Origin of the sequence: Serratia sp. CY40230, from assembly GCF_052168835.1 — a bacterium.
Taxonomy (GTDB): domain Bacteria; phylum Pseudomonadota; class Gammaproteobacteria; order Enterobacterales; family Enterobacteriaceae; genus Serratia; species Serratia nematodiphila.
Window position 1 is genome coordinate 847,941 of record NZ_JBJNLX010000002.1, and the last position, 86,435, is coordinate 934,375.

The following is an 86,435-nucleotide window of genomic DNA, read 5'->3' on the forward strand; positions in this document are numbered from 1 at the left end:
CAACGCCACGCTGGTCGACATGCGCTTCGTCAAGCCGCTGGACGAGCAGCTGGTGCTCGAACTGGCCGCCAGCCATGAAACGCTGGTCACGCTGGAAGAGAACGCCATCATGGGCGGCGCCGGCAGCGGTGTCAACGAACTGCTGATGGCCAAACGCCGTCCGGTGCCGGTGCTGAACCTCGGCCTGCCGGACAGCTTCGTCTCACAGGGCACCCAGGAAGAACTGCGTGCCGATCTGGGGCTGGACGCCGCCGGCATTCAGCGCCAAATCGAAACCTGGCTGGCGCAGTAATCGCCGCCCGCGCCTGATAAAACGCCTCCGCCTTCGGGGGCGTTTTCGTTTCCGCCCTCCGGGATCCGCGCTACAGTTACTGTCTGAGCTGTGAATGGGAGGCAAGCATGAAGTACCTGAAACTGGGCAACACCGATCTGAACGTCTCGCGCATCTGCCTGGGTTGCATGACCTATGGCGAACCGAACCGCGGCAATCACGCCTGGACGCTGCCGGAAGAGAGCAGCCGCCCGCTGCTGAAACAGGCGCTGGAAGCCGGCATCAACTTTTTCGACACCGCCAACAGCTATTCCGACGGCAGCAGCGAGGAGATCCTCGGCCGGGCGCTGCGCGACTATGCACGCCGCGAGGACGTCGTTATCGCCACCAAGGTCTATTTCCCGCTGAGCAATCTGAAGCGCGGTTTGTCGCGCGCCAACATCATGCAGTCCATCGACGACAGCCTGCGCCGTCTCGGCACCGACTATGTCGATTTGCTGCAAATCCACCGCTGGGATTACGAAACGCCGCTGGAAGAGACGCTGGAAGCGCTGCACGACGTGGTGAAAGCCGGTAAGGCGCGTTACATCGGTGCCTCCTCGATGTACGCCTGGCAGTTCGCCAAGGCGCTGTATACCGCCGATCTGCACGGCTGGACGCGCTTCGTCAGCATGCAGGATCAATACAACCTGATCCAGCGCGAAGAAGAGCGCGAGATGCACCCGCTGTGCGCCGCCGAAGGCATCGCCGTACTGCCGTGGAGCCCGCTGGCGCGCGGCCGCCTGACCCGCCCCTGGGGCGAAACCACCGCGCGGCTGGTCTCCGACCAGTTCGGCAAAAGCCTGTACGAGGAAACTGAAGGCATCGACGCCATCATCGCCGAACGCGTCGCCAGCCTCGCCGAAGAACGCGGCGTTTCACGCGCGCAGATCGCGCTGGCCTGGTTGCTGAACAAACCGGCGGTCAGCGCACCGATCGTTGGCGCCTCGCGCAGCGAGCAGTTGGATGACGCCATCGCCGCGGTCGATTTGAGTCTGTCGCCGCAAGAGGTGGCGGAACTGGAGACGGCTTACGTACCGCATCGGGTGACGGGATTTGAATAAAGGGAAGCGGGCGCGAAACGCCGCGCCCGTCTGTCAGAACAGCCCGATCGGCCAGTGGTGGCCAATCAGGTAGATGATACCGGCGGACAGCACGCCGGCGATGATATCGTCGACCATGATGCCCATGCCGCCATGCACGTTGCGGTCGAACCAGCGGATCGGCCACGGCTTCCACATATCCAGAATGCGGAAGATGACGAAACCGGCGGCGACCCAGCGCCAGTCGTTGACCGGCAGCGCCATCAGCGTGATCCACATGCCGACGAACTCATCCCAGACGATGCTGCCGTGATCGTGCACCTTCATGTCTTTTGCCGTGCGGTGGCAAATATAGACGCCGATACAGATGCTGAACATCACCGCCAGCGAGTAGAGCTGCCACGGCAGCTGGATCAGCAGCAGCCAGAACGGGATCGCCGCCAGCGATCCCATGGTACCCGGCATCACCGGCGACAAACCGCTGCCAAAACCGGTGGCCAGCAGGTGCCACGGATTGCTCATCCGCAGCCGACGCTTGGCTTCATCCATGAGTGCCCGACTCCGCATTGAAATGATCGAACCCGGCCCAGTCCAGCTCTACCGCTTCGTCGTTGCGATAATAGCGGATGCCTTCAGACAGCGGGCCAATCTGGCCGATGCAGGTGTAGTCGGCGCCGAGGTGGCTCAGCGCCACTTCCAGCGCGCCGCGGTTGATCTCCGGCACGGTGAAGCACAGCTCGTAATCTTCGCCGCCCGCCAGTGCCCAGCGCAGCGCCTGCTCGGCATCCGCGTGGCTGCTCAGCGCCTGCGACATCGGCAGCTCGTCCAGCACGATGCGTGCCCCGCAGTCGCTGGCCTTCAGGATGTGTTTCAGATCGGAAATCAGGCCGTCGGAGATGTCGATCGCCGAGCTGGCCAGATCGCGCAGCGCCTGCCCCTGCAGCACCCGCGGCTGCGGGCGCAGATGGCGAGCGATCAGGTAATCGCGCGCCGCCGCCTCCGGCACCGCCAGACGATCCTGCAGAATCGCCAGACCGGCGGCGCTGTCGCCCAGCGTGCCGGTCACGTAGATCCAGTCGCCGATGCGCGCGCCGCTGCGGGTTAACGCCCGGCCGGCCGGGATCAAGCCCTGAATGGTCAAGGTCATGCTCAGCGGGCCGCGCGTGGTATCACCGCCGATCAGCTGCATGCCGTAATAGTTGAGCTGATCAAACAGGCTGTCGCTGAAGGCCTTCAGCCAGGGCTCGTTCACCTCCGGCAGGGTCAGGGCCAGCGAAAGCCACGCCGGATCGGCGCCCATCGCCGCCAGATCGCTCAGATTGACCGCCAGCGCTTTATAACCGAGATCGGCCGGATCGATGTCCGGCAAGAAGTGCACGCCCGCCACCAACGTATCGGTACTGACGGCCACCAGCTGTTTTTCCGGCACTGCCAGCAGTGCGCAGTCATCTCCAATGCCCAACTGTACATCCCGGCGCACGCGCTTAAACCGGTCAAAATAGCGGGCAATGAGGTCAAATTCGCCGCATGCCATATCGATATTCCACGAGAAGAAATTAAGGCCGGGGATACCGGCCTTAATGTTTTACTTTTTCTTGCGAAGGGTTGGCGCCACTTTATCCAGCACCCCGTTCACAAACTTGTGGCTGTCTTCCGCGCCGAAGGTTTTCGCCAGCTCGATCGCTTCGTTGATCGCCACCTTGTAAGGGACATCCTCGCGCATTTTCAGTTCAAACAGCGCGACGCGCAGCACTGCGCGCTCCACCTGGCCCAGCTCTTCGAGCTGACGCGACAGGTATGGCGCCATCAGTTCGTCCAGCATACCTGCATTCACTGCCGCGCCGGACAGCAACTCGCGAAAATAGGCGACGTCAACATCTTTGACATCCTGCTCCGTCAGGAACTGGTGTTCAACATCGGCAAGGTCGTTTTTAGACAACTGCCAAGAGTAAAGCGCTTGAACAGCGCACTCACGAGCGCGGCGACGAGCAGCAGGTTTCACGGAATTCCCCTTAACTAAATTCAGGCTTTAATAGCTTTGATAACATTAATCATTTCAAGTGCGGTCAACGCGGCTTCAGCGCCCTTGTTGCCCGCTTTGGTGCCGGCGCGTTCGATCGCCTGTTCGATGCTTTCGGTGGTCAGCACGCCAAAGGCAACCGGGATTTCGGCATTCATCGCAACGTTGCCGATGCCGGAGCTGGCTTCGCCCGCCACATATTCGAAGTGCGCGGTGCCCCCACGGATAACGGTGCCCAGCGCGATAACCGCGTCGTATTTGCCGGTTTTGGCCAATACGCTCGCCGTCAACGGCAGCTCGTAAGCGCCCGGGACCCAGACAACGGTGATGTTGTCGTCAGCAACCTGACCAATGCGTTTCAGCGCGTCGATGGCGCCTTCCAGCAGGCTGTCGTTGATGAAATTGTTAAAACGTGCAATTGCGATCGCCACACGGGCATTTGGAGTAGCAACAACACCTTCGATAACTTTCATGGGCTTTCCTTAAAAATGGGTTCAATACCCCGCAGGGGGGCGGATTCTATCATATTCTTTCATCGCCTGCGCGGCGCTTTTGTAAAACCGGCGCGCGGGCGCGAGATTCAGTGTTTCGCCCGCAGGCGCAAACGCAGATCGGGGCCAACCTGGCGCACGTCGCTAAAGACGAATTCCGGTGCGTCGGCCAACCGCTCCAGGCCCGGCAAATGACACAGGCCGCGGCCATTATCGCCCAACAGTTTTGGCGCGATGTACAAAATGAGCTCATCCACCAGGCCGGCCTGCAGCAGCGCGCCGGCCAGCGATGCGCCCGCCTCCACCCAGATTGAATTCACCTGGCGCTTGGCCAACAGCATCATCATCACCACCAGATCGACGCCGCCGCCGTGCGCCGGGCAGATAAACTGCTCAACGTCTTGCGGCCAGGCCTGTTCATCCGCCTGCAGGCGCGCCAGCCAGGTGGCGCCCGGCTGCTGCACCACGCGGTGCTGCGGGGTAATGCGGTTTTGGCTGTCGAGCAAGATGCGCAGCGGCTGACGCAGATTTTCGCGCGGATAGAGGCGCTGGGTCTCGGCATCCAGCTCATCCCAACGCACCGTCAGCGACGGATCGTCCGCCAGCACGGTGGCGCTGGTGCTGAGGATCGCGGCGCTCTGCGCGCGCAGGCGCTGCACGTCCTGACGCGCTTCGGGTGAGGTGATCCACTGGCTCTCGCCGGAGGCCATCGCCGTGCGCCCGTCCAGCGACGCGCCCAGCTTCAGTTGCACATAGGGGAAACCGGTGCGCATGCGTTTGAGGAAGCCCAGGTTGACCGCTTCGGCCTCGGCCAGCATCAGGCCATGACGTACTTCGACGCCGGCTTGCTGCAGCTTGTACAAGCCGCGCCCCGCCACCTGAGGATTGGGATCTTGCATCGCCGCGACCACCCGCGTCACGCCGGCGGCCACCAGCGCATCGGCGCAGGGCGGCGTGCGGCCGTGATGGCTGCACGGTTCGAGCGTGACATAGGCGGTGGCGCCGCGCGCCTTGTCGCCCGCCATGCGCAGCGCATGCACTTCCGCGTGCGGCTCGCCGGCGCGCAGATGATAGCCTTCACCGACAATTTCGCCGTCGCGCACGATAACGCAGCCGACGTTCGGATTGGGCGCGGTGGTGAAACGCCCCAGCCGCGCCAGTTCGAAGGCGCGCGCCATGTAAAATTCGTCGTGATGCATGAAAGATCCTTTAGTCTTGCAGGCGGGCAATCTCTTCGCCGAACTCGCGCACGTCCTCGAAGCTGCGGTATACCGACGCAAAGCGAATGTAGGCCACCTTATCCAGCTTTTTCAACGCGTCCATCACCAGGTTGCCCACCAGTTTGGTCGGCACTTCGCGTTCGCCGGTGGCGCGCAGTTGGGATTTGATATGATTAAGGGCGTTTTCCACGTCGTCCGAGCTTACCGGGCGCTTTTCCAGCGCTTTCAGCATGCCGCGGCGCAGTTTGTCTTCGTTGAACGGCTCGCGCACCTCATCGCTTTTAATCACTCGCGGCATCACCAACTCGGCCACCTCGAAGGTGGTGAAGCGTTCATTGCACACCAGACACTGGCGGCGGCGGCGCACTTGCGAACCGTCCCCCACCAGGCGGGAATCAATGACTTTGGTATCAACGGCGGCGCAGAAAGGGCAATGCATAACACGTCCTGATAAACGTTTTTATAGATAAATGCAGTTTACCCCGAAGTGCAGCCACAACAAAGGGCGGCGGCCATTTGTTGCGACACGCAGCCGGGAAGCGGCGCCGATATGACTTTCCCCTCCGGGCGGACTAAGCTGATAACAGGAGATTCAGCATAGGAAATCGCCGTCATGACAACCTGTTACCCCAAAATCGCCCTGCTCGCCGCCGCCTTGTTGCTGGCAGGCTGCGCGCACAACGCTGCCGTCCCTCAACTGCGCCATCAGGTCGCCGCGCTGAACCAGAAAGTGAGCGTGCTGACCGATCAAACCACCGCGCTGGAGCGGCAGAATATGCTCAATCAGCACTCCGACAACGGCGTCTACCTGCTGCCGGCGGCCCGAAGCGCCGCCCGTTTGCAAAGCGGCATCGGCGAGCTGAGCGTTTCGCTGAGCCACATCAAGAGCGAAGCCAACGGCACGCAGGCGCAGCTGCATGTGCGCACCCTCTCACAGGCCACGCTGCCGCCGTTCAACGCGGTGGTGGAATGGGGCCAACTGGACGACGCCACCGGGCGGCCGTTGACCGCCGAGGCGCTGTCGCAACCGATCGCCAGCGCCGACTCGCTGCTGCCGAAACCCGGCCAGGACTTTGAGCTGCGCTTCAGCGGCCTGACGCCGGAACAGCTGGGCTATATCCGTCTGCACAGTCTGGTTTCGACCGCCCAACCGGCGGTGGTGCAGCAACACTGAAAACTCGAGGCAAAAAAAAGGAGCGCCGGCGGCGCTCCTTCTCATTTCGCTGAATACTGCGGCGGTTAAGGCAGAATCGAAGGCTGATCGGCGCCCTCTTTTTCCACTTTTTGCTGCAGCATGTGTTCGCGTTTCATCCCTAGTTTCAACGCCAGCGCGGACGCGACGTAGATGGAGGAGACGGTACCGATCGACACGCCGATCAACATCGCCAGCGAGAAGCCTTGCAGCATCGCGCCACCGAAGATGTACAGCATCAGCACCACCATCAGGGTAGTACCGGAAGTCATCAGCGTACGGCTCAGCGTCTGGGTCAACGACACGTTCATGATCTCGTAAGGCGTGCCGCGGCGGATCTTGCGGAAGTTCTCACGAATACGGTCGGAAACCACGATGCTGTCGTTCAGCGAGTAACCGATAACCGACATCAGGGACGCCACGATGGTCAGGTCAATCTCGATGTGGAACAGCGACAGCACGCCCAGCGTAATGATCACGTCGTGCGCCAGCGCGATAACCGCCCCCAGCGCCAGGCGCCATTCGAAGCGGAAACCGACGTAGATCAGGATACAGATCAACGCCACCAGCAGCGCCATGCCGCCGGTTTGCGCCAGTTCGCTGCCCACGCTCGGGCCGACGAACTCGATACGCTTCACGGTGGCGTTTTTATCCACCGAGTCGTTGATCACGCCGATCACCTTGTTGCCCAGTTCCTGGCCTGCGGTGCCGGTCGCCGGTGGCATGCGCACCATCACGTCGCGGCTGCTGCCGAAGTTCTGGATAATCGGATCCTGGAATCCGGCCTTCTCCAGCGTATCGCGCATCAGGTCGAGGTTAGCCGGCTTCTCCAGGTTGATTTCAATCACCGTACCGCCGGTGAAATCCAGACCCCAGTTAAAGCCGCGCACCGACATGGTGACGATCGACGCGACCAACAGCAGCAACGAGATGCCGAAGGCCAAATAGTCCCAGCGCATAAAGTCGTAGACTTTACGGCCGTAGTTGAGTTGCTCAACAGTATAATCCTGTGCCACAACGCACTCCTCAGATAGACAGCTTGTTAATGCGTTTGCCGCCGTAAAGCAGGTTGACGATGGCACGGGTACCGACAATCGCGGTGAACATGGACGTCGCCACACCGATAGCGGTGGTGATCGCAAAGCCCTTGATCGAACCGGTGCCCACTGCGTACAGGATGACCGCGGTGATCAGGGTGGTGATGTTGGCGTCGACGATACTGGAGAACGCGCCTTTATAGCCCTCATGGATCGCCTGCTGAACGGACCGGCCGTTCTTCAGCTCCTCCTTGATACGTTCGTTAATCAGTACGTTGGCGTCAACCGCCACCGCCAGCGTCAACACGATCCCGGCAATACCCGGCATGGTCAGCGTCGCCCCCGGCAACAGGGACATCACGCCGACAATCAGCACCAGGTTGGCGACCAGCGCCGTGGTGGCGATCACGCCGAACTTACGGTACCAGACCACCATGAAGACGATGGACGCCACCAGGCCCCACAGACAGGCTTCCAGACCTTGGGTGATGTTCTGCTGACCCAGGGTTGGACCGATGGTGCGCTCTTCGACGATCTGAATCGGCGCGATCAGCGCACCCGCACGCAGCAGCAGCGAAAGCTGACGCGCTTCGTTCGGGTTGCCGATGCCGGTGATGCGGAAGCTGTTGCCCAGACGCGACTGAATGTTCGCCACGTTGATCACTTCTTCCTGTTTCACCAGCACCGCACGGCCGTTGGCGTCTTTCTTGCCGCTGTCCTTATACTCCACGAACAGGGTCGCCATCGGCTTGCCGATGTTGTCCTTGGTGAAGTTGGACATCGACGTGCCGCCGGCGCTGTCCAGCGAGATGTTAACCTGCGGCTGGTTGTATTCGTCGGTGCTCGAAGTGGAGTCGGTGATGTGGTCACCGGTCAGGATCACGCGCTTGTACAGCACGATCGGCTGGCCGTCACGGGTATATTTCACCTCGGAGTCGCCCGGCACGCGGCCGTTGGCCGCCGCAGTGGCGTCCGCATTGGTGTTCACCAGACGGAACTCCAGGGTCGCGGTGGCGCCCAGAATTTCTTTGGCGCGCGCGGTGTCCTGAATGCCCGGCAGCTCAACCACGATGCGGTCGGCGCCCTGGCGCTGCACCAGCGGTTCGGCGACGCCGAGCTGGTTGACGCGGTTACGCAGGATAGTGATGTTCTGCTGTACGGCGTATTCGCGCGCTTCGCTCAGACGGGCGTCCGTCAGGTTGGCTTTCATGGTGTTGGCGCCATTGGCGGACAGCACCAGATCGCGCTGACGCGGGCCGATGTAGCTGATGGCCTGGTCACGGGCCGCATCGTCGCGGAAGCGAACTTCCACGCCGTTGTTGTCCAGCTTGCGGATAGACGCGTAAGGAATGCCCTTCTCACGCAGCTCGCTGCGCAGGGTATCCATGGTCTGTTCCTGCAGCTTGCTCAACGCGGTGTCCATGTCCACTTCCATCAGGAAGTGCACGCCGCCGCGCAGGTCCAGGCCGAGTTTCATCGGCTCTGCGCCCAGCATGGCCAGCCAGGTCGGCGTGGCCGGCGCCAGGTTCAGCGCCACGACGAATTTGTCACCCAGCTCGGTCACCAGCGCTTCGCGGGCGCGCAGCTGAACGTCAGGATCTTTAAAGCGAGCCAGGATGGCGCCATTTTCCAGCGCAATCGACTTGCTCGCGATGTTGTCTTTTTCTAATACGGTACGGACCTGGTCCAGCGTAGTTTCACTGGCGGCGACGCCGCGCGCGCCAGTGATTTGTACGGCCGGATCCTCACCGTAGATGTTGGGAAGCGCATAAAGCAGACCGACGAGGATCACGACGATCAACATCAGATACTTCCACAAAGGATAACGGTTTAGCACGGCAATTCCCTTCGGGAAAAAAGATTACAGGGCCTTCATGGTACCTTTCGGCAGAACGGCCGCCACGAAGTCACGCTTGATCATCACTTCCGTGGTGTCGTTCAGCGCGATGGCGATGATGCCGGTGTCGGCCACTTTGGTCACGCGACCGATCAGGCCGCCGGTGGTCAGCACTTCGTCGCCTTTACCGATAGAGTCCATCAGCTTCTTGTGATCTTTCGCGCGTTTCTGCTGTGGGCGCAGGATCATGAAGTAGAAGATCAGGCCGAACACCACCAGCATAATGATCAGAGAGTACGGGCTTCCCTGAGCCGGAGCCCCTGCGGATGCGACGGCGTCAGAAATGAAAAAGCTCATTGAAATTCCCTCATTAAGTTATCAATTATTAGATCAAGCGTTTAAAGGCGGAATCGGCTTGCCGATCCGACCATAGAAATCCGCAACAAACTGCTCTAATTTACCCTCTTCAATAGCCTGGCGTAAACCCGCCATCAGGCGCTGGTAGTGACGCAGGTTATGAATCGTGTTCAGTCGAGCACCCAATATTTCGTTGCAACGGTCGAGATGGTGCAAGTAGGCGCGGCTGTAATGGCGACAAGTGTAGCAATCACAGTCCTTATCCAGCGGAGAAGTATCATCCTTGTGCTTGGCATTACGGATTTTTACCACACCGTCAGTCACGAACAAATGGCCGTTGCGGGCGTTGCGGGTCGGCATGACGCAGTCGAACATGTCGATGCCGCGGCGCACGCCTTCCACCAAATCTTCCGGCTTGCCGACGCCCATCAAATAGCGTGGCTTATCTTCCGGAATTTGCGGGCAAACGTGTTCAAGAATGCGATGCATATCCTCTTTCGGCTCGCCTACAGCCAAGCCGCCCACAGCGTACCCGTCAAAGCCGATATCCACCAGCCCTTTGACGGAAACATCACGTAAATCTTCGTAAACGCCGCCCTGAATGATGCCGAACAGCGCATTTTTATTTTCCAGTTCGTCGAAACGCTTGCGGCTGCGCTCCGCCCAGCGCAGCGACATTTCCATCGAACGCTTGGCGTAGTCCCAGTCGGCCGGGTACGGCGTGCATTCGTCGAAGATCATCACGATGTCGGAGCCCAGGTCATACTGGATTTCCATCGATTTTTCCGGGCTCAGGAACACCTTGTCGCCGTTGATCGGGTTGCGGAAGTACACGCCTTCCTCTTTGATCTTGCGCATCGCCCCCAGGCTGAACACCTGGAAACCGCCGGAGTCGGTGAGGATCGGACCTGGCCACTGCATGAAGTCGTGCAGATCGCCGTGCAGTTTCATGATCTCCTGGCCCGGGCGCAGCCACAGGTGGAAGGTGTTGCCCAGCAGGATCTGCGCGCCGGTCTCTTTCACTTCTTCCGGCGTCATGCCCTTGACCGTGCCGTAGGTGCCGACCGGCATAAAGGCCGGGGTTTCCACCACGCCGCGGTCGAAAATCAGGCGGCCGCGGCGAGCGCGGCCATCGGTAGTTTGTAGTTCGTACTTCACAAAGCCTCCAGCATCAGAGAAACAGTCTGATGTCGTTGAAACGGGGCCGCGCCGTGCGCGCAGCCCGGGAATTTAGCCGCCGACGGATTCGTTTTCCGCCTGCGGATTACGGCTGATGAACATCGCATCGCCGTAGCTGAAAAAGCGATACTGCTCGGCCACCGCCTGCTGATAGGCGTTCATGGTATTTTTGTAGCCGGCGAAGGCCGATACCAGCATGATCAGGGTGGATTCCGGCAGGTGGAAGTTGGTCACCAGCGCGTCGATCACCTGGTAGTGATAGCCCGGATAGATAAAGATACTGGTGTCGCCGAAGAACGGCGCAATCAGCGCCTCTTTGCTGGCCGCCGCGGCGCTTTCCAGCGAACGCACCGAGGTGGTGCCCACCGCCACCACGCGCTTGCCGCGCGCTTTGCAGGCCAGCACCGCATCCACGACCTCCTGCGGCACCTCGGCGTATTCGGCGTGCATCACGTGATCTTCGATGGTTTCCACGCGCACCGGCTGGAAGGTGCCGGCGCCGACGTGCAGCGTCACGAACGCCATTTCCACGCCCTTGGCGCGCAGCGCCGCCAACAGCGGTTCGTCGAAGTGCAGGCCGGCGGTCGGCGCGGCGACCGCGCCCGGCTTCTCGCTGTAGACCGTCTGATACAGCTCGCGGTCCGCGTCTTCATCCGGGCGGGCGATATAAGGCGGCAGCGGCATGTGGCCAGCGGCGTTGAGGATTGTGAACACGTCGCGCTCGTCGTTGAAGCGCAGCTCGAACAGCGTCTCGTGGCGCGCCACCATGGTGGCGGCGATGCTCTCGTCATCCCCCAGCAGCAGCTCGGCGCCCGGCTTCGGCGCTTTCGACGCGCGCACGTGCGCCAGCACGCGATGGTCGTCCAGCACGCGCTCCACCAGCACTTCAATCTTGCCGCCGCTGACCTTGCGGCCGAACATGCGCGCCGGGATCACGCGGGTATTGTTGAACACCAGCAGATCGCCGGCCTCCAGCTTGTCCAGCAGATCGGTGAATACGCCATGCGTCAGCGCCCCGCTCGGCCCGTCCAGCTGCAGCAGGCGGCATGCGCTGCGCTCGGCCTGGGGATAATGGGCAATCAGGGATTCGGGAAGTTCAAACGAAAAATCAGCGACGCGCATGGGTATTCACTTCTTCAATTTAGGACTGGTTGGTAAAAAACAGGCGGCCTAGTCTAAAGCCGGGGGCGGTCAGCGGCAAGAAATAAGGAGGATTTGCCTGACTTCAGGTATAGTTGAGGGATGAATTTTCTCGCTCATCTTCACCTGGCCATGCTGGCGGACAGCTCGCTGCTGGGCAACCTGCTGGCCGACTTCGTGCGCGGCAACCCCGCCGCCGACTACCAGCCCGACGTGGTGGCCGGCATCATGATGCACCGCCGCGTCGACGTGTTGACCGACAGCCTGCCGCAGGTCAAAACCAGCCGCGACTATTTCAGCGCCCCCTACCGCCGCGTGGCGCCGATCACCCTCGACGTGGTGTGGGACCATTTTCTGGCGCGCCACTGGCAGCAACTGGAGCCCTCGCGCGATCTGCACCAGTTCACCCAGGAAGCCCGCAGCCAGATCGAACCTTACCTGCCGCTCACGCCGCCGCGTTTTCAGAACCTGAACGGCTATCTGTGGCCGGAGCGCTGGCTGGAACGCTACGCCGAATTGCCGTTCATCGCCCGGGTGCTGCAGGGCATGGCCAGCCGCCGCCCGCGCCTTGAGGCGCTGGCCGGCTCGTTCGCCGACGTCGAACAACATTATCATCAGCTTGAAACACAATTCTGGCAGTTTTATCCGCAAATGATGCGGCAGGCGAAGGAAAAAACGCTCTGAGGTCAAGCCCAAGCGTTTGAAATTGCAGCACCTTGCAAGAATTTACGTTTTGCCGCTTGCCCTTTTGTGGGAAAAGGTTATTTTTAAAGCTCGATAAATTATATCAACGACTTTGATAGGTGAAAGCTATCTCATCGATTGGTCTTTTACCCTTTATTCACCAAGTCACGGCCCCTATACTGGCCCTTGTTTTTACATCCACCCTTTAACACCTATTACAGGAGTAATTATGGTCCTGGTAACTCGTCAAGCCCCTGACTTCACTGCAGCTGCCGTACTGGGTAGCGGCGAAATCGTTGAAAACTTCAACCTGAAGAAGCACCTGAACGGCAAACCAGCCGTGCTGTTCTTCTGGCCAATGGACTTCACCTTCGTATGCCCTTCCGAGCTGATCGCTTTCGATCACCGCTATGAAGAGTTCCAGAAGCGTGGCGTTGAAGTGGTTGGCGTTTCCTTCGACTCAGAATTCGTTCACAACGCATGGCGTAAAACCCCTGTCGACAAAGGCGGCATCGGTGAAGTGAAATACGCAATGGTTGCTGACGTTAAGCGTGAAATCCAGAAAGCTTACGGCATCGAACACCCGGAAGCCGGCGTTGCGCTGCGCGGCTCCTTCCTGATCGACAAAGACGGCATCGTGCGTGCTCAGGTGGTTAACGACCTGCCAATCGGCCGTAACATCGACGAAATGATCCGTACCGTTGACGCGCTGCAATTCCACGAAGAGCACGGTGAAGTGTGCCCGGCTCAGTGGGAAAAAGGCAAAGCAGGTATGGGCGCTTCCCCAGACGGCGTGGCAAAATACCTGTCTGAAAACGCTGCCAAGCTGTAATTTCAGCCTGATAGTGAATCAACCGGCCCCCGCGGCCGGTTTTTTTATGCTCCATTTTGGGGCAGCCCGCCCGCCTTCAGTGCTTTATTTCCCTGTTTCCGCTCACATTTCCTACCCTGTTCACCGCGCATACGCCCATCTGCGGCTACTATCAATAACGCTGGCTCGCGCTTTGCAAGCGAACAACGGCAAGCAAACACAACACAATAAAAAACTGACAGGGTAGGAATAACTATGTTTTTACAGAAATGGAGCAAACCCCTGACCATGGCGGCGCTGCTGGTCAGCGGCAGCCTGTATGCGGCATCCAACCCGGCGGTGGAAGCCCAAAACGGCATGGTGGTCACCTCGCAGCATCTGGCCTCGCAGGTCGGCGTGGATATCCTGAAAATGGGCGGCAACGCCATCGACGCCGCCGTGGCGGTCGGCTACGCGCAGGCGGTGGTTAACCCCTGCTGCGGCAACATCGGCGGCGGCGGCTTTATGACCGTCCACCTGGCGGACGGCACCGACACCTTCATCAACTTCCGCGAAACCGCGCCGGCGGCGGCCAGCGCCAACATGTATCTGGACGCCGACGGCAAGGTGAAGAAAGACGCCAGCCTGTACGGCTATCTGGCGGCGGGCGTGCCGGGCACCGTGCTGGGAATGGAAACCGCGCGTGAGAAGTACGGCAAACTGAGCCGCGAACAGGTGCTGGCGCCGGCGATCAAGCTGGCGCGCGAAGGCTTTGTGCTGACCCGCGCCGATACCGATATTCTCGACACCACCGTTGCACGTTTCAAACAGGATCCCGAGTCGGCCAAAATCTTCCTGCGCCCGGACGGCAGCCCGCTGCAGCCGGGGGATAAACTGGTGCAAACCGATCTGGCCAACACGCTGGAGGCCATCGCCAAAGGCGGAACCGACGCCTTCTATAAAGGCAAGATCCCGCAGGCGGTGGAGGCGGCGGCCAAACAGGGCGGCGGCATTTTGACGGCGGCCGACTTCGCCAACTATAAAGTCACCGAAACCCCGCCGATCACCTGCAGCTATCGCGGCTACAAGTTCGTGTCAGCGCCGCCTCCCAGCTCCGGCGGCGTGACGCTGTGCGAAATCCTCAACGTGGTGGAAGGCTATGATCTGAAGAGCATGGGCTTCAACTCGGCGGCGGCCATTCACACCATGACCGAAGCGATGCGCCATGCCTACATGGATCGCAACACCTACCTGGGCGACCCGGAATTCATCAAGAACCCGATCGACCGGCTGGTGAGCAAGAGCTACGCCGAGCAGATCCGCAAGAAAATCGTCGCGGACAAGGCCACGCCGTCGGAAAACGTGCAGCCCGGCATGGAGCCGCATGAGAAGCCGGAAACCACCCACTATTCGATCGTCGATCACGACGGCAACGCGGTCTCCACCACCTATACCGTCAACGGCCGCTTCGGCGCCGTGGTGATCGCACCGGGCACCGGCTTCTTCCTCAATGACGAGATGGACGACTTTACAGTCAAAGTGGGCGAGAAAAACCTGTACGGGCTGGTGCAGGGCACCGCCAACAGCATTGCCCCCGGTAAGCGCCCACTATCGTCAATGAGCCCGACGCTGGTAACCAAGGACAACAAGATCTTTATGGTGCTAGGCTCGCCTGGTGGTTCGCGCATCATCACCATCACCCTGCAGACTGCGTTGAACGTGATCGACCACGGCATGGCGCCGCAGGAAGCGGTAGACGCACCGCGCATCCATCACCAATGGTTGCCGGATGAGGTGTACTACGAACAGCGCGGCGTTTCCGCCGATACGCTGAAGCTGCTGAGCGGCATGGGTTATAAGATGGTCGAGCAAACGCCGTGGGGCGCCGCCGAACTGATTCTGGTCGGTTTGCCGGGCGCGGCGGGCGTCAGCCCGGCCAACTCCGGCAACGATTCGGCAGTTTCCGGTAAAGTGCGTGAAGGCTATCTGTACGGCGCCAACGACGTGCGCCGTCCGGCAGGCTCGGCTGTCGGTTACTGATGTAAATACCCACTCACCTTAATCGCGGGGGCGTTTCTGCCCCCGCACTCCCTTTAGCCCTCGCAGCGCCATACGGTGGCCGACTCTTCCGCCAACTGCAGGCGCAACCCGCCCGCCGTTTCGCTCAACTCTCCCCGCCCTTCCACACGCCGCCACGGGCCGCGCGCCAACAGCGGGTTATGCGGCAGCTGCGCCTGGCCGCTGCCGTCGCGCTGCAGCGCCACCAACACCTGCTCCTGCTGATACAGACGCACGAACACCAGCGTTTCGCCGCTGGCGCACAGCACCTGACAGCCGCCGCGGCGCAAGGCCAGGCTCTGTTTACGCAGCGCCGCCATGCGCTGGAACAGCGCCAGCAGCGGCCGATCCCAGTCGCCGACGTCCCACGGGAACGGCTTGCGGCAGAACGGATCGTTGCCGCCGTCCAACCCAATCTCATCGCCATAATAGAGGCAAGGCACACCGATCCAGCTCAGCAGCCACACCGCCGCCATCTGCATGCGCGCCGCGTTCCCCTGCAACAGCGTGAGGAAACGCGCGGTATCGTGGCTGTCCAGCTGATTGAACTGGATCAGCTGGCGGCTGTGCGGCAGCCCGGCGCGGTAACCGTCCATCCACTGCGCGCACCCGGCGGCGTCCAGCCGCACCGGGTGGTAGGCCACGTCCAGCCCCGCTAAAAACGCCCGCACCGGCAGCGCGAATCCCATGTAGTTCATCGCCGCATCCTCCACGCCGGCGTGCAGCCAGCGGCGCGCGTCGCCAAAGTGCTCGCCCAAGACATAGGCCTGCGGATTCTCCTGCTTCACCGCCTGATAGATGCCCGCCAGGTGGCGCAGATTGCCGGTGGCGCCGCCGTTCTCCCCCAGCATATGCACCACGTCCAGCCGCCAGCCGTCGATGCTGTACGGCGGGCGCAGCCAGTGACGCACCACGCTGCCTTCCCCGCGATAGATCGCTTCCGCCACCTGCGGCTCGGCGAAGTTGAGCTTCGGCAGACTGGCGTTGCCCTTCCAGTCGAGCGCGCGGCCGTCCGGGTAGAAGTTGAACCAGCCGCGATACGGCGAATCGGGGTGGTGACAGGCGCCGTTTTCGCCCTGACGATGGCGGTCAAACCACGGGTGCGAATCGCCGGTGTGGTTGAATACCCCGTCCAGCACCAGTTTCATGCCCACCTTGTGAGTGCTTACTCGCAAACGCTGCAGCGCCGCGTTGCCGCCGAAGTGCGGATCGACCTGGTAATAGTCCTCGGTATCGTACTTATGCACGCTCGGCGCGGTAAAAATCGGGTTCAGGTACAACGCCGTCACGCCCAGTTGCTGCAGGTACGGCAGTTTGCCGCTGATGCCGTCCAGATCGCCGCCGTAAAAGGTCGAGGCGGCGTGGCGATCCTCCAACGGGTGCTGCCAGTCGCGCCGAATTACCTCGGCGCCGGCCGCATGATGGCGATAGCTGCCGCTCTGGATGCCGTGCTCGCCGCCGCTGCTGGCGAAGCGATCGGGGAAAATCTGGTAGAACAGCTGATCCGCCACCCACTCGGGGCCATTGTCAGGATCGTCGACGGCGAACTGCGCCAGCTGGCCCGGCGGCGTTGACGACCAGCCCTGCGGGCCGAACCACTGTTGGTGATCGGCCCATAGCAGCTTGAAGCAGTATCGCCGCGTCGGCTCGCCCTCATTCAGCGTCAGGCTGGCCTGGTAGCGCCGCATCCCCTCGTGGCGCTGCGCTTTCATCACCAGCAGCCACTCTTCATTGTCCGGTTCGGCGCGCAAAAACACCCGTTCCGGCAGTTCATCCCCTTGTAACCACAGCGTGATATCCAAACGTTGCCCTTGTTTCACCACAAAAGGCGGGACCGGTTGATGCCAGGCGTTAAGCATACTGTTCTCCTGCTGTACCAAACGAAATCGACGGCGTTCTTCAAGAAACGAACAATGCCACGTTAAGTGCAACTCCCCCTCCTCTCTGGCCGCAAAACCCGGGGATGAGCCGGGGGGCGGAGACCGAAAAATAACGCTAACTTGATGTAAAAAAAGGTAAACAGGTACAAATCCTGCACGTTACCCCTTAGGCTAACGCGTTTTAAGTTTACAGGATATTTTTTGCGCATTTTTTAAGGAGCGGTAATGCAACAACAGATAACGCGCTGGCTGGAACAGTTTGGTTTGGAATTCGGCGGAGTGATGTCGCTGTTGATGGTATTGGGGTTGATTGTTCTGATCTCGGTAGCGATCCACCTGGTGCTGCACCGGGTGGTGTTGGCTGCTCTTCAGCGCCGTGGCCAGCAATCGCAGCGCGTCTGGCAACAGGCCATCACCCAATACAAACTGTTCCAGCGCGTGGCACTGCTGCTGCAAGGGGTGATCATCAGTATCCAGGCGACGCTGTGGCTGCAGAGCGGCAGCCAGACCCAGGCGGTGATCGTCACCGCCGCGCAGGTGTGGATCCTCGCCTTCACCCTGCTGTCGCTGTTCTCGCTGCTGGATACGCTGCTGGCGCTGCTGCGCCAAAGCCCGATTTCCAATCAGCTGCCGCTACGCGGCATTTTCCAGGGCCTGAAACTGGTGGCGGCGATCCTGATCGGCATCATGATCGTCTCATTGCTGATGGGCAAATCGCCGCTGCTGCTGCTCAGCGGCCTGGGCGCCATGACCGCGGTCTTGATGTTGGTGTTCAAGGATCCGATCCTCGGGCTGGTGGCCGGCATTCAGCTCTCCGCCAACGATATGCTCAAGATCGGCGACTGGCTGGAAATGCCGAAATACGGCGCCGACGGCGCGGTCACCGACATCGGCCTGACCACGGTCAAAGTGCGCAACTGGGACAACACCGTCACCACCATCCCCACCTACGCGCTGATCTCCGACTCATTCAAGAACTGGCGTTCGATGTCGGAATCCGGCGGGCGCCGCATCAAGCGCAGCTTGAATATCGACACCGGCAGCGTGCACTTCCTGTCGGAAGAGGAACAGCGCCGCCTGCAGCGCAACCCGCTGCTGCACAGCTATCTGAATAACAAAACCCAGGAGCTGAGCCAGCACAACCAGGAGATCGCCGTCGATCTGGCCTCGCCGCTCAACGGCCGCCGTCTCACCAACCTCGGCACGCTGCGCGCCTATCTGGAAGCCTACCTGCGCGCTCATCCGCGTATTCACCAGAACATGACGCTGATGGTGCGCCAGCTGGCGCCGACGCCGGAGGGCCTGCCGCTGGAAATCTACGCCTTCACCAACACCACGGTCTGGGCGGAGTATGAAAGCATTCAGGCGGATATTTTCGACCATATCCTGGCGGTGATCGACGAGTTCGGCCTGCGCGTGCATCAGACGCCGACCGGCAACGACCTGCGCGGCATGCTGCGACAAAGCGCGAACGCTTCCTGACGTCGGCTGACGTAACTGTGTCTGCTGGTAATTATTCGCTTTCAATTGCCAGCAGATATCTCCATCCCCTTCTTTTCCCCGGCGAAAACGGCGTTAATGCGCCATCACCTTCACCACCGAGAGGGAAAGCCCTTGCTGAAACGGATACGTCATCGGCTGTTTACCCTGATGGCCACGCTGCTGTTTATCGGCTGCCTGCACAGCGCATCGCTGGATGAAAGCCGCATGCCCCGCAATCTGCAACCTTCGCTGAGCGCCCTTAGCAGCAACCTGCAGGACATTCGCGAAGTGCTGGCACGCTGCGCCGGCGAGGAAGAGGAGGAACGCCTGAACGACGGCGGTATGCGCATCGAAGCGCGCGCCGCCGGGGATGAGGAAGTGGAAGATAAACCCTAAAAAAACACCGGCCTCAGCCGGTGTTTTTCCATTTAGTCTTGCTGCGTCGCCAACAGCGCGCGTTTTTTCTGCCGGTTGACCTTGAACCAGTACCCCGCCAGCAGCAACACCACCCAGACCAGGCCGGCGTACAGCGAGACGCGCGTGGTCGGGAAATAGCCGATCAGGCCGATGATGAATACCAGGAACACGATCGCCACCACCGAGGTGAACACCCCGCCGCGCAGCGGGAACGCCAGCTGCTTCACCTGCTCTTTGCTCAGGCTGCGGCGGAAGGCGATTTGGGAGAACAGGATCATGATCCACACCCACACGGTGGCGAAGGTCGCCAGGGAGGCGATCACCAGGAATACGCTCTCCGGCATGATGTAGTTGAGGTACACCGCCAGCAGCAGCGCCAGCATCATCACCACTACCGTCACCCAGGGAATGCCGCGTTTCGACACCTTGCTGAACATCTTCGGCGCATGGCCCTGCTCGGCCATGCCATGCAGCATGCGGCCAACGCCGAACACGTCGCTGTTGATCGCCGACAGCGAAGCGGTGATCACCACGAAGTTGAGGATGCCTGCCGCCACGGTGATGCCCATATGCTGGAAGGTCAGCACGAACGGGCTGCCGTTGGTGCCCACCTGGTTCCACGGGTAGATCGACATGATGACAAACAGCGTACCGACGTAGAACACCAGAATGCGCCACGGCACCGAGTTGATGGCTTTGGGAATCGATTTTTTCGGATCTTTGGCTTCGCCGGCGGTGATGCCGATGATTTCAATGCCGCCGTAAGCGAACATCACCAGCTGCAGCGACAGGATCATGCCGATAACGCCGTTGCTGAAGAAGCCGCCGTTCGACCACAGGTTATGAATGCCGGTCGGTTGCCCGCCGTTGCCGATACCCCAGATGATGATGCCGATGCCGGCCGCGATCATGATGATGATGGTGGCGACCTTGAAGAACGAGAACCAGAACTCCAGCTCGCCGAACACCTTGACGCTCATCAGGTTGATGGCGCCGATGATCAGCACCACGCTCAGCACCCAGATCCAGTGCGGCACTTCCGGGAACCAGACGCCCATATAGATGCCGAAGGCGGTCACGTCGGCGATGGCGACGATCAGAATTTCAAAGCAGTAAGTCCAGCCGGTGATGTAACCCGCCATCGGGCCGAGGTAGTCCTGCGCGTAGCGGGAAAATGAGCTGGCTTGCGGGTTATTGACCGACATCTCCCCCAGTGCGCGCATGATGATGAAGGCCACGATGCCGCCGATCAGGTAAGCCAGCAGCACGCTCGGGCCGGCCATTTTGATGGCGTCCGCCGAGCCGTAGAACAACCCGGTGCCGATGGCCGATCCCAGCGCCATAAAGCGAATATGGCGCGTACTGAGGCCGCGTTTCAGCTTATTGTCGGAGGCGGTGGTGGGTGACTGTTGTTGCATGAAGATGACCCATAGTTTTAAACGTAAAAAAGCCACGGACATGTCCGTGGCCCTGGATTAAGCCGGGGGATTATCAGTGCGCGGTCACTTGGGAACGCGTGCACACCCGATCATAAATCGCGACCAGCACCAGCATCAGCAGCGAAGGCGGCAACCATGCCAACCCCTGCTCCGCCAGCGGCAGGTGAGTGGTCCAGGCCGGCAGCAGCTGCTGGAAGCTGGACGCTTTCACCGCGTCAAGAATACCAAACAACAGGCTGACAAGCATCACCGGCGCGATGATACGCGGCGCGCTGTGCCACCAACGCAGGGTGAAGCTCAGCACCACCAGCACGATGCACGGCGGGTAAATCGCGGTCAGCACCGGAATGGAGATCTGGATCAGGTGGCTCAGGCCGAGGTTGGACACCACCATCGAGAACAGGCCCAGAATAAACACCAGCGTCTTGTACGAGAACGGCAGGTATTGCGCGAAGAACTCGGCGCAGGCGCAGGTCAGGCCTACCGCGGTCACCATGCAGGCGATGAAGATCAGCGCCGCCAGGAAGAAGCTGCCCAGGCCGCCGAAGGTGTTCTGAACGTAAGCGTGCAGGATCACCGCGCCGTTGGTGGCGTCAGGCACCAGCGCGCCGCTGCCGGAACCCAGCTTGAACAGGCTCAGGTACACCAGCGTCAGGCCCACGCCGGCGATCAAACCGGCCAGAATGGTGTAACGGGTCAACAGGCCGGCGTCTTTCACGCCGCGCGAGCGCGCCGCGTTGACGATAACGATGCCGAACACCAGCGCGCCCAGCGTATCCATGGTCAGATAGCCGTTAACGAAGCCGGAGGAGAAAGGCACGCTCTGATAAGCCGTCGTCGCCGGAATCGGCGCGCCGGCAGGCCACAGCAGCGCGGCGATGCCCAGTACGGCCAGCGCGACGATCTTCAGCGGCGCCAACACATGGCCAACGGTATCGAGCAGGCGGCCCGGATACAGAGAGATGCCGATCACCAGCGCGAAATACACCAGGCTATAGATGAACAGCGGCATGGCGCCGTCGCCGGTCAGCGGGGCGATGCCCACCTCAAAGGACACGGTGGCGGTGCGCGGCGTGGCGAACAGCGGGCCGACGGCCAGGTAGCAGACGGTCGCCAGCAGCAGGCCGGCGCCGCGGCCGATCGGCGAACTGAGGGCGTCGATGCCGCCGCCGACGCGCGCCAGCGCGATGACGGTGATGACCGGCAGGCCCACGGCGGTGATCAGGAAGCCCAGCGCCGCAGTCCAGACGTGTTCACCGGACTGCAAGCCGACCATCGGCGGGAAAATGATGTTCCCGGCCCCAACGAATAAGGCAAAGGTCATAAAGCCCAGTGCCAGGATATCTTTTGACGTTAAACGATGACTCATACGATGTCGTGTTGCCTGTTCAAATGAAAAAAATTGTCCGATAGCGTGGTGGCGAAACGCCCCACCCGGTTGCCGGCATGCCCGATCGTCGCAGCGCCAAATAAGCACCCTAAACGCAGTCGATCCGGCGTTTATGTCCCTATTCGAAAGTGGCCGCTCATGAAGATGGGCAAAATTTTAGGAGTTATAAAAATGGAGGTTTAATCCGACAACGAAGGCTAAGGTAAACGTTTATAGCGCTTCAAGGCAAGACGCACGGCGAAAAGCAGAGCTATCGACCATATAAACTTTAGCCACCAGTCGATCATATTGGCTATCAATAAATATACACTACATGATTTGTATCATTTTTGAACAATGAATTCACGAAACGTGAAGCATATATCACTTTACCGCGCGAAAACGCCAATAAATGCCCGGTTTTCGCGTGGTATAAGCTCCGTTTTGCCGTGAGAAAAGGCGAAAATTACGCCGCTTTTTGTCGCTTATTGCACCGTGGCCGGCGCGAGCGGTGGCAACCCGAGCGCCTGGCGGGTCTTCTGCAGGGCGGCCGGCGGCAGTGGCAGATAGCCGTCGTGATTGACCAGGCTTTGCCCTGGTGTCGACAGCACGCGATCGAGAAACGCGGCGGTCAGCGGCTCCAGCGGTTGATGGGGGGCTTTGTTGATGTAGATATACAGATAGCGCGACAGCGGGTAGCGATCGTTGCGCACGTTGGCGGCGGTAGGCGCGACATAGTCCTCTCCCGACTCCGCCAATGGCAGCAGCCGCACGCCGCTGGCGCGAAAGCCAATGCTGGCGTAGCCGATGCCGTTGAGCGAACCGGCCACCGCCTGCACTACCGAGGCCGAACCGGGCAGCTCATTGACGCGCGGCATGAAATCGCCGCCGCACAGCGCGCGCAGTTTGAAATAGCCGTAGGTGCCGGACGCCGAGTTGCGGCCGAAGCGTTGCAGCGAGCGCGTCGCCCAGTCGCCGCGCAGCCCCAGCTCGCCCCAGCGCGTCAGCGGCTGGCTTTCGCCGCAGCGCCGGGTGGCGGAGAAAATGCGGTCGAGCTGCTGCAGGTTGAGGCCGCGCAGCGGATTGTCCTGATGCACCAACACCACCAGCGCATCCACCGCTACCGGCACCGCCAGCGGCGCATAGCCGTAACGGTGTTCGAACGCCGAAACCTCGGCCGCCTTCATCGGCCGGCTCATCGGGCCCAGCTGCGCGGCGCCCGCCGCCAACGCGGTCGGCGCGGTCGACGAACCGGCGGCCTGGATCTGCAGGTTGACGTTGGGATAATGCTGGCTGAAATCCTGCGCCCACAGCGCCATCAGATTCGCCAGCGTGTCGGAGCCGACGCTGGACAGGTTGCCCGCCAACATGCCGTCAGGCTGCGCCAGCGCGCCGCGTCCGGCCAGCAGCGCCAGGCAAAGCAACAGCCCTCGGGTGATTCGGGTCATACCGGTGTCTCGCGTTAATTTTTCACCGCATTCTCTGATAAAGCGGCGGGAACAATCAACCGATTGGGCAAGGTAAAGATAAAGCGGGTGCCGATCCCCGGTTCGCTGAGGATCTCCAGCCGCGCGTCGTGATGGCTGAGCGCGTGCTTGACGATCGCCAGCCCCAGCCCGCTGCCGCCGGTCTGGCGCGAGCGGGCCTTGTCGACGCGGTAGAAACGCTCGGTCAGGCGCGGCAGATGCTCGGCGGCGATGCCAGGCCCGTTGTCGCTGACCTGGAACTGCGCGCCATGCGCCGTCTGCTGCCAGCTGACTTCGATATGGGTGCCCTTCGGCGTGTGGTTGACCGCATTGTACACCAGGTTAGACACCGCGCTGCGCAACTGGTCTTCATTGCCGAACACGTTGAGCTGTTCGTTCACCCGGAAGGTGATCTCGTGATTGCCGCCGCTCAGCGATTGCGCCTCACGCTGCAACACCCGCAGCATCAGCGGAATATCCACCCGCTCGTTCATGTCGACATTGGGCGCCGCCTCGATGCGCGACAGCGTCAGCAACTGCTTGACCAGCCCGTCCATCCGGCGGGTCTGCTCTTGCATGGTGCTCAGCGCCTTGCTGCGCAGCGAACCGTCCTGCTCTTCATCGCCCATCATCTCCAGATAGCCCTGCAGCACCGTCAGCGGCGTACGCAGCTCATGGCTGACGTTGGCGAAGAAGTTGCGCCGCGCGCCCTCCAACTGACGCATCTGGGTGACGTCGCGCGCCACCATCAGCAATTGCCCTTCGGAATACGGCATCACGCGGAATTCGACGTAGTGTTCGTTGTTCAGCTGCAGCGTCAGCGGGCGCGAAAACTCCTGCTGTTGCAGATAGTGGCTGAATTCCGGATAACGCAGCAGGTTAAGGATGTGCTGGCCGTTGTCTTCCGGCCAACGAAAGCCGAGCAGATGCTGCGCCAGCCCGTTGCACCAGAAGATATTGCCTTCGACGGTGGTCATCACCACCGCGTCAGGCAGCGATTCGGCCCCGCTGCGAAAGCGCTTGATCAGCAGCGCCAGCTCGCGCCGGCGGCGGCGGTTGCGCTGCTGCATCTGATACAGGCCATAGAACAGCGGCTCCCAGCTCCAGCGGCCGGGCGGCGGCGTCATGCTGCGGTCGATCCACAGCCAATGGGAGAGTTTGAGCTGGTTGTAGAAATTCCACACCAGCGCAGCCAGCGCAGAAGCCAGCAGGAACCAGGGCAGATAACCAAAAATCAGCCCCAGCAGTAAGGCGGGCAGACAGAAAAGAGCCAGCTCCAAAGCCAGCCTCTTCCACGACAGACGTTCTAACACGGCATATTCTCCAGCGCGGCGCGATCAGTAGCGCGTTGAGAACCGGTAGCCGGTGCCCCGAACGGTTTGAACCATTTTATCATGCCCACTGGTTTCTAACGCCTTGCGGAGCCGACGGATATGCACGTCAACGGTACGGTCTTCCACATAAACGTTAGTGCCCCAGACGTGATTAAGCAACTGCTCGCGGCTATAAACCCGCTCCGGGTGGGTCATAAAGAAGTGCAGCAGCTTGAACTCGGTCGGCCCCATGTCCAGCGCCTGATCGTTCGCCATTACGCGGTGGGAGGACGGATCCAGGCTCAACCCTTGCATTTCAATCACTTCTTCCACCGCCATCGGCGAAATGCGGCGCATGACCGCTTTGATGCGCGCCACCAGCTCCTTGGGCGAGAACGGCTTGGTGATGTAATCATCCGCCCCCACTTCCAGGCCGCGCACCCGGTCTTCTTCTTCGCCGCGCGCGGTCAGCATCATCACCGGGATATCGCGGGTCAGCGCTTCGCGCTTCATATGTTTGATAAACTGAATGCCGGAACCACCGGGCAACATCCAGTCAAGCAACACCAAATCAGGGAACGGCTCAGACAGACGCGTCACGGCGCTGTCATAATCTTCGGCTTCCAACGGTTGGTAACCATTCTGTTCCAACACAAAGCACACCATCTCACGGATCGGCGCTTCGTCTTCCACCACCAGTATGCGTCTTGCCATCGTCAATCCTGCCAATGTGTTAGCGACTTTTCGGGCGCCATTATGCGTCAGTTTTGTGACACTTTTATGAAAAAAACCGGCTGTTATAGGCAGTAAGCATAGCGATTATTTCCCGCAGTAACGAAAAATCATCCGGTTGTCATCATCATTGCGCCGGGACAGCTGCCGCCGCGGCCTTTATAATCATCGCCATTATCTTTACATCCGGGAGTGTCATGCGCCTGATCCACACCTCTGACTGGCACCTTGGCCAGTACTTTTTCACCAAAAGCCGCGCCGCCGAGCACCAGGCTTTTCTGAACTGGCTGATCGAACAGGTAGATCAGCAGCAGGTGGATGCGCTGATCGTCGCCGGAGATCTGTTCGATACCGGCTCGCCGCCCAGCTATGCCCGCGAGCTGTACAACCGCTTCGTGGTGGAACTGCAGCGCACCGGCTGCCAGCTGGTGGTGCTGGGCGGCAACCACGATTCGGTCGCGACGCTGAACGAATCGCGTGAACTGCTCTCCTGCCTGAACACCACGGTGATCGCCAGCGCGCAGGGCGCCCCGGAACAGCAGATCGTGGTGCTTAACCAACGCGACGGCCAGCCGGGCGCGGTGCTGTGCGCCATCCCGTTCCTGCGGCCGCGCGATCTGCTCACCAGCCGCGCCGGCGAATCCGGAGCGCAGAAACAACAGGCGCTGCAGGAAGCCATCGCCGAACATTATCAAGCGCTGTATCAGGCGGCCTGCGAGCGCCGCGACCAGTTGGGCCAGCCGCTGCCGATCGTCGCCACCGGCCACCTGACCACCGTCGGCGTTACCACCTCCGACTCGGTGCGCGACATCTATATCGGCACCCTCGACGCCTTCCCGGCGCAGGCCTTCCCCTCCGCCGACTATATCGCGCTGGGCCACATTCACCGCGCGCAGAACGTCGCCAAATCGGAGCATATTCGCTATAGCGGCTCGCCGATCCCGCTGAGCTTCGATGAGCTGGGCAAAGCCAAAAGCGTCTTCCTGGTGGATTTCGCCGACGGCGCTTTGCAGCGGGTAGAAACGTTAACGATCCCGCAGTTTCAGCCCATGCAACTGATCAAAGGCGATCTGGCCGAGATCGAACGGCAGCTGCGGCAATTTGCCGACTATGCCGGCGAGCTGCCGGTGTGGCTGGATATCGAAGTGGCGACGCAGGACTACCTCAGCGATATCCAGCGCCGCATCCAGCTGATGGCGGATGCGCTGCCGGTGGAAGTGGTGCTGCTGCGGCGCAGTAAAGAGCAGCGCCGCCAGGCGATCGCGCAGCAGGATAAGGAAACGCTCAACGAGCTGAGCGTCAACGAGGTGTTCGAACGGCGCCTGGCGCAGGAGGCCGACATGCCCGAAGCGCGCCAACGGCGGATGCACCAACTGTTCCGCCAGGTGGTCGAGGCAGTGCAGCACAACCCTGAAGAGAGCAACCCATGAAAATCCTCAGCCTGCGGTTAAAAAACCTCAACTCGCTGCAGGGCGAATGGAAGATTGACTTCACCGCCGAGCCGTTCGCCAGCAACGGCCTGTTCGCCATTACCGGCCCGACCGGCGCGGGCAAAACCACCCTGCTGGACGCCATCTGCCTGGCGCTGTACCACCAGACGCCGCGTCTCAACGTCACGCCAAGCCAGAATGAACTGATGACCCGCCACACCGCCGAATCGCTGGCGGAGGTCGAGTTCGAGGTCAAGGGCATCGGCTATCGCGCCTTCTGGAGCCAGCGCCGCGCCAAAAATGCGCCGGACGGCAATCTGCAGGCGCCGAAGGTCGAACTGGCACGCCGCGAGGACGGCAAGATCCTGGCGGACAAGGTGCGCGACAAGCTGGAGCTTACCGCCGCCATCACCGGGCTGGACTTTGGCCGCTTCACCAAATCGATGATGCTGTCTCAGGGGCAGTTCGCCGCGTTCCTCAACGCCGACGCCAACGATCGCGCCGAGCTGCTGGAAGAGCTGACCGGCACCGAAATCTACGGGCGGTTGTCCGAACAGGTGTTCGAGTCGCACAAGCAGGCCAAAACCGATCTGGATGCGTTGCATCAACGCGCCAGCGGCATCGAACTGCTGAACGACGAACAGCGCCAGTCTCTGACCGAACAGCTGGCGGCGCTGAGCGCGCAGGAAATCGCTCTCGGCGAACAAACCCAGCGACAGCAACAGGCGCTGAGCTGGCTGCAGCAATGGCAACGCCTCCGGCAACAGCAAAGCGAGGGGCAATTGCGGCTGGACACTGCCCAGCGCGAGCAGGTGGAGGCCGCCCCGCAGCTGCAGCGGCTGGCGCTCAGCGAGCCGGCCGAGAAATTGCGGCCGCTGCGCAGTGAACGCGATCGCTGCCGCGCCGAGCTGCAGACGATACAACAGCAGGCAGCCCAGCTGACGCAACAGCAGGAACAGCAGTCAGCGCAGCTGGCGCCGCTGCAGCAGGCGGTGGAGAAAACCCGCCAGGCGCAGCAAGCGCATGCCGAACACATGCGGCAACAGCAACAGCTGATCGACGAGCAGGTCGCCCCGCTCGACCATCAAATAGCCCAACTGCTATTGACCCAGGCCGAGCGGCGACAGGCCGGCGATGCCGCCGCGCAGCAGTGCGCCCAGCAGCAGACCGCGCTGGAGCAGCTCACCGTTCAACGCAATCAACTGACGACGCAGGGCGCACAGCATCAGCAGCAATTGAACGCGCTGACCCAAGCGCTGGCCGTTCAACAGCAGCAGCAGCAAGCGCTGGAGGCGCAAACGCCGCAGGCCCCGCTGCGCCAGCGCCTGAGCGTCCTGGCGGATCTGCGCCCGACGCGCCAGCAGCTGTTTACTCTATCCTCTTTATCGCAGCAAATCGTTAAACGGCTGGAACAACAGCGGCAAGAGCTAAACAGCGGTCAACATGAACTTACCCAGTTGGAACCACAGCTAGAACTCATCCGTCAGCGATTTAAGCAGCAGAAAGCCCACCAGGCCGATGTTGAAAAAACCTATGCGCTGGAACAACGGATCGTGGGTCTGGAGGCTGAGCGCGCCCGTTTGCAACCCGGCGCCCCCTGCCCGCTGTGCGGCTCATGCGAGCACCCGGCGGTAGAACAATACCAAGAGGTAAAACTGTCAGAAACCGCGCAACGTCTGGAGCAAATGAAAGTCCAGACCGAAGCATTGCAAAAACAAGGCGTCGAGCTGCGAGCCCGTTACGACAACCTGCAACAGCAATTGCAGCGTCAGCAGCAAACCATCGCGCAGGATGAACAACAGCTGGCCGGCCAACAGCAGCAGTGGCGGCAGCTCAGCGCGCCGCTGGCGTTCGATTTTACGCTGGCGGATGGCGAGCAACTCAGCGCCTGGCTGAACGGCTGCGACGACGAAGAACGGCGCGGGCAACAGGCGCTGCAGCAGCATGAACAGGCGGCGCAGGCGGTACAGCAGGCGAAGGATGCGCTCATCGCTCTGCAAACGCAGCAGCAGCAGACGCAGCAACAACTGGCGTTGCTCGAAGAACGCTTTACGCTGCTGCAGAAAGCCCACGCCGACAGCCTGCAACAGCAGCAAGAGCTGCAACAACGCTGGCAAGAAGGCGAGAAAACCCTTGCCGAACGACGCGCGCAGCGGCTGGCGCTGTTCGGCGAACAGCAGGTCGCCGAGGTGCGCGAACAGCTGCGCGCCAAACAAACCGCCTGTGAACAGGCCAGTTTGCAGGCCGCCGAACAGTGGCAAAAGGCGCAGGAACTGCGCGAGCGCCTGGCCGGCCAGCAGGCCGGGCTGCAACAACAACACACCCAGATGCAGGAGCGGCTGCATCTGGCGCAGCAGCAGTGGCAGCAGGCGCTGGCCGACAGCGAATTCGCCGATGAAACCGCCTTCGCCGCCGCGCTGCTGGACGACGCCCTGCGCCGCGAATTGCAGCAGCGCAAAGAACAGCTGCAACAGCGGCAGGTGGAGGCCGCCGCCCTGCTGACACAGGCGACGCAAACGCTGGAGCAGCATCGGCAGAACCGCCCTGAAGGGCTGGATGAAGCCAACGCGGATCTCAACGCGCTCACCCAATCGCTGGCCGAACTGGCACAGCAGTTGAAGGCGCTGCAGCTGCGCCAGGGCGAACTGCGCAACCAGCTGGAAAGCGACGCCGAACGCCGTCTCAATCAGCAGGCGCTGTTCGAGCAGATCGCCCGCAGCCAGCAAGACTACGATGACTGGAGCTACCTCAACCAACTGATCGGCTCAAAAGAAGGCGACAAGTTCCGCCGCTTCGCTCAGGGGCTGACGCTCGATCATCTGGTGTATCTGGCCAACCTTCAGCTCGGCCGGCTGCACGGGCGCTACCTGCTGCAGCGCAAGACCAGCGACGCGCTGGAGCTGCAGGTGGTGGACACCTGGCAGGCGGATGCGCTGCGAGATACCCGCACCCTGTCCGGCGGCGAGAGCTTCCTGGTCAGCCTGGCGCTGGCGCTGGCGCTGTCCGATCTGGTCAGCCATAAAACCAGCATCGACTCGCTGTTCCTCGACGAAGGTTTCGGCACGCTGGATGCCGAAACCCTCGATACCGCGCTGGACGCGCTGGACAGTCTGAACGCCTCCGGCAAAACCATTGGCGTGATCAGTCACGTCGAGGCGATGAAAGAACGAATTCCGGTGCAGATCAAAGTGAAAAAGGTCAACGGGCTCGGCGTCAGCCGGCTGGAGGCGCACTTCAGGCTGGAATGATCCCGCCGCGCGCGGCGCAGAAGTGTGACCGCGGCGGCACTCCGCAGTGAAAAGCGTTGAGCCGCGGCGAGCACGGGTTATTATGCAGGCATAACAGGATTGTTACTGTATCCCCTTCGCCGCTCAGGCCGCAGGACAGAAACATAAAATACAGGCAAAACCTGACGCCCGGGATCGCTTCCGGGCGTCAGGTTTTTTCGTTTTCAGGATGCTGAAACACCGGGAAAAACCATGAAAATCGCTAAAATACTCAATAATAACGTGGTGATTACGCTGGACGACCGTCAGGAAGAGACGGTGGTGATGGGAAAAGGAATCGGCTTTAAAAAGAAGCCCGGCGATACGCTGGACGAAAGCCTGATCGAAAAGGTGTTCACCCATAACGGCGGTGAAATCGCCGAGCGCTATAAAGAGCTGCTCGCCGAGATCCCATTGGCCTGCGTCACCACCGCCGACAGGATCATCACCCTCGCCCGCGAACGCCTGCCGGGCAAGTTGCATAACATCGTCTACATCACGCTCACCGATCACATCCATTTCGCCCTGCAGCGCCATGCGCAAGGGCTGGATATCAAAAATGCGCTGCTGTGGGAGATTAAAAAACTCTACCCGGCCGAATTCGCCGTCGGGCTGGAGGCGCTGGCTCTGATCGCCCAGCGGCTGGATACCGCGCTACCGGAAGACGAAGCCGGATTTATCGCCCTGCACCTGGTCAACGCTCAGCTTAACGACGAGATGCACAACACGCTGCACATTACCCGCGTGATGCAAGAGATCCTCAACCTGGTCAAATACCATTTCCGCTTTGATTACAACGAGGAATCCCTGAGCTACCACCGGTTCGTCACCCACTTGAAATTTTTCGCCCAGCGCCTGCTGGGGAAAAACTACGTCGACAGCGACGACGACTCGCTGTATCAGGTGGTGAAAGAGAAGTACCGCGAGTCATTCGCCTGCGCCGGCAAGATCAACCGCCACATCGAAAAGCACTATCAACACCAGCTCACCACGGAAGAGATGATGTTCCTGACCATTCATATCGAACGGGTGCGCAGCGAAAGCGAGGAAAAGCCGGTTTAACGGCGGGCGTCCGCCACCCGCACACCGTACTGCGGAAACACCGCGTCGGCGGAAATCAGCGTCAGCCCCTCGGCCTGCGCCTGCGCGATCAGCATGCGATCGAAAGGATCCTGATGGTGTGGCGGCAGCAGCCCGGCCTGTTGGCAATGAAAGGCGTCCATCGGCAGCGACAGAAAATCTTCGGCCTCGATGATCGCAAAGATGTCTTCCGGCAGCGCCAGCTTGCCCAGCGCCTGCTTAATCGAGATCTCCCAAATGCTGGCCGCGCTGACGTACACCGCATTGCCCGGATCGGCGATCTGCCTTTTGGCGTTGGTGCCCAGGCAGGCGTCATCGATCAGCCACCACAGCAACGCGTGGGTATCCAGCAGCAGGCGCTTCATTCATCGCCCTCAAACAGCGCCGCAATGGCCGCATCCCCGGCGTTGAAATCCGCCGGCACGGTGAACCTGCCCTTGGCGGCGCCGGGGCGACGCGCTTCCCCCTTGATGGCGACCAGCTGTACGTACGGCTTCCCTGCTTTTGCAATAATCACGGTTTCTCCCTCCGCGGCTCTGTCCGCCAGTTGGCTCAGATTGGATTTGGCTTCGTGCATATTGGCCTGAATCGGCATACGTGTCCTCCTTAGCTAAGTTAGCTAAAGCATAAAGCGCCGTCCAGTTTTTGTACAGTGAAGGGTTTAAAGCGCGAGCAGCCTCGCGCTTTGTTGCAACGCTTAGCGCTGCTGTTGCGGCCACAGCCAGGCCGCACCGCGCACGCCGCTGGAGTCGCCGTGAACCGCCTTGCGGATCGGCGTTTCACACTCGCCGCCGAACACCCAGCCTTTCACCAGTTGCGGCACCGTGCGATACAGACGATCCACGTTGCTCATGCCGCCGCCGAGCACCACCACATCCGGATCCAGCATGTTGATCACGTGCGCCAGCGATTTCGCCAATCGCATTTCGTAACGTTCAATCGCTTGTGCCGCCAGCGCATCGCCCCGCTCGCTCAGCGCCATGATCTCATGCCCTTGCAGCGCGTTGTCGCTCAGGCGCGCATAGTCGGTGGCGAAACCGGTGCCGGAAATAAAGGTTTCGATGCAGCCCGGCTTGCCGCAGTAGCACGGCACGTCGCGGGCGTAGCGCAGCTCATCGTCATCCTGCCACGGCAGCGGATTGTGGCCCCATTCGCCGGCGATGCCGTTGCCGCCGGCATGCGCCTGGCCGTTCAGCGCCACGCCGGCGCCGCAGCCGGTGCCGATGATGACCGCAAACACGGTTTTCGCGCCGGCGCCGGCGCCATCGGTGGCTTCCGACACCGCCAGGCAGTTGGCGTCGTTGGCGATGCGCACCTCGCGCGCCAGCAGCGCCGACAGATCCTTATCCAGCGGCTGGCCGTTGAGCCACACCGAGTTGGCGTTCTTTACTCGCCCGGTAAACGGCGACAGCGTGCCGGGAATGCCGATCCCGACCGATCCTCGTTCGCCGGTATGATCCTCCGCCAGTTTCACCAGCCCGGCGATCGCCGCCAGGGTTTGCCGGTAGTCATGGCGCGGCGTGGCGATGCGATGGCGAAACAGCTCCCGCCCGTCATTCGCCAACGCGATCACTTCAATTTTCGTTCCACCCAAGTCGATGCCAATGCGCACGTATTTTTTCTCCTCGATGCCGCGCAGCGTTGTCACAGCCTAATGTAAGCGCGCGAATGAATCACCTGTTTCCCATTCTCCGTCCCGTTCTTTCCCGATGCGCAAAGCGACGCAATTCGGAGAGAATGGGGCGATTTTTCAGCGTCAATTCGTTATCATGCCGCCCTGCTTTTGACGAATCAGCGTGCCGAACGCACGCCCAGCCAGGGATAACATTATGCTGTGGTTTAAGAATTTGATGGTTTACCGTTTGAGCCGCGAAGTGGCGTTAAACGCGGATGAAATGGAAAAACAACTCAGCGCGTTCGCCTTCACGCCGTGCGGCAGCCAGGACATGGCGAAGACCGGCTGGGTCTCCCCGATGGGCTCGCACAGCGATGCGCTGACGCACGCGGTCAACGGCCAGATCGTCATCTGCGCGCGCAAGGAAGAGAAAATCCTGCCGTCGCCGGTGATCAAGCAAGAGCTGCAGGCCAAGATTGAGCGCCTGGAAGCGGAGCAACACCGCAAACTGAAGAAAACCGAGAAGGACGCGCTGAAGGATGAAGTGCTGCACAGCCTGCTGCCGCGCGCGTTCAGCCGCTTCAACCAGACCTTCATGTGGATCGACACCGTCAACGATCTGATCATGGTCGACGCCGCCAGCGCTAAACGCGCCGAAGACACGCTGGCGCTGCTGCGTAAAAGCCTCGGCTCGCTGCCGGTGGTGCCGCTGACCATGGAAAGCCCGATCGAACTGACGCTGACCGAATGGGTGCGTTCCGGTGAGATGCCGGCCGGCTTCGCCATTCAGGATGAAGCGGAATTGAAAGCGATTCTGGAAGAAGGCGGCGTGATCCGCTGCAAGAAGCAGAATCTGATCAGCGACGAAATCGCGGTGCACATCGAAGCCGGCAAGCTGGTGACCAAGCTGGCGGTGGATTGGCAGGAGCGCATCCAGCTGATGCTGTCGGACGACGGTTCGCTCAAGCGCCTGAAGTTCGCCGACACGCTGCGCGAGCAGAACGACGATATCGATCGCGATGACTTCGCCCAGCGCTTTGACGCCGACTTTATCCTGATGACCAGCGAGCTGGCGGCGTTGATCAAAAACACCATCGAAGCGCTCGGCGGCGAAGCCCAGCGTTAATCCCGCCTCAGAAACGACCAGGGCCCAGCCTTCGCTGAGCCCTGCGTTCCCCTAACGAGCAACGTTTATTTGCTCAGGTAGCGGCACAGATAGGCGGTGGCGTCGGCCACCTGCAGGTTGAACTCGCTGTGCCCCGGCACGAAGAACTTCTCGCCCGGCGTAAACACCTGCCAGTCCGGCGCCCCCGGCAGCAGCACTTTCAGCGCCCCGGTGATCACCGTCATTTCTTCCGGCTGCGCGGTGGAGAAGGTGTATTCGCCCTCTTCCATCACACCCACGCTGGTAAGACCGATGCTGCTACTGTCAAAACCGATAGACTTCACTTTTCCGGCAAAATACTCATTCACTTTCAGCATAGACTGGCACCCGCGTAATCATCTTGATGGAAAATCCATATTGGGGGATTGCGGTTGATCTGTCACTGGTTTTTCGCGCGAAATGCGATCGCGGCGCAGAGGCAAAGGTTTCCGTGCGCCACGCTCAGGCCATCGCCATGAAACAACCGCGTCAAAAACCCGCGCCGCGCAAACTGAAATCGATCGGCAGCGTCAATTCCACCGTGCCGTTGACGTAGGCGTCCGACGGCGGCGTGGGCAGCGGCGAAGCGCGTTTGACCAGCGCCTGGATTTCACGATCCAGCGACGGCAGCCCGGCGCTGCTGACCAGCGTCACCGCCAGCACGTGGCCCTGTTTGTCCAACGTGAAACGCACCTGCCCGACGCCCTGGCGCTTCAGCCGCAATGCGTCTTTAGGATAACGCTTAAAGCGATTCAGGCGGCCGCTGATGCGGCTGCGCCAGTTGTCCTCCCCCGCCTGAGCATAGGGCGTCAGGCGAGTTTGCGGCGCGGCCGTTTTATCCGCGCGGCCCGGCGGCGGCGCGCCGGCGCTTTGTTCCTGAACCTTCGGCGGCGCGATGATTCTCTCGTGCGGCGGCGTGCGGGGCAGGTTGTTTTTCTTCATCGGCTTAGGCGGTTTTTTCTGTTTCGGCGGCACGGCGATGTTCGGCTGCGCGGCGTCAGGCGCTTTCACTAGCGGCAACGGCTCCGGTGGCGCCGGCGGTTCAACCTGAGGCGGCGGCGTCCTTTGTCCCGGCGGTTGTTTCGCCTCGGCCGGGGCCTGCGGCGCGGCGGCCATCAGCACCATCACCGCCGGCGGCGGCACCCACGGCGGCTCGGCCTTGTCTCGCCAGGGCCAAAGCAGCGCGGCAACCAGCAGATGCAGCGCCAGCACCAACACCAGACAACGGCGCCAGGGCATGGCGGTGCCGGGTGCGGCGAAAGGCAGCGGCGAAACCGACATGCTCACTCTTCCGTCAGCGCCAAATGGAGGCGATCGGTCAGCGGTTTGAACAGATAGTTCATCATCGAACGCTCACCGGTGCGGATGAAGCCTTCGACCGGCATCCCTGGGCGGATCTCCAACCCGCTCAAGCGTTGCAATCCTTCTTCGCTGACCTTGGCGCGCACGCTGTAATAAGGCGCGCCGCTTTTCTCGTCGGTCAGGCGATCGGCCCCGACCAGCGTCACTTCGCCCTCGACGCGCGGCGTGGTGCTTTGGTTGAACGCCGAGAACAACAATTCGACCGGCAACCCCACCTGCACTTTATCGATCAACTCGACCGGGATGCGCGCTTCTACCTGCAGCCCGCGATCGCTGGGCACGATCTCCATCAGTTGCTGACCGGCGCCAATCACGCCGCCTTCGGTGAACACGCTCAACCCCACCACGGTGCCCGCCACCGGCGCTTTCACCTGCGTATGCCCCAGATCGGCCTCCGCCTTGGCCAGGCGGTTATCCAGCTCGTCCAGCTTCATCCGTACCTCGGCCAATTGGCTGCTGACCTCTTTTTGATACTCCTCCCGCCGCTGGATCGCCCGCAGTTTCAGCTCCAGGATCTGGCGCCCCAGACGGCCGATATTGCCGCTGTCCTCGGATGCCTGGCCGTCGATCTGCGCATGCTGCCCCTCCAGATCCAGCAGCCGATTGCGCGCCACATACCCTTGCGCCGCCAGCTTGCGCATGCCGCCCAGTTGCTCCTGCAGCATGGCCTTTTGCCGCTGTTTGCTGGCGTAAGACTGCCGAACCCCTTCCAACATCGCCTGCGATCCGGCGATGCTTTCCGCGATCGCCGCCAGCTCGCTCTGCAGCGCCGCACGGCGGCTGGTGAACAGCTGTTGCTGCAGCAGCATCAGCGACATCACCTCCGGCTCTTCTCGCCGCGTTTGCAGCGATGGCGGGAAAGCGATCGCTTGCAGACCGTCGCGCTCGGCTTGCAGCCGCGCCTGCTGCGCGGCGTTGCTCAACTGCTGGCTGCGCAGCGCATCGCGCTGGGTGCGGCTGTCGACGGTATCCATCAACAACAGCACCTGCCCGGCGCGGACCCGGTCGCCCTCATGCACCTGAATCTGCGACACCACGCCGCCGCTCGGGTGCTGCACCGCCTTGCGGTTGCCGGCCACCACCACGCTGCCGGAAACCGGCACGCCTTTGTCCAGCGGCGCCAACAGCCCCCACAGCAGGAAACCGCCAACCCCCAACAGCACCAGCCAGCCTCCCAGCCGCAGATAACGGCCTTCGTCGAACTGCCGGGAAAGGGCGTCGATATCGCCGGGGATCACACTCTGATTGCTCATACTTTTCGTTCACCGCTGGCCGTTTTGGCGAAGTTGGCGTAATTGACGTTGAAGCCGCCGTTGCTGCGCCCGGCATTGGCCGGTGCGGCGGCGGGCGCAAAACCAGGCAGTTTTTTCAGGATGGCGTCGCTGGGGCCGAAGTGCTGTATCTGGCCGGTGCTCAGCACCAGCAATTTGTCGGTGGTCGCCAGGATCGCCGGTTTGTGGGTCACCAACACGATGGTGGTGCCGCGCGCCTTCAGCGCTTCGATCGCCCGCTGCAGCGCCCCTTCCCCTTCGCGATCGAGGTTGGCGTTCGGTTCGTCCAGCACCACCAGCGCCGGAGATCCATACAGCGCGCGCGCCAGCGCCACCCGCTGACGTTGGCCGCCGGACAGGCCGCTGCCGCCTTCACCCAGCTCGGTCTCATAGCCTTTCGGTAAATGCAGGATCAGCTGATGCACGCCGGCCAGCGCCGCCGCGGCCACCACCTTCTCGGCGTCGACCTGCCCAAAGCGGGCGATGTTATCCGTCAGGGTACCGGCGAACAGCTGGATATCCTGCGGCAAGTAGCCGATATGCGGCCCGAGTTGTTGCTTGTCCCACTGCTGAATGTCTGCACCGTCCAGCCGCACGTCACCGCTGAGCGGCGTCAGCGCGCCAACCAGTTGGCGCATCAGCAGGGTTTTGCCGGAGCCGGACGCGCCAATCACGCCCAGCACCTCGCCGGCCTCCAGGCGAAAACTGACGCCGTGCAACACCGGTGCCGTGCCGCCTGGCGCACTGGCGGTCAACTGATTCACGGCCAATGTACCGCCGGGTGCCGGCAGCGGCAGACTCGGTATTCGTGGCGGGTTAGAGGCCAGCATCACCTCCAGCCGCTGCAGGGACTGGCGCGCCGATGACCACTGCTTCCAGGCGCCGATCAGCTGATCGATCGGCCCCAGCACCCTGCCGATCAGGATCGATCCGGCGATCATCATGCCCGGCGTAATGTCGCCGTTGACCGCCAGCAGCGCGCCGCAGCCCAACATCAGCGACTGCAGCGCCAGCCGCACGGTTTTCGACCAGGCGGTGACCGCGGCGATTTTCTCGCTGGCGCGGTTCTGCAGCAGCAGGAACTGCTGATGCTGCCGCAGCCAGCGCAGGCGCAAGTCGGTCAACATGCCCATGGCGGCGATGGCTTCGGCATTGCGCAGGTTGCCGTTGGCCTGCTGCGTGGCGCTCAGCGCGACGCGGCCGGCCTCCGCCAGCGGTGCCTGCGACACCCGCTGGTTGAGCCAGGCCAGCAGCACCAGCACGATCACCCCGGCGCTGGCCAACGCGCCAAGCCAGGGGTGGAGCAGAAAAACCACCAGCAGATAAACCGGGAACCAGGGCGCATCGAAAAAGGCGAACAGCGCATTGCCGGTGGCGAACTGGCGCAGGTTGGTCAGATCGTTCAATGCCTGCCCCGCCAGCGGGTTGCCGGTTTTCAAATTGGTTTCGAAGGCGGCGTCATAGACTCGCTGATTGAGGCGCATATCCATCTGGGCGCCAAGGCGGATCACCACCTGGCTACGCACCCACTCCAGCAGGCCCATAAACAGGTAAAGGCCGACCACCATCAGGGTCAGCATCGCCAGCGTCATGCGGTTGCCCGACGGCAACACGCGATCGTAGACCTGCAGCATATACAGCGCCGGGGCCAGCATCAGCAGGTTGATCACTGCGGTAAACAGCGCAATGCCCCAAAATCCGCGCCGGTATGCTGCCAGCACGCTCATCACTTCTCCGCGCCTGACGGCGTTTTTCATGGCGTTTTCCATCGGTTAAAAACGAGAAAACGCCCGCCGGGGCACGCGGCGCCGGCGGGCAAACGGCCGCGATCAGGCCGCCAGCAATTCCGGGCTGTCGGCGTGCTGCACGCCCACCGCCGTCGCCGCCGCCACCTGATCGAAGGTGGAGTTGACGCTCAGACCGTAGTCGTCGAGGATGCCGTTCAGCGCGGTTTCCAACGCGCCGGTATCGCCGGACATCAGGCCGTACACCACCTGGTGTACCACGCCATCGTGGCCCTGCGCCTGCAGGCTGCTGAGATTCAGGCCGCCGAAGCTGACGTCAGGAACCTGGATGTTGTACGGCGTAGAGCCGCCGCCGTTCAGGCCGTCGCCGAACGACAGGGAATCCAGTTGACCGTACAGGGTGTGCGCCGGTGCGTTGAACAGGGTGTAGGTCAGGTTGCCGCCCGCCACGAACGAGGTGATGTTATTGGCGGTGCTGGTCACGGCATATTGGCTGCCGGACAGGCTGCCGCCGTAGAAACCGCCGCTGTTGGAGTCGGTGACATTACCGTTGGTGTGGTTGATATCGCCAAACGACGACGCCCACTCGTTCAGATAGTTATGGATGCTGTAGCTGCCGAAACTGCTGTCATAATTGACTGAAAATGCCATTTCTCTATCTCCATTGATGAACGGCGCCCCTTGCGAGGCGACCTCTGTGCTCAACGATGAGCAACGCCCTTTTACTGCTTAAAAACGGTACTCCACCCCGCCCTGCACGCTGCGGCCGCGCCCCAGGGTATTGGCCAGCGTCTCGCCGTAGCTGACGACGTAGGCGCGGTTGGTCAGGTTCTCCACCGAGCCGCGCAGCGTCAGGCTGTCGGTCAGTTTGTAGCTGGCGTACAGATCGAACAGGGTGTATTTCGGCCAGTCGGCCAGATACGGGTAGTTGGACGGCACCGAGCTGTCCTGATAGCCCGGCGCGAAGCGCACGGTCACCCCGGCGTCCAGCTTGCGATCGAAAGCGCGGCCGCCCAGCGTCACCGAACCGCGATCGCCCGGCAGGTAAGCGGCGGTGCCGAACTGCGAGCCGCCGTCGCAGGACACGGCGTCATTCGCCGTCGGATCCTGCTCCGCGTAGAAATTGCCCGGCCGGGAGTTGGCGCCGTAACGCAGGCGATTGCCCAGCCAGGCGTTCCTGGAGCAAAACTCGTTTTTACCGATCATGTGGGTGTAGGTCAGGTCGGCGTAGAACACCCCGGCGTCATAGTTGAGCTGGTACTCCAGCCCGCGGAAACGGGTTTTCGACAGATTGTTGACGTAGGCGGCGTTGCCGATGCTCGGCTGCACCAGCCCCGGCTTGTCGCGGTTAATCGCCAGGTTGATGTAGTTATCCACTTTGGTGTCGAAATAGGCCACCTTGGCCACCAACCGATCGCCCTCAAACCACAGGTCAGGCTGCTGTACGTTGAACCCCACTTCCCAGGCACGCGAGCGCTCGGCCTGCAGGAACGGGTTGGGATATTGCGTAGAGGTGCTGTGCGCGCTGCCGTTGGTCAGCGTTTCAGTGATCGCCGGCGGCCGCCAGGATTTGCCGTAGGTGGTATACAGCTCCAGCCACTCCACGCCGGGGCGCACCGCCAGCGCCAGCGTCGGCGACAGCTTGCCCTGATCGCGATCGACGTTCCACTCCTGCTGCGTGGTCGTCGCCAGGCAGTTGCGCAGCCGCAGCTGTTTGCAGGGATTCTCCGCCGTATACGGGAAGTCGGCGTAGCTCAGACCGGTCTGGCCGCGCAGGCGATAGCGGTCGTAACGCAGCCCGCCTTCCAACGTCAGCCAGCCGTCGTAGTCATAGGTCAGATTGGCGAACAGGCTGGCTACCGAACGGTTGCCGGCCGGCGTCACCCCATCCATGCCTTGGCGGGAAGAGTCGCTGGTGGCTTTGTCGTAATAGAACTCCAGCCCGTAATTGGCGCGGAAGTCATGCCCCGGCGCCAGGCTGAAGCGCGAGGTGTTTTGCGCCTGTGCGCCATAGGTACGCAGCCGGGTGCGCGTCGCGTAGCCGTTGTCCAGCAGCGAACTGGTGCTGTAGGTGTCGCTGTCATCCTGAGTATCGACGTAATACAGCTTGGCCTGAAAATCTAGCCAGTCGACGTCTTCCGGCGCCAGGCTGTAGTCGAACGCCGCGTTGCGCGCCATCACGTCGGTGTAGCCGGTGCGCTTCCAGCCCAGTTCGTAGGGCGGGCGAGTGCCCAGGTTAGTCAAGGTGCCGGCGATCGGCGATGCGGTCTGGGTCTGCAGATAACTCAGCTGCAGGCGCTGGTTGGCGGGCAGATTCCAGCCCACCTTGGCCAGCCGCGAGTGCATGCGGTAATGGGTGTCGGGGATTTTGTTGTTCTTGATGCTCTCGGCGTAGCGATCGTAATTGCCGGTGTCGTTATTGATGCGAATGTTGCCGATGTCGCCCTTATTGCCGGGCCAATAGTCGCCGAGGTGGCGTTCGCTGGCGGCCAGCAGGATATCGCCGGTTTCGTTGCCCAATGCCAGTATGCCGCTGCCGATGAAGTGGGTGCCGTTATCGCCGGTGCTGGCGTGCAGCTTGCCGCCCAGCTCTTTGCCCGGCGCCAGGAAATCGCTCGCGCTGACGGTATTGAAGGTGGCGATGCCGCCGAGCGTGCCGGCGCTGCCCATACCGCCGCTGGTGCCCTTGTCGATGGTCACGCCGGACAGCAGTTCAGAATCGATGTACATGGTGCCGTTACGCTGGCCATGGCCGCTCTTTTGAAAATTCTGCCGCATGCCGTCGATGTTCATGTTCACCCGGCCATAGTCTTGTATGCCGCGGATGTTGACCGACAGCGCCGGATCTTGCTGACTGACGCTGGAATAGGCCCCCGTGGTCTGTTCCAGAATATCGGCCGCGTGCCGCGCCGGGCGGTTGTCCATCTGTTCGCGGCTAATGACGCTGACCGAGCGCGGTTCGTCGTAAACCCAATCGTTGGCGTTGATGCCGCCGGCGCCCAGCACCGTCAGGCTGTCCAGCGCCAGCGCGCCGCCATCGCCGTTCGCCGTCGGCAGCCGGCTCAATACGATCTGCCCCTGCGGCTGCAGGCGGAAAGCCACCGGATTGCCGCCGATCAAGCGCCTCAGGCCCTGTTCAACGCTCATGCTGCCGTTCAGCGCCGCCGCCTGCATGCCGTCGAGTTTCACCTCGTCGAAAAACACCTGCATGCCGGCCTGCTCGGCGAAGCGCAACATGGCGCTCTGCAGCGGCTGCGCCGCAATGTTGAAATGCTTTTGCTGTGCGGCCTGCGCACCGTTCGCCTCAGCCTGGACGGCGAGCGCCACAGCCGGTTGAGTCAACATCATCGCCGCCAGCGCGGCGCGTACCGCCGTGGCCAAGCGGCCGGCCGGCGTGGTTCCCTTGTGAATAAGCATGCGTGTGTGTTCCACCCGAAAGAATGTCAAACCAAGTGATAATGGAAATCAATCTCGTTTAAACATAAGGACGTTCCGGGAGGCAAAAACCCGTAAAGATTTTTTACAGAAAGTGAAAATAGCGGCGAAACGGGCATCCCGGCCCGCCTGCGCCGCTCAGTAAAGCAGCGTGATGCCGGGGAGATTCAGCTGGCGGGCGGAGAGTTCCTGACGAATGGCGCCGACGCCGTCGTCGAGTTTATTGAGCGCGAACACGCCGCTGACCGTACGCGATCTGAGTTCGGGATTGATCGCTACGATGCGGGTCTCGCGATAGCGGTTGAGCTGCGCGAGCGCCTGCGTCAGCGGTTGGCGGTCGATCACCAGCCAGCCGCGCCGCCAGGCGTCATCACCGGCCGTTTGCCGCGTCAGCTGCAGCTGCCCGTTGCGGTAATGCGCCGCCTGGCGTTGCGCGACCACCAGCGAACGCTCACCGCGCTCAAGCGTTACCCGCACGCTGTGCTGATGCACGCTGACGTCGACGCCCTGCTCGGTGCGCGCCACGCTGAACTCGGTGCCCAGTGCCTGGGTGACGCCGTTTTCCGCCTCCACCCTGAACGGGCGACTTTCCGGCCCGCCCAACGGCGCGACGACAAAATAGGCGGCGCCGCTAAGCAGCCGCACCTTGCGTTCGCCTGCGGAATACACCAGTGCGATCGCGCTGTCGCTGTCCAGCGCCACCCGGCTGCCGTCCGGCAACGCAACTTCGCGCACCTCGCCGCGAACGGTTTGATAATCCGCCTGCATGCCAATCCATAGATCCGGCCCGCGATAAACGCCGAAGGAAACGGCGATCGCCACCGCCGCCGCCGCCGCCCAGCGGGGCCACCTGCGATGGGATGACGTTTTCAGCGTCGCCACCTGCGGTTGTAACGCCTGCCGCTGCTCAGGCGACAGCTGTCCCAGCGTCGTCCACAGCAGGCGAGCCTGACGCAGCGCCGCCGGATGCTGCGGATCGGCGGCCAGCCAGGCGTCCAACGCTCGCCGCCGATCGGCCGGCAGCGCCCCTTCGGCCAGGCTCACGGCCCAGGCGGCCGCCTGCTGTCGCGCCTGTGCGGTTAGCGGTTTCATAATGGCATAGACCTCTGTTTTTTCTGGTTATAGGTTAAGACGTCTGAGCGCGGATAAACCCGTAAAAAAATTGCCATTATTGTTCTTCCATCCGCGCCATCAGCCGCTCGAGCGCGCTGGCCAGGTGTTTTTCCACCGTGCTGAGCGACACGCCCAGCTGCGCCGCCACCTGCGCCTGGGTCAGGCCATCGAGCCGGTTAAGGCGGAAAATCTGCTGCGTGCGCGGCGGCATGTCCGCCAGCGCCTGCTGCAACAGCTGCAGCAATTGGCTATCGATCGCCAGTTGTTCAAGCGCCGGTTCACCGGAGGGATACTGCGCCAGAATGTCGTCTTCGACCGCTTCGGTCTGCCGCCGCTGCTGCTGGCGCAGATGGTCGAGCATCAGGTTTTTGGCGGTTTTATACAGGTAGGCTTCGATATCGAGAATGTTACCCTGCGGATATTGCTCGGTAAGGCGGGTAAAACTTTCCTGCGCCAAATCCGCGGCCAGCTGTGGGTCGCGCAGTTTGGCGTTCAAATAGGCTTGCAGCGGCCGCATATGGCGCAGAAACAGCGCCTGCAACTCGGAATTGGACATCTCTTTTCCCAGAAGTGAAACACCCAATAGGGGCGATAAAAATCACATAAATGATTATCATTATCAATATTGTTCTGGGAAATATGTGCTAACGCGGGGGGATAAACAGGAAACCGGCCTGACGCCGGTTTCCGCTGGGCTGCAGGTCAGAGCTCTAACGCCTCGTCTTCATAGCGATGCTTGGCGTCGAGCGCTTCCTGCTCGGTTTCATGTTCACTGAGCAGCGTATTCGGCTCAATGTCGTCGGTGCGCACTTCAAAACGGCGCAGATGCAGGTTCGGGTCCCCCCGAAACACCTCTACGACGCGGGCGCTCCGTGGATAAGCAGGTTGATCATTTTCGCGCATGCCGTTCTCCCGTGTGTTTCACACAGTAGCAAGTATAGCAGCCGCCCTCATTCCGACACGCGCGAACCAAGATCGCGATCGCCGGGAGCGCCCGTCAACAGCTCGGTCAATTCGTCGCAGGCGCAAATACGCCCTTCACGCACGGTGAAGTGCGCCAACACCCGCACGCGGCAGCGGGAACCGTCACGCTTTTCCACCTCGACCAGATGGTGGGTCAGCACCGCCTCGCCCTGCTCCGCCGCCGCGATGATGCTCAGCGTCATGCGGCGGGTTTGCCGCTTCAGCAGCGCCATATGCTGCTCAAACTGCTCGAAGTGCAGCACCTTGCCATCCACCTGCTGGCGGTAGTCTGCGCTGAAGCGGGCGGCGAGCTGGGCCGGCCGATGCTCCGGGTTGGCGACGATCTGCTGCAGCGTATCGAGCACCAGATTCAGCGGGGTAAGTTGAGTCATCACATTTCTCCGAAATAGGGTGAACGGCGATCCTATCCCGGCCAGGCGATGGCATAATAACCACATCAAGACTTTCAATAACGTTAAACGGCCAACATGACGCAAATCCGCAGCCAACGCCTTCAGCATGAAAGAAAGCACCTGACGCCCTGGCACCGGCACGACGGCGGCCAAATCTATCTCTTGACGCGCGGCATGCTGGCGCTGGAACTGCCTGGCCGGCAATGGGCGATCACCGGCGGTGCGCTGGGCTGGCTGCCGCCGGGGTGCCCCCATCAGGCGCTGGCCTGTGGCGACGTGGCGGGCTGGAGCCTGTATCTGCCGATGGAAAGCGTGCCGGAGATGCCGCCGCTGCCGCAGCTGTTCACGGCCTCTGCGTTGTTGCAGGCCCTGGTGGAGCGCATCGCGCAGTTCCCCGCCGGCCCGCTGAGTGCGCCGCAACGGCGGCTGCTGCAGGTGCTGCTGGACGAAATGCACGCGGCAAGCCGCGCGCCATTGCAATTGCCGCTGCCGCAGGACGCCCGGTTGCTGAACATCGCCCGGGCGCTGCTGAACGATCCCGCCAGCCCGCGCAGCCAGCGCGACTGGGCCATCTGGGCCGGGCTCAGCCCGCGCACTCTGAGCCGCCGTTTTCTGCAGGAAACCGGCATCAGTTTCGCGCTGTGGCGCCAGCAGGCGCGGGTATTGCGTTCACTGGAGGGGTTATCACGCGGCAAAGCGGTTGGCGAGGTGGCCGACGCCTGCGGCTATGATAACGTCAGCGCCTACATCGCCGCCTTTCGCCGCCGCTTCGGCGTCACGCCCGGGGCATACTTTGCGGCCGTTCGGCAAACGGAATAGAAAAACGGGCGCACAGCGCCCGAAGAGAAGAAAAGGTTATTTCACCGTCTCACGCGGCAGCACCGCGAGGATTTGTTCCACCACCCGCTGCGGATCGGCGGCGCCGTCCATCACGTAATGTGCGGCATCCTGATACAGCGCTTCCCGCGCGGCCAGCACCTCGCGCATCTCTTCGGCGATCGGCCTGCCGGTGAGCGTCGGGCGCTGCGCATCTTCCGGGTATTCTTCCAACCGCTGCGCCAACACGCTGGCCGGCGCGCGCAGGTAGATAACGGTGCCATGCTGGCGCATAAACTGACGATTCTCTTCCGCCAGGATCGCGCCGCCGCCGGTGGCAACTATAGTTGACGGCTTAGTCACGGTTTGCAACGCGACGGTCTCACGGCGGCGGAACCCCAGCCAACCCTCGCGCTCGACCATTTCCGCCACGCTCATCTGCGCCGCTTGCTGCATAAACAGATCGGTATCGACGAATTGATAGCCCAACGCCAGCGCCAATGCGCGGCCTACCGTGGTCTTGCCGGCTCCGCGAGCGCCTATCATGAACAGGGTTTGTGTCATTACGGGTTGTCCCTTATGCGGTGACTTGAGTGCTTTGCATACCAAAATGCCGAGCGGGTGCGATGGCGTGGTGGCAGCATCATACCCTGCCCGCTCTGTATTTCAATATTTACGATAGTGTAAATTCCATGGCACAGCGACTGCCGACGGCAAAGCCGTGCGCCAGATCCTCATCCAGATGCCGCCGCAAGGCGGCCGTGAGCTGCGCGCCCTCAAGCGGCCGGAATCCCAGCCGCCGGTAGTAAGGCGCATTCCACGGCACCTCAATGAAGGTGGTGAGCGTCAGGCGGCCGGCCCCCTGCCGTTTGGCCTCTTCCGCCACCGCGCCGATCAGGCGGCGGCCGACGCCCTGCCGCTGCCAGGTGCCGGCGACCGACAATTCGGCGATGTGCCAGTCTTCCCCCTGAGCCAGCACGGCGATGAAACCGGCGCACTCGCCGTTGTCGCTTTCCGCCAGCCATTCACGGCGCTCGGCGATAAACGCGGCATGCTGCTGCGGGGCCATCACCTCGCCTTCGGCAATAAAGCGCCATTCCGGCTGTTGGCGAAACAACTGCGCCGCCGAGCGTTCAACCGCCATCAGATGCGCGATATCCCGCTGCTGCGCCAAACGAATCTGCAGGCTCATGGGTTCTCCTTAACGTTGGGGCGGTTATTTAAGCAAATTTCACCGCCCGTGGCTTAGAAATCGACACTGCCGCGCAGCACCACCTCACGCGGTTCCCCCACCGCCACGCGCAAATTGCCGCCGCTGGACGGGTAGTAGGTTTTATCGAACAGGTTCTTCACGTTCAGTTGCCATTTCACCCGATAGCCGTTGATCGGCATGGTGTAAGCGGCGAACGCATCGGCAACGGTGTAGTTATCCAGGTAGAAACTGTTGGCAGCATCACCCGGGCGGCGCCCTACGTAGCGCGCACCGGCGCCAATGCGCACCTCATCGCCGCTGTAGAGACCCGGGCTGCCCAGGTTTTGGGTCAGGAACAGCGAGGCGGTGTGGCGCGCCACGTTGGTCATCTCTTTGCCCTTGTTGTCCGGATCGTCCACCACACGTGCGTCGGTATACGCATAGGAACCGATCAGGCTCAGCGAGTCGGTGAGATTACCGGCCACGTCCAGCTCCACGCCCTGCGAACGCACGCGCCCGGCGGTGCGCGTCACGGTTTCGCCCTCCACCAGCTCACTGACCATCACGTTGCGCTTGGTGATGTCGAACAGCGCCAACGTGCCGGTAACACCGTTCGGCAGCGCCAGCTTGCCGCCGACTTCCCACGACTTGCCCTGCTCCGGCGGCAGCGAATCAATCTGGGTGGCGATGGAAGAGTTCGGCTTGAACGACTCGGTATAGCTGCTGTACAGCGACACGTAAGGCGTCAGCTTGTAGACCACCCCGGCGCGCGGCACCAGCTTGCCGTCCGAGCTGTCGGTATTGGTCTGGAACGGCCGCCCCTTGCCGGCATAGACGTCGAAAGCGTCGTAGCGCAGCCCGCCCATCACCAGCCATTTATCGGTCAGTTGGATGGAATCCTGCATAAACCAGCCGTAGCTGGTGAGATTTTCCCGCTGGTCGCTGTCTTTGGCGCTGACCGCCGTCGACGGCGGCATCAGGCCGTATACCGGATGATAGATATTGAAATCTTTGTTCTTTTTACCGCGGATCATGTCGCCGCGGTAGGTGCGGTTATCTTCAAAATCAAAGCCGAACAGCATCTGGTGGTTGATGCTGCCCCAGTCCACGTCACCATTGAGCGTCAGCTGCACCGCGTTGGCGTGGCTGACGGCATGGGCGGTCGAGTCGGCCTGGCGGCTCAATGCGCCGCTCTCCGGGTCCAGCGCCGTGGCGCGCGCCTGGTTGTCGCTGTAGCTGTTGCGGCTGTAGGCGTAGGTCAGCGAGCTTTTCCAGCGCTCATTGAGCGTTTGATCGATCTGCAGAGTGACGCTGTCCTGATCGCCGCGGGTGGCGTTATAAGCCTCGTCGAAACGGCGATCGCGCGGCGTATTCACCGGTTTGCCGGTGCGTGAATCGATAATGGTGCCGCGATCGAACGGCACCAGATATTCCATATGTTCATAGGCCAACCGCACGGTAGTGTTCTCGCCGTACCACATCAGCGAGGGCGCGATCACCGTCTGGCGATTGCGGCCAAAGTTGCGCCAGTAATCGGTTTCATCGTGATCGACGATCATCCGATAGGCAAACCCCGACGTGCCGAGCGGCCCGGTAACGTCGAGCTGGCCACCGCCGCCGTTGAAACTGCTGCCCCAGCCTTCCACGTGGGTATGCTGCTGCAGCTGGGGTTTTTTGGTGATCATGTTGATCATCCCGCCCGGCTCGCCCATGCCGTACAGCATCGAGGCCGGCCCCTTGAGCACCTCCACCCGCTCGGTGGTCGGCGTAAAGTTGCGCGCCTGCACCGAGCGCACGCCGTCGCGCAGAATGGAGCCGTCGCGGTTGTCGCCGAAGCCGCGTTTCATTACCGCGTCCTGGGTGCCCCCCAGCGTGTTGGCCTGGGTTATGCCGCTGACGTTGTACAGCGCTTCGTCCAGGCTGCTGACCGCCTGATCGGTAATCACCTGTTGCGGCACCACGTCGATCGCCTGCGGCACGTTCAGCAGGTTGGTTTCGCTGCGGGTGCCGGTGACGCTGGTCAACGGCTGATAGCTCTGCACGCCGTCGGCGTCTTTGCGGCCGACCACCACCAGGCTCTCTTCCTGCGGCGCGGCTTTTTCCGCCGCCCACGCCGGCGATGTCGCGCAGGCTGCCAAAGGCAATGCGCACCACCAGCCGCGCTTGTTGTTATTCATTATCTAACTGACTCCAATAGGTCCCTGAAAAAGGTAACGGCAAAAACTGCTGATACAACTGTTGGAAGGTCTGCTGCGGGTTGATGTCGGCGAACAGATCCGGGTAAAACGCTTTGGCGAACATCTCGACCAGCACGACATGGTACGGGCTGAGGTAAAAGTTGTGCCAGACGCTCCAGGCGCGGTGGTTTTTCACCGCCTGCAGGCTGGCCAGCATCGGCTGTTTGGCGATCAGTTGGCGGAAGCTGTCGGCGGCCTCCTGTGGGCTGACCTGCGGCCCGAGACGCAGATCGGACAGCCGTTTGCCCTGCGGGCCGGCCATGCCGGTGGCGAGGTACACGTCAGGATTGGCGCTCAGAATGGTTTCCGGGTTCAGTTCGCCATACACCCCTTTGACGCTGGCGTTGGCGATGTTGTCGCCGCCGGCGAAGGTCAGCAGATCGCCGAGGTTGCCGTGCGCGGCGGTGGTGCAACAGGTGTCGCGCCGCCCCAGATGCAGGTGCAGCATCACCCTGGGCTTCGGCCCCTGATAGCCCGCCAGCCGTTGCCGGATCACCGTCATATGCTGCTGATAAAACGCGATGAACTGCTCGGCGCGTTGCTGACGATTGAGCACTTCGCCCAGCAGCCGCACGCTCGGCACGGTGTTGTTCAGCAGATCGATGCGCAGATCGACGTAGATCACCGCCACGCCGGCCTTGCTCAGTGCGGAAACCAGCAGATCGTTGTCGCCGTCTTCACGCGCGTAGCGCGCCAAAATCACCAGATCCGGCTTCAGCTGCAGCAGGCTTTCGATGTTGACCTGGCGAAAGTTATTGCCGCTGATGACGGGGATCTGGGCTATCTGTGGAAACTTCTGCGTATACAGCTGCCAGCTTTGCGCATCAAAGCGCGCCAGATCCGCCGGCCAGCCGACGATGCGCTGCGCCGGGTTGCCCGGCTCCAGCAGCGCCAGCGTATACAGCATGCGGCTTTCCCCCACCACGATGCGCTGCGGGTTGTCCGGCACCGCGACCTGGCGGCCGGTGATGTCGGTTACCGTCTTCGCCTGGGCGGAGAACATGCCGAACCACAGGGAAAGCAGCAGTAAAATGAGGGAATTGCGCATGATTGAGCCGAAACGGGGGAAATAGTGTGCGCATGATAATCACTCTCATTAGCACTTGCAATCCCACGCCGCGATTGCCAAAAGAAATCCGGGAAACGGTGCCGGGCATGCGGTGAAACACCGTGAAACCGCTAAAATAGCGGCTTTAAAAAGTTAAAAAAATGGCGGAAAAATCGGTTAAATAGGAGGGGGAAACAGCAAAAAAACCGGGAGACCTCCATGACTCAACGCATCATTCCGCTGTCGGAGTGCCCGCAGTTTGCCGATGTGTGCGCCGCCTGGGCTTTCGGCCAATGGGGTTCACAGCGCGGCGGTTCGCTGGCGCGCACCCAGCTGCGTTTCGCCCAATGCAGCCGGCCAAGCGACGATCACCTGACGCTGATGATGATCGACGGCGATCGTCCGGTCGGCATGGCCAGCCTGTGGCCCAGCGACGATCACCAGCGCCAGGATCTCACTCCGTGGCTGGCCGGCGTCTTCGTGCATCCCGATCACCGCCGCAAGGGCATCGCCCACCGTCTTGAAATGGCCATCGTCGAGGCGGCGCGGCAACGCCATCACTCGGTTCTGCATCTCATCACCGACAAGTCGGAAGCGCTGTACGCCGGCTGGGGTTGGCATCCTGTGGAACGCCGGCGGCAACATGACGAAGAGGTGGTGGTGGTGATGACGAAAACGCTGTAGCTAACGCGGCGTACAGACATACACCAGCGCCGGCGGGAAGTTGCGCACTACCCGCAGGCGCTTCCAGTGAAAATAGCGCGATAGCAATTTTTCCGACAGGTGGCTGTATTGAAACAACACCAGCGTGCCGTTGCGCGCCAGCAGCCGCTGCCGGGCCTGCTGAAGAATGCGCACGCTGATCCTGACCGGGATCGACAACAGCGGCAGGCAGGAAAACACCACGTCGTAATCCGTGGCCATCCGGGTCGCAGAGTGGCCCATCACCTGCAGCCGCCGATCGTCTATCCCGCGCAGCCGATGCACGAAATGGGGTTGGATTTCGAAAGCCTCCAGCGCCGCATCGGCGCGCATCCGCCCCAGAATGCGTTTGGTCAACACCCCGTCGGCCGCGCCCAGTTCCGCGATCGACAGCGCCCGGGTCCATTCAATCTGGTTCAGCATCGCCTGACACAGCCACGGGGAAGAAGGTGCCAGCGTACCGACGGTGCGCGGTGAAGCCATAAATTGCTGCAGGTAAGCGAAGTGATTCATCAGTTGCAGCCGGGTCGCATTTAACATTGAGGCCTCCTTGGGTTAAGCCCTCAATGTGAGCCGAATTTCTTAAGTAATCATTAACATGATTCCGAAAGCGGCAGACACAGTTGTAATAAAATGCAACCTCATCAACGGCACGCAAAGAAAAACGGCCGTAATAATGACCTGAGAATAAGTCGTTTATACACCGACTATTCAGATAATTATTGCGACCGTTTATTTTATTGGCCGCGTTGCCGCGGCCAGAGCGTAAAAAAACCAATGCTTAGCGATAAATTTCCGCATTGCCGCGCCAGTTGCTGGAATCCCCGGGGGTGTCCAGACCGATAATGCGATAATGGCTGGCGCCGTCCGCCGCGGCTTTTTCTTTAAGGGCGGTGATGGCATCATGCGGTGAGCCGCTAATGCCGGAAACCGACACGACGCCGATGCTTTGCAGATTGGCGGCCTGCTCGCTGTTGACCTGTTTCACCGACGACAGCGGCGCGGCGAAAGTGGAGAAAGAAGCGGCGGCGATCAATACGGCTGCGATGCTTGGGATGAGTTTCATGATTGACTCCAGGTGTTCTTGTTTATTAGCTCGTGGTCAGTGATGTTAATTATCCGCTAGCCAATGAAAACGGACGTCATGCAACGTAAAGAACATCAATCATTGTGAGGAGAATAAGGAGGAAGTAAGAATGGGTGTGTATTTTCAGGCAGGAATGACTTTATAGACCTCACCTTACCCCTATTTGATGAACAATTAAAGACGGTGCGAGATAAAGCATGCGCGCCGCGTCTATTTAAGATTTTTTACCCGCCGGAGCGCGCTGAGCTACGCTGATTTTGTGGCTTACCCTTTTAAGGAAGAACGCTTATGTCGCAAAACCTGCTGCGCGTGCGTGACGGTCAGGGCGCATCGGTCTCATTTTCCGAGCTGCTGTTCGATCTGATCTACGTTTTCGCCGTGACCCAACTTTCCCACTATCTGTTGCATCACCTGACGCTGACCGGCGCGCTGGAAACCCTGCTGCTGTGGTTTGCCGTCTGGCTGGCCTGGCAATACACCGCCTGGGTCACCAACTGGTTCAATCCGGATACCCGCCAGATCCGCCTGCTGCTGTTCGCGATCATGCTGCTGGGGCTGTTCGCCGCCGCCGCGCTGCCGCAGGCGTTTGGCGAGCGCGGCCTGATCTTCGCGCTGTTTTATGTCGCTATTCAGGTCGGCCGCTCCGCCACGGTATTGCGCCTGCTGGCGCCTGGCCACCCGTTGAAACAAAACTTTCGCCGCATCCTCGGCTGGCTGTGCATCTCCGCCGTCTTCTGGATCGCCGGCGGGCTGGCGGAAGGCCATACTCGCCTGGCACTGTGGGCGTTCGCCGTCTTGTGCGAATACGTCTCGCCGATGTTCGGCTTCCGTCTGCCGGTGCTGGGGCGCTCGGACAGCAGCAGCGAATGGACCATCGAAGGCCACCATCTGGCGGAGCGCTGCCAACTGTTCGTGATCGTGGCGCTGGGGGAAACCATTCTGATCACCGGCGCCACCCTGAGCGAGATGGAAAGCTGGAGCCTGCCGGTGCTCATCGCTTCGCTGGTGGCCTTTCTCGGCAGCCTGGCGATGTGGTGGGTTTACTTCGACACCAGCAGCAAAGCCGGCAGCCACGCCATCAGCCAGGCGGAAAACCCCGGCCAGCTGGGCGCTTATTTCCACTACGTGCACGTCGCGCTGGTGGGTGCCATCATCGTCTGCGCCGTGGCCAACGAGCTGGTGATCGCCCATCCCGACGGCCGCATCCAACACGCCACGGCGGCGGTGCTGCTGCTCGGCCCGGCGATTTACCTGTTCGCCAACGCGCTGTATAAACGGTTGGTGTATCGCCGCTTCCCGCTGTCGCACCTGGTTGGGCTGCTGGCGCTGGCGGTATTGGCCCCCGCCGCCTATTTAACCGATCTGCTGATGGTCAATGGCCTGACGACGCTGATCATGGTGGTGGTGGCGGTGTGGGAGAGCATCTCGCGCGGCAGAGCGCCGCAGCGGCACGCGGAGACCTGAAGCAAACGGGGGCATCACCGCCCCCGCTGTGAGATTGATGACAAACCTCATGCCATTGCCGGGTTTGCAGAGAGCAGCGGATAAAAAACAAGGAAAATCAATTTATTGATTTTCGGCTGATGGCCACAAAGGAGGAAAAACCACGTTTGTCAACGGCCTGACGGGGGCGCTGTCGCCCCCTCTCGATCACTTCAAGGGTTGCGGCAAGGTGAGCACCCAGAGCTCGCTCAGCGACTCCGGCTGCTCCAGAGGGCGCAATTCGATACGGGCATCGGTCTTGTCGCCGTCGAGGCTCAACCGCCCTTCTTTCTCCAGCTGATAGTCACCGATTTTTTTGCTCTTTGGCGACGCATCCACCAGCTTCGCCTGCAAGCCGAAATCGTTGTCATTGATCACCGCCAGCGTGCGATCGTCGATCAGCGCCAACCCTTCCGCTTTCTCCTGGCGCCAGCCCAACTGGCGCAGATCCGCCACTTCCCGTTTCTGCGCCAGCTTCACGCCGCGTTTAGCCAGATCTTGCGCGTCGTCGAACTCCAGCGCTTTACCCTGGCCGTCAAACGTACTCAGATCGCTGGCCTGCGCGAGATCCACCAGATAGATCTTGTTGATCATCGCCTTATCTTTATCGGTTCCCTGTTCAATCAACAGGATGCGCTGATTGTCCAACGCCACGATATCGCCAATCTTGGCGTCTTTGGCTTTTTTATAGCGGTCGATATCGATGGGATATCCATACATGGCGGTTTTGCCACTGCGCGGATCGAAGCTCACCAGCCGGGTAAACTGCGCCTTGTTTTTGCTTTTACCATCGACATCCAGCGTGCTCTGCACCGCCGCCAGAATGCGCCCATCCGGCATCCGGGTCAGCCCCTCAAAACCGCGGTTAGGCTGGCGCCACTTCAGGATGTTCGGCAAACCGCTCGCCACCGCCTGCTCGCCGGCCTGCGGCGTTGGGCCATATTTGGCGAGAATTTTGCCTTTGTCGTCGACATGGATCAGAAACGGGCCATACTCGTCACACAGCCAATAGCCGCCGTTGCCGTCACCGATGATACCTTCGGTATCCAACCCACGGCGATCGCCGGACAGCGGTTGCAGCGCATCGTTCAACGCCACTTCGTTCGTGGAACCAATCAGCTCGCTCGGCAGCGGCAGCCCGCTAATCGGCCCTTTTTCGTCATGCAAGGGCCGCGCATTCTCGGCCACGGCCTTGCCGCCGCCGATACGAATGTCCATCAACAGAGGCGTGAATTGCGGATTGGCGAAAATCTTGGCTTCTTGCTTGCCCACCGCCGGGGCATCAGCATTCGGGCCGCGATCGGTCAGCGTCGTCAGCACCAGATCGTCGCCCTGCTTGCGATTGAACGACAGCCCTGAGCCGATCCCCACCGGCAACCCCTGCGGAAAATGCCTGGCAAACGCCCCCTGATAGGCGACGCGTTCCCCGCCGGGGAAGCCGACCACATAACGCGCCACCTCAATATCTGCAGCGTAGGTGAATACCGGAAACAGCGAAGCCAACAGCAGGGAGAGCGATTTTATTCTCATGTTTTTTACCCGAGGTTGAATGAAGCGTTATCAGGCAGAAGAAGATATTAATTTAGCATGACACTTAGATGACAACAGGCGCTTCGTCAAATGTAAAACAAGCAATAAGGTTGGCTGGCAAATAGAAATTAGCAATTAACCTGAGCGTATTGAATGGAGAAAACCGCTGGAAAAAACCGCCCGAAAATAGCCCGCCATTTTGCTTAGGGTAAATTCTTATAGCAAAGATAAAAAAATCGGCAAACGCGCGTCAGTACGGGGAAAAACGGTGTTTTTCTCATAGACAAAATAAAATACCGGGGATTTAATACCGCCGTTATTCAAGGTGCATTAAGAAAATTCTATAGAATATCTGCATGAACTCAAAAAGCTGTTCTATAGTTTTTAGTGCTAACGCCCGTTAGTCTATTCCGCAGGATGGAATCTATGTCAAAGCGACTTTTTGCTGAATTTTTTGGCACATTTTGGTTGGTGTTTGGTGGTTGTGGTAGCGCAGTATTGGCAGCGGCATTCCCACAGCTGGGTATTGGTTTCCTCGGCGTCGCGCTCGCTTTCGGTCTGACCGTGGTGACGATGGCCTATGCCGTCGGCCATATTTCCGGCGGGCATTTTAACCCGGCCGTCACCGTCGGCTTATTCGCCGGCGGCCGTTTCGCGGCGAAAGACGTTATTCCTTACGTTATCGCTCAGGTCATCGGCGGTATCGCCGCAGCGGCGGTGCTGTATTTGATCGCCAGCGGCAAAGCCGGTTTCGACGCCACCGCAGGCGGCTTCGCCTCCAACGGTTACGGCGAACACTCACCGGGCGGTTATTCTCTGCAAGCCGCGATCGTGATTGAGCTGGTACTGACCGCCTTCTTCCTGATCGTTATTCACGGCGTGACCGACAAGCGCGCGCCGGCAGGCTTTGCCCCGCTGGCGATCGGCCTGACGCTGACGCTGATCCACCTGATCAGCATCCCGGTGACCAACACCTCCGTCAACCCGGCGCGCAGCACCGGCGTAGCGATCTTCCAGGGCACCTGGGCGCTGCAGCAGCTGTGGGTCTTCTGGCTGGTGCCGCTGGTCGGCGGCATTATCGGCGGCCTGATCTACCGCTGCCTGCTGGAAGACAAGAAATAAGCGTATCGCAGTCAATCGCGTTTCACGGGGCAGCCTTCATCGGCTGCCCCGTTGCTTTCAGCCCTTCGTCACTTCAAACATCATGATGTCGCTGGTAAAGGAGCCGTCCGGCTGAATGGCGAAATGCGCCGCCACCTCTTCCGACACGCTTTGTTGCAGCGCGCGGATCGCGGTGACGAAATGCGCCGGCGTGCGCATACGCGCCACCCAACTGCCGAACTCCAGCATCAATCGATCCGCCGTCACTTCGCGTACCATCAGCCCGGCTTCGGTCAGCAACGTCAGCCACTCGCCCGGCGCATAGTTGCGCACGTGCGAGGTGTCGCGCAGCACTTCCACGGTTTGCAGGTAGATATCCAGCAGCGGATGCCCCGGCGAGACCACGTCCATAAAGATCGCGCTGCCGCCCGGTTTGAGTACCCGCCTGACCTCGCGCAGCGCCTGGCCGACGTCGTGCCAGTGGTGCGCCGAATAGCGGCTGATGACCAGATCGAAGCTGGCGTCTTCAAACGGTAAAGACTCCGCCACGCCCTGCTGCTGCTGAATGTTATTCAGGCCTTTTTCCGCCGCCGCCTGCTTCACCACCGCCAACATTTGCGCCGACAGATCGTAGGCCACCACCTGCTCCACCCTGGCAGCCGCCGTGAAGCTGGCATGCCCGGCGCCGCAGCCCAGATCGAGCAGGCGCGCGCCGGCGTGCGGTTCCAGTAACTGTGCAAGGCGTTGCAAATCCTTGCCCTGCGCATGCACCGCGCTGGTTAAGTAGGCGTTGGCCTGCTCGCCGAACTGCCGGTCTACCGCGTTTTTATGGCTGTTGCTGATGCTCATGTTTGCTCCCGTTATTATCCGGCTTGCGCCTGTGCCTGAAGGCTTTCGGCTACTATAATCAGGCTACTATACGGGTACAATATGAGCAGTTATCCTGGTATAAATAGGTACCACGCTATGTCATCAGAAGCCTTATCCGGGCCAAAGGCCCTCGGCGCGTTCCTGCGGGCGCACCGCGAACGCATCACGCCGGAAATGCTCGGCCTGCCCAGCTCCTCGCGCCGTCGCACCAGCGGCCTGCGGCGCGAAGAGCTGGCGCAAATCAGCGGCATCAGCGCCACCTGGTATACCTGGATCGAACAGGGCCGCGAGGTATCCATTTCCCCCTATACGCTGGCACGCATCGCCAAGGCGCTGCGGCTCGGCCCGGCCGAACGCCATTACCTGTTTACCCTGGCGCGCATCGCCGACCCCGAGCAGGAAACACACCGCGAAACCGCCAACGACGCGGTGCTGCAAAGCGTGCACCAGATGACGGTGCCCTGCTACCTGCTGGACGTGACCTGGAACGTCGTCGCCTGGAACCCGCAGGCGGCGGCGCTGTTCAGCGGCTGGCTGGATGTGGCCAACAGCCCCAACCTGCTGCACTTCATGTTCTTCCACCCATTAGCGAAAACGCTGATCAGCGATTGGGAGGAACGCGCTCGCCGCGTGGTGGCCGAGTTTCGCGCCGAGACCAGCCATCATCAAAATACCGAAGAGATGCGCGCCTTCGTGCGCAACATGACGCACAACAGCGCAGACTTTAATCACTGGTGGAAGCAACATGACGTCATGGCGCGCGAAGGCGGCGAACGCGCGTTCGAGCATTCTCGGCAAGGCACACTGCGCTATCGCCAACTGACCTTCCAACCGGCAGAGCACGCCGGTCTGAAGCTGGTGATGCTGATCCCGCTGCCGCAATTGGTAACAAATTCATAGGCAAGTTTACCCGCCATTTATTTATTGGTTCATGTAAACGCGCTAGGGTGATTGTTACGGATGATAATGATCATCCAGCACCGTTATTTATCTCCTGAGGTACTCCTATGCAATCCGAAGAACAACGCCTTATCGATGGTCTGTTTGGCCGCCTGAAAGAAGCCGAGACCAAGACGGGCCCACGGGATCTCCAGGCAGAGCAGCAAATCAACCAGCATATTCGCGAGCAGCCTTCCGCCCCTTATTACATGGCGCAGGCGATGATCATTCAGGAAGCGGCGCTCAAGCAGATGGATCAGCGGGTCAAAGAGCTGGAGGCCCAGGTGGCGCAGCTGCAGCAAACCGCCAACGGCCAGCAGAGCAGCGGCGGCTTCCTGGCCGGTCTGTTCGGCGGCGGCAGCCGCACGCCAAGCCCGCGTGAACAGTATCAGGCGCAGCAGCAAAATACGGCGGCCTGGAACAACGCGCAGCAGGGGGGCTACGCGCAGCAGCAGCCTGCCTATGCCCAACCGCAGCAGGCGGCGCCCTCACGCGCCGGCGGCTTCCTGGGAGGCGCCTTGCAAACGGCGGCGGGCGTCGCCGGCGGCGTGGTGTTGGCCGACATGCTGACCGGCATGTTCCGCCATTCGCAACCACAGGAAATCGTAAATATTATCGAGGAAACCCCGGCGCCGCTGGACGACAGCGCAATGCGCAATTTCGACGCCTCCAACAACCTTGATACCTTCAACAACGGCGATGGTGGCAGCTTCCTGAACCAGGACAACGGCTTCCAGAACGCCAGCTATCAGGACGACACGGATTACGCCGACGACGATTACAGCGACGACGACGACTCCTTCCTGTAATTCCCTTCGCCCCCTCTCACCCGCAGAGGGGGATTTCCCGTTTCACCAATCTGCTCTACAGTGAACACTGTTCATTTATCCAGCCGGGAGAAACGATGATGAGCCTTACTCCTTCAGACCCTTTTTTCAGCGAACGCCTGCAGATGCGCCCGCCGGTGATGGCGGATCTCGAACGCTTCTACGCCATCTTCGGCGATCCGCAAACCCAGCGTTTCAATCCCGCCGGCCCGCTCACCAGCGAAGCGCAGGCTATCTCGGCGCTGCAAGAGAGAATTTCCGGGTGGCAACAACACGGTTACGGTTCCTGGGCGATCGCCCTGCGCGCACGGCCGGATTGGATCATCGGCTTTGGCGGATTGTCCTGGAAACCGCTCGGCGCGCAGCGCACCGTGAACCTCGGCTATCGATTCGATACTCGCGTCTGGGGCATGGGGTTGGCCACCGAGATGGCGCGGGCTTCGCTGCAATATGGTTTTGTCGGATTGGCGATGGAGGAAATTTCCGCCATTGTGCGCGCGGAGAATCAGGCGTCGTGGCGAGTGCTGGAAAAGATCGGCATGCGGCGGGTGGATACGCTGGATGACGTGCCCGGCGCGGCGCCGAGCCTGGTGTATACACTAAAGCGCGGCGACTATCAGGGCTGATCGTCGCTGATTCTGGCCAATGCCATGCGATAAGATTTGACCTTCTTACGCTTTTTCAGCCAGGTGGTGGTCGACACGATGAACACCGCGCCCGACATCGCCAACACGCCGGTCGGGTGGCCGTAAAACACCATCAAGGCAAAGTACACGGCGGAAACGATCGCCACCCATTTCGCCGTATTGCCCATGTCGTTTTTCTCCTGGGTCAAACGGCGAATGCGCTCTTCTTCACTGATTCCCATACGCGCTCCTTGTTGGTTGAATGTTCCATTATATGGAGCTGGAGTGCTGATATTTCAAGCGGTTGGATGGTAAAGAAGCGTAAAGCTCAGGCCGGCGGCTCCCGCCGCCGAGACAGATAACGCCCGGGCTGATCGGCACCCGGCAGGCCGCTGCCGTCGTTGCGGCCAAACAGACGGTAGCGATTGCCGGCGACCGCGTCGTACACCTTGTCCGCCAGCTTCGGCGGCAGATAACGCCCCAGCGCCAGCGCGCGGTATGGCCAAGCCAATTGGCGCAGCGCCTGAAACAACGCCGCCGAACGCAGCCAATAGCGCCCCTGCTCAACATACACCACGGAATCGAAACGATCGGTCGGCAACCCCAACGCCAGCAGGATCGCCTGCCCTTCGACGGATTGCACCGTCGCCAACAGAATGCGCCGCTGCCGATCGGCGCGAATAAGGTCTCTCACCAGCCCGTGACACAGATTGCATTCGCCATCGAACAACAGCACGCGATCGCCGGGCTGGAGATAAGGCAGCTGTGATAAAGGGGTCATCCCGCCTCCCGAAAAACGCTCTCCTTAGCCTAACGCGCCTGGCGCGCCCAGGCCAGAGCGGGATGACAGGGCCCGTTAAGGCGCAGGCGGTGCGTCAGGCACGGCCACCACCGCGACGCGCACTTCGTAATGTTTGGCGCTGCCCGCCGGGATCACCGCCGTCAGTTTGTTGATGGTTTCCACCGGATTGTCGCTGGCCGAGGTGGCACAGAACAGCTCGCCGCCGTGGCAGAACCCCGGCTTGGGCGGGTGCCCGCCCGGGAAAGGCGGCATGCGCATCGGCGCATCCATCAAAGGCGGCAACGCGTTGGCCGCAGGCTTCTCAGGCGCCGACATCGCGCTCGCGCTGAACAATAGCGCCATGCCCATGCAGGGCAGCGCCAGGATCTTGATTGCTTGTTTCATTGAATTAGCCTCATTTGCCGGGTTCGGGATTACGCTACCCCGCCCCCGGCCAATGAGAAAGCCGCTTTTCGCTACCTTTTCGCCCCGCTGCGCTTTGCTTACATCCCGCGTCTAACGTGATGAAAGGCGAAAGGTTGAGTAAAGGGCCGTCGCGTTACTTACCGTTGGTCAGCGTGTTGTAGCTGGTCATCAGATTGCGGTAGTCCGGGATATGGTTGGAGAACAGCGTGCCCAGGCCTTCGATGTCGTTACGCCAGTCGCGGTGCAGCTCGCAGGCGACGCCGAACCAGGTCATCAACTGCGCGCCGGCGGCTTCCATACGGCTCCAGGCCGACTGACGGGTCAGTTCATTGAAGGTGCCGGAGGCGTCAGTCACCACAAACACTTCGAACCCTTCATTGAGCGCAGACAACGCCGGGAATGCCACGCACACTTCGGTCACCACGCCGGCAATGATCAGCTGCTTGCGGCCGGTGGCTTTTACCGCTTTGACGAAGTCGTCGTTGTCCCAGGCGTTGATCTGGCCAGGGCGCGGAATGAAGGGAGCATCGGGGAATTGGGCTTTCAGTTCCGGCACCAGCGGGCCGTTGGGGCCGTTTTCAAAACTGGTGGTCAGAATGGTCGGCAGGTTGAAATACTTCGCTAAATCACCCAGCGCCAGCACGTTGTTTTTAAACCGATCGGGATCGATGTCGCGCACCAGCGAAAGCAGCCCTGCCTGATGATCCACCAGCAATACGGCGGCCTGATCTTTGTCGAGGCGTTTGTAATTTGCAGTCATGGTTTTACTCCTGTGGGGTTTGATGTTGCGGATGAAATGCCCCGCCGGTGTGGCGGGGCGTTGAGGTTTAAGTGTGGCATCTGGAACCGAGAACACTTCCCGCCCCAGATGCCAAGGTTCAACCGGCGCTCGCTTCGGCGTTCATGCTGCCGAACTTGCCGCTGTTGAAATCGCGGAACGCCTGCTGGATTTCCGCTTCGCTGTTCATGACGAACGGGCCGTAGCCGACGATAGGCTCATCGATCGGTTCGCCGCTCAGCACCAACAGCGCGACGTCGTTGTTGGCTTCGATAGTGATCGAATCCCCCGCCCGGTCGAAACGCACCATCTGGGTTTCACGCACCACATCTTCGCCGTTAACCAGGATCGCGCCGTGCAGCATCACCAGCGCCAGCGTATGGCCTTCTTTCACCGTCAGCGTGGTGGTATGGCCGGCATTCAGCTTCATATCCCACACGTTGAGCGGGCTGAAAGTGCGCGCCGGGCCGGCATGGCCGCCGAAGTCACCGGCGATCACCCGCACCTGCCCTGCGCCGTCCGCCAGCGGAACCACCGGAATATCGGCGTTCAGCAGCGTCTGGTAACCCGGCTCGGCCATTTTGTCCTTGGCCGGCAGGTTGACCCACAGCTGCACCATTTCCATGGTGCCGCCGTTGCGCGAGAAGTCTCGCGAATGGAACTCTTCGTGCAGGATGCCGGAGGCGGCGGTCATCCACTGGACGTCGCCGGGGCCAATCACCCCACCGCTGCCGGTCGAGTCGCGGTGTTCCACTTCGCCCTGATAGACGATGGTCACCGTTTCAAACCCGCGATGCGGGTGCTGACCCACGCCACGGGTGCCGGAGGCGGAACGGAATTTGGTCGGCGCCGCGTGATCCAGCAGCAGGAACGGGCTCATTTCCGCCCCCAAATCGTTATAAGAGAACAGCGAATTCACCAGGAAACCGTTACCGACCCAGTGTGCTTCCGGGCTGTTGTGAATACCGAGGATTTTTTTCATCTTGAACTCCCGTTTCAGACCTCACGGCCTTAAGTTGATGTCAGAAGTTTAATCCGCCGGGGTTTGCTGCAGTAGTAGGCAAGATGTACACTCAGCGTTCTACTGATAGAACGATAAGGGATACGATGCTGACCGATCTGAACGATCTGTTTTTCTTCGCCAGCGTGGTCGATCACCAGGGATTCGCCCCCGCCGGCCGGGCGCTGGGCATTCCCAAATCCAAGCTCAGCCGCCGCGTGGCGCTGCTGGAGGAGCGGTTGGGCGTGCGCCTGATCCAGCGCTCGACGCGGCGCTTCTCGGTGACCGAGGTCGGCCAAACCTATTACGCGCACTGCAAGGCGATGCTGGTGGAAGCGGAAGCGGCGCAGCAGGCGATCGAGCAGACGCGCGCCGAGCCCTGCGGCACGGTGCGCATGTCCTGCCCGGTGGCGATCCTGCACACCCGCGTCGGCAGCATGGTGGCGGCCTTTATGGCCGATTATCCCAAGGTGACGGTGCATCTGGAGGCCACCAACCGCCGGGTGGACGTGGTGGGGGAAGGGTTGGATCTGGCGATCCGGGTGCGACCGCCGCCGCTGGAGGACAGCGATCTGGTGCTGAAAATCCTGGCGCAGCGCACCTGGTGCGTCGCCGCCAGCCCGGCGCTGGTGCGCACCCTCGGGCCGGCGCACACGCCGGAAGACCTGCGTAAGTACCCGACGCTCGATCTCGGCCCCGCGCGCGGTCAGCACCAATGGCGGCTGACCGGCCCGCAGGGTGAACGGGTGGAGTGGGAGCACACGCCGCGGCTGGTCACAGACGACATGCTGATGCTGCGCACCGCCGCCATCGCCGGCGCCGGCATCGTCCAACTGCCGGCGATGATGATGCGCGACGACATGCTGCGCGGCGAGCTGGTGCAACTGTTGCCGGGCTGGCAGCCGCAGGGCGGCGTGGTGCATGCGGTTTATCCGTCGCGCCGCGGCCTGCTGCCGGCGGTGCGGCTGCTGCTCGACTATCTGGGCGAGCAGTTCGCCAGCATTGAAGAAGAGTGATCAGGCGGTGATTTCGATCGCGTTGCCGTCTGGATCGCGAATGACGGCCTCGTAGAAGCCGTCGCCGGTCCAGCGCGGCGCGGACAGCAAAATGCCCTCCTGCTGCGCGCGCTGCGCCAACCGATCGACCTGCCGCTCATCCCCCAGCGACAGCGCGATGTGCGCCCAACCGACCCGCTCCTCCTGCTCCTGCGCCGGCAGCAACGTCGGCACGCGCATGATCTCCAGCGACGGCCCGGCCGCCAGGCTGACGAAGCGGGAAACGAACCCCGGCCGGTTGCGGCTGACGTACTCCTCCCCCGCGGTACCATTGAAATAACGCTGCCAAAATGCCAGCTGCGCGTCGATGTCACGGGTCCACAGAGCAACATGGGCTATTTTCATCATCATTCTCCGGTCGGTAAATCGCTGTGCCAAACCTGGCCGCCGCCCTGCGCCACCTGCAGCTCAAGCTGCGGGTGCGCGCCGCGCGCCGTCACCAGATGATCCACCCGCCCGGCGGGCAGGAAGGGGTAAGGGGCGTAGGTATTGAGCTTGTCGCGGGTGCACAGCACCGCCACGCTGCCGGCGCGCGTCAACAGCCGCTTTTTGAAGGTGGCGTCCTGGTAGCTCAGCGCGGAGAAGCCGCCGGCCGGGTCGTAGGCGCAGATGCCGGTAAACACCAAATCGAAATGGAAACCGTCGATCTCTTCCGCGGCCTTGGCGTCCACGCAGCCGCCGACCTGCGCATCCAACTCGCCGCCGATCAGGATGGTGCGGATCCCCGGCCGCTCCAGCATTTTGCCGGCGATGCTCAATGCATTGGTCACCACCGTCAAACGCCGGTCGCGCGGCAACAGATCCGCCAGATACAGGTGGGTGCTGCCGGCGTCGAGGAAGATCAGCTGTTCTTCACCGATCACCCCCAGCGCGGTCTGCGCCAGCGTCAGCTTCTCGTCACCGCTGAGCGCAATGCGCGTCGCAACGGGGCCTTCGGCCGGCGTCGGCGCCAACGCGCCGCCATAGATGCGTTTACACAGGTTCTGCGCCGCCAGCTGGCGCAGATCGCGGCGAATGGTCGCTTCGGTGGTGTTCAGCCGCTGCGCCATCTCCAGGGCCAGCACCCGCCCCTGTTGGCGGAGCGTGTCAAGAATGGCCTGGTGACGCTCATTCGGTAACAGTTTGGACATCATGTCAATCCGGTGACGCTAAAGTGATCACAAATGTACACAAACAAACACAAACGTACAATGCAGGGCGGAAGAAAAATCGCCGGGCAGGATTTTCGCCTGCGGGATGTTGGCTATACTGAGGCAAGCGAAGTTACCGCAGACGTAACGGCTTGGACGCTAAGGGAAAACGATGTTATTGACGATCGCAAGGTGGCTGTTTCAACTCCCCGGGAAGCTGTTCGGGCTGATTTTCAAAAATCGCCTGAGGATATTTTTGTTCTTCATGCTGGTCGCCGTTGGGGTGCTCGGCGCCAAGCGCTATCTGCGCGCCCACCAATATGACGACGAGTTCAGTCTCGCCGCCCCCGCCGATTACAATCGCGCCATCAAGCGCGAAATGCCGCTGCGGGAGGCGCGCGAACAGTGCGGCGGGCCGCTGCATGACAATGCCGGGCAGCCGTGGCCCGCTTCAGCGGGTTATCTGCATCAGCCAACGCGCCTGCCCGCATCCGGCCTGCATCGGCTGACGTTGGATAATCAGGGCAACGATTTCGCGGTACTGGTCAAGCTGGAAACGCCCGCCGCGCCGCAACAGCTGGCGGAAGTCTTTATTCCGCCCGCCGGCAGCTTCGAGGTGAAAATCAATGCGAACGCGGAACACGTGATGAAAATCAAGAATATCAAGACCGGCTGCATGTTCCGCTCCCGGCCGTTCAACCTGGATAAACAGCGTGATTGGCGCATGCCGCTGACGCTGCAGAAGGACGGCAGCCTGCAGCTGCAGCCGATAGGCGATCGCCAATTCTGAGCGGGCGCCGGGCAGCAGAGCCGGCGCCGCATAGGGTTACTTTTTCACCGGATGATCGCGGCGGAACAGTTCCCAGCTTTCAATTTCCTGCCCACTCGGCAAGGTACAGGTAGAATACTGGCCTGCAGCATTCTCTTTGGCGTTCAGCTTGCCGCCGATTTGGGTGCAGTACACGTCGGCCGGGTTCGCCATGCCGATCGGTTTCACCTGCGGCGGTGGCGGCGCATCGTTGGATTTCACGGAACACCCCTGCAACATCGTCATCCCTGCCAACAGGGAAAGCATCAACGTTTTTTTCATTTTTCCAGCTTATGCAAAATACCCACGGCGGAACGCTCCGCCGTGGGTTGATCATGAAATAAAGGATTTGCCCTGTTTCAGCACCAGATCGCAGGCTTTCTGTTTCACCTTCTCGGTGATCTGCGAGGTGCCCAGGCTGTTCAGATCCAGGCTCTTGCCTTCGCCGGTCTGCAGCAAGCCGCCCAGGCCCTGCTGATAATCCTGGCTCTTGGCGTTTTCGGTGCTGGTGATGCCCAGCTTGCTGAGCAGCTGATCTTTCACCCCTTCGGCACCGTTAGCCGACAGCACGTTGTTTTTCACGCAGTACTGCAGGATACCGGCGGCATTGGTCATGCTGCTGGAGCTCAACGCCTTGTCGCCGCCGTTCAGCAGGCCGGTCAACGAGGAGAGCGACATGCCGCCGCTGCTGTCGCCGCCCGACTTGCTCAGTTCGCCCGCCGCGCTGCTGAGGGAATCCATCAGCCCGGCGGCCTGGGTGGCGCCGCTGGCCAGGGTCGCGGACAGCGCCAAAGCCAGCAATAAACGATGTTTGGTGATCATAGTGGTGAAACTCCTGTCATAACGGCATGCAATCGGCGCAGCGCGCCGGGATACCTCTCCGACGCCGCCTGCGGCGACAAGTTCCTTTTATCTCGCCGCCGCGCCGTTTTTCGGAATTCAGGAAGTTTAGAACTGCCAGCGCAGCCAGGCGAAGAACACGTTGCCGTTGTTATAGGTGCCGGGAATGTAGGTCGCCTGGAACGTCAGCCGCTGATAGCCGATAGAGGCCAGCGGCAGCGGCGCCGGGATAGGGATGTAATTCCAGTTGTCGCGCGCGGTGACGCTGGCGGTGAAGCCCAGCCCCAGGCGGAAATCCTTGTCATCCAGCGGGCGCCAGATCTTCTCGTAGGCGTAGCCGCCGATCGGCTCCCATTTGTTGAAGGAATCCTTGAACGCCATGATGTAGATGCCGTGCCAGTCACCGTCGCTGTCGTAGCGGGAGATGCCGTAACCGGCGCCCCACGGGCGTTCGTTGTACTTATCGATATGTTCGTCATCGTAAGTCCAACGGTTGTGCCAGGTGATGGCCGGGATATAGAGATCGTGGTTAGGCGAGTTGTTCCAGGTCTCCGCCACGTTATCGGTAAAACGCTGCCATAAACCCGGTTTTTCAGCCTGTGCGGCATTGCCACTTTCTGTACCAACCTCAGCATAAGAAGGCAGTGCAGGAAATATCAACGCCAGAGAACACGCCAAAAGGGTCCGTTTTAGAAACATCGTAAAGCTCCTGTAAAAATACGGCCGCAGATTTTTACCGATAGCCCAGGCAAGATCAAGCCGTATCTAATTTATCCAACGCCCGTTGTGCTTTGGTTAAGTTTAGCACCGGAAAATGCCCAATAATTCAGGACAAACCGTACCGGTATCCGCATGCTATTGCCTTTCGGGCGGCAAAACCGTGGGAAAAATCCGCTTTGTCGCACGCTACTCGCGAGCAAGATGCTTGACCAACACATCGACATCGAGACGGTTCACAAACTCCAGGGAATACGAGGAATAGAGGCCGAACAGGCGGTTTTGGTGCCCGACCACCACCAGATCGATGCCGGCCTGGTGAATAAAATCGCTCACGTCCTTAAAGCGCCGAATGGTGACAATCTCCTTGACCGCGACCGGCACATCGACGGCGCTCACCAACCGGCTCAGCATCGCCTTGGCGGCGATCACTTCCTGCGCCTGGCGATCCTTGATTAACGCATCGCTGCCGTACTCCAGCTCGGCGTAGTCGGCGTTAAGATGGCCGACGGTGAGGGCGATGGGCTTACCGCGCACCATCGCCGCCGTTTGACGCAGCAACGGCAACCCATCACGCTCGTTATGAATCAGCAGCAGAATATGTCGATAACCTTTCATCACACGCCTCCCTCTCAGGCCAGCACCGCTGGGACATGAGCCCCTCTGGTAGGTATACGCCATCCGTGCACACGTAGAGAAAAGTTTACGTATCACTTCCCACAGAATGTGATGACCGCCACGTTATATTAGCGCCCATGACGGCCCATTTTTACACCGGCCCGACGCGGCGCGCATTGCGGCATCTGTAAAGCAAAACTGACAACCATGACCGAATAAAAAAACCTCATTGTTAATTTTTTGTTTTTAATTGGTTGCTGGAAGGTTTCTTTAAATAAGCGTGCGGCGGATCACCAAAATGCACCTTTACATGAAGTTGTGCTTTTCTTTCTCAGGCAAAAAGCGTTGCACCGCTCAATGGGATTTAACACGGCTTCAAAAGTACCGGATGATTCACCCTGCATCATGATAAATACCAATGCGCCGCCGTTTTTCTGCCGATATGCCGTCAACGAAAAATACCGCCCCGCCCTAATGCACAATAGCCACACTATTTATGGACAAACCCATCGCGTAAAGCGCCGAATACAAACCGCCTCTTCCTCGGCCGCTCCTCCTATCTTGAACAAGCTGGCACTTTAAATAACTGTTAATGCTAACGACACAACATCGCCAGCAATTTATTTTTGCTGATTTTCGCCTGACAAAATAAAGATAAATAATCCGGAGCAATCAATGAAAATAACTATCGGGTCATTCATTCTGCAACAGCTTCACGCCCTGAACGTCGATCGTATTTATGGCGTGCCCGGCGACTATAACCTCAGCCTGCTGGAGCTGCTGGAAAACGACGAGCGGCTGGCGTTTGTCGGCAACTGCAATGAATTGAACGCCTCCTACGCCGCCGACGGTTACGCCCGCATGAAAGGCGCCGGCGCGCTGATCGTCACCTACGGCGTCGGCGATCTGGCCGCGCTGTCCGGCATCGCCGGAGCCTATGCCGAATCCTCGCCGGTGGTCTGCATCGCCGGCACGCCGCCGCTGCACGCGATGAAGAATCATCAGCTATTGCACCATACCCTGGGCGATGGCAATTTCGACAACGTCATGAACTGCTTTAAACAATTCACCGTCGCTCAGGCTCTTATCACGCCGGAAAATGCCGCGCAGGAAATTCCACGCGTTATTTCTCGCGCCTGGATAGAGAAGAAACCGGTGTATTTACAGCTGCCGTCTGATATTTGCGATATCGAAATTGAAGTCGCCGAAGCCGCAGCAGCGCCGCAATTGCCGGCGAGCGATAAATACAATGTGCAATTGGCGGCAATGGCGCTGTTAACCAAAATAAAGCGCGCGCAGCGCCCGATCATATTGGTCGACCAAATGGTGGATCGCTACCAGTTGCAGCAGTTGGTTATCGATGTCGCTCACCGCTTCGCCATACCGCTGACCAATATGCCAACCGCCAAATGCATTATCCCGGAAAACACTGCCGGCTGGATGGGCGGCTACAGCGGCAACCTGTCGCGCCCCGAATTGTATGAACGCATGGCCCACTCAGATTGCGTGCTGAGTTTCGGCGTGCGTCTGGTGGACTCCACCACCGGCTATTTCTCGCAGCAAATTCCCGCCGCCGCTCAGGTGGATATTCAGCCGTTCTCGCTGAAGCTGGACAATACGTCCTACCCGGCGGTAGCGACGGCGGATCTACTGCAGGCACTGTTGGATCTGAGCGAAGACGCGCCGGCGCAGCTTTTATCACCGCTGGCCGATCCGCGTGACAAGCTGGCGACGCCGAGCGACGCGCCTATCGACCAGGCCTATCTGTGGCGGCGCATCCAACGCTTCATCCGGGCGGATGACGTGGTGGTGGTGGAAAACGGCACCTCCGGCGCGGCCATCGGCGGCATGCGCATGCCGGACGGCGTCAAGGTGGTCAACCAACCGATTTGGGGCTCGATCGGTTATACCCTGCCGGCGCTGCTCGGCACCCTGATGGCGGCCCCTGAGCGCCGTCACCTGCTGTTCATCGGCGACGGCTCCTTCCAGCTTACCGCGCAGGAAGTGTCCACCCTGCTGCGCTGCGAACAAAAGCCGATCATCTTCCTGATCAACAACGACGGTTACACTATCGAACGCTATATCCTCGGCGAAAACTCGTCCTACAACGACATCAGCCCGTGGGACTACGCCAAACTGCCGGCGGTATTGAATACCCAGGCGCAGCCGTTCAGCGTGGCGGTGGAAACCACGCAACAGCTGGAAATGGCCCTGGAACACGCCTCGCGGCAGGATCGGCTGGCGTTTATCGAGGTGAAAGTGCCGATGATGGACACGCCGCCGGTGATGAAAGAGTTCTGCAACCGTTGCAACAGCTTTAACTTCGGCCTGACCAACCCACGCCGCAGCGCCTGAGGCGCGATGATCGCGCCGCCGGTGGTTCAGGCCACCGGCGGCGTTTTTCATACCGTTACCCGCCGGCGCGCGCCATGCAGCGCTGGCGGCGTTCATCCACCCGCTTGGCGAACCAGGCGGTGGTCAGCTTGCGGGTGATTTTCGGGCTTTCCAACTGGATACCCGGCAGCATCTCACGCGGCAGCTTGCCGCCCGCCAACGCAAAGACCTTCTTATACAGGTCGGTATCGGCAAAGTCAGCCGTATCGCCTTTCTCAAGCGCCCGGCGAATGGCGCTGTCGCTCATGTTCAGGCGCTTGCCGAGCGTACGCACCGCCAGCTCGGTCGAGCCGGGCTTGTCGCTGCTGAAGTCGATCAGATCGCCGTCCAGCGCCAGCGGAATGGCGCTCGCCCGGCTGACCGCGTTTTGGAACGCCGCGTTGCGGCTGGCGTACCAGCCGGCGTTGAAGTCGGCAAAGCGGTAAATCGGCCGGCTGTAATCGGCCGGGTACCCCAGCAAATGCATAATGCCGAAGTACATGCCGCCGCGCCGGCTGAAAACTTCGCGGCGAATCGAGCCGTCGACCGGATAAGGATACCCTTTGGCGTGCGCCTCGGCGAAGGCGATGCTCACCTGCATCGGGCCGCCGGTATGTACCGGGTTCAAATGGCCGAACAGCTTCTGTCCCATCGGCACGCGGTCGATCATGTCATCGAAGATATCGCTCAGATCCTTCTCCGTGCGCACCTTATCCAGACGCTCGCTGTAGCTCTGGCCGTTCGACGACGAGATCTTCAACGCGGTATGCACCAAAAAGTTCGGGATGTGCATCTGATCGGCACGGCGGTCGATCTCTTTCCAGGCGATCTTCGGCAGCCCCGGCACCTGCGGGTTAGCCTGGAACGTCGACTCTTGTTCGGTCACCGCCAGCACCGAACACAGGTTCTCATCGCTCGGTTCAATGCCCTGCGCGGCGAAGGCGGCGGTAATATCGGTGGCCCAGCCCTGACGATCGCCGGCGTTGGCCGGGATCAGCGTCATCAGTCGGGCTTTTACGTCGGCGGGGCGCGCCGCCGGCGCCGTGGTGGTGGTTTTGCTGGTACAGCCCGCCAGCGCCAGCAGCGCGGCCAGGCTCAGCAAACGGAAGGGCATCGGGTGGAATAAACGAGATATCGGCATCTTTTCCCTGAACGTGATGACATGAACAGCACTGAAATTAGCCCAGCCGCCGCGCACAATCCAGTATAAAGATATCGCCGCGCCTTTCCGTCAGGCCGCTATGTTCAAACGATCGATAAAGATGTATTTTATATACATCATATAAATCACTTTGTTTGCCCTGCCAGAGGAGCCCCCTATGGAGCAGCAGCTGCTTTGCTATAAAACCCTGCCGGAATGGAACAGCGACACACTGCCGGAAGCCTTTCGCCAGCGCCACAACACCCAGAGCGGCACCTGGGCGAAACTCACCGTGCTGAGCGGCAACCTGACGTTCGCCATGATGACCGAAGACGGCGCCACCACCGAGACCTGGCAGTTTAGCCCCGAAAGCCAGCCGCCGTTTATCGAACCGCAGCAGTGGCATCGCATCGTTTCCTTCTCGGACGACATGACCTGCCGGCTGGCGTTCTACTGCACGCCGGAAGATTACTACCACAAGAAATACGAACTGACGCGCACCCACTCCGAAGTGATCGAGGCGGCGGCGCGCATCGCACCGGGCAAGGCGCTGGATCTGGGCTGCGGCGGCGGCCGCAATTCGCTCTATCTCAATCTGAAAGGTTTCGACGTCACCGCCTGGGACAAGCACGCGCCGTCGATAGCTCGCCTCAATCAGATCATCGACGCCGAGCAATTGACCCGCCTGAGCGCCGGGGTGCAGGATCTCAATACTCACCGCTTCAGCGGCGAGTACGACTTCATCCTGTCCACCGTGGTGTTGATGTTCCTCGAGCGCCAGCAGATCCCGCATATCGTGCAAAACATGCAGGACAGCACCGTGCCCGGCGGCCATAATCTGATCGTGGCGGCGATGGATACCGAAGATTATCCCTGCCCGCTGCCGTTCCCGTTCACCTTCAAGCCGGGCGAGCTGAAGCACTATTACCGCGACTGGCAGATCCTCAAATACAACGAGGACGTCGGCCAACTGCACAAGACCGACGCCGCCGGCAACCGCATCTCGCTGCGCTTCGCCACCCTGCTGGCGCGCAAGCTATAACGCGTCGTGAAAGATCACCCCTAGCGTGTGGCGTTGGCCGGTGCGTATCCGGCTGACGCCGTGGCGCAGATTGACCCGATAGTAGCCTCTCGCCCCGGCCACCGGCCGATGGTGCACCGCGAACACCACCGCGTCGCCCTGCTGCAAGGGCACCACCTCCGGCCGGCTCTGCATCCGCGGCCGCTGCTCGGTCAGCACAAACTCGCCGCCGGTGAAATCCCGTTCAGGGGCGGAGAGCAAAAACGCTACCTGCAGCGGAAACACCCGTTCGCCGTACAGATCCTGATGCAGGCAGTTGTAATCCCCCTCCGTGTAACGCAACAGCAGCGGCGTTGGCCGCCGCTGGCCGGCCTGATGGCATTCAGTCAGGTAGGCCTCGTGTTCGGCGGGATAGCGCGCCGCCAGGCCCAGCATGGCGTTCCAGCGATTGGCCAACGGCGCCAACCGCGCGTACAGCAGGCCGCGCACTTCGGCCACCGGGGGCGGTAACGGATACGCAAAATACTGGTACTCGCCGCGACCAAAACCGTGCCGCGCCATGACGATGCGGCTGCGGAAGTGCTCGCCATGCGGATACAGCGCCGCCAATTGCCGGCACAGCTCGGCGCTGAGCACGCCCGGCAGGCGCGCGCCCCCCTGCGCATCAAGTTCGCGTTCGATCGCCACCCAGTCCAATTCGGCCAACCGCGCCGCCAGCGCGCCGCTCATCGCTGCGCCTCCTTTTCCAGCAAGGCTTTCTTGCGCTCGACGCCCCAGCGATAACCGGACAAGGCGCCGTCGTTGCGCACCACCCGGTGACAGGGGATTGCCACCGCCAGCACGTTGGCGGCGCAGGCGCCGGCCACCGCGCGCACCGCTTTCGGCGCGCCGATGCGCCGGGCGATATCGGCATAGCTGACGGTTTCGCCGACCGGTATAGCCTGCAGCGCCCGCCAGACCCGCTGTTGAAACGCAGTGCCGCGAATATCCAGCGGCAGCGCCAGCCCGCTCTCCGGCGCTTCAATCAGGCCCACCACCTGCGCCATCAGCGCTTCATACTGCGCGTCACCGCCGATCAGCTCGGCGTTGGGGAATTTATCCTGCAGATCCTGCACCAGCTGCTGCGCATCGTCCCCCAGCAGAATGGCGCAAATGCCCACCTCGCTCTGCGCCGCCAGGATCTCGCCCAGCGAACAGCGCCCGACGGCGAAATGGATGCGCATGCCTTTGCCGCCCGCCCGGTAAGCCTTCGGCGTCATGCCCAGCGCGGCGTTGGCTTGCTGGTAGAAGCGGCCGTTGGCGCCATAGCCGGCGTCGAAGATCGCGTCGGTCACCGTCTCCTGCTGCGAAAGACCGGTGCGCAAGCGCTGGCTACGCTGCGCGTCGGCGTAGCCTTTCGGCGTCAGGCCGGTGATCGCTTTAAACAGCCGGTGGAAATGGTATTGGCTCAACCCGACGTGGCGCGCCAGCGTCTGCAGCGACGGCGCTTTCTCCGCCCGTTCGATATAGCGGCAGGCCTCGGCTATCTGCCGCGCATGCTGCTCTGTCAACGGCGTCAGCCCCTGGCGGCAGCGTTTGCAGGGCCGATAACCCGCCGCCTCCGCCTGTTCCGCATCGTCGAACAGCTCCACGTTTTGCCGATTCGGCTGGCGTGACGGGCAGGAAGGCGAGCAATACACGCCGGTGGTTTTCACCGCGTAGATAAAGCGGCCGTCGGCGTGCTTGTCGCGGCTGACGATCGCCAGCCAGCGCGGATCGGCGCTGTCGATTACGTTTTTCATCATCCGTTCCTCACTGCGGTTTCGATGTTAACCAGCATAGTGACGGGCCGTTGGCGAAACACGCCGACTCTTGCTTTTTAATTCGACGCCGACGTTTTCAACAATGTTTCGACAATTTTTAACCAACAACATGAAGTTTATTACGTTGCCAACCCGCTTGCACGGCGTTAGGATCGCGGCCGGCCACGGGCGTGGCCAGTGTTTTTGCCTGTTAGTTGCGCGCATGGAGAGGTTATTGTGTTAGAGAGTTTTGGCGTCCTGAATTTATGGACCTATTTGGCCGGGGTGGTCTTCATCATCATTCTGCCGGGGCCGAATACGCTGTACGTGCTGAAAACCGGCATATCGCGCGGCGTGCGCGCCGGCTACACCGCGGCGCTGGGCGTGTTTATCGGCGATGCGATCCTGATCTTCTGCGCCTATATCGGCGTGGCGTCGCTGATCCGCACCACGCCGTTCCTGTTTACCCTGGTGCGTTTTCTCGGCGCGATTTACCTGCTGTTCCTCGGCGCAAAAATCCTCTACGCCACCTTCGTGCAGAAGGCGCAGGCGCAACAGCAGCAAATTGAAGGCGGCCACAGCATTCTGCGCAAGTCGCTGACGCTGAGCCTGACCAACCCGAAAGCCATTCTGTTTTACGTGTCGTTCTTCGTGCAGTTCATCGACTTCAACTACGCGCACACCGGGCTGTCGTTCACCATTCTGGCGCTGATCCTCGAAGCCGTCAGCTTTATCTACATGAGCACGCTGATCTTCTCCGGCGCGATGCTGGCGCATTTCTTCAACCACAAGAAAGGCCTGGCGAAGCTCGGCAACGGCCTGATCGGCCTGCTGTTCCTCGGTTTTGCCACCCGTCTGGCGACCCTGAGCTCGTGATCCCTCCCGGCCGGCGCCCGCCGGCCGCGGTTTACTCTCCCGTCACGGCAAAATGACACGCAGGACAAACCGAATGTCAGGCAGACCAAAGCCGCCGCTTTCCCGCTGATCTAGACTTGCAGGGTTAACGATAACCTGATGAGCCTGATCGGAGGATGTATGTCTGACAATACCGTAGCCGTGCTGGATAGCGTGTCGCGTTTTCTCGATCGTCAGCATGGGCTGTATATCGACGGCCAGTGGCGCGCGTCCGCCGCGGAAGGCCGCCTGGCGGTGTACAACCCCGCCAATGGGCAGCAGATCGCCACCACCGCCGACGCCAATGAACACGACGTCGCGCTGGCGGTGCAGTCCGCCCACAAAGCCTTCAGCGAAGGCGTCTGGGCGCAGCGCCTGCCGGTAGAGCGTGAACGCATCCTGCTGCGCTTCGCCGATCTGGTGGAGCAGCACGCCGAAGAATTGGCGCAGCTCGAAACCCTTGAGCAGGGCAAATCCATCAACATCGCCCGCGCCTTCGAAGTCGGCAGCACCCTGAACTGGATGCGCTACACCGCCGGGCTGGCGACCAAAATCACCGGCCAGACGCTGGACGTCTCCATTCCGATGCCACCGGGCGCCAAATATCAGGTTTATACGCGCAAAGAGCCGATCGGCGTGGTCGCCGGCATCGTGCCCTGGAACTTCCCGCTGATGATCGGCATGTGGAAAGTGATGCCGGCGCTGGCCGCGGGCTGCTCCATCGTCATCAAGCCGTCGGAAACCACCCCGCTCACCCTGCTGCGCATCGCCGAACTGGCGAGCGAAGCCGGCGTGCCGCCGGGCGCGTTCAACGTGGTCACCGGCCGCGGCACCGTGTGCGGCAAGGCGCTGACCGAACATCCGCTGATCGCCAAAGTCAGCTTTACCGGCTCCACGCCGGTGGGCAAAAGCATCGCGCGCGCGGCGGCGGATCGCCTGACCCGCGTGACGCTGGAGCTGGGCGGCAAAAACCCGGCCATCGTGCTGAAAGATGCCGATCCGCAGCAGGTGATCGAAGGCCTGATGCTCGGCAGCTTCCTCAACCAGGGGCAGGTGTGTGCCGCCAGCTCGCGAATCTATATCGAAGCGCCGATTTATGATCGGTTGGTGGCCGGATTCGAACAGGCGGTGAAATCGCTGTCGGTCGGGCCGGGGATGGATACCGGCGCGCAAATCAACCCGCTGGTGTCGCTCGCGCACCGCAACAAGGTGGCGGCCTACCTGGACGATGCCCGGGCGAAAAACGCCGAGCTTATCGGCGGCGCGGCCGGGCCGGACGCCAACGGCTTCTACATTCCGCCGACCCTGGTGATCAACCCGGACGATCGGCTGAACCTGGCGCGCGAGGAAGTGTTCGGCCCGGTGGTCAACCTGATCCGGGTGGCGAGCGCCGAAGAAGCGCTGAGCAAGGCCAACGACACCGACTTCGGGCTGACCGCCAGCCTGTGGACCACCAGCCTGCAGCAGGCGATGGCGCTGACGCCGCGCATTCAGGCCGGCACCGTGTGGGTCAACACCCATACGCTGATCGACCCGAATATGCCGTTCGGCGGGTTCAAACAGTCGGGCAGCGGCCGTGACTTCGGCCCGGATTGGCTGGACGCTTACACCGAGTCGAAATCGGTCTGCATCCGCTATTGAGTGAAGCGGCGCGAGCCTGGCTCGCGCCCTGACTTACTGATACTGCCGGCGATACTCGCTCGGTGACATGCCGAAACGCTGCTTGAAAGCGGTCGAGAAATGGCTGTGATCGGCGAAGCCCCAGTCGAGGCCGACTCCGGCCAGCTTTTCTTGCCCGGCGGCGCTGCGCAGCGCCTGCGCGCACAGATCCAGCCTGCGGTTCCTGATGTACTGGGCCACCACCAGCCCCTGGCGGGCGAACAGCCGATACAGACTGCGCAGCGACACCCCCAACTCGGCCGCCACCCACTCAGGGCGCAGCTGCGCCGACTGAATATGCCTGTCGATCAACGCCAGCGCCTTGTCGAAGACCGGTTGTTGCCCTTCCGGACGCGCCTGTTCGAGCGCCAACGCCGGGCGCAGCAGCGCCGCCAGCGCATTCAGCACCGCCTCGCTTTCCGCCGCGGCGAGCTGAGGATCCTGCATGCTGCTCAGCACCAGCTGGCGGCTGAGGCGCACCGCGCTGAGCTCGGCCCCGAGACGCTGCGCACCAGGCGGCGGCAGCGGCAGGCAGCCGCGCGGCAACAACAGGGAGATTTGGCGCGAATCGCGCTGGAAGGTGAAGCTGCTGGGCCGTGAGGCATCGATCAGCGTCATGTCGCCGGGGGAGAGCAGCGTTTGGCGATCGCCCTGCTCCATCAATGCACTGCCGCGCAGCTGGATGACGGTGAAAAAGTGCGCGCCGTCGCTGCGGGCGATCTCACGCGGCGTGCGGTACAACCGGGCCTGAGACACGTCGACCACGCTCAGGCGCAGGGCATGGGCGCGAAACTCCTGCATCGCCCCGCGAAAGCCGGGCCCCAACGTTTTCGCGCAGAATCGGCCGCAGGCGGTGTTGATTTTCCCCAGCCACTCTTCGAAGCCGACGTCCCGGAGCGTTGCCAATGCCGTCATGATCTCTCCCTTCAAACAGCAGCGGTGCTGCGCCGTTGAACAGAAAAACACCATAACAATCCGTTAACACACAATCAATGGCGAACGGGGGATTTGGCGCCGCGATCACAGATCACCGGGCGCCGGGGAAGCATCGCCTTAAGGCTGCGTGTCCAACAGATGGCGCACCACCGCCGCGTACTCTTTGGCGTAACCTTCGACGCTGGTGCTGGCCATGCCGGCATTATCTATCTTGTATTTGCCTGCCACGTAGAACGACGGGGTGCCGCGCACCTCGAACGCTTTCACCGCTTCATTCTGCTTGGCGATCAACCCTTTGACCAGCAGGCTGTGGCGCGCGTTTTCATAGCTGGCGGCATCGATGCCGGCCGCCGTGAACACCCGCTGAATATCGTCGGCACCGTTGACGGCGCGCTGTTTCTGCACCGCGTCAAACATCGCGCCTTCAATCTTGTCTTCCACGCCCAGCACCGTCGCCACCGCCCAGGCTTCGGTCAGCTCATTGCCCAGTTTGCCCATCAGGCTGACGTGATATTTGGTGACTTTCTCACCGGCGGGCAGCGCCTGCGCCACGGTGCTGCCTACGCGGTAGGTTTCGGCGAACTGATAGCAAGGCCCGCAGTAGAAGGAGAAAAACTCCACCACCGCCGGTGCGGCGGCCACCGGCTTATCCAGCCGGGTATATTGCTCGCCCGCACGGTAATCCGCGGCCTGCACCGCGGGCAGCGCCAACATCAAAACGACGGCGGCGGCGAACGAACGCTTAACTTTTGCCAACATAAACACTCCTGGTTTCTTCTATGAATATCGTCCTTAGCGGCGGTTTTTATAATCAAATAACCGCCAGAAGGCCAGTTTTTATTACCTTCTGTTTATGTGGGATTAAGTCAGCGCCCTTCGTAGCCGTCCCAATAGGCGCCTACCGCTTCCTGCGACAGCACCTGGCGGCGTTTAGGATTGTCGGTGCTGCTGTAGGCGCGATTGATGAAAATGGTTTTGTGTTCCATATTCTGCTGGAATTCCGGGCTGGCCAGGTAGTCGGCCTTTTTCTGCGCTTCGCTGCGCACCACGCCCGCCGCGCGATCCTTTTTCCCCTGCTGATAGAACTGTTCGAACATCGGCACGGCGTTTTTAATGCTGCCGTTCACATCGGTGCGGAATTGCGGATCGAAGTCGTCGCGGGTTTGATAAACGTAGTGTTTGGCATGCTGCTCGGCGCTGCTGAGGGGGTGGGTGCAGGCGCTGAGCGCCAACAGCGGCAACAGCAGCGCCGCGCTTTTCAGTCTTTTCATGTCGTCTGTCCCTGTCAGTGAGGAAGGTTCCTTTAGCGCCAAGAGCATAGCGCCGGCCCCCGTTGAACGTCAAACGACAAAATACGCATCACTTTGTTTTATATTAATATTATATACATTGGTTGGTATTCATTGCCTGAAACACTATGCTTTAACAGAACCGGGTAAACACTCACCGACAGCGAGGCGGCCAATGAAACCGATCGACAAAAGCGTGGGGGAGTACGACCTCACGGCGGAAAAAAAAGCGGGCATGATCACCGGCACCATCCGCGGTGAACTGCCGGACAGCGACGCCAATCTGCCGCTGCTGTCCTTCTCCGGCACCTTCGCCGGCCCAAGCGTGGCCGAAGCCATCGCCGATATTCAGCAGCAGTTCCCCGACATCGAACCGGCGATTATCGACGATTTGCGCGAGGAACTGCTGAAGGCCGGGTTCTAAGCCGGATCGCGGTGCCGCACGAACGGACTGTAGACCGGCGCGCCGGGCTTCAGCGCCAGATCGGCGTCAAAATCTTCATTACGGTTGAACGGCACCGCCGGCCAGGCGGCAAGGTCGCTTAAGCCAGCCCGATATGCCTGCGTCACCTGCGCCAACGCGGCGTTTTGCGCCTGCCGCTCCTCGCCCGCCAGCCCGCCGCGCACGCCATAGACCAGGAACGGCTCCAGCACGCTAAAGCCGATATAGTGCAGCGCATGCATGATCGGCCACAGCATCAGCCGCATGTCGCCGTCGCGCCCGTCCGGCGCGCAGGCCTGTGCGGAAGCGCCGGCGGTGACGGTCAGCAGCGCCCGCTTGCCGCGCATCACGCCGTTCTCATGGCGGTGGCGGCTGTCGTAGAGCCCGCCGTAAACGAACACCCGATCCATCCAGCCCTTGATGATGGCCGGCGCGCCGAACCACCAGAAAGGAAACTGCAGCACCAGCGTATCCGCCCAGCGCAGCAGCTCGATATGCCGCCGGATCTCCGCCGGCAGCGCCTGGATCGTCCAGTGATGGCGCTGCTCCTGCATCGCATCGAACCGGTCCGCCTGCTTTCTGCTGGGGTAGTGGCCGGCGCCCTCGCGCGGATCAAACCCCTCCTGATACAGATCGACCGTTTTCACCTGATGCCCCTGCGCCAGCCAGGCCTGCCGCGCCTGTTCGGCCAAATGGGCATTGAAAGAATGCGGCTCGGGGTGAGCCAGCACAATCAGCACGTTCATCCTGTTTCTCCCGTTGTAAGGTGGTGCTGTTATGCTGTGGCTTTATCGCCCCCTTGGCAATTACGCACCTGAAGGTAACCCCCAATGGCTTATCCCGGCGACGTCTATTCGAGCAAATGCTCCGCGCGCGATGCGCTGGCGCTGATTTCCGGCAAGTGGGTGATGCTGATCCTGCCCGCGCTGGCGCAGCGGCCGATGCGCAACGGCGAGCTGCTGCGCCGCATCGACGGTATTTCGCAGAAGGTGCTGACGCAAACGCTGCGCCAGCTGGAACGCAACGGGCTGCTCGAGCGGCTGGATTTAAGTGAAAAGAATCAGGCCCATGTGGAATACCGCCTCAGCGCCGTCGCCTGCTCGCTGGTCGAGACGCTGACGGCGCTGGATAAGTGGGCGGAATACCACTTCCCCGAGCTGGACGCCGCCCGCGAGCGCTATGATGCAGACCGCAAACGCGAGGCCGATTAAAGCGGTTTGGCCCGCAGCGTCTCGCCGCTGCGCACGAAGTTGCCCGCCCCCAGATGATGAATGGTGTGCAGATCCGCATTGGCGGCGGTGAAGTGCCAGCGCCCCTGTTGGAACACCCGCTCGTCCGCCGCCGCGCTTAGCACCTCGCCGAAGCAGGTGTCGTATTTTTCCTGCGCGCCGCTTTCCGGCAGCAGCCGACACTCCAGCCACGCCACGCAACCCTGTTCGATCAGCGGCACCTGCAGCGTGGCGCTCGGCGTCGCGGCGATATGGAAACGGGAAAATTTGTCTTCATCCAGCCCGGACACGCTGCCCACCGCGTAGGTGGCGTCGATGAACATGGCCGCCGGCACGCAAATGCCGAATGCGCCGCTCTCCTCGATCATTTGCCGGCTGTGCGCCCCTTTGTCCACCACGATGGCGATGCGCGGCGGGCTGAACTCCACCGGCATCGACCAGGCGGCGGCCATCACGTTGCGTTTGGCGCCGTCGCGGCTGCGGCTGGTGATCAATACCGTCGGGCCATGGTTCAGCAGGCGGCTGGCGTGTTCAAGGGCGACAGGGCGAAAGTGGCTCATCGGGAAATCCTTGCGAGTGACTGTTTGCCCAGCAGTGTAGATCTGCGCCGCAATGGCAGGCAACGCGGGGCGCACAGAATGCACCGATGAGGCGCTTGTTCCCGATCTCGCCATCCGTTATCTATAGTTAGATCAATTCGCCGGTAACGGCTCATTCCACCTGAGGATCTTGCCTTGACGTTTTTAAAACACCCTATCGCCGGATTGGTGCTGGCCGGCTGCGGCCTGTTGTCGGCGGGCGGCGCGCTGGCCGCTTCCGATGCGCTGGTGTACTGCACCGTCGCCTCGCCGGAATCGTTCAACCCGCAGCTCTCCAGCTCCGGGCCGACCTTTATCGCCACCTCGCAGGTGCTGTACAACCGCCTGGTGACGCTGCGCGAAAGCGATAAAACGCCCGCCCCTTCGCTGGCCACCGAGTGGAGCGTTAGCCCGGACGGCAAGACCTACACCTTCACCCTGCGCCAGGGCGTGAAATTCAACAGCAACAAATACTTCACCCCAACGCGCGACTTCAACGCCGAAGACGTGGTGTTCACCGTGATGCGACAGAAGGATCCCGCCAACCCGTATCACAAGGTCTCCGGCGGCAACTATGAATACTTCACCGACATGGGCCTGGATAAGCTGATCACCAAGGTGGAAGCGGTGGACGAGCACCACGTGCGCTTCACGCTGAGCCAGCCTAACGCCGCCTTCGTCGCCGACTGGGCGATGGATTTCGCCTCGATCCTGTCCGCCGAGTACGCCGACGCGATGCTGAAAAAGGGCACGCCGGAATACGTCGACAACTGGCCGATCGGCACCGGGCCGTTCGCGCTGCAGCAGTACAAGCAGGATTCGCTGATCCGCTACATCGCCAACCCGCACTACTGGCAGGGCGACGTGGCCAGCAAGCACCTGATCTTCTCGATTACGCCGGATCCGCAAACCCGGTTGGCCAAGCTGAAAACCAACGAATGCCAGATCATCCCGGCACCGCTGCCGGAGCAATTCGCCGCCATCAAGGCCGACGGCAACCTGCAACTGCACGACATTACCGGGCTGAACGTCGGCTATCTGGCGTTCAACACCCAGAAAAAACCGTTCGACAACCTGCTGGTGCGCCAGGCGCTGAGCTACGCGGTAGACAAGAAAGCGATCGTCGCCGCCGTGTTCAAAGACAGCGGCACCCCGGCCAACTCGCTGCTGCCGCCGGGCATGCTGGGCTACAACGATAAACTGCCGGAGTACGCCTACGATCCGCAGAAGGCGCGCGAACTGCTGAAGCAAGCCGGGCTGGAGCAGGGCTTTGAGACCGACATCTGGTCGATGCCGGTACAGCGCCCTTACAACCCGAACTCGAAGCGCATCGCCGAGATGATTCAGAGCGACTGGGCGAAGGTGGGCGTGAAGGCCAAGATCGTTACCTGGGAGTGGGGCCAGTATCTGGCCGGGCTGCGCAAAGGCGAGCAACAGAGCGCACTGTACGGCTGGGTGTCCGACAATGGCGATCCGGATAACTTCGCCACCCTGCTCGGCTGCGCCGGCGTGCAGAGCGGCGCCAACGTGGCGCGCTGGTGCGATAAGGATTACGACAGCCTGATCCAGCAGGCGATCCAGGAGAACCAGCCGCAGGCGCGCGCCAGGCTGTATCAACAGGCGCAGGTGATCTTCGCCAAACAGGCGCCGTGGCTGCCGCTGGCCACCGGCAAAGTGTTCTACGCCACCCGCAGCAACCTGAGCGGCTACGTGGTGGACGTGAACGGCAGCGACTTCGCCAAGGCCAAATTAAACTGATCCCAGGCGCCGCGGCGAGAGCTGCGGCGCTACCCGCCTCATCGCTTAATAAGCTGCCAGCCTCTGAACCTACCGCGCATTAACTTCACAACTTACGATGCTAACTACCTCCCCTGTCGCCAGGCACTTAACCCACTAAATTCATAGCTTAATAAGCGGCGTAATCCCTGGCATTTTGCTTAAACTGCATGCAGGCGCTTTCCTCGCCTGTAACATTTCGTTACCATCGGCACACAGACCCTTTAACATCAAAAGGTAACCCGGTGCAGAACACCTACATGCCGTGGCAAATCCGCCTGCACTGGCTGGTGGCGATCCTGCTGGCCATCACCTGCGTCACCATCGAGCTGCGCGGCTATGCCAAACCGGGCAGCGCCCCCTGGTACGCGCTGGTTGTCACCCACTTCAGCTGCGGCGTAACGGTGTTTGCGCTGATGATCGCCCGTCTGCTCCTGCGCTGGCGCCACCCCTCGCCCGCCATCGCGCCCAAACCGCCGAAGTGGCAAACCGGCCTGGCGCACCTGACGCACGCCCTGATTTACCTGCTGCTGCTGACGCTGCCGGTGCTGGGGGTGTATTCGCGCTATCTGGGCGGCAAGGAGTGGTATCTGTTCGGCCTGTCGATGCCGTTCGCCGACGTAGCCGATCGGCCGCAGGCACGAATGATTATCGGCTGGCACAAAACGCTGGCGTCATTCGGCTACTGGCTGATCGGCCTGCATACCGCCGCCGCGCTGTTCCACCACTATATCGTCAAGGACAATGCGCTGGTGCGCATGCTGCCGCTGATGAAAAAACGCTGAATACCCGGCGCCAGGGATGAATTTTCGGGCCACGCCCACTGACAGGGAATGACATGCAAACCCAATTTTTTAATGTGACCGTCGAACAATGCGCCTGCCAGCAGACGGCGCCCGACAACCTGGTGAGGATCATCGCCTCCGGCCAGACGTTCTTTTTTTACCGCGACGACTTCAGCGACAGCGAAAATCTGCTGGCCAGGCTCGCCGCCGGCGATCGGGTGAAGATCGGTGCCCACCGCCTGCAAGACGGCAGCTACTGGCTGCACTGGCTGCTGCACGGCACGAAAGGCCGGCTGGAGCCTGACAGGACGCTGAAATACAAGCTGAAATACTTCGCCCTGCTGCTGCTGGGCGCGGTGCTGGCCGGCGGTTTCCCGGCGGCCTTTTTCATCATGGACGGGGAAGATTCCTGGCTGACCATCGTCCTGTTCTTTATCGCCATCATCGCCGGCCTTATCGGCATCGGCATAGTGCTGTTCGTCGGTTCGGAGCTCCTGCTGATCGGGCACCGCGGCCGCAGGCGCCTGCTCCGGGCGCTGGATCGCGTGCTGCTGGGGCAAGACGTCACACCGCCCGGCTCGCTCAGCCTGAAAATCCCCGGCATCAAATACCGGGCCGTCCGCGCAGACGCTGTGCCGGCGACCGCACCGCTGCAGACCGCGCCTCCCCTCCCGGACGGCGTCGAGACCTCCGGCATCGAGACGGTCAACGCCCTGAACTACGAACTCTGCCAATATGAGATCCCGCGGCAGGTGCAGTATTTGGATACGTATGCGTGGCGTCAGAAGGAGACGCACTTCGCGTTGACGACCCGCGCGCTCAATGTCCCCAATACCAAACTGCATCCGGTATTTCGTCGGCAACATCCGCTTTTCATCGCCAAAGGCGATCCGCTGCAGGTGCTGTATTGCGAGAACGACGTCATTCCCGAGTTGCCCAAAGTGCGTGGGATCATCAATCATCGCGATCGCCAAACCTATCTCATCGGCGGCAGCCGCTACTTCACCGAAGCCGGCCTTAACCTGTGCGCGCGCGTTGTCTTCATTTTTGGGGCAATCGTGGCGTGTTTTGTACTCGGCATGATGGTGGTGGATAACGCCGATACCCCGGCCGGCTTTCACCTGGATGCCTGGACCCTGAAGCGTCTCGGCAGCGAATTGCCGCCGATTATTCTGCTGCTGATGCTGATGGTCAGCGGCCTGGCGCTGTTGATCGAGGGGTTCGCCCAGATCTGCCGCCTGTACTCTTTTGACCAGCACCGCACGTTTAAAACGTTTAAATACCTGCGAAATCTGCGCCGCAGTTTATGGCGGCAGGCTCAGGTGACGGAGCTGAAATGATGACGTTAGCGCTTTATAAAAGACCCCTTATTATCCTGACGCTGTTTTTGGCCAGCGCGCTGGGCGTCTATTTGCTCGCCCCTGAGCAACGCTATGCGCAGTGGCAATGGACTCAGGGCGACCAGGCGTTGCCGACAATAGCCCGTTACGATCTCATCCACAGCTACCCGGCGCAGGACGGCGCCCTGCTGCTCACCAGCAAAAGAAGTGAAGACCGCGCGTACAATAGCTTTTACGGCTGGGCGGCCAACTACCTCAGCCAGGTGCTGTTTGCCGGCCCCAAAGGGTTACAGATGCTGGGGGAACTCGACGACTTGATCCATGATGCGGTTTGCGGCGAGCAGGAGTGCGTGCTTTTTCTCTCTAAGGGCCGCAGGCTGGTTGATGTGCAACGGGGCACCATCGGGGCGCTGATCCCTTGGCCGGAGGGCGACGACAACCGGCCTTCCTTTGTCGGCGGCAAACTGGTGGCGCAACCGGGAAAACGCGCGCTGTATCTCATCAGCACCGAAGGCGTATTCTACAGCCCGGACTTCGGCGCCCATTGGCGGCAGACGCTGGATCTGCCGGCGCTGCTGGACGCGCGGCAACTGCTGGGCTTTGAGCGCGGCGAGGAGGACTCACCGACGGCTTACGCCTCCGGTAAGCGCAAATCCGTACCCGAGATCTTCACCGCCGTTGATGGTGATCGCGTGCATTTCTGGATGAACCCGGTGCTCGGATCCGGCGCGTTACACATCGCCGTTAACGGTAAAACCGGCGAGGTGATTGAACTGCACTGGCTGCTGGTGCGCGTGGAGGAAAGCGCGCAGGCCCCGGACGGCGGCATCTACCTGATCGCCCAAACGCTGGACAGAGGAGTGTATCAGCTTCTGCGTTATCAATCCGACGGGCAGTTGAAGGTGCTGCTGGAGACCGGCGATAAATCGCTGTATCAGCTCTGGGCGGGCAACGATAAGCTGGTCGCCCAAACGGATAACGGCGATGCCCGTCTTTCGCTGATTTTCGATCTGCGCTCATCCGAAGTGCACTACCGACAGCCGTTGGAGTACCGCTACAACGGGCGCGACGACGCACGCCAAACCGTGATCGAACCGGAAAGCCACTATGGCGATGACGGGGAGACCCCGGCGCTGCCCTACTTCATTCGCTATCGCTCCACCACGCCGTGAACATAAGGAACTTGCCATGCTGTTAGGTTATGGCGCCGGCGTCGCCGGCCTGCTGGCGCTGTTATTGGCCCTGCTGCTCGCCGGCATCCTGCTCACCTGGTGGGGCTGGCGATATGCCGCCGCCCGCTGCGGCCGCCCGCGCCCGCCGCTTTCCTGGGGCGGCTATCTGTTGGCCTCGGCGCTGGCGATCTACCCGGTAGCGTTCGCGCTGATGCTGATCGACATTGCCATCCAGGATCTCAAGAGCCAGCGGGCGGAAGAACGCTGGAATCGGCGCAACTACCTGACGCTCGAGGCGGCCAGGCCGTTCGGCGAAATCACCCTGCCAAAGGGAAGCTGGGTAAACCGGCAGGAGCCGCGCCAGCCCGGCACCGAAGACAGCCCCATCACGATGGACGGTGTAACCGCCGTGCGCTTCCCTCAGCCGCAAAGCGTGGCCGGCGTGCCGATCATCGCTTTTGAGGTTTTACCGCCGGTGATGGAGCTGGCAGATGCGCATACCTTCACCCGTCCAACCGGCCAAAGGGCGCACTGCGAAGCCGGTTGGCTGGTCTCTTTCTCTTTGCCGTCGGATCAGCCGACCCCGCAGTGGGAGGAGTGGCAGGCCGGGCTGCCCGCAGCGGCGTTTCGGCCCAGCGGCTGGCTCTTTAAGGAGTGCTTCTCCGGCAGCCCTATCGCAGTACTGACCTTGCAGCACGGCGAAGTCAGGGTGCTGCCTTAAGCGTTAGACCGTGGCGTAATTTTCAAAAGGCCGTTCCGGCAGATCTCAGTGAAGACAGCACCACGCTATCCCTTGAAGATCAGTCGGGAGTTGGTCTGATTGCGAAAACGCAGCTGATCGATACCGATCTGCGAGTGATTCGCCGCTTCACGCGCCGCCAGAATGGTGCCGTGGTGCGGCGATTTGCCGCACACCGGGTCGGCGTTGTCGGCGTTGCCGGTCAGCATGAACGCCTGGCAGCGGCAGCCGCCGTAGTCTTGCTCTTTCTCCGAACAGGACCGGCAGGGCTCCGGCATCCAGTCATAGCCGCGATAGCGGTTAAAGCCGAAGGAGTGGTACCAGATATGCTGCAGATCGTGCTCCAGCACCGACGGAAACGTAATCGGTAACTGACG

Annotated in this window: 89 protein-coding genes and 1 pseudogene (1 of these 90 only partly in view); 32 read left to right on the plus strand and 58 right to left on the minus strand. The window is 61.2% G+C overall.

Annotation, left to right across the window (positions count from 1 at the left end; translation table 11 throughout):
- Positions 1 to 292, plus strand: the 3' portion of a protein-coding gene (gene dxs, locus ACJ8IJ_RS11235; RefSeq protein WP_004940380.1) for a 1-deoxy-D-xylulose-5-phosphate synthase. 1,574 nt of this gene lie to the left of the window's left edge; 292 of the gene's 1,866 nt are visible here — the last part of the coding sequence; the start codon falls outside the window, past its left edge; it ends in the stop codon at positions 290 to 292.
- Positions 293 to 399: 107 nt separating this feature from the next.
- A complete protein-coding gene (locus ACJ8IJ_RS11240) occupies positions 400 to 1,374 on the plus strand; it encodes an aldo/keto reductase (RefSeq protein ID WP_033634009.1) in 975 nt (324 codons plus the stop codon).
- Between the two features lie 33 nt (positions 1,375 to 1,407).
- Here the strand turns inward: ACJ8IJ_RS11240 and pgpA are convergent, their stop codons facing one another.
- From pgpA to nrdR, 6 genes are all read right to left on the minus strand, one after another.
- Positions 1,408 to 1,902, minus strand: a complete 495-nt coding sequence (pgpA, locus tag ACJ8IJ_RS11245) for a phosphatidylglycerophosphatase A (protein WP_004940382.1) — start codon at positions 1,900 to 1,902, stop codon at positions 1,408 to 1,410.
- Complete coding sequence (thiL, locus tag ACJ8IJ_RS11250; RefSeq protein ID WP_442518626.1) at positions 1,895 to 2,887, minus strand: thiamine-phosphate kinase; 993 nt, start codon at positions 2,885 to 2,887, stop codon at positions 1,895 to 1,897. Before thiL ends, pgpA begins: the two co-directional genes overlap by 8 nt.
- 51 nt (positions 2,888 to 2,938) lie before the next feature.
- Positions 2,939 to 3,355 carry a transcription antitermination factor NusB gene (gene nusB / locus ACJ8IJ_RS11255; protein WP_004940384.1) on the minus strand — a complete coding sequence of 139 codons (417 nt, stop codon included), beginning with the start codon at positions 3,353 to 3,355 and terminating at the stop codon, positions 2,939 to 2,941.
- Positions 3,356 to 3,375: 20 nt separating this feature from the next.
- Complete coding sequence (gene ribH, locus ACJ8IJ_RS11260; protein WP_004940385.1) at positions 3,376 to 3,846, minus strand: 6,7-dimethyl-8-ribityllumazine synthase; 471 nt, start codon at positions 3,844 to 3,846, stop codon at positions 3,376 to 3,378.
- A gap of 107 nt (positions 3,847 to 3,953) precedes the next feature.
- Positions 3,954 to 5,063, minus strand: a complete 1,110-nt coding sequence (gene ribD, locus ACJ8IJ_RS11265; RefSeq protein ID WP_021504683.1) for a bifunctional diaminohydroxyphosphoribosylaminopyrimidine deaminase/5-amino-6-(5-phosphoribosylamino)uracil reductase RibD — start codon at positions 5,061 to 5,063, stop codon at positions 3,954 to 3,956.
- 10 nt (positions 5,064 to 5,073) lie between these two features.
- Positions 5,074 to 5,523: a transcriptional regulator NrdR gene (gene nrdR / locus ACJ8IJ_RS11270; protein WP_004940387.1), complete on the minus strand. Its 450-nt coding sequence runs from the start codon at positions 5,521 to 5,523 to the stop codon at positions 5,074 to 5,076.
- Positions 5,524 to 5,697: 174 nt separating this feature from the next.
- On the opposite strand from nrdR, the gene ACJ8IJ_RS11275 reads away from it, so the two are divergent.
- A complete protein-coding gene (locus ACJ8IJ_RS11275) occupies positions 5,698 to 6,258 on the plus strand; it encodes a DUF3251 domain-containing protein (RefSeq protein ID WP_442518627.1) in 561 nt (186 codons plus the stop codon).
- A gap of 65 nt (positions 6,259 to 6,323) precedes the next feature.
- Here ACJ8IJ_RS11275 and secF read toward each other — a convergent pair whose 3' ends face one another.
- From secF to queA, 5 genes are all read right to left on the minus strand, one after another.
- A complete protein-coding gene (secF, locus tag ACJ8IJ_RS11280) occupies positions 6,324 to 7,292 on the minus strand; it encodes a protein translocase subunit SecF (RefSeq protein WP_004940389.1) in 969 nt (322 codons plus the stop codon).
- A 10-nt stretch (positions 7,293 to 7,302) separates the two neighbouring features.
- Positions 7,303 to 9,150: a protein translocase subunit SecD gene (gene secD, locus ACJ8IJ_RS11285; protein ID WP_004940390.1), complete on the minus strand. Its 1,848-nt coding sequence runs from the start codon at positions 9,148 to 9,150 to the stop codon at positions 7,303 to 7,305.
- A gap of 24 nt (positions 9,151 to 9,174) precedes the next feature.
- Positions 9,175 to 9,507 (minus strand): preprotein translocase subunit YajC, encoded by a 333-nt coding sequence (gene yajC / locus ACJ8IJ_RS11290; protein ID WP_004940391.1) that lies wholly within the window; start codon positions 9,505 to 9,507, stop codon positions 9,175 to 9,177.
- Positions 9,508 to 9,540: 33 nt separating this feature from the next.
- Complete coding sequence (tgt, locus tag ACJ8IJ_RS11295) at positions 9,541 to 10,665, minus strand: tRNA guanosine(34) transglycosylase Tgt (RefSeq protein WP_004940392.1); 1,125 nt, start codon at positions 10,663 to 10,665, stop codon at positions 9,541 to 9,543.
- 72 nt (positions 10,666 to 10,737) lie between these two features.
- Positions 10,738 to 11,808 (minus strand): tRNA preQ1(34) S-adenosylmethionine ribosyltransferase-isomerase QueA, encoded by a 1,071-nt coding sequence (queA, locus tag ACJ8IJ_RS11300; protein ID WP_004940394.1) that lies wholly within the window; start codon positions 11,806 to 11,808, stop codon positions 10,738 to 10,740.
- A gap of 120 nt (positions 11,809 to 11,928) precedes the next feature.
- Here queA and ACJ8IJ_RS11305 point away from each other — a divergent pair, with 120 nt between their 5' ends.
- The 3 genes from ACJ8IJ_RS11305 (at position 11,929) to ggt (ending at position 15,340) form a co-directional block, all read left to right on the plus strand.
- Positions 11,929 to 12,510 (plus strand): ACP phosphodiesterase, encoded by a 582-nt coding sequence (locus ACJ8IJ_RS11305; protein WP_004940396.1) that lies wholly within the window; start codon positions 11,929 to 11,931, stop codon positions 12,508 to 12,510.
- Positions 12,511 to 12,739: 229 nt separating this feature from the next.
- Complete coding sequence (locus tag ACJ8IJ_RS11310) at positions 12,740 to 13,342, plus strand: peroxiredoxin C (RefSeq protein ID WP_004940403.1); 603 nt, start codon at positions 12,740 to 12,742, stop codon at positions 13,340 to 13,342.
- 234 nt (positions 13,343 to 13,576) lie between these two features.
- A complete protein-coding gene (ggt, locus tag ACJ8IJ_RS11315; protein ID WP_015376829.1) occupies positions 13,577 to 15,340 on the plus strand; it encodes a gamma-glutamyltransferase in 1,764 nt (587 codons plus the stop codon).
- A 53-nt stretch (positions 15,341 to 15,393) separates the two neighbouring features.
- On the opposite strand, the gene malZ is transcribed toward ggt, so the two are convergent.
- Complete coding sequence (gene malZ, locus ACJ8IJ_RS11320) at positions 15,394 to 17,217, minus strand: maltodextrin glucosidase (RefSeq protein WP_442518628.1); 1,824 nt, start codon at positions 17,215 to 17,217, stop codon at positions 15,394 to 15,396.
- A gap of 246 nt (positions 17,218 to 17,463) precedes the next feature.
- Here malZ and ACJ8IJ_RS11325 point away from each other — a divergent pair, with 246 nt between their 5' ends.
- Both ACJ8IJ_RS11325 and ACJ8IJ_RS11330 read left to right on the plus strand, forming a co-directional pair.
- Entirely contained in the window at positions 17,464 to 18,720 is a 1,257-nt protein-coding gene (locus ACJ8IJ_RS11325; RefSeq protein WP_004940416.1) for a mechanosensitive ion channel family protein, read from the plus strand.
- A 132-nt stretch (positions 18,721 to 18,852) separates the two neighbouring features.
- Positions 18,853 to 19,116: a hypothetical protein gene (locus ACJ8IJ_RS11330; protein WP_088381285.1), complete on the plus strand. Its 264-nt coding sequence runs from the start codon at positions 18,853 to 18,855 to the stop codon at positions 19,114 to 19,116.
- Positions 19,117 to 19,148: 32 nt separating this feature from the next.
- Here ACJ8IJ_RS11330 and proY read toward each other — a convergent pair whose 3' ends face one another.
- The 5 genes from proY to phoB form a co-directional block, all read right to left on the minus strand.
- Positions 19,149 to 20,555, minus strand: a complete 1,407-nt coding sequence (gene proY / locus ACJ8IJ_RS11335) for a proline-specific permease ProY (RefSeq protein WP_004940425.1) — start codon at positions 20,553 to 20,555, stop codon at positions 19,149 to 19,151.
- A 73-nt stretch (positions 20,556 to 20,628) separates the two neighbouring features.
- Positions 20,629 to 21,945, minus strand: coding sequence for a branched-chain amino acid transport system II carrier protein (brnQ, locus tag ACJ8IJ_RS11340; protein ID WP_015376824.1), 1,317 nt, complete (start codon positions 21,943 to 21,945; stop codon positions 20,629 to 20,631).
- 485 nt (positions 21,946 to 22,430) lie between these two features.
- Entirely contained in the window at positions 22,431 to 23,393 is a 963-nt protein-coding gene (locus tag ACJ8IJ_RS11345) for a PstS family phosphate ABC transporter substrate-binding protein (protein ID WP_004940432.1), read from the minus strand.
- Between the two features lie 14 nt (positions 23,394 to 23,407).
- Positions 23,408 to 24,724 (minus strand): phosphate regulon sensor histidine kinase PhoR, encoded by a 1,317-nt coding sequence (gene phoR / locus ACJ8IJ_RS11350; RefSeq protein WP_004940434.1) that lies wholly within the window; start codon positions 24,722 to 24,724, stop codon positions 23,408 to 23,410.
- A gap of 24 nt (positions 24,725 to 24,748) precedes the next feature.
- Entirely contained in the window at positions 24,749 to 25,438 is a 690-nt protein-coding gene (phoB, locus tag ACJ8IJ_RS11355) for a phosphate response regulator transcription factor PhoB (protein ID WP_004940438.1), read from the minus strand.
- Positions 25,439 to 25,653: 215 nt separating this feature from the next.
- On the opposite strand from phoB, the gene sbcD reads away from it, so the two are divergent.
- From sbcD to licT, 3 genes are all read left to right on the plus strand, one after another.
- Positions 25,654 to 26,886: an exonuclease subunit SbcD gene (sbcD, locus tag ACJ8IJ_RS11360; RefSeq protein ID WP_265260932.1), complete on the plus strand. Its 1,233-nt coding sequence runs from the start codon at positions 25,654 to 25,656 to the stop codon at positions 26,884 to 26,886.
- Entirely contained in the window at positions 26,883 to 30,134 is a 3,252-nt protein-coding gene (gene sbcC, locus ACJ8IJ_RS11365; protein WP_442518629.1) for an exonuclease subunit SbcC, read from the plus strand. Before sbcD ends, sbcC begins: the two co-directional genes overlap by 4 nt.
- 231 nt (positions 30,135 to 30,365) lie before the next feature.
- Positions 30,366 to 31,214 carry a BglG family transcription antiterminator LicT gene (licT, locus tag ACJ8IJ_RS11370; protein WP_004940446.1) on the plus strand — a complete coding sequence of 283 codons (849 nt, stop codon included), beginning with the start codon at positions 30,366 to 30,368 and terminating at the stop codon, positions 31,212 to 31,214.
- Here the strand turns inward: licT and ACJ8IJ_RS11375 are convergent.
- The 3 genes from ACJ8IJ_RS11375 to mak form a co-directional block, all read right to left on the minus strand.
- Positions 31,211 to 31,597: a type II toxin-antitoxin system VapC family toxin gene (locus ACJ8IJ_RS11375; protein ID WP_440483918.1), complete on the minus strand. Its 387-nt coding sequence runs from the start codon at positions 31,595 to 31,597 to the stop codon at positions 31,211 to 31,213. The genes licT and ACJ8IJ_RS11375 overlap by 4 nt on opposite strands.
- On the minus strand, positions 31,594 to 31,827 hold the full coding sequence (locus tag ACJ8IJ_RS11380) for a type II toxin-antitoxin system Phd/YefM family antitoxin (protein WP_004940455.1): 234 nt from the start codon (positions 31,825 to 31,827) through the stop codon (positions 31,594 to 31,596). The genes ACJ8IJ_RS11375 and ACJ8IJ_RS11380 overlap by 4 nt, the downstream gene beginning before the upstream one ends.
- A gap of 102 nt (positions 31,828 to 31,929) precedes the next feature.
- Entirely contained in the window at positions 31,930 to 32,844 is a 915-nt protein-coding gene (gene mak, locus ACJ8IJ_RS11385; protein ID WP_442518648.1) for a fructokinase, read from the minus strand.
- Positions 32,845 to 33,061: 217 nt separating this feature from the next.
- On the opposite strand from mak, the gene rdgC reads away from it, so the two are divergent.
- Positions 33,062 to 33,973 carry a recombination-associated protein RdgC gene (gene rdgC, locus ACJ8IJ_RS11390; protein ID WP_004940461.1) on the plus strand — a complete coding sequence of 304 codons (912 nt, stop codon included), beginning with the start codon at positions 33,062 to 33,064 and terminating at the stop codon, positions 33,971 to 33,973.
- A gap of 65 nt (positions 33,974 to 34,038) precedes the next feature.
- Here rdgC and ppnP read toward each other — a convergent pair whose 3' ends face one another.
- From ppnP to ACJ8IJ_RS11440, 10 genes are all read right to left on the minus strand, one after another.
- Complete coding sequence (ppnP, locus tag ACJ8IJ_RS11395) at positions 34,039 to 34,329, minus strand: pyrimidine/purine nucleoside phosphorylase (protein WP_004940463.1); 291 nt, start codon at positions 34,327 to 34,329, stop codon at positions 34,039 to 34,041.
- Positions 34,330 to 34,480: 151 nt separating this feature from the next.
- Positions 34,481 to 35,272: an energy transducer TonB gene (locus ACJ8IJ_RS11400; RefSeq protein ID WP_442518630.1), complete on the minus strand. Its 792-nt coding sequence runs from the start codon at positions 35,270 to 35,272 to the stop codon at positions 34,481 to 34,483.
- A 2-nt stretch (positions 35,273 to 35,274) separates the two neighbouring features.
- Positions 35,275 to 36,606, minus strand: coding sequence for an HlyD family type I secretion periplasmic adaptor subunit (locus ACJ8IJ_RS11405; RefSeq protein WP_442518631.1), 1,332 nt, complete (start codon positions 36,604 to 36,606; stop codon positions 35,275 to 35,277).
- The gene (locus tag ACJ8IJ_RS11410; RefSeq protein WP_442518632.1) at positions 36,603 to 38,381 is read right to left on the minus strand and encodes a type I secretion system permease/ATPase; all 1,779 of its coding nucleotides are present in this window, start codon (positions 38,379 to 38,381) and stop codon (positions 36,603 to 36,605) included. Before ACJ8IJ_RS11410 ends, ACJ8IJ_RS11405 begins: the two co-directional genes overlap by 4 nt.
- Before the next feature lie 72 nt (positions 38,382 to 38,453).
- The gene (locus ACJ8IJ_RS11415) at positions 38,454 to 39,020 is read right to left on the minus strand and encodes a heme acquisition protein HasA (protein WP_004940479.1); all 567 of its coding nucleotides are present in this window, start codon (positions 39,018 to 39,020) and stop codon (positions 38,454 to 38,456) included.
- A gap of 78 nt (positions 39,021 to 39,098) precedes the next feature.
- On the minus strand, positions 39,099 to 41,786 hold the full coding sequence (locus ACJ8IJ_RS11420) for a TonB-dependent receptor (RefSeq protein ID WP_265260935.1): 2,688 nt from the start codon (positions 41,784 to 41,786) through the stop codon (positions 39,099 to 39,101).
- A gap of 156 nt (positions 41,787 to 41,942) precedes the next feature.
- Positions 41,943 to 42,896 carry a FecR family protein gene (locus ACJ8IJ_RS11425; RefSeq protein ID WP_442518633.1) on the minus strand — a complete coding sequence of 318 codons (954 nt, stop codon included), beginning with the start codon at positions 42,894 to 42,896 and terminating at the stop codon, positions 41,943 to 41,945.
- A 76-nt stretch (positions 42,897 to 42,972) separates the two neighbouring features.
- Entirely contained in the window at positions 42,973 to 43,473 is a 501-nt protein-coding gene (locus ACJ8IJ_RS11430; protein ID WP_021504701.1) for an RNA polymerase sigma factor, read from the minus strand.
- Between the two features lie 146 nt (positions 43,474 to 43,619).
- Positions 43,620 to 43,820, minus strand: coding sequence for a YaiA family protein (locus tag ACJ8IJ_RS11435; protein ID WP_004940491.1), 201 nt, complete (start codon positions 43,818 to 43,820; stop codon positions 43,620 to 43,622).
- 47 nt (positions 43,821 to 43,867) lie between these two features.
- Positions 43,868 to 44,272, minus strand: coding sequence for a nuclear transport factor 2 family protein (locus tag ACJ8IJ_RS11440; protein ID WP_131164618.1), 405 nt, complete (start codon positions 44,270 to 44,272; stop codon positions 43,868 to 43,870).
- A gap of 96 nt (positions 44,273 to 44,368) precedes the next feature.
- Between ACJ8IJ_RS11440 and ACJ8IJ_RS11445 the strand changes: the two genes are divergently transcribed.
- A complete protein-coding gene (locus ACJ8IJ_RS11445; RefSeq protein ID WP_131164619.1) occupies positions 44,369 to 45,112 on the plus strand; it encodes a helix-turn-helix domain-containing protein in 744 nt (247 codons plus the stop codon).
- Positions 45,113 to 45,148: 36 nt separating this feature from the next.
- On the opposite strand, the gene aroL is transcribed toward ACJ8IJ_RS11445, so the two are convergent.
- The 4 genes from aroL to ACJ8IJ_RS11465 all read right to left on the minus strand — a co-directional run bounded on the left by aroL (position 45,149) and on the right by ACJ8IJ_RS11465 (position 49,586).
- The gene (gene aroL / locus ACJ8IJ_RS11450; RefSeq protein WP_004940499.1) at positions 45,149 to 45,673 is read right to left on the minus strand and encodes a shikimate kinase AroL; all 525 of its coding nucleotides are present in this window, start codon (positions 45,671 to 45,673) and stop codon (positions 45,149 to 45,151) included.
- Between the two features lie 109 nt (positions 45,674 to 45,782).
- Entirely contained in the window at positions 45,783 to 46,301 is a 519-nt protein-coding gene (locus ACJ8IJ_RS11455) for a GNAT family N-acetyltransferase (protein WP_004940503.1), read from the minus strand.
- A gap of 53 nt (positions 46,302 to 46,354) precedes the next feature.
- The gene (locus ACJ8IJ_RS11460; protein WP_197753074.1) at positions 46,355 to 48,478 is read right to left on the minus strand and encodes a TonB-dependent siderophore receptor; all 2,124 of its coding nucleotides are present in this window, start codon (positions 48,476 to 48,478) and stop codon (positions 46,355 to 46,357) included.
- Positions 48,471 to 49,586 carry an ABC transporter substrate-binding protein gene (locus ACJ8IJ_RS11465; RefSeq protein WP_440483910.1) on the minus strand — a complete coding sequence of 372 codons (1,116 nt, stop codon included), beginning with the start codon at positions 49,584 to 49,586 and terminating at the stop codon, positions 48,471 to 48,473. The genes ACJ8IJ_RS11460 and ACJ8IJ_RS11465 overlap by 8 nt, the downstream gene beginning before the upstream one ends.
- Positions 49,587 to 49,805: 219 nt before the next feature.
- Between ACJ8IJ_RS11465 and ACJ8IJ_RS11470 the strand changes: the two genes are divergently transcribed.
- Positions 49,806 to 50,270, plus strand: a complete 465-nt coding sequence (locus ACJ8IJ_RS11470; RefSeq protein ID WP_442518634.1) for a GNAT family N-acetyltransferase — start codon at positions 49,806 to 49,808, stop codon at positions 50,268 to 50,270.
- Here ACJ8IJ_RS11470 and ACJ8IJ_RS11475 read toward each other — a convergent pair whose 3' ends face one another.
- Positions 50,271 to 50,828, minus strand: coding sequence for a class I SAM-dependent methyltransferase (locus ACJ8IJ_RS11475; protein WP_004940516.1), 558 nt, complete (start codon positions 50,826 to 50,828; stop codon positions 50,271 to 50,273).
- 241 nt (positions 50,829 to 51,069) lie between these two features.
- Positions 51,070 to 51,354 (minus strand): YdgH/BhsA/McbA-like domain containing protein, encoded by a 285-nt coding sequence (locus tag ACJ8IJ_RS11480; RefSeq protein WP_004940519.1) that lies wholly within the window; start codon positions 51,352 to 51,354, stop codon positions 51,070 to 51,072.
- 309 nt (positions 51,355 to 51,663) lie between these two features.
- Here ACJ8IJ_RS11480 and ACJ8IJ_RS11485 point away from each other — a divergent pair, with 309 nt between their 5' ends.
- The gene (locus ACJ8IJ_RS11485; protein ID WP_442518635.1) at positions 51,664 to 52,839 is read left to right on the plus strand and encodes a low temperature requirement protein A; all 1,176 of its coding nucleotides are present in this window, start codon (positions 51,664 to 51,666) and stop codon (positions 52,837 to 52,839) included.
- A 186-nt stretch (positions 52,840 to 53,025) separates the two neighbouring features.
- Here the strand turns inward: ACJ8IJ_RS11485 and ACJ8IJ_RS11490 are convergent, their stop codons facing one another.
- Positions 53,026 to 54,387: an esterase-like activity of phytase family protein gene (locus ACJ8IJ_RS11490; protein ID WP_442518636.1), complete on the minus strand. Its 1,362-nt coding sequence runs from the start codon at positions 54,385 to 54,387 to the stop codon at positions 53,026 to 53,028.
- Positions 54,388 to 54,813: 426 nt separating this feature from the next.
- Here ACJ8IJ_RS11490 and aqpZ point away from each other — a divergent pair, with 426 nt between their 5' ends.
- Positions 54,814 to 55,509, plus strand: coding sequence for an aquaporin Z (aqpZ, locus tag ACJ8IJ_RS11495; RefSeq protein ID WP_004940529.1), 696 nt, complete (start codon positions 54,814 to 54,816; stop codon positions 55,507 to 55,509).
- Positions 55,510 to 55,566: 57 nt separating this feature from the next.
- Here aqpZ and ACJ8IJ_RS11500 read toward each other — a convergent pair whose 3' ends face one another.
- Positions 55,567 to 56,337, minus strand: coding sequence for a class I SAM-dependent methyltransferase (locus ACJ8IJ_RS11500; protein WP_442518637.1), 771 nt, complete (start codon positions 56,335 to 56,337; stop codon positions 55,567 to 55,569).
- Between the two features lie 117 nt (positions 56,338 to 56,454).
- On the opposite strand from ACJ8IJ_RS11500, the gene ACJ8IJ_RS11505 reads away from it, so the two are divergent.
- The 3 genes from ACJ8IJ_RS11505 to ACJ8IJ_RS11515 all read left to right on the plus strand — a co-directional run bounded on the left by ACJ8IJ_RS11505 (position 56,455) and on the right by ACJ8IJ_RS11515 (position 58,750).
- The gene (locus ACJ8IJ_RS11505; RefSeq protein ID WP_442518638.1) at positions 56,455 to 57,258 is read left to right on the plus strand and encodes a helix-turn-helix transcriptional regulator; all 804 of its coding nucleotides are present in this window, start codon (positions 56,455 to 56,457) and stop codon (positions 57,256 to 57,258) included.
- Positions 57,259 to 57,365: 107 nt separating this feature from the next.
- Positions 57,366 to 58,106, plus strand: a complete 741-nt coding sequence (locus ACJ8IJ_RS11510) for a DUF2076 domain-containing protein (RefSeq protein WP_004928461.1) — start codon at positions 57,366 to 57,368, stop codon at positions 58,104 to 58,106.
- Between the two features lie 95 nt (positions 58,107 to 58,201).
- A complete protein-coding gene (locus ACJ8IJ_RS11515) occupies positions 58,202 to 58,750 on the plus strand; it encodes a GNAT family N-acetyltransferase (RefSeq protein WP_442518639.1) in 549 nt (182 codons plus the stop codon).
- Here ACJ8IJ_RS11515 and ACJ8IJ_RS11520 read toward each other — a convergent pair.
- The 5 genes from ACJ8IJ_RS11520 to ACJ8IJ_RS11540 all read right to left on the minus strand — a co-directional run bounded on the left by ACJ8IJ_RS11520 (position 58,741) and on the right by ACJ8IJ_RS11540 (position 61,717).
- The gene (locus ACJ8IJ_RS11520; protein WP_004928468.1) at positions 58,741 to 58,992 is read right to left on the minus strand and encodes a hypothetical protein; all 252 of its coding nucleotides are present in this window, start codon (positions 58,990 to 58,992) and stop codon (positions 58,741 to 58,743) included. The genes ACJ8IJ_RS11515 and ACJ8IJ_RS11520 overlap by 10 nt on opposite strands.
- Before the next feature lie 86 nt (positions 58,993 to 59,078).
- A complete protein-coding gene (locus tag ACJ8IJ_RS11525) occupies positions 59,079 to 59,531 on the minus strand; it encodes a thiol-disulfide oxidoreductase DCC family protein (RefSeq protein WP_197753077.1) in 453 nt (150 codons plus the stop codon).
- Positions 59,532 to 59,606: 75 nt separating this feature from the next.
- Positions 59,607 to 59,936, minus strand: coding sequence for a hypothetical protein (locus ACJ8IJ_RS11530; RefSeq protein WP_015376796.1), 330 nt, complete (start codon positions 59,934 to 59,936; stop codon positions 59,607 to 59,609).
- A gap of 154 nt (positions 59,937 to 60,090) precedes the next feature.
- A complete protein-coding gene (gene ycaC, locus ACJ8IJ_RS11535) occupies positions 60,091 to 60,717 on the minus strand; it encodes an isochorismate family cysteine hydrolase YcaC (RefSeq protein WP_004928476.1) in 627 nt (208 codons plus the stop codon).
- 118 nt (positions 60,718 to 60,835) lie between these two features.
- Entirely contained in the window at positions 60,836 to 61,717 is an 882-nt protein-coding gene (locus ACJ8IJ_RS11540) for a pirin family protein (protein ID WP_015376795.1), read from the minus strand.
- A gap of 125 nt (positions 61,718 to 61,842) precedes the next feature.
- On the opposite strand from ACJ8IJ_RS11540, the gene ACJ8IJ_RS11545 reads away from it, so the two are divergent.
- Complete coding sequence (locus ACJ8IJ_RS11545) at positions 61,843 to 62,751, plus strand: LysR family transcriptional regulator (RefSeq protein WP_033634044.1); 909 nt, start codon at positions 61,843 to 61,845, stop codon at positions 62,749 to 62,751.
- Here the strand turns inward: ACJ8IJ_RS11545 and ACJ8IJ_RS11550 are convergent, their stop codons facing one another.
- Together ACJ8IJ_RS11550 and ACJ8IJ_RS11555 are read right to left on the minus strand one after the other, a co-directional pair.
- On the minus strand, positions 62,752 to 63,135 hold the full coding sequence (locus ACJ8IJ_RS11550) for a VOC family protein (RefSeq protein ID WP_440483905.1): 384 nt from the start codon (positions 63,133 to 63,135) through the stop codon (positions 62,752 to 62,754).
- 2 nt (positions 63,136 to 63,137) lie between these two features.
- On the minus strand, positions 63,138 to 63,920 hold the full coding sequence (locus ACJ8IJ_RS11555) for a DeoR/GlpR family DNA-binding transcription regulator (protein WP_021504716.1): 783 nt from the start codon (positions 63,918 to 63,920) through the stop codon (positions 63,138 to 63,140).
- Between the two features lie 172 nt (positions 63,921 to 64,092).
- Between ACJ8IJ_RS11555 and ACJ8IJ_RS11560 the strand changes: the two genes are divergently transcribed.
- Positions 64,093 to 64,710 (plus strand): hypothetical protein, encoded by a 618-nt coding sequence (locus ACJ8IJ_RS11560; protein ID WP_015376791.1) that lies wholly within the window; start codon positions 64,093 to 64,095, stop codon positions 64,708 to 64,710.
- Between the two features lie 36 nt (positions 64,711 to 64,746).
- Here the strand turns inward: ACJ8IJ_RS11560 and ACJ8IJ_RS11565 are convergent, their stop codons facing one another.
- The 4 genes from ACJ8IJ_RS11565 to ACJ8IJ_RS11580 all read right to left on the minus strand — a co-directional run bounded on the left by ACJ8IJ_RS11565 (position 64,747) and on the right by ACJ8IJ_RS11580 (position 66,903).
- Positions 64,747 to 65,010, minus strand: coding sequence for a putative hemolysin (locus tag ACJ8IJ_RS11565; RefSeq protein ID WP_004940597.1), 264 nt, complete (start codon positions 65,008 to 65,010; stop codon positions 64,747 to 64,749).
- Positions 65,011 to 65,061: 51 nt separating this feature from the next.
- Complete coding sequence (locus ACJ8IJ_RS11570) at positions 65,062 to 65,550, minus strand: DUF2501 domain-containing protein (protein WP_015376789.1); 489 nt, start codon at positions 65,548 to 65,550, stop codon at positions 65,062 to 65,064.
- A 126-nt stretch (positions 65,551 to 65,676) separates the two neighbouring features.
- A complete protein-coding gene (gene pagP, locus ACJ8IJ_RS11575; protein WP_004940603.1) occupies positions 65,677 to 66,267 on the minus strand; it encodes a lipid IV(A) palmitoyltransferase PagP in 591 nt (196 codons plus the stop codon).
- Positions 66,268 to 66,474: 207 nt separating this feature from the next.
- Positions 66,475 to 66,903 carry a universal stress protein gene (locus ACJ8IJ_RS11580; protein ID WP_275095488.1) on the minus strand — a complete coding sequence of 143 codons (429 nt, stop codon included), beginning with the start codon at positions 66,901 to 66,903 and terminating at the stop codon, positions 66,475 to 66,477.
- Positions 66,904 to 67,578: 675 nt separating this feature from the next.
- On the opposite strand from ACJ8IJ_RS11580, the gene ACJ8IJ_RS11585 reads away from it, so the two are divergent.
- On the plus strand, positions 67,579 to 69,258 hold the full coding sequence (locus tag ACJ8IJ_RS11585; RefSeq protein WP_442518640.1) for an alpha-keto acid decarboxylase family protein: 1,680 nt from the start codon (positions 67,579 to 67,581) through the stop codon (positions 69,256 to 69,258).
- Positions 69,259 to 69,313: 55 nt separating this feature from the next.
- Here ACJ8IJ_RS11585 and ACJ8IJ_RS11590 read toward each other — a convergent pair whose 3' ends face one another.
- The gene (locus ACJ8IJ_RS11590) at positions 69,314 to 70,417 is read right to left on the minus strand and encodes a DUF1615 domain-containing protein (RefSeq protein WP_004940610.1); all 1,104 of its coding nucleotides are present in this window, start codon (positions 70,415 to 70,417) and stop codon (positions 69,314 to 69,316) included.
- 178 nt (positions 70,418 to 70,595) lie between these two features.
- On the opposite strand from ACJ8IJ_RS11590, the gene tehB reads away from it, so the two are divergent.
- Positions 70,596 to 71,459, plus strand: coding sequence for an SAM-dependent methyltransferase TehB (tehB, locus tag ACJ8IJ_RS11595; RefSeq protein ID WP_004940615.1), 864 nt, complete (start codon positions 70,596 to 70,598; stop codon positions 71,457 to 71,459).
- On the opposite strand, the gene ACJ8IJ_RS11600 is transcribed toward tehB, so the two are convergent.
- Positions 71,454 to 72,167: a 2OG-Fe(II) oxygenase gene (locus tag ACJ8IJ_RS11600; RefSeq protein WP_004940618.1), complete on the minus strand. Its 714-nt coding sequence runs from the start codon at positions 72,165 to 72,167 to the stop codon at positions 71,454 to 71,456. The genes tehB and ACJ8IJ_RS11600 overlap by 6 nt on opposite strands.
- Positions 72,164 to 73,219 (minus strand): bifunctional DNA-binding transcriptional regulator/O6-methylguanine-DNA methyltransferase Ada, encoded by a 1,056-nt coding sequence (gene ada, locus ACJ8IJ_RS11605; RefSeq protein WP_049242853.1) that lies wholly within the window; start codon positions 73,217 to 73,219, stop codon positions 72,164 to 72,166. The genes ACJ8IJ_RS11600 and ada overlap by 4 nt, the downstream gene beginning before the upstream one ends.
- 237 nt (positions 73,220 to 73,456) lie before the next feature.
- Here ada and leuE point away from each other — a divergent pair, with 237 nt between their 5' ends.
- Both leuE and ACJ8IJ_RS11615 read left to right on the plus strand, forming a co-directional pair.
- The gene (gene leuE, locus ACJ8IJ_RS11610; RefSeq protein ID WP_004940625.1) at positions 73,457 to 74,095 is read left to right on the plus strand and encodes a leucine efflux protein LeuE; all 639 of its coding nucleotides are present in this window, start codon (positions 73,457 to 73,459) and stop codon (positions 74,093 to 74,095) included.
- 159 nt (positions 74,096 to 74,254) lie between these two features.
- Positions 74,255 to 75,754, plus strand: coding sequence for an aldehyde dehydrogenase family protein (locus ACJ8IJ_RS11615; RefSeq protein WP_280630897.1), 1,500 nt, complete (start codon positions 74,255 to 74,257; stop codon positions 75,752 to 75,754).
- A gap of 33 nt (positions 75,755 to 75,787) precedes the next feature.
- On the opposite strand, the gene feaR is transcribed toward ACJ8IJ_RS11615, so the two are convergent.
- The 3 genes from feaR to ACJ8IJ_RS11630 form a co-directional block, all read right to left on the minus strand.
- Positions 75,788 to 76,687, minus strand: coding sequence for a transcriptional regulator FeaR (gene feaR, locus ACJ8IJ_RS11620; RefSeq protein ID WP_015376780.1), 900 nt, complete (start codon positions 76,685 to 76,687; stop codon positions 75,788 to 75,790).
- A 138-nt stretch (positions 76,688 to 76,825) separates the two neighbouring features.
- Positions 76,826 to 77,467, minus strand: a complete 642-nt coding sequence (locus ACJ8IJ_RS11625; RefSeq protein ID WP_250602517.1) for a DsbA family protein — start codon at positions 77,465 to 77,467, stop codon at positions 76,826 to 76,828.
- Positions 77,468 to 77,574: 107 nt separating this feature from the next.
- Complete coding sequence (locus ACJ8IJ_RS11630) at positions 77,575 to 77,979, minus strand: Exc2 family lipoprotein (RefSeq protein ID WP_154871256.1); 405 nt, start codon at positions 77,977 to 77,979, stop codon at positions 77,575 to 77,577.
- 193 nt (positions 77,980 to 78,172) lie between these two features.
- Here ACJ8IJ_RS11630 and ACJ8IJ_RS11635 point away from each other — a divergent pair, with 193 nt between their 5' ends.
- The gene (locus ACJ8IJ_RS11635; RefSeq protein WP_131164637.1) at positions 78,173 to 78,421 is read left to right on the plus strand and encodes a hypothetical protein; all 249 of its coding nucleotides are present in this window, start codon (positions 78,173 to 78,175) and stop codon (positions 78,419 to 78,421) included.
- On the opposite strand, the gene ACJ8IJ_RS11640 is transcribed toward ACJ8IJ_RS11635, so the two are convergent.
- Positions 78,418 to 79,185, minus strand: coding sequence for an NAD(P)H-dependent oxidoreductase (locus ACJ8IJ_RS11640; protein WP_049188727.1), 768 nt, complete (start codon positions 79,183 to 79,185; stop codon positions 78,418 to 78,420). The genes ACJ8IJ_RS11635 and ACJ8IJ_RS11640 overlap by 4 nt on opposite strands.
- Before the next feature lie 84 nt (positions 79,186 to 79,269).
- On the opposite strand from ACJ8IJ_RS11640, the gene ACJ8IJ_RS11645 reads away from it, so the two are divergent.
- Positions 79,270 to 79,650, plus strand: coding sequence for a winged helix-turn-helix transcriptional regulator (locus tag ACJ8IJ_RS11645; protein ID WP_004940645.1), 381 nt, complete (start codon positions 79,270 to 79,272; stop codon positions 79,648 to 79,650).
- On the opposite strand, the gene ACJ8IJ_RS11650 is transcribed toward ACJ8IJ_RS11645, so the two are convergent.
- The gene (locus ACJ8IJ_RS11650; RefSeq protein WP_131164638.1) at positions 79,647 to 80,228 is read right to left on the minus strand and encodes a flavin reductase family protein; all 582 of its coding nucleotides are present in this window, start codon (positions 80,226 to 80,228) and stop codon (positions 79,647 to 79,649) included. The genes ACJ8IJ_RS11645 and ACJ8IJ_RS11650 overlap by 4 nt on opposite strands.
- A 174-nt stretch (positions 80,229 to 80,402) precedes the next feature.
- Here ACJ8IJ_RS11650 and ACJ8IJ_RS11655 point away from each other — a divergent pair, with 174 nt between their 5' ends.
- The 5 genes from ACJ8IJ_RS11655 to ACJ8IJ_RS11675 all read left to right on the plus strand — a co-directional run bounded on the left by ACJ8IJ_RS11655 (position 80,403) and on the right by ACJ8IJ_RS11675 (position 86,040).
- The gene (locus ACJ8IJ_RS11655) at positions 80,403 to 82,004 is read left to right on the plus strand and encodes an ABC transporter substrate-binding protein (RefSeq protein ID WP_015376775.1); all 1,602 of its coding nucleotides are present in this window, start codon (positions 80,403 to 80,405) and stop codon (positions 82,002 to 82,004) included.
- Positions 82,005 to 82,282: 278 nt separating this feature from the next.
- A complete protein-coding gene (cybB, locus tag ACJ8IJ_RS11660; RefSeq protein WP_080116087.1) occupies positions 82,283 to 82,807 on the plus strand; it encodes a cytochrome b561 in 525 nt (174 codons plus the stop codon).
- 53 nt (positions 82,808 to 82,860) lie between these two features.
- Entirely contained in the window at positions 82,861 to 84,147 is a 1,287-nt protein-coding gene (locus ACJ8IJ_RS11665; RefSeq protein WP_004940658.1) for a hypothetical protein, read from the plus strand.
- Positions 84,144 to 85,319 carry a hypothetical protein gene (locus ACJ8IJ_RS11670; RefSeq protein WP_049188735.1) on the plus strand — a complete coding sequence of 392 codons (1,176 nt, stop codon included), beginning with the start codon at positions 84,144 to 84,146 and terminating at the stop codon, positions 85,317 to 85,319. Before ACJ8IJ_RS11665 ends, ACJ8IJ_RS11670 begins: the two co-directional genes overlap by 4 nt.
- Positions 85,320 to 85,335: 16 nt before the next feature.
- Positions 85,336 to 86,040, plus strand: coding sequence for a hypothetical protein (locus ACJ8IJ_RS11675; RefSeq protein WP_442518641.1), 705 nt, complete (start codon positions 85,336 to 85,338; stop codon positions 86,038 to 86,040).
- Positions 86,041 to 86,105: 65 nt separating this feature from the next.
- Here the strand turns inward: ACJ8IJ_RS11675 and ACJ8IJ_RS11680 are convergent.
- Positions 86,106 to 86,435, minus strand: a pseudogene (locus ACJ8IJ_RS11680) (pyrroloquinoline quinone biosynthesis protein PqqE); the annotation flags it as partial.

Bases quoted from the DNA above. Each gene is read 5' to 3' on its own strand.
- yajC (WP_004940391.1), bottom strand. From the start codon at position 9,507: ATGAGCTTTTTCATTTCTGACGCCGTCGCATCCGCAGGGGCTCCGGCT.
- nrdR (WP_004940387.1), bottom strand. From the start codon at position 5,523: ATGCATTGCCCTTTCTGCGCCGCCGTTGATACCAAAGTCATTGATTCC.
- ACJ8IJ_RS11460 (WP_197753074.1), bottom strand. From the start codon at position 48,478: ATGAATAACAACAAGCGCGGCTGGTGGTGCGCATTGCCTTTGGCAGCC.
- ACJ8IJ_RS11415 (WP_004940479.1), bottom strand. From the start codon at position 39,020: ATGGCATTTTCAGTCAATTATGACAGCAGTTTCGGCAGCTACAGCATC.
- ACJ8IJ_RS11675 (WP_442518641.1), top strand. From the start codon at position 85,336: ATGCTGTTAGGTTATGGCGCCGGCGTCGCCGGCCTGCTGGCGCTGTTA.
- ACJ8IJ_RS11510 (WP_004928461.1), top strand. From the start codon at position 57,366: ATGCAATCCGAAGAACAACGCCTTATCGATGGTCTGTTTGGCCGCCTG.
- ACJ8IJ_RS11345 (WP_004940432.1), bottom strand. From the start codon at position 23,393: ATGACCCGAATCACCCGAGGGCTGTTGCTTTGCCTGGCGCTGCTGGCC.
- ACJ8IJ_RS11310 (WP_004940403.1), top strand. From the start codon at position 12,740: ATGGTCCTGGTAACTCGTCAAGCCCCTGACTTCACTGCAGCTGCCGTA.
- ACJ8IJ_RS11580 (WP_275095488.1), bottom strand. From the start codon at position 66,903: ATGAAAGGTTATCGACATATTCTGCTGCTGATTCATAACGAGCGTGAT.
- aqpZ (WP_004940529.1), top strand. From the start codon at position 54,814: ATGTCAAAGCGACTTTTTGCTGAATTTTTTGGCACATTTTGGTTGGTG.
- ycaC (WP_004928476.1), bottom strand. From the start codon at position 60,717: ATGACTGCAAATTACAAACGCCTCGACAAAGATCAGGCCGCCGTATTG.
- ACJ8IJ_RS11555 (WP_021504716.1), bottom strand. From the start codon at position 63,920: ATGTCCAAACTGTTACCGAATGAGCGTCACCAGGCCATTCTTGACACG.
- pagP (WP_004940603.1), bottom strand. From the start codon at position 66,267: ATGTTTCTAAAACGGACCCTTTTGGCGTGTTCTCTGGCGTTGATATTT.
- ACJ8IJ_RS11540 (WP_015376795.1), bottom strand. From the start codon at position 61,717: ATGAAAAAAATCCTCGGTATTCACAACAGCCCGGAAGCACACTGGGTC.
- ACJ8IJ_RS11440 (WP_131164618.1), bottom strand. From the start codon at position 44,272: ATGACTCAACTTACCCCGCTGAATCTGGTGCTCGATACGCTGCAGCAG.
- ACJ8IJ_RS11645 (WP_004940645.1), top strand. From the start codon at position 79,270: ATGGCTTATCCCGGCGACGTCTATTCGAGCAAATGCTCCGCGCGCGAT.
- proY (WP_004940425.1), bottom strand. From the start codon at position 20,555: ATGCAACAACAGTCACCCACCACCGCCTCCGACAATAAGCTGAAACGC.
- ACJ8IJ_RS11600 (WP_004940618.1), bottom strand. From the start codon at position 72,167: ATGAGCGGCGCGCTGGCGGCGCGGTTGGCCGAATTGGACTGGGTGGCG.
- ACJ8IJ_RS11570 (WP_015376789.1), bottom strand. From the start codon at position 65,550: ATGATCACCAAACATCGTTTATTGCTGGCTTTGGCGCTGTCCGCGACC.
- ACJ8IJ_RS11275 (WP_442518627.1), top strand. From the start codon at position 5,698: ATGACAACCTGTTACCCCAAAATCGCCCTGCTCGCCGCCGCCTTGTTG.
- ACJ8IJ_RS11585 (WP_442518640.1), top strand. From the start codon at position 67,579: ATGAAAATAACTATCGGGTCATTCATTCTGCAACAGCTTCACGCCCTG.
- ppnP (WP_004940463.1), bottom strand. From the start codon at position 34,329: ATGCTGAAAGTGAATGAGTATTTTGCCGGAAAAGTGAAGTCTATCGGT.
- sbcD (WP_265260932.1), top strand. From the start codon at position 25,654: ATGCGCCTGATCCACACCTCTGACTGGCACCTTGGCCAGTACTTTTTC.
- tehB (WP_004940615.1), top strand. From the start codon at position 70,596: ATGGAGCAGCAGCTGCTTTGCTATAAAACCCTGCCGGAATGGAACAGC.
- ACJ8IJ_RS11665 (WP_004940658.1), top strand. From the start codon at position 82,861: ATGCAAACCCAATTTTTTAATGTGACCGTCGAACAATGCGCCTGCCAG.
- ACJ8IJ_RS11240 (WP_033634009.1), top strand. From the start codon at position 400: ATGAAGTACCTGAAACTGGGCAACACCGATCTGAACGTCTCGCGCATC.
- ACJ8IJ_RS11560 (WP_015376791.1), top strand. From the start codon at position 64,093: ATGTTATTGACGATCGCAAGGTGGCTGTTTCAACTCCCCGGGAAGCTG.
- ACJ8IJ_RS11425 (WP_442518633.1), bottom strand. From the start codon at position 42,896: ATGAAACCGCTAACCGCACAGGCGCGACAGCAGGCGGCCGCCTGGGCC.
- pgpA (WP_004940382.1), bottom strand. From the start codon at position 1,902: ATGGATGAAGCCAAGCGTCGGCTGCGGATGAGCAATCCGTGGCACCTG.
- ACJ8IJ_RS11465 (WP_440483910.1), bottom strand. From the start codon at position 49,586: ATGCGCAATTCCCTCATTTTACTGCTGCTTTCCCTGTGGTTCGGCATG.
- sbcC (WP_442518629.1), top strand. From the start codon at position 26,883: ATGAAAATCCTCAGCCTGCGGTTAAAAAACCTCAACTCGCTGCAGGGC.
- ggt (WP_015376829.1), top strand. From the start codon at position 13,577: ATGTTTTTACAGAAATGGAGCAAACCCCTGACCATGGCGGCGCTGCTG.
- ACJ8IJ_RS11640 (WP_049188727.1), bottom strand. From the start codon at position 79,185: ATGAACGTGCTGATTGTGCTGGCTCACCCCGAGCCGCATTCTTTCAAT.
- malZ (WP_442518628.1), bottom strand. From the start codon at position 17,217: ATGCTTAACGCCTGGCATCAACCGGTCCCGCCTTTTGTGGTGAAACAA.
- cybB (WP_080116087.1), top strand. From the start codon at position 82,283: ATGCCGTGGCAAATCCGCCTGCACTGGCTGGTGGCGATCCTGCTGGCC.
- ACJ8IJ_RS11565 (WP_004940597.1), bottom strand. From the start codon at position 65,010: ATGAAAAAAACGTTGATGCTTTCCCTGTTGGCAGGGATGACGATGTTG.
- brnQ (WP_015376824.1), bottom strand. From the start codon at position 21,945: ATGAGTCATCGTTTAACGTCAAAAGATATCCTGGCACTGGGCTTTATG.
- ACJ8IJ_RS11490 (WP_442518636.1), bottom strand. From the start codon at position 54,387: ATGAGAATAAAATCGCTCTCCCTGCTGTTGGCTTCGCTGTTTCCGGTA.
- ACJ8IJ_RS11430 (WP_021504701.1), bottom strand. From the start codon at position 43,473: ATGTCCAATTCCGAGTTGCAGGCGCTGTTTCTGCGCCATATGCGGCCG.
- ACJ8IJ_RS11475 (WP_004940516.1), bottom strand. From the start codon at position 50,828: ATGTTAAATGCGACCCGGCTGCAACTGATGAATCACTTCGCTTACCTG.
- queA (WP_004940394.1), bottom strand. From the start codon at position 11,808: ATGCGCGTCGCTGATTTTTCGTTTGAACTTCCCGAATCCCTGATTGCC.
- ACJ8IJ_RS11625 (WP_250602517.1), bottom strand. From the start codon at position 77,467: ATGTTGGCAAAAGTTAAGCGTTCGTTCGCCGCCGCCGTCGTTTTGATG.
- ada (WP_049242853.1), bottom strand. From the start codon at position 73,219: ATGAAAAACGTAATCGACAGCGCCGATCCGCGCTGGCTGGCGATCGTC.
- thiL (WP_442518626.1), bottom strand. From the start codon at position 2,887: ATGGCATGCGGCGAATTTGACCTCATTGCCCGCTATTTTGACCGGTTT.
- ACJ8IJ_RS11670 (WP_049188735.1), top strand. From the start codon at position 84,144: ATGATGACGTTAGCGCTTTATAAAAGACCCCTTATTATCCTGACGCTG.
- ACJ8IJ_RS11305 (WP_004940396.1), top strand. From the start codon at position 11,929: ATGAATTTTCTCGCTCATCTTCACCTGGCCATGCTGGCGGACAGCTCG.
- licT (WP_004940446.1), top strand. From the start codon at position 30,366: ATGAAAATCGCTAAAATACTCAATAATAACGTGGTGATTACGCTGGAC.
- ACJ8IJ_RS11380 (WP_004940455.1), bottom strand. From the start codon at position 31,827: ATGCCGATTCAGGCCAATATGCACGAAGCCAAATCCAATCTGAGCCAA.
- ACJ8IJ_RS11455 (WP_004940503.1), bottom strand. From the start codon at position 46,301: ATGAGCCTGCAGATTCGTTTGGCGCAGCAGCGGGATATCGCGCATCTG.
- phoB (WP_004940438.1), bottom strand. From the start codon at position 25,438: ATGGCAAGACGCATACTGGTGGTGGAAGACGAAGCGCCGATCCGTGAG.
- rdgC (WP_004940461.1), top strand. From the start codon at position 33,062: ATGCTGTGGTTTAAGAATTTGATGGTTTACCGTTTGAGCCGCGAAGTG.
- ACJ8IJ_RS11615 (WP_280630897.1), top strand. From the start codon at position 74,255: ATGTCTGACAATACCGTAGCCGTGCTGGATAGCGTGTCGCGTTTTCTC.
- ACJ8IJ_RS11375 (WP_440483918.1), bottom strand. From the start codon at position 31,597: ATGAAGCGCCTGCTGCTGGATACCCACGCGTTGCTGTGGTGGCTGATC.
- ACJ8IJ_RS11515 (WP_442518639.1), top strand. From the start codon at position 58,202: ATGATGAGCCTTACTCCTTCAGACCCTTTTTTCAGCGAACGCCTGCAG.
- ACJ8IJ_RS11550 (WP_440483905.1), bottom strand. From the start codon at position 63,135: ATGAAAATAGCCCATGTTGCTCTGTGGACCCGTGACATCGACGCGCAG.
- ribH (WP_004940385.1), bottom strand. From the start codon at position 3,846: ATGAAAGTTATCGAAGGTGTTGTTGCTACTCCAAATGCCCGTGTGGCG.
- ACJ8IJ_RS11445 (WP_131164619.1), top strand. From the start codon at position 44,369: ATGACGCAAATCCGCAGCCAACGCCTTCAGCATGAAAGAAAGCACCTG.
- ACJ8IJ_RS11525 (WP_197753077.1), bottom strand. From the start codon at position 59,531: ATGACCCCTTTATCACAGCTGCCTTATCTCCAGCCCGGCGATCGCGTG.
- ACJ8IJ_RS11630 (WP_154871256.1), bottom strand. From the start codon at position 77,979: ATGAAAAGACTGAAAAGCGCGGCGCTGCTGTTGCCGCTGTTGGCGCTC.
- ACJ8IJ_RS11325 (WP_004940416.1), top strand. From the start codon at position 17,464: ATGCAACAACAGATAACGCGCTGGCTGGAACAGTTTGGTTTGGAATTC.
- ribD (WP_021504683.1), bottom strand. From the start codon at position 5,063: ATGCATCACGACGAATTTTACATGGCGCGCGCCTTCGAACTGGCGCGG.
- ACJ8IJ_RS11485 (WP_442518635.1), top strand. From the start codon at position 51,664: ATGTCGCAAAACCTGCTGCGCGTGCGTGACGGTCAGGGCGCATCGGTC.
- ACJ8IJ_RS11650 (WP_131164638.1), bottom strand. From the start codon at position 80,228: ATGAGCCACTTTCGCCCTGTCGCCCTTGAACACGCCAGCCGCCTGCTG.
- ACJ8IJ_RS11635 (WP_131164637.1), top strand. From the start codon at position 78,173: ATGAAACCGATCGACAAAAGCGTGGGGGAGTACGACCTCACGGCGGAA.
- ACJ8IJ_RS11505 (WP_442518638.1), top strand. From the start codon at position 56,455: ATGTCATCAGAAGCCTTATCCGGGCCAAAGGCCCTCGGCGCGTTCCTG.
- feaR (WP_015376780.1), bottom strand. From the start codon at position 76,687: ATGACGGCATTGGCAACGCTCCGGGACGTCGGCTTCGAAGAGTGGCTG.
- ACJ8IJ_RS11410 (WP_442518632.1), bottom strand. From the start codon at position 38,381: ATGAAAAACGCCGTCAGGCGCGGAGAAGTGATGAGCGTGCTGGCAGCA.
- ACJ8IJ_RS11545 (WP_033634044.1), top strand. From the start codon at position 61,843: ATGCTGACCGATCTGAACGATCTGTTTTTCTTCGCCAGCGTGGTCGAT.
- ACJ8IJ_RS11400 (WP_442518630.1), bottom strand. From the start codon at position 35,272: ATGTCGGTTTCGCCGCTGCCTTTCGCCGCACCCGGCACCGCCATGCCC.
- ACJ8IJ_RS11405 (WP_442518631.1), bottom strand. From the start codon at position 36,606: ATGAGCAATCAGAGTGTGATCCCCGGCGATATCGACGCCCTTTCCCGG.
- ACJ8IJ_RS11420 (WP_265260935.1), bottom strand. From the start codon at position 41,786: ATGCTTATTCACAAGGGAACCACGCCGGCCGGCCGCTTGGCCACGGCG.
- ACJ8IJ_RS11470 (WP_442518634.1), top strand. From the start codon at position 49,806: ATGACTCAACGCATCATTCCGCTGTCGGAGTGCCCGCAGTTTGCCGAT.
- ACJ8IJ_RS11530 (WP_015376796.1), bottom strand. From the start codon at position 59,936: ATGAAACAAGCAATCAAGATCCTGGCGCTGCCCTGCATGGGCATGGCG.
- ACJ8IJ_RS11480 (WP_004940519.1), bottom strand. From the start codon at position 51,354: ATGAAACTCATCCCAAGCATCGCAGCCGTATTGATCGCCGCCGCTTCT.
- aroL (WP_004940499.1), bottom strand. From the start codon at position 45,673: ATGACACAAACCCTGTTCATGATAGGCGCTCGCGGAGCCGGCAAGACC.
- ACJ8IJ_RS11435 (WP_004940491.1), bottom strand. From the start codon at position 43,820: ATGCGCGAAAATGATCAACCTGCTTATCCACGGAGCGCCCGCGTCGTA.
- ACJ8IJ_RS11590 (WP_004940610.1), bottom strand. From the start codon at position 70,417: ATGCCGATATCTCGTTTATTCCACCCGATGCCCTTCCGTTTGCTGAGC.
- ACJ8IJ_RS11520 (WP_004928468.1), bottom strand. From the start codon at position 58,992: ATGGGAATCAGTGAAGAAGAGCGCATTCGCCGTTTGACCCAGGAGAAA.
- ACJ8IJ_RS11500 (WP_442518637.1), bottom strand. From the start codon at position 56,337: ATGAGCATCAGCAACAGCCATAAAAACGCGGTAGACCGGCAGTTCGGC.